The organism is Streptomyces sp. NPDC055099, from assembly GCF_053607685.1.
Map to the genome: position 1 here is coordinate 57,672 of NZ_JBSGUA010000008.1, position 91,963 is coordinate 149,634.

Here is a 91,963-nt window from a genome sequence, read left to right on the forward strand (position 1 = left end):
GCGCCTCGGGCTCCTCCCTGGGCTACATCGCGTGGCTGATGATCCTGGAGGGCCTCGCTATCCCCGTGTACGCGGCGTACCGGTGGCGGGGCGAACTGGCGGGACGGCTGCGGCCGTTCGCGGGGGTGGGCCTACTGGGGGCGGCGTTGTCGGTGGCTGCGTACGGCCTGGTCCTGTGGGCCCAGACGAAGGCAGAGCTGGCCCCCATCTCGGCGCTCCGCGAGTCCTCGATCATCGTGGGGGCGGCGATCGGAGCGGTCTTCTTCAAGGAGAAGTTCGGGGCGCCGAGGCTGGTGGCGGCGGGGTTGATGGTGGCGGGGATTGGGTTGATGTTGCATGCGGGGTGAGGTGGGCGGGTCAGGCCTTCGATGCGTGCGTCGCGTACGAGACGAAGCTCTGCCAAGCCCCGGCGTGGACCGCGAGTTGGGGGCCGTGCTGCACCTTGGAGTCCCGGACGTGCACGGTCTCGGGGCAGGTGGCGACCTCTACGCAGTCGCCGTCGCTGCCGCTGCTGTAGGTGGACTTGCGCCAGGAAAGGGCTACTTCGACGCAGTCGTCGCCGTCGGAGCCGCTGTAACTGCTCTTGAACCAGGCCAGTTCGGACGTGCTCATAGCGCTCCTCGCATCCGCTTCAACAGGCCCGTGGTGTGTTCGGGGCTGAGGGCCTGTGAGCGCAGTTTCGCATAGCGCTGAAGCATGATGCTGACTTCTTTTCGGTCTGCGACCAGTAGACCGCCCCGCTGCCCCTCGGAGTATCCGAACCACCTGTTGTCCGGCGTCTCCGCCAGCCTCATCGGCCCGTCGAATCCGGCATGGTCCGGCTGTCTCGTAGGCATGAGTTGCAGCTCGACGTTGAACTGCGCTGCTCGTTCCAGCAGGTGGCCGACCAGTTCCCTCGTCGTCTCCGCCCCGCCTGTACACCGCTCAATCAGCGCCTGCTCGATGATGAAGCTGAACGCGATCGGCGGTCTGCGCTGGAAGAGCTTGTGGCGTTCCAGTCGAGCTTCTACCTGCTGGTTTACCTGTTCTTCGTCCTTTACCGGCGGGACGCTGACGGTCACCGCCCGTGCGTACGCTTCTGTTTGCAACAGCCCCGGAATGACCCGGCACTCGTACGTCCACAGAGTGACCGCCTCCGCCTCGAACTTCGCCCACTGCCGGAACCAACTGGCCAACCCCGGCTGTCGCGAAAGATGCCGCGCCGCACCCCGCAACGCGCCAAACGCATCCAGGGCCGCCTCCGCCCGCTCCACGAAGTCCGGCTGCGGAAAACGGCGGCCCTGCTCGATCTTGGCGACCGTCTGAACCGAGTACCCGACCGACTCGGCGAATTCCTCCTGCGTCAGGCCCGCCCGTTTCCGGAAGGCCTTGAGGACCTCGCCGAAGGTCCGCAGGCTGTCCGACACCTCCGGCTCACCACAGCCCGGCGACCCACCCGCACCGTCCGTCATACGAGGACACCTCCTGTAGACCTGCCCCGCGCCCCACTCCGAACCCGCCCATGGTTACGGACAGTTGCCAACCCTGTCTACTCTCCGTACTAGTACGCTGACGCAGAGTGCTAGTCGCTGACCTGGCGTGCAGAGCTCGCAGGCGGCCACTTTGGGGCCATGAAGCCCACCTCAGCTCCCCAAGTGCCGGTCACCGTGCGTGTGTTCGGCCAGCGATTCAGCTCCACGCCGCGAGGCGCCCGCCTAGCCCGTCACCTCGCCCTGCACCGGCTCAACACCTGGGGCATCCCGTACGACTCCGAGGCCTCGGACACCGCCGCGCTACTGGTGGCCGAGCTGGCCGCCAACGCCGTCACCCACGGCCGCGTTCCCGGGCGCGACTTCGAGGTACGGCTCAGCCTCGATGCGCGTACTCTCCGCATCGACGTATCGGATCCGCGCGGCGAACGTCGCATCGACGAGCCAGGAGCCGTCGAGGCCCCGCCGACCGGGGCGGAGGGCGGGCGCGGACTGCTGCTCGTAGAGGCACTGGCCGACCGGTGGTTCGTCCTCGACCGCCTGCCCATCGGTAAGACGGTCCGCGCAGAACTGGACCTGCGTTCTCATTGACTCGCCCATGCGAGGCTCCACGAACCGCCCGCCCACTCCGCTTCTGGTCGGCCCAGGTGACCCCGGGGCCCATTGTGCTAGTTGCAGAAAAGTCCCACCTTCACACCGCGGTTCACGGCGTATCGGCGGGACTTTTCTGCAACTAGCTCAGCCTGGCAGGCCTCCGCAGCACCCCTGAGCTGGGACCGGCCGGAGGCAAGGGCCACTCGCCCGGACGTTTCTCGCCTCCGGCACCACGGCGTACGACGCGATCTACTCGGTATGGGGTGCCGTGTGCTTCATAAAGCCCACAGGCGCCCGATTAAGGACCGGCCGATCGTTGCGCAGCGGCACGGGAGCCACGGACGTGGCGGCGCTCGCGGTGGTGCCAGCTCAGCGGACCTTCGGTTGCCCCCCCCCCCGACTCTCACGGCTCAACGGAACCGATTCCCAGAACGCGCTCCGCTCTCCACACTTCCGCCGCCGGAATGCGATACAACCGTCCCACTCGAATCGCGGCCAATTCGCCAGCGTGCACCATTCGGTAAACTGCCTGCTTTGGAACACCTAACAGAATGGCCGCCTCATCGACGGTGACGTAGATGGAGTTCACCAGGCTGGATTCCTGCGCACGCTGCGTAGAGGACGGCCTGACACTTTCCTGCCGCGTCCGTAATTCGCCTCGGTCAGCCTCATCGCTCAGCCACTGCGCAGCCCGTACCCACATGTCGTACACCAGACGTCGATTCACCCTCGCTCGCTTCGGGTTTGCCATCGGCGCCTTATCAGTCAAGTGATCCACGAGGGCCATGACTACGTCAAGCGCTGGAAGCCTCAGGCTGCTAAAAGCATCATGGATCGTGCTTCGCGATATCCCAGCCTGACCGATCTCTTTCTCCAACTGGCGACAGCTGGGATGCCCAGCCTTCAGATGGAGGGAGTGCAGCAGCGTGTTGAGCGATTTGTGAGCCCCCTCAGTGAGCGGTGGCTTGTTGAGCGCCGGCATACGTTCCCCCCTGCGTCCCACGGTGTCCGACACCGTCCGCACAGGGTTTCACCTAGTCCGACGACAGCGGAAGATACTGCGCCTTGACCAGAGTTATCCATGGGGCTATTGAGCACCTCGATATCGGACGAGCATGAAGCTGCGTCAGGAAAACCTGATGCATGAGCGACAGAAAGGCATGCTCGTGTTTCGTCGAGCCTCAGACCCACCGCCCGCCGCACGTCGGTCGGAGACCGATAACGCAACGCTTCCGCAGGGCCGATGCCTATGCGGGCATCAGCGCGATCAATCAACCTCAACACGACACCTGCAGCAAGCCGCCGCAGCAGGAGCGTTCGGCGGACTGGTGCGCGCTGCAGCCGGATGGATCAGCGATCATCTCGCATGGTAATACCGGTAGTTCTTCAAACAGGGCTGTAGAAATCAGGGGGCCGACGTTCGCAGCGTCGACTGGCTGAGCTATCGCACGCCGGAAGCCTGTACAGGGGCAGACAGACTCCTGTGCAGGCTTCTTGCTGTCCCCCTCCTTACAACACGCCCCGCAGGGCCCGCACAAGCCCCTGAGCCCGCGGATCCGCCGTAACCCCCTTGTTCATCCCATTGGTCACGTACCCGAAGGCCACCCCCGACTCCGGATCGGCGAAGCCCAGCGCGCCACCCCGCCCGGGGTGCCCGAAGGAACCGAGCCCCAGCAGCGGCGACGCACCGCCGTGCAGCATGTAGCCGAGGCCGAAGCGGGTGTTCACGATCAGGACACGGTCGGGACCCGATGACGCCTCGGCACGGGCCAGTTCGACCGTGCCCGGCGTGAACAGGCGTGCGGCGCCGTCCACTTCACCGATAAGCGAGGCGTAGAAGCGGGCCAGGCCGTCGGCGGTGGCGACCCCGTTGGACGCGGGGAGGACAGCCGCGCGGTACGCCGGATCGTCCTCGTCAGGCTCCGGAGTGATCGCGGCGAACGCCCGCCGGGTGAGCGAGGCGGGGTCCGCGTAAGCCTCCGCCACGTCCCGCTTGGGCCGCACCCTGAGCCCGCCCGGAGCCGAGGGTGCCTCGATCCGGCCCAGCCGTCCCACACGGCCCGCCTCCGCCGCCGGAAGCCCCACCCACAGCTCAAGGCCCAGGGGCCCGGCGATCTCCGCGGACACGAACTCCCCGAGGGACCGCCCCGTCACCCGCCGCACCAGCTCACCGGTCAGCCAGCCGTAGGTGTGCGCGTGATAGCCGTGCCCCTCCCCCGGCTCCCAGAACGGAGCCTGCGCCGCGACCGTCTCAGCGGCTAGATCGGGATCGAACGCCTCCGCGGGCGTCAACGTCCGGTCGAGCGCGGGGACGCCCGCCCGGTGCGCGAGGACGTCCCGGACCAGGACCCGCTCCTTGCCGTGCGCCTTGAACTCCGGCCAGTAGGAGCTGACGGGCGCGTCCAGGTCCAACTCGCCGCGCTGATGCAGAAGGAGCAGAGCAGCGGCGGTCACTCCCTTGGTCGCCGAGCGGACGATCTGCGCGGTGCCGCGCTGCCAGGCCCCGCCGCCCCCGTCGACGTCCTTCGTGCCGGCCCGCAGATCCACGACCAGCCGCCCGTCTCGGTACACCACGACCGCCGCGCCCCGCTCGCCGAGGTCGGTGAAGTTCCGTACGAAGGCGTCCTTCACCGGCTCGAAGCCCTCGGCGACTGTCCCGTGCACATCAACGTCCATGCCACACCCAACAGCCGCCCGCAGCCGTGGATTCCCTACCGGTTCACCTTCACCGTCTTCGGATCGAAGCCGAAGGGTAGTTCGAGCCGGTGCGCGCCCATCAAGCTCTCGTCGGCGAGCAGCTCCCCCGTGGGGCCGTCCGCGGCGATCACGCCCTCGCTCAGGATCAGGGCCCGGGGGCAGAGTTCGAGGGCGTACGGCAGGTCGTGCGTGACCATCAGGACCGTCACGTCCAACGAGCGCAGGATGTCGGCCAGTTCGCGGCGCGATGCGGGGTCCAGGTTCGAGGACGGTTCGTCCAGGACCAGGATCTCCGGTTCCATCGCGAGGACCGTCGCCACCGCGACCCGCCTGCGCTGGCCGAAGGAGAGGTGGTGCGGCGGGCGGTCCGCGAACTCCGCCATGCCGACCTGACCAAGGGCCTTTTGCACCCTGGCCTCCAGCTCCGGGCCGCGCATCCCCGCCGCCGCCGGGCCGAACGCCACGTCTTCCCGCACCGTCGGCATGAAGAGCTGGTCGTCCGGGTCCTGGAAGACGATGCCGACCCGGCGCCTGATCTCCGCCATGTGCTTCTTGCCGACGGGCAGGCCGGCGACGGTGACCGTGCCCGCGCCGCCCGTCAGGATGCCGTTCAGGTGCAGGACGAGCGTCGTCTTGCCCGCGCCGTTCGGGCCGAGCAGCGCGACCCGCTCGCCCCGGCCGATCCTCATGTCGACGCCGAAGAGCGCCTGGTGCCCGTCGGGGTAGGCGAAGGCCAGTCCGGCCACTTCGAGCGAGGGTGCGGCAGTCACAGGGTCCATCCCAGCAGGCAGACGACAAGAGCGGCGCCCGGCAGGGCGAAGGCGTAGGTCCACTGTGCACGGGAGGCGGTGACCTCGTCGATCACCGGCATCGAACCGGCGTACCCCCGGCTGACCATGGCCAGGTGCACCCGCTCGCCCCTCTCGTACGAGCGGATGAAGAGCGCGCCCGCGGATTTGGCCAGGCCGCCCCACTGCTTCACGCCCCGCGCCTCGAAGCCGCGTGACTCGCGCGCGATCTTCATGCGGCGCATCTCGTCCGTGATCACGTCGCCGTACCGGATCATGAACGAGGCGATCTGGACGAGCAGCGGCGGCAGCTTCAGACGCTGCAGGCCCAGGAGCAGCGAGCGCAGTTCGGTGGTGGAGGCGAGGAGGACCGATGCCGCGACGCCGAGCGTGCCTTTGGCCAGGACGTTCCAGGCGCCCCAGAGGCCGTTGACGCTCAGGGACATGCCGAGCACGTCGACCCGCTCGCCCTCCGCCACGAACGGCATGAGCACCGCGAACGCCACGAACGGGACCTCGATGAGCAGCCGCTTCAGGAGGAAGGGGAGAGGGACGCGGGACGCGTACGCCACCGCGCCGAGCAGCACCGCGTAGCCGCCGAACGCCCACATCGCCTCGCGCGGCGTGGAGACCACGACGACCACGAAGCAGAAGACCGCCGCCAGCTTGGTGTGCGGGGGCAGGGCGTGGACGGGTGAGTGGCCGTGCCGGTAGAGCCGGTGGGCGTGGCCCGCGCCCATGTCAGGTGGTCTCCGAGGAGACGGCCGCCGTGGACGCCGGGTCCGTGTCCGCCGTACGGCGGCGCCGCAGCGCCCAGAAGACCGCCGAGCCCGCGCCGACGGTGACGCCGACGCCGATCACGCCCGCGAGGCCGCCGGAGAGGCGGGTGTCGGTGATGTCCTTGACGCCGTAGTCGGCGAGCGGGGAGTCCGAGGTGGCGTGCTCCTCGGTCTTCTTGTCGATGCCCTTGTCGGCCGCGACCTTCTCCAGGCCGTCGGGGTTCGCGGAGGCGTAGAAGCTGACGAAGCCGGCGAGGACGAGGGAGGTGACCAGGCCGGCGATCCACACCTTGCGGTGGGACCGGGCGGCGACGGGGGCGGGCTCCCCGGCACCGGAGGCACCGGGGGCGTCCACGAGTTCGCCGCCCACGCGCAGCTTGAGCTTCTGGGTCAGGCCGCGGGCGCCGTACACGAGGTCGGGGCGTACGGCGATGACGGCGCCGACGGTGAGCGCGGTGATGGCGGCCTCGCCGATGCCGATCAGGACGTGCACGCCGACCATGGCCGTGGCGACCTTGCCGATGGAGACGTCGGTGGTGCCGCCGAGCGCGTAGAGGAAGGTGAAGGCGATCGCGGCGGCGGGCACCGAGATCAGCGCGGCCACGAAGGAGGAGGCGGTGATGGAGCGGCGGGTGCGCGGGAGCACCTTCACCAGGCCGCGGAAGGTGAGATAGGCCACGACGGTCGTGACGATCGCCATGTCCGTGATGTTCACACCGAGCGCGGTGAGGCCGCCGTCGGCGAAGAGGACGCCTTGCATGAGGAGGACGACGGACACGCACAGGACGCCCGTATAGGGGCCGACGAGTATCGCCGCGAGCGCCCCGCCGAGCAGATGTCCGCTGGTCCCGGCCGCGACCGGGAAGTTCAGCATCTGCACCGCGAAGATGAACGCGGCCACGAGCCCGGCCAGCGGCGCGGTCCGCTCGTCCAGTTCCCGCCGCGCGCCGCGGAGGCTGACGGCGATCGCTCCGGCGGCGATGAGCCCGGTGGCGGCGGAGACGGGGGCGTTGATGAATCCGTCGGGGACATGCATGCGCGCGCTCCTGGGCAGGACAGGAAGAGGAAGGCAGAGCGGATCGCTCGTGAACCGTTCAATGATAGCGCTCTGTTGCGAACGGTTTGCAAGAGCGGCGACTACCCAGTTATCCCGGTCACACCTGGAGCAGGAATCGGAATATATGGGACATTAGAGGACAGAAAGCGCGTGACGGCGTGCGTGATGGTGAGGAGTTCGGCGATGTCCGCAGTAGAGCAGTTCGCACGTGCCCACGTCGTCACGGACTCCCCTGACGACCAGCTCGCCGTCCCCGCCGTCCTCCGGTACGACCCGGAGGCCGACCCGCTCTCGGTGCGGATCGGCCTCCCTGGTTCACCCGAGGGGTCCCACGAATGGACCTTCGCCAGGCAGCTTCTCGAACAGGGCCTGCGGGCCCCTGCCACCAGCGGCGACGTACACATCTGGCCCTGTGGCCGGGTGCAGACGGTGATGGAGTTCCACTCGGCGCACGGGGTGGCGGTCGTGCAGTTCGACGCATCGGCGCTGATCCGCTTCCTGCGCCGCACGTACGCGGCCGCCCCCGTACCCCACTGACGCGTCAGACGCGCTCCAGCTCCCGGCCGTCACCACCGCGCCCGGCGGCCACGTCATCGAGGTCCCGCAGGCCCTCGCCCTCGACGTCCACGTTCGGCAGCGCCCGGTCGAGCCGGCGCGGCAGCCACCACGCCTTCTTGCCGAGCAGCGCGAGCACCGCCGGGACCAGCGCCATACGGACGATGAACGCGTCGAAGAAGACGGCGATCGCGAGGCCGAAGCCGATCATCTTGACCATCTGCTCGGACGAGCCGATGAAGCCCGCGAAGACGGCGATCATGATGACGGCGGCTGCCGAGACCACGCGTGCGCCGTGCCGGAAGCCGGTCACGATCGCCTGGCCGGGCCGCTCCCCGTGGACGTACGCCTCTCGCATGCGCGTCACGAGGAACACCTCGTAGTCCATCGCGAGGCCGAAGACGACGCCCACCATGAAGATCGGCATCATCGACATGATCGGGCCGGTCTGCTCCACGCCGAAGAGCGAGCCGAGCCAGCCCCACTGGAAGACCGCGACGACCGCGCCCAGGGCCGCGAGGACCGAGAGCAGGAAGCCGAGGGCCGCCTTGAGCGGGACCAGGATGGAACGGAAGACGACGATCAGGAGGAGGAAGGCCAGGCCGACGACCAGTGCCAGGTAGGGCAGCAGCGCGTCGTTCAGCTTCTGGGAGACGTCGATGTTCATGGCCGTCGTACCGGTGACCATGACGCTCGCACCGGTGTCGGACTTGATGTCGGCGCCCGCGTCACGGATCGCGTGCACGAGGTTCTCGGTCTCGATGCCGCTGGGCTTGGAGGACGGGACGACGCTGATGATCGCCGTGTCGCCCGCCTTGTTGATCATCGGCGGGGCGACGGAGAGGACATCGTCGAGACCGGAGATCGTCTTCTGGATCTCACCGGCCGCCGCCTTCGGGTCGTCCGCACCCTTGAGGTCGGCGACCGTCATCAGCGGGCCGTTGAAGCCGGGGCCGAACCCGTCGGAGACCAGGTCGTACGCCTTGCGCTGGGTCGTGGACGTCGGCTGCGAGCCGTCGTCCGGGAGGCCCAGTTCGAGGGAGGACACGGGCAGCGCGGCGGCGCCGAGGCCGATGACGCCGACGAGCAGGACGGTCAGCGGGCGGCGCACGACGAAGCGCGCCCAGCGCGTGCCGAGGTTGTCCTTCTTCTCCGTGGCCCCCTCGGTGGCCGCCGTCTTCTTGCCGCCGCCGAGCACCTTGCTCTTCTCGCCCGTGGGCTTGACCTTCTTGCCCGCGTAACCGAGCAGCGCCGGGATCAGGGTGAGCGCGATGAGCACGGCGATGACCACCGTGCCGGCCGCCGCGAAGCCCATCTTGGTGAGCATCGGGATGTTCACCACGGCGAGGCCGACCAGCGCGATGACCACGGTGAGCCCGGCGAAGACCACGGCCGAGCCGGCGGTCCCGACAGCGCGGCCCGCCGCCTCCTCACGGTCCCGCCCGTCGGCGAGTTCACCGCGGTAGCGGGAGACGACGAAGAGCGCGTAGTCGATGCCGACCGCGAGGCCGATCATCATGGCGAGCGTCGAGGTGGTCGTCCCCAGGTCGAGCGCGCTGGCGAGCGCGGTGATCGAGGAGACACCGATGCCGACGCCGATCAGCGCGGTGAGCAGCGGGAGCCCCGCCGCGATCAGCGAGCCGAAGGTGATGACGAGGACGACGGCCGCGACCGCGATGCCGATGATCTCGGTGGCCCCGGTCTCGGGCATCGCCTGCAGCGCGTCACCGCCGACCTCGACCGTGAGCCCGGACTCCCGCGCCTGTTCGGTCGTCTTCTCCAGGGCTTCACGGCTGCCCTCGGTCAGCTCCATCGAGGTGACCTTGTACGAGACCGACGCGTACGCCGTGGAGCCGTCCTTGCTGACCGTCTTGGTCCGGAAGGGGCTGTCGGCCCTCGCCACCTCGGCCGAACCGGACTTGAGCGCGGCGACGGTCTTCTCGATCTCGGCCTTGTTGCCCGCGTCGGTGACCTTCTCGCCGTCGGGCGCCTTGAAGACGACCCGGGCGCTCGCGCCGTCGGCACTGGCTTCGGGCACCCGCTCTTCGAGCAGGTCGAAGGCCTTCTGGGCCTCCGTGCCGGGAATGGAGAAGGAGCTTGAGGCGGCGGTGGGCGCGGACGCGGCGCCGACTCCGGCGAGCGTCAGGAGCGCCACCCATATCAGGGCGACGAAGTGCCGTCGCCTGAAGGCGAGTCGGCCCAGTTTGTAGAGGAAAGTGGCCACGGGGGCGTACTCCCGGTCAGGTCGTGGTGTCTACAGGGCAGGGGGGATCAGCCCGACGACGTGAGCGGTCGCGTCAGGTGGAAAAGAGGGCTGGCGAAGGGGAGTCGGGTCAGACGCCGAGAGCGGGGAGGATCACGGCGTCGATGTAGGAACGGAGGAACTCACGGTCGACCGTGCGGTCCTCGACCAGGTCACGGGCGACGAAGCCGCCGACCATCATGTGGATGACGAAGTCCAGAGCGGGGTTGTCCGGGGCCACTTCGCCCCGCTCCACACCCCTGCGCAGCATCGCGTTCAGGCCGGTGATCTCCGGCTCGATGAGCAACTGCCGCAGCGCCTGGTGGAGTTCGGGATTTCCGTGAATGGCGTGGAACAGGCTCCGCATCAGCGCGGCGTCCCGCTCCATCTGACAGTCGTCCGAACGCTCCGCCATCTCCAGCAGATCGCCGCGCAGGGACCCCGTGTCGATGTCCTCGATGGACACCGGCTTGTTGTGCCGCAGCGCCCTGGCGATCAGCTCGGGCTTGCTCCCCCACTGGCGGTAGAGGGTGGCCTTACTGGACCTCGTGCGGGACGCGATGGCGTCCATCGTGAGCGCTTCGTACCCGACCTCGCGGAGCAGGTCGAGCACGGCCGCGTAGAGCTCGGCCTCGCGCTCGGGCGTGATCCGACTGCGCCGCACCGTTGCCGCCTCAGCCATGATCCCTCCGCTCCTCGTCGAGCACTCGACGAGTAGTCGCCGAGCCTTGTCGAAACCGTTCCGTACGCCATGACTGTACCCGCGGGCTTAACGAAACGAAACCGTTTCGTACGTGTGCTGCGTCACGCACCGCGTACCCGTTTCCCCCATGTACGAGTTGCCGCGCCCTGCGCCCCGGAAAAGCATGGTGAAGTGACCGACGCGCGCGATGAAGCCCATGCTGACCACGCCTACCTGCGATTTCCGCACCTCAGCGGCGACCGTCTCTGTTTCGCGGCCGAGGACGATCTCTGGGTGGCGCCGCTGAGCCCGGACGGCGCACCCGCGGGCCGGGCCTGGCGGGTGACCGTCGACCGGACCAAGGTGAGCCATCCGCGCTTCTCGCCGGACGGCCGCCACATCGCGTTCACGACATGGCGCAGTCTCGACCCGGAGATCCATCTGGCCCCGGTCGACGGCGGCCCGGCCCGGCGCCTCACCTACTGGGGGAGCACGGACACCCGGGTCTGCGGCTGGTCCCCCGACGGCGACATCCTCGCCGTCTCCTCGCACAATCAGCCCTTCTCGTACTTCTGCTGGGCCTACAGCGTGCCGACCGACGGGTCACCCGGCGGCAAGCTGCCCTGGGGTCCGGTGTACGACATCGCGGTCAACGACATCGAGGGCGAGCGCAAGACACTCCTCCTGACCGGGAAGCCGCCGCACGAGCCCGCCGCCTGGAAGCGCTACCGGGGCGGGGCGACCGGCCGCCTGTGGCTGCACGGCGACCAGCTCCTGCCCGACCTCGACGGGCACCTGGACTCCCCGATGTTCGTGGACGGCAGGATCGCCTTCCTCTCCGACCACGAGGGCGTCGGCAACCTCTACTCCTGCCTGCCGGACGGCTCCGACCTGCGGCGGCACACCGACCACGACGCGTTCTACGCCCGGCACGCCGCCAGCGACGGCGCCCGCGTCGTCTACCAGTGCGCTGGCGACGTCTGGCTCGTGGACGACCTGTCCCCCGGCTCCGTGCCGCGCCGCCTCGACGTACGCCTGGGCGGGCCGCGGGCCGGACGGCGGATCTATCAGGTGCCTGCCGCGCAGCACATCGACTCGCTCTCCGTGGACACGACGGGCCGGGCCAGCGCCGTCGTCGTACGCGGCAGCCTGTACTGGCTCACGCACCGGGACGGGCCCGCCCGCACCATCACGGACACCCCGGGCGTGCGTGTCCGGCTCCCGGAGATGCTCGGCAAGGGCGGGCAGGTCGCCTACGTCACCGACGCGGAGGGCGAGGACGCCGTCGAGATCGCCTATCTGCCGCGCGCCAGCGGCGACCGCGCGCCGCGCAGGCTCGCGCAAGGGCAGCTCGGCCGGGTACTCGAACTGCTCTCCGACCCCGAGGGCGAACGCATCGCGATCGCGTCGAACGACGGACGGCTTCTCCTGATCGACGCGTCCGAGGAGTCCGAGTCCGAGGGCGAGGTGACGGAGCTGATCCGCTCCGTCAACGGCCCGGTGCGGGACCTGGCCTTCTCCCCGGACGGGGCCTGGCTCACCTGGTCGCATCCGGGCGTCGGCCGCTCTCTGCGGCAGATCAAGATGGCCCGCATCGAGGGCCCCGGCTGCCGCATCATCGTCGACGTCACCAACGGCCGCTTCGAGGACGAGAACCCCGTCTTCACCAGCGACGGCCGCTATCTGGCCTTCCTGTCCTGGCGCGGCTTCGACCCGGTCTACGACGTGCACACCGGCGACCTGTCCTTCCCCCTCGGCTGCCGCCCCTACCTGGTCCCCCTGTCGTCGGCGACCCCCTCGCCCTTCGCCCTCTCCCCCGACGGCCGCCCGGCGGCGGGCGGACTCGACCCGGCCGACGGTCTCTCGCCGGCCGGGTCCGCCATCGTGGAGGTGGAGGGCCTGGAGAGCAGGGTCACGCCCTTCCCCGTCTCGGCGTCGAAGTACTCGGCCCTCTCCCCCGTCAGCGGCGGCGGCCTCGTCTGGATGCGCTGGCCGATCTCGGGCGCGCTCGGCGAGACCTTCGCCAACCCGTCGGACACCTCCGGGCGCCCCACCCTGGAGTACTTCAACATCACCAAGGGCAAGAAGTCCGAACTGGTCGACCACCTCGACTGGTTCGCGCTCAGCGGCGACGGTTCGCGGCTCGTGGTGGTCGACGAGGGCGACCTGCGCGCGGTCCCCTCGACGGAGAGCGGCGACAGCGACACGACCGTCTGGATCGACCTGCGCCGCATCCTGCACGAGGTCGACCCGGCGGCCGAGTGGCGCCAGTCCTACGACGAGGCGGGCCGCCTCATCCGGGCCTACTTCTGGGAGCCGCACATGTGCGGCATCGACTGGCCGGCGATCCTGGACCAGTACCGGCCGCTTGTGGAACGGGTCGCGTCCCCCGACGAGTTCGCGGACCTGCTCCGCGAGGTCCTGGGCGAGCTGGGCACCTCCCACGCGTACGTCTCCGCCGCACGGCGCAACGAAGGACCGCCGCACTACCAGCGGGCGATGGGCCTGCTCGGCGCCAACCTGGTCTGCCGGGACGGCAGTTGGATGATCAAACGCATCCTGCCCGGCGACTCGTCCGACTCCAAGGCGCGCTCACCGCTCGCGGGCGCGGGCATCCGCGAGGGCGCGATCCTCACGCACATCGACGGCCGGCCGGTGGACCCGGTGACGGGCCCCTTCCCGCTGCTCGCGGCGGCGGGCGGCACGACGGTGGAGCTGACGTTCCAGCCGGCCGAGAAAAAGGGCAGGTCCAGGAGGGTCGCGATCGTCCCCCTCATCAACGAACGCCCCCTGCGCTACCAGGACTGGGTGGCCAAACGGCGTGACGTCGTACGGGAGCTGAGCGGGGGCAAGTGCGGCTACCTGCACATCCCCGACATGGGCGGCTCCGGATGGGCGCAGTTCAACCGGGACCTGCGTCTTGAGGTCTCCCGCCCGGCCCTGCTCGTGGACGTACGCGGCAACGCGGGCGGGCACATCAGCGAGCTGGTGGTGGAGAAGCTGACGCGCAAGATCCTGGGCTGGGACCTGACCCGCAACGCCCAGCCGGTTTCGTACGCGTCGAACGCGCCCCGCGGCCCCGTGGTGGCCCTGGCCGACGAGGCGACGTCGTCCGACGGCGACATGATCACGGCGGCCTTCAAGCTGCTCGGCCTCGGGCCCGTGGTGGGCCAGCGCACGTGGGGCGGCGTGGTGGGGATGACCGGGCGGCACGTGCTCGGCGACGGGACCGTCATCACGGTGCCGATGAACGCGGGGTGGTTCGACGAGTACGGCTGGTCCGTCGAGAACCACGGCGTGGCCCCCGACCTGGAGGTGCTCCGTACGCCCCTCGACTGGGCGGAGGGGCGGCACGCGCAGCTCGACGACGCGGTGCAGGTCGCTCTCGACCTCCTGGAACGGCAGCCCGCGGTGGAGCCGCCGGGCCTCGACGACGTACCGGACCGGCGCCGTCCGCAGCTTCCGCCACGGGGCTGACGGGGGGCCGGTACGACACGGCCTTCCCGGCGCCCGTCACCACCCGTAACTGATCGAAATGCGAGGAAAGTCCCCCCATGTCAGTCTGGTCGAGGCCCCTCCAACCTCACCCTCTAGGAGTGAACAAGCATGGGCATCAAGGACCAGTTCCAGGACAAGGCCGACGACCTCGCCAACAAGGCGAAGGGCGCGATGGGCGACCGTAAGGACGAGGCGAGCGAGCGGGCTTCGCAGGGCAGGGACGAGGCGAGCGAGCGCGCCTCGCAGGGTCAGGAGAAGGCCCAGGACGCCGCACAGGAGCAGCGGGACAAGTTCGACCGCTGACACGCCTGGTGCTGCACCGAGCGTGACGCGATGAGGCCCTCCGGGACGCCGGAGGGCCTCATCGCTGCGTACGGGTACTGCCCGCCGGGATCAACTACCCGCCGGTACGCGCCTGTTCGTCGGCGGAGCCGCCCGCTCCCACAAGCCCCGTGGAGACCGTCCCGAGCCGGGGTTCGAAGCGCCGCATCTCGCGCTGCCCGACCGTGCCGATGAGCGCCGGCAGGTAACCCCGGATGCCCTGCATCCCCCGCAGCCACCACTGCGCGTACACATGGCTCGACCGCCGCTCGATCCCGGCGACGATCCGGTCGACGGCCGGACCCAGCGGGTACGTCTTGTTGGACGGCCACGGCAGGCGCTGCCGCAGCTCCCGCATCACGTCGTTCTCGTCCGCGCCCCGCACCATGTCCGTGTCCGTCCAGGACAGGTAACCGACGCCCACCTTCACGCCCTTGTAGCCGACCTCGGCCCGCAGGCAGTGCGCGTACGCCTCGACGCCCGACTTCGACGCGCAGTACGCCGTCATCATCGGCGCCGGAGTGATCGCCGCCAGCGAGGCGATCTGCAGGAGATAGCCGCGGCTCTCCATCAGGACCGGCAGGAACGCCCGCCCCGTCACCGCGCTGCCGATGAGGTTGACCTCGATCACCCGGCGCCACGCCTCGGGGTCGGACTCGACGAAGGGACCGCCGTTGGCGACGCCCGCGTTGGCGACGACGATGTCGACCTTGCCGAACCGCTCCTTGACCTCCTGGGCGACCCGGGCCATCGCGTCATGGTCCGTGACGTCCGCGTGCCAGGCCTCCGCCTCGGTGTGCAGCCGCCCCGCAACCTGCTTCAACTCGTCCGGTTCCAGGCCGACGAGCGCGATCTTCGCACCCCGCGCCGACAGCTTGCGCGCGAGCAGCTCGCCCACGCCACGCGCCGCCCCGGTGACGACCGCGACCTGACCCTCAAGGCTGACCTTGCTCATGCGCTGCTCCCTTCGAGCCCCTGAACCTGCCCCTGAACCTGAACCTGCTGACCGGCGGCCCCCACGTACCTCTCCACGAGGCCCCTGATCCCCGCCGTGACCGCTTCCGGCGCCTCGACCGGCGTCATGTGACCGATCCCCGGCAGCTCGGTGAGCCCGAGGGAGTCCGGCAGCATCCCGGCCAGGCGCCGCGCGTGCGTGACGGGCGTCATCCGGTCGGCCGCGCCGGCGATGACCGCGGTCGGCACGTCCAACTCCAGTACCCCCGTGTCGAGGGCGATCTCGTCGAGCACGTGCGACCAGCGATAGCGCACCACGCGCGGGCACCCGTGCACGATCCGCGCGCATACGTCGACCCGGTCCGGCGCCGAACCGGGGCCCATCGTCGCGTACTTGAGGATGCGCCTGGCCATCGGCGTCACGGGCCCCAGCGGCGCCTTCGCCCCGAGGACCGACCGCGTGAGCCGGGTGCGTATCCACCCTGCCCGCATCGGCACCACGAGCGACTCGGCGACGAGCCGCGCACTCCCCGTGCTGCACAGCAGAACCGCCGCCGCGTGCTCCCGGAACCCAGGACGCGTGCTCGCGGCCATGATCGTCATGCCGCCCATCGAGTGCCCGGCGAGCACCGCCCGCTCCCCCGGCTCCAGCGTCGCCGCGAGCACGGCCTCGAGGTCGTCGGCGAGCGCGTCGGTGCTGTATCCCTCCACACCGTCCGGCGCGACACTGCGGCCGTGCCCCCGCTGGTCGTACGCGATCACCCGGTGGTCGACCGCGAGGTCACGTATCTGTGCCGCCCAGAAGGCGGTCGAGCAGGTCCACCCGTGCGCGAGCACCACCGCGGGCGCGCCGTCGGGACCGTGCACCTCGGCGTGCAGCCGCGCGCCGTCCGCCGACACGACGGTCAGTTCCCGCGCGGCTGCGGGCGGCGCGAACGGCCCGCTCGTCACATGCGTCAGCCTGCTCATGCCCCTGCCTCGACCTTCTTCGCCTTACGGGACTTCGGCGTCACCGCTTCCGGACTCACCTTGGGCGGCCGCACCACCTCGTACTCGGCGAGATCGACGCGCCGGGTGGCGGCGCGGAACTCGCTCGTCGTGCCCGGCCAGATCGTCGTGTTCACGCCGTTCTCGTCGAGGTACCAGCTGTTGCAGCCGCCGGTGTTCCACACGGTGCGCTTCATGCGCTCCTGCACCTTGTCGTTCCAGGCGTCCACGGCACCGGTGCGCACGGCGAGCGCGGCCCGGCCGCCCAGCACGTCCAACTGCCGCATGTAGTCGGCGAGATAGTTGAGCTGGGACTCGATCATCAGGATCATCGAGGAGTTGCCGAGGCCGGTGTTCGGGCCGATGACCGTCATGAAGTTCGGGAATCCCGCGGCGGTCGCGCCGCGCAGGGACTTCATGCCGTCCTTCCAGGACTCCATCATCGTCCCGCCGTCGGCGCCCACCACACGGTCGGCGATCGGCATGTCCGTGACGTGGAATCCCGTGCCGAAGATGATCGCGTCGACCTCGGTCTCGGTGCCGTCCGCGGCGACGACGGTGTTCCCGCGCACCTCGCTGAGCCCGCTGGCGACGACGTCGACATTGGGCTGCGCGAGCGCCGGGTAGTAGGTGTTGGACAGCAGGATGCGCTTGCAGCCGATGCGGTACGACGGGGTCAGCTTGGCCCGCAGGTCCCGGTCCTTGATGGCGCGGGCGATGTTCCGCTTGGCCAGCTGCTCGACCGCGCCCAGCTCGTTCGGCCGCTTGGTGAACGCCTGGACCTGCAACTCCCGTATGCCCCACAGGATTCCGCGCCGGGCCTGCGTGGTGAACGGCAACTGGCGGTGCACCCAGCGCTCGGCCTTGCTGATGGCGCGGTCCATGCGCGGCATCACCCAGGGCGGGGTGCGCTGGAAGAGGGTCAGCCTGCCGACCTCGGGCTGGATCGCCGGGACGATCTGGATGGCGGACGCGCCGGTGCCGATCATCGCGACGCGCTTGCCGCGCAGGTCGTAGTCGTGGTCCCAGCGCGCGGAGTGGAAGACCTTGCCCTCGAAGCTGTCGAGACCGGGGATGTCCGGGAGCTTGGGGTCGGAGAGCGGCCCGGTGGCGGAGACGACGACATCGGCGGTGAGCGTGCCGTTGCTCGTCTCGACCTCCCACCACAGCCGCTCAGCGTCCCAGCGCAGCTGCTTCACCTCGGTGTCGAGGCGGATGTGCGGGCGCAGCCGGAAGGTGTCGGCGACCTGCTCCAGGTACTCATGGATCTTCTCCTGGCCGGAGAAGGTGCGCGGCCAGTCGGGGTTGGGCGCGAAGGAGAACGAGTACAGATGCGAGGGCACGTCGCACGCGCAGCCCGGATAGCTGTTGTCCCGCCAGGTGCCGCCGACGGCGCTCGCCCGCTCCAGGACGACGAAGTCGGTGATGCCCTCGCGGCGCAACCGGACCGCGGCCCCGAGCCCGCCGAATCCGGTGCCGATCACCGCCACCCGCACATGTTCGCGTTCGCGCTCCTGCTGGCGCTCGTCCTCGGCCATGCCGCCGCCTCCCGAACTGCTTCACGACTCTGCCAGTGACCACTGGCGCAATTGGGAGCGTAGAACACCTGCCTACTGATGGGTAGGGGTCTGGCGTACCGAGTTACCGCCGGTAGATCTCGACCGAACGCCCGCGCGATCCGGCACCACATAGGCTGCTGCCGTGGCAGAGACACGCGAGTACCGCATGGAGGAGCTGGCCAAGGCGGCCGGCATCACGGTGCGCACCGTGCGCTTCTACCGGGAGCGCGGCCTCATCCCACCGCCCCGCCGCGAGGGCCGCATCGCCTGGTACGACGACCACCACCTGGCCAGGCTCCGGACGATCGCCGCACTCCTGGACCGCGGCCACACCCTGAGCGGCATCGCGGAACTCGCGGAGGCCTTCGAGAACGGCCGGGACGTCGGCGAGCTCCTCGGCATCGGCGAGTCCACCGAGGAGACCCCGGTCCGCCTGACCCCCGAGGAACTGGCCGACCACTTCGCGGGCGAGGTCACCCCGGAGAACCTCGCCGCGGCCCTCGACCTCGGCTACCTCGGCACGGACGGCGAGGAGATCGTCCACGTGAGCCGCCGCCTCCTGGACGTCTCGTCGACCCTGGTCCGCGAGGGCATCCCGCTGGCCGCGGTCCTGGAGGCGGGCCAGCGCGTACGCGAACACGCGGACGCGCTGGCCGAGTTGTTCATCACGATCATCCGCACGCACACGCCGCCCGAGGCGGGCGACGTCAGCATCGACCGCCTGCGCCCGCTCGCGAAGAGCGTGGTGGAGGCGGAACTGTCGATGGCGCTGGACCGCCGCCTGGCTTCGGAGAAGCCGGAGGAGAACTGAGGCCGTTCAGCCCGTCCGGCGACACACCCAGCCCGTCCGGCGTTTGAGGACCGGGGTCTGGGGCGGAGCCCCAGTTCCGGGAAGGGGCGGGATCGGGGAAGAAACCGCCGGAGGCACGACCTCAGCCCCATGCCCCGTCCGCCCTACCTCGGCAGGAACCAACGGGCCTTGTAGATCCCGCCCCCGACCAACTCGTACTCCCCCCGCGGCCGATGGACACTCACCTTGGTCGTCCACCAGGTCTCCTCAAGCCCGCCCTCCGGCACGGTGGAGATGACCTGCCCCGTACGCGGATCGTTCCCGACGCCCTTCACCGACTTCCGGGAGATCTCCTCGGCCCCCGCGAAGTCCTGCACGAAGGCCCGGTCACCGATGTCGTACTGGAAGACGGACGCGTTCGTCGTCACCCACAGCCGCCCCCGGCGCCCGGCCACGGGAAAGAGATCATGCCCGCCGGGAGTCTTGCCCGGCGTCCCGACCGGCAGCCCGACCGAGAACCGCTGCCGCAGCGTGGGCCTGGCCCGCGTACCACCCACCTCGTACGTGACCAGCTCATCGTCACCGATGGCCCACAGCACCTCGCGCGCACCGTCCCAGTGCAGCCCGTGCGCGCCCTTCAGCTCCGCCTCGGCGAACCGCGAGGCCCGCGGCCCCTGCGACGCCGCGTACAGCCTGACCAGCGCGCCCGTGCTGCACGCCACCGCGACATTGCCGTCCGGCAGGATCTCCGCACTGTGCGGATTGAAGAGGTCGTCGCCCGGTCCGATCGCCGCGCCCCAGTAGCGCTCGCCGGAGGGATAGTCGACGACGGCGACGAAGCCGAAGGACGCGGTGGTCAGGACGTACGTACGCTTCTTGTGCCTGCGCACCTTCGACTCGCTCGGATACACGAAGCTGTCGTCGGGCCGCAGATCCTCGTACCCCTCGCGCTCCCGGGGCGAGAACGCCCACCGCACGACGGACGGATCCTCCTGGGGGTCCCAGACCCTGCGCCGCGGGTCGAGCACGAGGATCTGCTGCGTCGCCTGCTCGGTGAGGAGCACCGGCGGCGTCCGCCGGGGAACCCCTCCGGCACCACCATCACCGCCCTCACCGCCCTCACCACCGGCGGCCGCTGCGGGAGACGCCGCCACCATCGGCAGCCCCGCCCCGATCCCCGCACCCAGCGCCCCGAGCAGCACACCCCGACGAGACGGTCTCGACATACCGGACATGAAGTTACCCCCACACGGCTGACAGTTGAGACATTGTCAGGTACGCGCTCGCAACATGCCATGGCGCCGCGCGGCATCACATGTCGTAGACCACCGTGACGGGCGCATGGTCCGACCACCGCTGCTCGTGAGTGGCCGCCCGCTCCACGAAACCCTTGACCGCGCGCTCCGCGAGACCGGGCGTCGCCACGTGGTAGTCGATCCGCCAGCCCGTGTCGTTGTCGAAGGCGCGCCCTCGGTAGGACCACCAGGAGTACGGGCCCTCGACGTCGGGGTGCAGCGCCCGCACGACGTCGACGTACCCGGCGTCGCCCTCGAAGACCTCGCTCAGCCAGGCGCGTTCCTCGGGCAGGAAGCCCGAGTTCTTCTTGTTGCCCTTCCAGTTCTTGAGGTCGGCCTCCTGGTGCGCGATGTTCCAGTCACCGCAGACCACGACCTGCCGCCCCTCGGCGGCGGCCCGCACCTTCAGATCCTTCAGGTAGGTGAGGAACTCCCCCATGAAGCGAACCTTCTCGTCCTGCCGCTCCGTGCCGACCTCGCCCGAGGGCAGATACAGGCTCGCGACGGTGACGCCGGGCAGATCGGCCTCGACATAGCGCCCGCTGCCGTCGAACTCCTGCGACCCGAATCCGATCTGCACGCGGTCCGGCTCACGGCGCGTGTAGAGGGAGACACCCGCGCGCCCCTTGGCCGCGGCCGGCGCGTGTGTGACGTGCCACCCCTCGGGGGCCCGCACCTCCTCCGGCAGCTGCTCGGGCTCGGCCCGCACCTCCTGGAGGCAGAGCACGTCGGCGGAGGTCTCGGCGAGCCACTCGACGAAGCCCTTCTTGGCGGCGGCGCGCAGCCCGTTCACATTCACACTGGTCACTTGGAGCATCCCGGAACGATACCGGCACACTTAATGGACACCCACACACCACCGCATAGAAGTACGATGATTCGCATGAGTATTCAGTCACCGTTGCCCCGGGCCTCCGTCGAGCTGCGCCCCACCCCCTTCGACCACCCCGACGCGGTCAGGCTCAACGACCGCGTCCAGCTCGAATACGCGGAGCGGTACGGAGATGAGGGCGACGTCACACCCCTCGACCCGGCCATGTTCACCGCCCCGCGCGGTCTGTATCTCCTCGCGTATGACGAGAGCGGCACCCCGGTGGCCACCGGCGGCTGGCGCGGCCACGAGGAGAACGACGAGGGATACGCGCACGGCGACGCCGAGATCAAGCGCATGTACGTCACCCCGGAGGCCCGCGGCCTGGGACTGGCCCGGCTCATCCTGGCGGCCCTGGAGGACGACGCGAGGGCGGCGGGCCGTACGCGCATGGTCCTGGAGACGGGCACCAAGCAGCCGGAGGCCATAGCCCTCTACACGTCGACCGGCTACACCCCGGCCCCCACGAAGTTCGGCCACTACCGCTTCGAGAACCTGAGCCGCTGCTTCGCCAAGTTCCTGTAGCTCTTGAGCGCGGCTCTTAGGCGCACGCAAAGATCCCGCCCGGTTCGAAGAACCGGACGGGATCTCATGTGCAGTGGACCTGTGGGGATTTGAACCCCAGACCCCCTCGATGCGAACGAGGTGCGCTACCAGACTGCGCCACAGGCCCTTGCAACGAGTGAAACTCTAGCATCCCGATCCGGGTGCTTGGAAATCCGTTCCTGACCGGACCCTCGCTGGTCAGGCATCACTCGTTGGCGGCCCGCGGCCGGTCCCCGTCGTCGTACTGGTCGAAGAGGGGCGTGCGTCCGCGTTCGCGAGCCCTGCGCGCGGACGCGGCCCGGCGTGCGTCGCTGCGGCCACCGCCGCCGTCCGCGCTCTCGGTGCCTTCCGCGGCCTCCGCGTAATCGGCGTACTCGGTCTCGACTGCCTCGCCCCGCGCCTCGTCCGCGCTGGGCTCCACGGAGCTGGACCGTGCCGAGCTCCAGGCGTCGGGGGCGCCCAAGTCGACGTCACCGGTGGCGCGCGGGGCGACCGGCGCGGTCACGTACGTCGGCAGGGGCACCGGCACCGGGTCCCAGCTGTCGCCGTGGCCGGGGCGGCGCTGGCGCTCACGCTGCTGGTCCACCCACTCCGCGTGGTCGGTCTGCTCGACCAGGGCGCGGCGGTCGGCGGCGAGCGCGGAGAGCCCGGTCTCCGTCTCGGGGCCCGGTCCTTCCTCCGGTTCGTCGACGACCGCGTCCGCGCTGCCGCCCGGCGCGCGCCGGCGCGGCTGGCGCTCGCGCAGCCGCTGCGCGGCGACCTCGGCCCGGCGCCGGTCCATGGTGTAGGTGAAGCGGCGCCGCTCCTGGCCCCGCAGATACACGATGTACGCGCTCAGGAGCGCGGCCGGTGCCGCGGGCGCCCAGAGGAACGCGAGCCCTCCGACGGCGGCGACGACCGTGCCGGCCGTGAAGGCGATGAACAGCATCACCGTCGTACGCCGTCGGCGCGCGAGCACCTTCGTGCGCCGGGCGCGCGCGGCGGCTTCCGCCGACGCGGCCCGCCGGGCGGCCGACTGCGGGGACCGGGGCCCGGTCGGAGCCGGGGTCGGAACCGGAGCCGGGGCCGGGGTCGGGACCGGAGCCTTCACGGAGGGCCTGGCCGGGGGCTTCGCCGCGGGCCGCTCCTCCTGGACGCCCTGCCGATGCGGGGGCGCGACGAAGGCCCGGACGTCCACCGCGCCGGTGGCGTCGTCCGGGTCGCGCGACTCCTCCTCTTCAGGCGAGCGCGCTTGCAGGTCCTTGGCGTACCGGCGCTCCATCCCCGCACGTCCGGACAGGAGCCGGATGGCGGTGCTGAAGCGTTCCGTCGGACGGGCTTCATTGAGCTCGTCCTGCCTACGGAGCCACATCGGCACCAAGTAGGCGGCCCAGGCCCCGACGATGACTGCGTAGATGAGGCCGCTGCTGCTCACGCCTCACACGGTAGAGGGGTTTGCGGGAGGCCATCTGCCAATTGAGCCGGTGTGTCGCACGATCTGGCTGATATCTCGAACTTTTTTTGTGACTGATGCGATCAACAGGCCACCGGGACCGTGAAATTAATGCCTCAGAGGGACCAAGTCGGGCCCCAGACGGTCGATCACCGATTTATTTCAAACACTTATTCTATTTACGCGGTGTTCCGAGGTCGTGCCTGGTGCCAGCGCCGCAGCAACCCTTCCGGTACCTCTTCCGCGGTGAGCGCGAAGACAAGATGGTCACGCCAGGCACCGTCGATGTGGAGATAACGTGGACGAAGCCCCTCCTCGCGGAATCCGAGTTTCTCCACGACCCTGCGGCTTGGCCCGTTCTCGGGGCGAATACAGACCTCGATACGGTGCAGCCCCACCGATCGGAAGCAATGATCGACCGCGAGAGCGACGGCGGTCGGCATCACGCCGCGGCCCGCGACCGACTGGTCGACCCAGTAGCCGACATGGCCCGAGCACATCGATCCCCAGGTGATCCCGGCGACCGTCAACTGCCCCACGAGCCGCCCCTGGTACTCGATCACGAAGGGCAGCATGCGCCCGGCGTGCGCCTCGGCGCGCAGATGCCGGACCATCTGACGGTACGTCGGGCGGTGCACGACCGGGCCGCTCGGCGTGGGCGGCGGGATCGTCGCCTCCCAGGGGCGCAGCCAGTCCCGGTTGCGCCGGTTGACCTCACGCCAGGGCCGCTGGTCGCGCATCTTTATCGGACGGAGGGCGACATCGCCGTCCGTCAGCTCGACGGGCCAGGAAGGGCTGTTCAGCTCGCACCGCCCGGGGGTCTGGGGTGGTCGCCGCCCCGCAACTGCTCGACGGCGTGCGCCAGCAGGGGTTCGAGGACGGCGATGCCGTCCCGCACACCGCCGGTGGAGCCCGGCAGGTTCACGATGAGGGTGTGGCCCGCGACCCCGGCCAGACCGCGGGACAGCACGGCCGTGGGGATCTTCTCCCTGCCGTACGCGCGGATCGCCTCCGGGATGCCGGGCACCTCGTGGTCGATGACGGCGCGGGTGGCCTCGGGGGTGCGGTCGGTGGGCGAGATGCCGGTGCCGCCTGTGGTGAGGATCACGTCGAAGCCGGCCTCGGCTCCGGCGCGCAGGGCCTGCTCGACCGGGTCACCGTCGGGGACGACCTGCGGGCCCTCGACCTCGAAGCCGAGTGCGGCAAGCGCCTCGGCGATGATCGGCCCGCCCCGGTCGGCGTAGACCCCGGCGGCAGCGCGGTTGGATGCCGTGACGACCAGTGCGCGGTAGGCGGTCATGCTCCGGCTCCTCCGCGGCTCCAGTCCCCGGACTTGCCGCCGGTCTTCTCCTCGACGCGCACGTCCGTGATGACCGCGCCCTTGTCGACGGCCTTGACCATGTCGATCACCGTGAGGGCGGCGACGGTCACCGCGGTGAGCGCCTCCATCTCGACGCCCGTACGGTCCGTCGTCTTGACCGTGGCGAGGATCTCGACGGCGTCGTCCGCCACGGAGAGGTCCAGCTTCACCCCGGAGACGGCCAGCGGATGGCAGAGCGGGATCAGGTCGGGCGTGCGCTTGGCGCCCATGATGCCCGCGATCCGCGCGGTGGCCAGGGCGTCGCCCTTGGGCACGCCCTCGCCGCGCAGCAGCTCGATCACGCGGGGCGAGACCAGGACGCGGCCACTGGCCCGGGCGGTGCGCGCCGTCACGTCCTTCGCGGATACGTCGACCATGCGGGCGGCGCCCGCCTCGTCGATGTGCGTCAGTCGCTGCTCGGTACTCATGTGCTGGTGCGCTCCCGGTCCGGGCCCTCCGGCGGTGCGGCGCAAGGGGGCCTATGTGCGCGATACCGTACCGCGCGGGCGCGCCTTTCAGCCGAGCAGGACCACTTCGACGTCCGTACCCGGCTCCACCGAAGTGATGTCCTCCGGGACGACGATCAGCGCGTTCGCGTGCGCGAGGGCCGCGACGAGGTGGGAGCCCGCGCCGCCCACGGGCCGCACGTCGCCCGCCGCGGCGTCGTACCGCCCGCGCAGGAACTGCCGCTTGCCCGCGGGTGAGGTCAGCGCCTTGTCGGCGGTGAGCTCCGCGCGCGCCGTGGGCCGGTGGACGTCCGGGAGACCCATCAGGGCGCGCACCGCGGGACGCACGAAGATCTCGAAGGAGACGTACGACGACACCGGGTTGCCCGGCAGGGCGAGCAGCGGGGTGTGGTCGGGGCCGATGGAGCCGAAGCCCTGCGGCTTGCCCGGCTGCATGGCGAGCTTGCGGAACTCGATGCCACTGCCGTCCTCGTCCTCGTCCCCCACGGAGGAGAGGGCTTCCTTCACGACGTCGTACGCCCCGACGCTGACGCCGCCCGTGGTGACGATGAGGTCGGCGCGGATCAGCTGGTCCTCGATGGTGGAGCGCAGCGTCTCGGCGTCGTCGGCGACCGCGCCCACGCGGTAGGCGATCGCTCCGGCGTCCCGGGCGGCGGCGGTCAGGGCGAAGCTGTTGGAGTCGTAGATCTGGCCCTTGGCCAACTCCTCGCCAGGTTGGATCAGTTCGCTGCCGGTGGACATGACGACCACGCGGGGGCGGGGGCGCACCTTCACCGTGCCCCGGCCGATCGCGGCGAGCAGGGCGATCTGCGGGGCGCCGAGGACCGTGCCCGCGCTCAGCGCGCGGTCGCCGGCGCGGACATCGCTGCCCTGCGCCCGCACGTGCGCGCGTGCCTCCGCGGGACGGTGCACGCGGACCTCGCCGGAGGCACCTTCGGGGGCGCCGCTGTGCGCGCGCATCCCGGAGACGGGGCCTTCGCCGAGGCCTCCGTCGGTCCACTCCACGGGGACGACGGCCTCGGCTCCGGGCGGCAGCGGGGCGCCGGTCATGATGCGGGCGGCCTGGCCCGCGCCGACCTCCGGCTGCTCGACCTGGCCGGCGGCCACGTCACCGATGACCGTGAGGACGGCGGGGAACTCCTCGCTCGCGCCCGTGATGTCGGCGACCCGGACCGCGTAACCGTCCATGGAGCTGTTGTCGAAGGGCGGCAGCGAGACGGGCACCGTGACGTCCTCGACGAGGACGCAGCCCTGGGCGTCGAGGAGTTGGAGCTCGATGGGCTCCAGGGGGCGGACGGATCCGAGGATGTCGTCCAGGTGCTCGCTCACCGACCAGACGTGTTCCTGGCCGGTGACTTCGGTCGTCGCGCTGCTGCTCAAAGTGCTACATCTCCTCGGACACGTAACTGCGAAGCCAGGCCTGGAAGTCCGGGCCCAGGTCTTCACGTTCGCACGCGAGTCTGACAATGGCACGCAGATAGTCGCCCCGGTCGCCGGTGTCATAGCGGCGGCCCTTGAAGACGACGCCGTGCACGGGACCGCCGACCTTCTCGTCGGCGGCGAGCTGCTGGAGTGCGTCGGTGAGCTGGATCTCGCCGCCGCGGCCCGGCTCGGTCTTGCGCAGTATGTCGAAGACATGGGGGTCCAGGACATAACGGCCGATGATGGCGTAGTTGCTGGGGGCGTCCGCCGGGTCGGGCTTCTCGACCAAGCCCGTCACCTTCACGACGTCGCCCTCGTCCGTGGCGTCCACGGCCGCGCAGCCGTAGAGGTGGATCTGCTCCGGGGCCACCTCCATGAGGGCGACGACGCTGCCGCCGTGGCGCTCCTGGACCTCGACCATGCGGGCGAGGAGCGGGTCGCGCGGGTCGATCAGGTCGTCGCCGAGGAGCACCGCGAAAGGTTCGTTGCCCACGTGCGGGGCGGCGCACAGGACGGCGTGACCGAGTCCCTTGGGGTCGCCCTGGCGTACGTAGTGCATCGTGGCGAGGTCGCTGGACTCCTGGACCTTCGCCAGCCTCGCCTCGTCGCCCTTCTTCAGGAGGGCCGACTCCAGCTCGTAGTTGCGGTCGAAGTGGTCCTCGAGCGGGCGCTTGTTGCGGCCCGTGATCATGAGGACGTCGTCGAGGCCGGCGGAGGCGGCCTCCTCGACCACGTACTGGATCGCCGGCTTGTCGACGACCGGCAGCATCTCCTTGGGAGTGGCCTTCGTGGCCGGCAGGAACCGGGTTCCGAGACCTGCTGCGGGAATGACAGCCTTGCTGATCCGCGGGGGGTGAGACTCAGTCATGTCCGTAACCATAACCGGTGAGTATGTGCGGAATCTGTGACTCAGGACATTTTGTTCTCATATGAGCGCACCTGGAAGGATTTGTGAGCGCACCATGCAAGAAACCGGCCCCGCCGACCCAACCAAGCGCACCTTGCGCGGAGAAATCCTCGCGGTGAGAAGCCGGTTGACTGGGGATGACGCACAGAAGGCCGCCGCGGTTCTCGCCGACCGCGCATTGGAGCTGCCGGAACTCTCCGGGGCGCGCACGGTCGCCGCGTACGTCTCCGTGGGGAGCGAACCGGGGACGCGCGCCCTCCTCGACGCCCTGCACGCGCGCGGGACGCGGGTCCTGCTGCCGGTGCTCCTCGACGACAACGACCTGGACTGGGCGGCCTACGAGGGCCCGGACTCGCTGGCCCCCGTGCAACACCCGGGAAAGATCCGGCTCTTGGAACCCTCGGGGCCGCGCCTCGGGCCCGACGCGGTCGTGGCGGCCGACGTCGTGCTGCTGCCGGGCCTGGCCGTGGACGCGCGCGGGATGCGCCTGGGACGCGGCGGCGGGTCGTACGACAGGGTGCTCGCCCGGCTCGGACGGGCCGGTGCCGATCCGGCCCTCGTGGTGCTCCTGTACGACACCGAAGTCGTCGCGCACGTCCCCCAGGAGCCGCACGACAAGCCGGTGCACGCCGTCGTCACCCCGTCGGGAGTACGCCACTTCCACTGAGGCCCCCGACGACGGAAAGGGCCCTCCACGCGCGCGTGGAGGGCCCTTTCACTGCTGCGTGCGGCGGTTCAGGGCCGCAGCACCAGGGTGTCGTTCGTGCTCTTCTTGACGGCGTCGCCCGTGTAGGACCACGGCAGCAGCTCGCCCTTGACCCACTTGCTGGTCTGGTCGGTGTAGTGCGCGCTGTAGGCGTGTCCGGAAGCACCGGTGAGGTTGATCCACTTCGACTTGTCGAAGTCGTCGAGGTTCACCACCATGCGCATCGAGGGCACCCACTGCACTCCGTAGCCGCCCGCCGCGTTCCAGCCGGTCGCGTTGACCGCCGCCTCGCCGCCGCCCAGCTTGAACGGGCCGCGGTTGAGCATGAACTGGAGCCAGCCGGGGCCTTCGACGCCCAGGGTCTGGTTCTTCAGGGTCAGCCGGTGCAGGCGGCCCCAGCTCCAGGTGTCGACGTCCTTGCCGAGCTTGGCCGTCAGGTCCCAGCGCGCGTCCTCCATGGCCCGGCCGAACAGCTGGTCGCGGGTCTTGGTCGCGCTGTCCGTGCGGGTCTTCGGCGACTTCCACCAGTCGTTGTCCTCGTCGTCGAGGATCGACCGGATCACTTCGTAGTAGCGGTCGCCGCCGTCGGGCTGCGCGGATTCGGCGTCACGCTGGCCGCACTCGCGCACCGGCTCGGCCTCGTCGGCGGGGCCCGTGTTCCCGGCCGGCTCGACGTTCAGGCACTGGCCCTTGACCCGCAGCTCCTTGGGCAGCTTGTTGCCGATGGAGAGCTTGAGGATGTTGCGCCAGACCGAGTTGAAGTACGCGGCCGCCGCCGAATCGGGGTCCTGGGTGTAGTCCCAGCCCTCGAGCAGCTTCTGCGCCTCACGGACGTAGCTGTCCTTGACGTCGATCTTGAGCAGCTTGGGCACCAGCAGCTTGGCGATCTCGCTGCTGTTGTCCATCTGCATCGTGCGCATGTCCTCGGTGGAGACCTTCCCACCGTCCTTGATCTTCGACTGGATCAGGTCGGTGATGCGCTGGCTGCGCGCCCCGTAGCCCCAGTCCGACGTGAGCTTGTACGGGTAGTCGGACTTCTCGTCGTCGATCACGGCCTGGTTGGCGGTCACGATGTAGCCGCGCTTCGGGTCGTACTCGTAGGGCAGCGCGGCCTGCGGGATGTAGCCGGTCCAGCGGTAGTCCGAGTCCCAGCCGGGGGCCGGGAGCGCGCCGTCGCCCTTGCCGCGGACCGGAATCTTGCCCGGTGCCTGGTAGCCGATGTGGCCCTTGGTGTCCGCGTAGATCAGGTTCTGCGAGGGCACTTCAAAGGAAGAGGCGGCCTTGCGGAAGCCCGCGAAGTCCTTCGCCTTGTTGAGCTCGAAGACGGCGTCCATCGACTTGCCCGGCTTGAGCGCGGTCCAGCGCAGCGAGACTCCGTAGCCGTCGCCCCGGTCGGGGGCGGCGCTGTCGACGGTTGCCTTCTTGCCGACCTTCACCAGTTCGTCGTCGCGGTCGGACAGCAGGGGTCCGTTGCCGGTCTCCCGGACGGTGATCTTCTTCGGACTGCCGCCGGCGACCTTGATGGTCTCCGTGCGCGTCTTGAAGGGCAGCACCTTGTTGTCGTACGCGTAACCGTCGCCCTCGAACTTCTCGAGGTAGAGGTCGGTGACGTCGGCGCCCAGGTTCGTCATGCCCCAGGCGATGTCCTGGTTGTGGCCGATGACCACACCGGGCATGCCGGCGAAGGTGTAGCCCGAGACGTCGTACTGGCAGTCCTTGGAGACCGTCCGGCAGTGCAGACCCATCTGGTACCAGACGGACGGGAGCTGCGGCGACAGGTGCGGGTCGTTGGCGAGCAGGGGCTTCCCGCTGATCGTGTGGTCGCCGGAGACCACCCAGGAGTTGGAGCCGATGCCGTTGCCGTTCGGGCCGAGGCCCGCGTCCGGGACGCTGTCCAGGATGTCGGAGAGGCCCGAGAGCTGGGACTGCAGGCCGTCGGGGGCCTGGGTGTTGCCCGCGAGGCCCGTGCCCGCCGCGCCGCCGGTCTGCGACTGGCTGCCCGTGGCGCTGGCCTTGCTGTCGTACTCCTTGGTGACGCCGTTGAAGGCGCCCTCCTGGACGATGGGCTTGTTCCGCGCGTACGGGTACTCCGGGTACAGGTCCTTGATCTGCGACGGGCCGAGGCGGCTGGTCATCAGGGAGCGGTCGATCTCGTCCTGCATGTTGCCGCGCAGGTCCCAGGCCATGGCCTTGAGCCACGCCACGGAGTCGACGGGGGTCCACTCCTGGGGCTCGTAGTCGTTGGTGAAGCCGAGGGCGGCGTACTCCAGGGAGATGTCCTTGCCGCTCTTGTCCTTCAGGTAGGCGTTGACTCCCTTGGAGTACGCCTGGAGGTACTTCTTCGTCGCGGGCGAGAGCTTGGTGTCGTACTCCTTCTGCGCCACGCGGTGCCAACCGAGCGTCCGCAGGAACTCATCGGTCTTTACTTGGCCCTTGCCGAACATCTCGGAGAGGCGACCGGAGGTCATGTGGCGGCGGACGTCCATCTCCCAGAACCGGTCCTGCGCCTGGACGAAGCCCTGGGCCATGAACAGGTCGGCGTCGGACTCGGCGTAGATCTGCGGGATGCCGTTGCCGTCACGCTTCACGTCGACGGGACCGGCGAGGCCGTCGAGCTTGATCGTCCCCTTGGTCTGCGGGAAGGAGGCACGCACCGTACTGACGCTCCAGTACGCCCCGTAGCCGATGCCCGCCACGATGGCCAGGACCAGGACGATGACGAGGAGGCGGGCTCGGCGCCCCTTCTTCTTGCCGGACTTATGACCGGAAGAGGCGGTGGTATTCGAGGGCATCGCTGTCCTTGCTGTCCTTACGCGAGCGGCAGGGCTGGCTGGGCGGTGGTGGGAGCGCTGGAGCAACTGTAGGCGCAGGGCACTGCGGCCTCGGACGCGGAGTCAGGAACCTACATCGCGACGCGTCGTACAGGAGTTCGATGGCGTCAAGAAAGCGTTAACAATTAGGTAAGGTAACGAAGTACTTGGCTCGCGCGGAGAGGAACGGCCCCTGACTGTCCACGACCTCAACCAGCTCCTGCTCATCTGCTCGCTCGTCCTGCTCGTCGCCGTCGCGGCGGTCCGCATCTCGTCGCGCAGTGGGCTCCCCAGCCTGCTCCTCTACCTCGGCATCGGCATTGCCATGGGCCAGGACGGCATCGGCAACGTCACCTTCAACAATGCCGAGTTGACGCAGGTCATCGGCTACGCGGCGCTTGTCGTGATCCTGGCCGAGGGCGGCCTCGGCACGAAGTGGAAAGAGATCAAACCCGCGTTGCCCGCGGCCGCCGTCCTGTCGCTCGTCGGCATCGCGGTGAGCGTCGGCGTGACGGCCGCCGGTGCCCACTATCTGGTCGGCCTCGAGTGGCGGCAGGCGCTCATCATCGGCGCGGTGGTCTCCTCGACGGACGCGGCGGCGGTCTTCTCCGTGCTGCGGAAGGTGCCGCTGCCCTCGCGCGTGACGGGCATCCTGGAAGCGGAGTCGGGGTTCAACGACGCCCCTGTGGTGATCCTGGTCGTGGCGTTCTCCGCCGCGGGTCCCGTGGAGCACTGGTACGTCCTGATCGGCGAGATCGCCCTGGAGCTCGCGATCGGCGCCGCGATCGGCATCGCGGTGGGCTGGCTCGGCTCCTTCGGTCTGCGGCACGTGGCGCTGCCCGCGTCCGGCCTCTACCCCATCGCCGTGATGGCCATCGCCGTCGCCGCCTACGCGGCCGGAGCCATGGCGCACGGCAGTGGATTCCTCGCCGTCTACCTCGCCTCGATGGTCCTCGGCAACGCCAAACTGCCGCACTGGCCCGCCACCCGGGGCTTCGCCGAGGGGCTCGGCTGGATCGCGCAGATCGGCATGTTCGTCCTGCTGGGCCTCCTGGTCACCCCGCACGACCTGCTCGACGACACCTGGCCGGCGATCGTCATCGGCTTGATCCTGACCATGGTGGCCCGGCCCCTGGGGGTCGTCGCCAGCCTGCTGCCGTTCCGCATGCCCTGGCAGGAGAAGGCCCTGATGTGCTGGGCGGGCCTGCGCGGAGCCGTGCCCATCATCCTGGCCACGATCCCGATGGTGAACGGCGTCGACGACAGCCAGCGGATCTTCAACATCGTCTTCGTCCTGGTCGTCGTCTACACCCTCATCCAGGGTCCTACGCTGCCGTGGCTGGCCAGGAAGCTGCGCCTGGGCGACTCCTCGGGCGCAGCCGACCTGGGCATCGAGTCGGCGCCCCTGGAGCGCCTTCGCGGGCACCTGCTCTCGGTGGCGATCCCGAAGGGGTCGCGGATGCACGGCGTCGAGGTGGGGGAACTGCGGATGCCCGCGGGTGCCGCGGTCACGCTCGTCGTTCGCAACGGCGAATCATTCGTGCCGCAACCCACGACCGTGCTGCAGCGCGGGGACGAGCTCCTGGTGGTCGCGACCGACCCGGTGCGCGACGCGGCGGAGCGGCGGCTGCGGGCCGTCGGACAGGGCGGAAAGCTGGCCGGATGGCTGGGAACCGCTGGTCACGACGCGAATGATCGGGGTAATCGCAGGTGACGGGCGCCTCATTCTCGGTATTCACAGGTCCCATCGGCCCATTCCCTGTACGATGAAGGCACACTTCTTCTGTACCAACTGATCGAACCAACTCTGTCTGAAGCAGAGCTGGCGCCGACCGTATGGCGGCCGCATGCCCTCGCAGTGGGCAACCGGCATCTACCGCAGTTCCGCGCAAGAGGACAGCTCTCGGCGCCGTCCCCCTGAACGGGGGGCCGCGCTACCAGGCGGCAGAAAGGCACGGGCCGTGGCATCCACGGTCACCTCCCGCCCGGGATACGGACAGCTGCTGCGCACCCGCGGCGCCTGGACGTTTCTCCTGCCCGGCTTCGCGGCGCGCCAGCCCTTCGCGATGCTGACCATCTCCATCGTGCTGCTCGTGCAGCACACCACCGGCTCGTACGGCGTCGCAGGCGCCGTCTCGGCCGTCACCGGCGTCTCCATGGCGGTGTTCGCCCCCTTCGGCGGCAAGCTCGCCGACCGGTTCGGCCAGCGGGCCGTCCTGGTGCCCGGTGTCCTCATCCACACCGTCTCGGTGCTCTCCCTGACGGTGCTCGCGCTCTCGGACGCCCCCTTGTGGGCCCTCTTCGTCGCCGCGGTGCCCACCGGCGCCTCGCAGCCGCAGATCAGCCCCATGGTGCGGGCCCGCTGGGGCGTCAAGCTCCAGGACTCCCCGCTCGCGGGCACGGCGGCCGCCTTCGAGTCGGTCACGGACGAGCTGACGTTCGTGCTCGGCCCGCTCTTCGCGACCGCCCTGTGCACGACCATCGACCCGGCGGCCGGACTCTTCACGGAGGCCGGACTCACCCTGGTGGGCGGCCTCCTTTTCGCCGCCCAGAAGGGCACCCAGCCCGAGCCCGCCTCCCGCGAGGAGCACGCGCGCGTGGAGCACACCTCGGCGCTGCGCATCCCCGGCGTGCGGGTCCTCATCGTGACCTTCCTGGGCATCGGCGCCGTCTTCGGCGGCATGCAGGTCTCGCTCGCCGCCTTCACCGAGTCCATCGGCGAACCCGGCCTGAACGGCGTCCTGTACGGCACGTTCGCGGCCGGCAACATGCTCTCCGGCCTCGTCTGCGGTGCCATCGCCTGGAAGATCGCCCCGCAGCGGCGCCTCCTCGTCGGGTACGCGGCGCTGACCCTGATGGCCTCCGGCCTGTGGGCCGCGCACTCCGTGGTGCTCCTCGCCGGGCTCGGCCTCCTGGTCGGCGTCTGCATCGCGCCCGCCCTGATCACCGGCTACACGCTGGTCGATCGCCTCGTGGACCCCTCCGGCCGCACCGAGGCCTTCACCTGGCTCACCGGTGCCGTCGCGCTCGGCCAGGCCGCGGCCGTCACGGTCGCCGGACAGCTGGAGGACCGCTTCTGGGACGGCGCCGGATTCCTGGTGCCGCTGGGCGGTACGGCACTGGCCCTCGCGGTGCTCGTGACCCTGCGCTCGCGGCTCGTCCCGCGCTCGGTCGGACGCACCGTGGCACGTGGCGTGGGTCACCGCGAGCCGGTCGCGGTGGACTGATCTCGCGGAATACGTCACTATGGACCGTCGTTAGCACTCATCGAGTGAGAGTGCCAGGAGGAAGCAAGTGCCGACGTACCAGTACCAGTGCACCGAATGCGGCGAGGGCCTCGAGGCGGTGCAGAAGTTCACGGATGACGCTTTGACCGTGTGCCCCAGCTGCGACGGACGCCTCAAGAAGGTGTTCTCGGCCGTCGGCATCGTCTTCAAGGGCTCCGGCTTCTACCGCAACGACAGCCGTGGCTCGTCGTCGAGCAGCACGCCGTCGACGGCGTCCGCCTCGAAGTCCTCCGACTCCAAGTCGTCGGACGCCAAGTCCTCCGCGAGCGCTTCGTCGTCCTCGACGTCCTCTTCGTCGTCGGACTCGAAGTCGTCCGGCTCCTCCTCGGGGTCGTCGGCCAGCTCCTCGGCCGCCTAGTTTCTCTTTCCGGGTCCCCGCTGTCGTACGACAGCGGGGACCTCGGCATTTCCCGGCCCGGCTACTGTGCTCGGCATGGTGAATACGGCGAACGCGAGTACACCGAACGCGACGCGGGCCGAGATCGGTGTCATCGGCGGCTCCGGCTTCTACTCGTTCCTCGACCACGTGACCGAACTCCAGGTCGACACCCCCTACGGAGCGCCCAGCGACTCCCTGTTCCTCGGCGACGTCGCCGGGCGGCGGGTCGCGTTCCTGCCCCGGCACGGCCGCGGGCACCATCTGCCGCCGCATCGCATCAACTACCGCGCCAACCTGTGGGCGCTGCGCTCCGTGGGGGTGCGCCAGGTGCTCGGTCCGTGCGCGGTGGGCGGGCTGCGGCCCGAGTTCGGGCCCGGGACGCTGCTGGTGCCCGATCAGCTCGTGGACCGCACCAAGTCGCGTACGCAGACGTACTTCGACGGAGTGCCGCTGCCGGACGGGAGCATTCCGAACGTCGTGCACGTGTCGCTCGCGGACCCGTACTGCCCCGCCGGACGCGGCGCCGCCCTGAAGGCGGCCCGTGGCCGGGAGTGGGAGCCGGTGGACGGCGGGACCCTCGTGGTGATCGAGGGGCCGCGGTTCTCGACCCGGGCCGAATCGGTCTGGCACGCGGCGCAGGGCTGGTCGGTGGTGGGCATGACCGGGCACCCCGAGGCGGTGCTCGCCCGTGAACTGGAGCTCTGCTACACGTCGTTGACGCTGGTCACGGACCTGGACGCGGGTGCGGAGAGCGGCGAGGGCGTCTCGCACGAAGAGGTGCTCCAAGTGTTCGCGGCGAATGTGGACCGGCTGCGGACGGTGCTGTTCGACGCGGTGGCCGGGCTGCCCGCCAAGGATGCGCGGGACTGCCTGTGTGCGGGGGCGCTGGGCGGGATGGAGCCGGGGATTCGGCTGCCGTGAGCGGGCCGCGTCACCTGCCGCCGCATCACCTGCTGCCGCGTCACCTGCCGCCGCATCACCTGCTGCCGCGTCACCTGCCGCTGCATCACCTGCTGCCGCGTCACCTGCCGCTGCATCACCTGCCTTAGGCCGGAACTTCCCCTTCGGGTGACGGAGTTGTCCACAACCGGCGAGTAGTGCACGGGGCTCAGCGGGATTCGGCGCGGGCCTGCATCGTGAGAGCGCAAGGCAAGATCCGCAGCTCTCCCGAGCTCCCGAACTCTCCGCAGGTGGTGGCCGACATGCCGCAGGTTTCCGCAGACATCTCCTCCCCTTCGCCTCCCCCGCCGTGCCCCGTGCCGCACTTCTCTCCCGTACGGGTGCGGGGCGGGCACCGGCGCCTGCGAAGGCTGCTGCGGCACAGGCGGCGGGCCATGGCCGTGGGTCTCGCGGTGACCGCCGCGGCGCTCGTGGCCGCGGGGCCTCGCGATGCCGGACAGGTGCGGGCGCAGGGGCCTCCGACCGCTGCCGCGGCCGCGCCCTCGCGGGCCGAGAAGCCGCGGGGTGACAAGCCGCGGGCCGCCGCCACGGTCGCGGCGCCGGTGCGGATCGCGGACGCGGAGACGGTGCGTCTGCTGCACCGCGGTGACCGGGTCGACGTGGTGGCCTCGGACGGATCGACGTCACGGGTGGTGGCGGCCGGGGCAAGGGTGACCGCGGTGCCCGAGCCTCAGGCGGGCGCTGCCGAAAGCGCCGCCGAGGCAGGGGCGTTGCTGGTGCTCGCCGTGCCACGGGCGACGGCGGCGCGGCTCGCCGGAGCGGGTGCGGGCATGAGGCTTGCGGTGACGCTGTGCTGACTCACGATGTGTGCGACTGCACTGATTTCCTGTCAAGTCGCTCGTTCGAGGCATCCAATTGGACAGTCCTACCAGGGCCTGACGTAGTTTGCGAAGCTGTCCGTTTCACGAACTGCATTTGCAACGAAAGGCCTCGTGGTGAGCGAGAAGAACGAGCCGAGTCTCTGGGAGGGCTTCAAGGCCTTCCTGATGCGCGGCAATGTCGTCGACCTGGCGGTCGCGGTGGTCATCGGAGCCGCGTTCACGAACATCGTGAACTCCGTGGTGAAGGGTGTCATCAACCCGCTGGTCGGCGCCTTCGGGACGAAGGATCTCGATCACTACAGTTCGTGCCTCAAGGACCCGTGCAAGATGAACGACGCTGGAGAAGTCGTCAGCGGCATCCCCATCATGTGGGGCACGGTCCTCAGCGCCACTCTCAGCTTTGTGATCACCGCGGCCGTCGTCTACTTCCTGATGGTGCTGCCCATGGCCAAGTATCTGGCGCGGCAGGCCGCGCGGAAGGCCGAGAAGGAGGGCACGCAGGAGGTCATCGAGATCACGGAGCTGGAGGTCCTCAAGGAGATCCGCGACGCCTTGGTGGCGCAGCGCGGCACTGGGCACGACGAGCGCTAGCGCGGGCTCAGAGGTGGTGGGGCGGCTTCTCGTCGAGGAAGCGCGCCAGGTCGGCGGCGCTGTCGCCGCCGGCCGAAGGCCGCTCGCCCCACCCGCGGTCCGTGTCGTCCGAGGACTGCTGCGACAGCGGGTCGTCGAAGACCAGGGCGCTCTTGGGCTTCTTCGGCGCCTCGGAGTCCTTCGGGGTCTCCGAGGTCGCTGAGGCCTCCGAGCTCTCCGAGTCCCTCGGATCGCGCGGTTCGGGGGCGGGGGCGGTGCTCATGTCTCCAGGGTACGTCGGTGGGGCGCCGCGGCGTCCGTCAGACGGCCGTGAGCCCCTGAGCTGCGAAGATCTCCCTGGCTTCGGCCACCTGCCCAGGGGTCGGCGAAGGGGTGTCGCGCAGGGTGAAGTCCTTGCCGAGGGCGTCCCACTTCGCCTCGCCCAGCTTGTGGAAGGGCAGCACGTCGACGCGCGAGACGTTGCCGAGCGAGGCGGCGAAGCGGGCGACGCCCTCGACGTTCTTCGGGTCGTCGGTCAGGCCGGGGACGAGCACGAAGCGCACCCAGACGTCCTTGCCGAGGTCCGCGAGACGGCGGGCGAAGTCGAGGGTGGGCCGCAGCGGCCGGCCGGTGACCTTCCTGTACGTGTCGCGGTCCCAGGACTTGATGTCCAGGAGCACGAGGTCGACGTCCCGCAGCAGGGCGTCGGTGGCGCGCACGCCGAGGAAGCCGGAGGTGTCCAGGGCGGTGTGCAGGCCCAGTTCGTGCTTGAGGCGGTGCAGCAGTTCGCCGGTGAAGACGGGCTGCAGGAGGGGTTCCCCACCGCTGACGGTGGCTCCGCCGCCCGCCGCCGCGATGAACTTGGTGTACTTGGCGGCCTCCTTGATCACGGCGTCGGCGGTGGTCCGCTTGCCGTCGCGCATCCGCCAGGTGTCGGGGTTGTGGCAGTACAGGCAGGTCAGCGGGCACCCCGAGAGGAACGTGACGAAGCGGCTGCCGGGGCCGTCGACGCCGGTGGACAGGTCCCAGGAGTGCAGGGACCCGGTGACGGGCCGCCGGGTGACCGCGGCCGCGGGGGTCGCCGAGTCCGGCGGGGCCGTGCTGAGCGGGACGGTGCTGGGCGGAACGGTGCTGGGCGGAACGGTGTTGAGCAGGACAGCCATGGCAGAACTCCCGGACTGCTGCTGGGCTCAGAGGGAGCCGTGGAAGGTGCGGTTGATGACGTCGAGCTGCTGGTCGCGGGTCAGGCGGACGAAGTTGACCGCGTAGCCGGAGACCCGGATGGTCAGCTGCGGGTAGTTCTCCGGGTGCTCCATGGCGTCCTGGAGCGTCGCCCTGTCGAGCACGTTGACGTTCATGTGGAAGCCGTCGCTGGCCATGTAGCCGTCGAGGACGCCGGAGAGGTTCTGGACCCGCTCTTCGGGGGTGCGTCCCAGGGCGTCCGGCGTGATGGTGTTGGTGAGCGAGATGCCGTCCTCGGCGTCGTCGTAGTCGAGCTTGGCGACCGACAGCGCGGAGGCGATGTAGCCGTGCTGGTCACGGCCGTTCATCGGGTTGGCACCGGGGGCGAACGGCTCGCCCGCGCGGCGGCCGTCGGGGGTGTTGCCGGTCTTCTTGCCGTAGACGACGTTCGAGGTGATCGTAAGGACGGACTGGGTGTGCACCGCGTTCCGGTAGGTCGGGTGCTGCCGGATCTTGCCCATGAAGTCCGAGACGATGCGCCGGGCGATGTGGTCGGCCCGCTCGTCGTTGTTGCCGTAGGCGGGGTAGTCGCCCTCGATCTCGTAGTCGACCGCGAGGCCCGTCTCGTCGCGGATGACCTTGACCTTGGCGTGCTTGATGGCGGAGAGCGAGTCGGCGGCGACGGACAGGCCCGCGATGCCGCACGCCATCGTGCGCAGGATCTCCCGGTCGTGCAGCGCCATCTCGATGCGCTCGTAGGCGTACTTGTCGTGCATGTAGTGGATGACGTTCAGCGCGTGGACATACGTCTTGCCGAGCCAGCCGAGCATGGCGTCGTAGCGCTCGACGACGGTGTCGTAGTCCAAGTAGTCGCCCTCGATGGGTTCGAATCCCTCGACGACGCGCTTGCCGGTCATCTCGTCGCGGCCGCCGTTGATCGCGTAGAGCAGGGCCTTGGCGACGTTGACGCGGGCTCCGAAGAACTGCATCTGCTTGCCGACGGCCATCGCCGAGACACAGCAGGCGATGGCGGTGTCGTCGCCGTACTTGGGGCGCATCAGGTCGTCGGACTCGAACTGGATGGCCGAGGTGTCGATGGCGACCTTGGCGGCGAAGTCCTTGAAGCCCTTGGGAAGTTCGCGGGTCCAGAAGACCGTCAGGTTCGGCTCGGGTGCGGGGCCCAGGTTGTAGAGGGTCTGCAGAGCACGGAACGTGGTGCGGGAGACGAGCGGGCGGCCGTCCTCACCGATGCCGGCCATCGACCAGGTGACCCAGGTCGGGTCGCCGGAGAAGCCCTCGTTGTACTCGGGGGTGCGCAGGAAGCGGACGATGCGGAGCTTGATGACGAAGTCGTCGATGAACTCCTGGGCCTCGGTCTCGGTGATGCGGCCGGCCTCGATGTCGCGCTGGAGGTAGATGTCGAGGAAGTTGTCGATGCGGCCGATCGACATGGCCGCGCCGTTCTGCTCCTTCACGGCGGCCAGGTAGGCGAAGTACAGCCACTGGACGGCTTCGCGGCCAGAGGTGGCGGGGCCCGAGATATCGTATCCGTAGGACATCGCCATGGACTTCAGCTCGCCCAGCGCCTTGATCTGCTCGGAGGTCTCCTCGCGGGCCCGGATGACGTCCTCGGTGGCCCACTCCTCGGCGAGGAGGTCCCGGTCGGCCTCCTTCGCGGCGATGAGACGGTCGACTCCGTAGAGCGCGACGCGGCGGTAGTCGCCGATGATGCGGCCACGGCCGTAGGCGTCGGGCAGGCCGGTGACGATGCCGGAGGAGCGGCAGGCGCGGATCTCGGGCGTGTAGGCGTCGAAGACACCTTCGTTGTGGGTCTTGCGGAGGTGGGTGTAGATGTTCTTGACCTCGGGGTCGGCCTCGTGGCCGTAGGCGTTGAGCGCGCCCTCGACCATCCGCCAGCCGCCGTTGGGCATGATGGCGCGCTTGAGCGGGGCGTCGGTCTGCAGGCCCACGATCAGGTCGCGGTCGGCGTCGACGTAGCCGGGCCTGAAGGCGTCGATGCGGGAGGGGGTCCTCACGTCCACGTCGTAGATGCCGCGCTCGATCTCCGTGGGGAACATCGCCAGGAGCTTCTGCCAGACCTGGGTGGTGCGTTCGGTCGCGCCGGTCAGGAAGGAGCCGTCGCCCTCGTACGGGGTGTAGTTCTGCTGCACGAAGTCGCGGACGTCGATGGCATCCCGCCACAGGCCGCCCTTGAAACCGTCCCAAGCCTCGCCGTGAACCGTCGTTTCCGCGGGAGTAGCAGTCATCGCCGACACCTTCCGAATCGCTCTTTCGCTCTGCGTCCATTGCACTGCGATCCGGCCGGTCAGGGGCTCCGCAATGGTCCCCACTTCGGGGCCGGAGGTCCCTTCTTCCCGCTCCCCACCACCAGGGGGATCGCCCTGACCTGGGGTTTCGTCCGGGACTTTGGACCCAAGTTCGCTTGTGAAAGCATTCACAAGAATTTCCCGGGCTTTCCGTGGCGCCAGGCCTTCTGGGCATGCCAGTGGGCCGGGGGCTCCCACACCCGGCCCACTGTTCCGACGCCGCTCAGGGCGTCAGCTCGGGGACTCCGCGCCCTTGCGGGCGTAGTACCACCAGCAGACCGCGATACAGCTGACGTAGAAGGCCACAAAGCCCCACATCGCGCTGGTCACCGCGAAGTTGGCGAACATCGCCGGGATGAAGAAGAAGCCGTAGGCCGCGATGGCGGAGGTGAATCCGGTGACCGCGCCGGCCTCCATCTCGGACTGCTTCAGCGCCTTCGTGTAGGCGGGGGTGCCCTCCGTCAGACCCTTCAGGTGCTGGGACCGGAAGATCACCGGGATCTGGCGGAACGTCGAGCCGTTGCCTATGCCCGAGAAGAGGAACGCGCACAGGAAGCAGACGAAGAAGCCCCAGAAGTTGCCGTCGTCGCCGCCGGAGGGCAGGAAGTTGATGACGCCGATGATCGAGAGCGCCATGCCGACGAACGAGATGATGGTGACCCGCGCGCCGCCGATCTTGTCGGCGATCCAGCCGCCGGCCCAGCGGGCGAGCGCGCCCACGGCCGGGCCCATCCAGGCGTACGTGGCCGCGGAGTAGGCCGCGTCGATCGGCGTGAACGTGGTGTTGATGAGCATCGGCAGCGCCGCCGCGAAGCCGATGAAGGAACCGAACGTGCCGACGTAGAGCCAGGTCATCAGCCAGTTGTGCTTGCGCTTGAAGATGATCTTCTGCTGGCTGAAGGGGGTGGAGGCGACCTTCAGGTCGTTCTGGCCGAACCACGCGACGGCGGCCAGGATCACCAGGACGGGCACCCACAGGAACGCGGCGTTCTGCAGCCACACGGGCGTGCCGTCCGCCTTGTGCTGGGCCGAGCCGACCGCGAGTACCGAGCTGGTGATGACGATGGGGGTGACCAGCTGGACGACGGAGACACCGAGGTTGCCGAGGCCGCCGTTGATGCCGGTGGCGTTGCCCTTGTCGCGCTTGGGGAAGAAGAAGCCGATATTGGCGAGGGACGAGGCGAAGTTCGCGCCGCCGACACCGCAGAGGGCCGCGATGGCGATCATCACGCCGTACGACGTGTTCGGGTCCTGCACCGCGATGCCGAGCCAGATCAGCGGGACGACCAGGACGATAGTGGAGAGCGCGGTAAAGCGGCGCTGGCCGATCATCGGGCCGAGGAAGGTATAGAAGACGCGCGCCGTGCCGCCGGTGATGCCGGGGACGGCCGTCAGCCAGAAGAGCTGCGAGGTGGAGAAACCGAAGCCGACGTCCTTCAGGTTGGTCGCCGTGACCGACCACACCTGCCAGACGACGAACGCGACCAGGAGCGCGGGGACGGCGATCCACAGGTTGCGGGCGGCGACCTTCTTGCCGATGGACTTCCAGAAGAGCTCGTTCTCCGGCTCCCAGTCGGTGATGGTCTTGCCGGGGCGGTACTGCGCGGGGTCGTACGTACGGCCCGATGGCGCGGTCCGCGTTTCTTGGGCGGCAGGCGATGTCATGTTGGATCCCAGTTCGCTACGGGTCCCGACCTTGCTCCGGGGCCTGACACCTCCACCGTCGCGTGCGCGGTTCTTCGGGAGCAGAGGCGTAGGACACGCGTCGACCGGCCCAAAGACACGAAGTACAGAGGGCCTTCGGACGTTCGGACCCCCGGGGGTTCGGGCTCCCCCGCAGGGCCCTCGGACGTTCGGGCCTCGGGGGTTCGGGCTCCCCCGTGTGGACTCCCCCGCGTGATACGCAAGTCGGCATGGCTTCCTCGAACCCCTCCACCAGGCCCCGCACCAACTCCCTCTCCGATGTCGCCGGTCTACGCGTGGGCCATGCCACCCGCGTCGCGCCCACCCACGCGGGCCACCTCACCGGCACGACCGTCGTGCTCGCCCCGGAGGGCGGCGCCGTCGCGGCCGTGGATGTGCGCGGCGGCGGCCCCGGCACCCGCGAGACGGACGCCCTCGACCCCCGCAATCTGGTCCAGCGCGTCGAGGCCGTGGTGCTGACCGGCGGCAGCGCGTACGGCCTGGACTCCGCGACCGGCGTGATGGCGTGGCTGGCGGAGCGGGGCCGGGGCGTGCGGGTCGGCCCCGATCCCTCCCACGTCGTCCCCGTGGTCCCGGCGGCCTGTGTCTTCGACCTCGGCCGGGGCGGCGACTTCACGGCGCGCCCCGACGCCGCGACGGGCCGCGCCGCGGTGGAGGCCGCCGCGGGCAGCGAACCGTTCACGCCCGTCGAGGAGGGGAACGTGGGCGCGGGCGCCGGAGCCGTGGTGGGGAAGGTCAAGGGCGGGGTCGGCAGTGCGAGCGTCCGGCTGGACTCGGGCATCACCGTGGCCGCCCTGGTCGTGGCGAACGCGGCGGGCTCGGGGGTCGACGCGGGGACGGGTGCGTTGTACGGACGGTTCTTCGAGGGGCGGCGGGTGGCCTACCCTGCCCCCGAGGTGCACGAGGAGGCCACGCGTCGCCTCGCCGAAGCCGCGGCCAAGGGCGGGCCTCCCCCGCTGAACACCACCCTCGCCGTGGTCGCCACGGACGCCGAACTCACCAAGGCCCAGGCGCAGAAGCTCGCGGGCACGTCGCACGACGGCATGGCGCGCGCCGTGCGCCCCGTCCATCTTCTCAACGACGGGGACACCGTCTTCGCCCTCGCGACCGGTGAGCACCCCCTGGCCTCCGACCATCCCCTCGCCCTGAACGAAATCCTCGCGGCGGGCGCGGACATGGTGACGGCGGCGATCGTCAGAGCTCTCCTGGCCGCGGAGTCCGTCGAGACACCGGGCGGCAACTTCCCCTCGTACCGCGACCTTTACGGCGGCCTCGGCGGCGAGCAGGCCGAGTAGCTGGCGACTAGCCGCCGAGTAGTTGCCGAGCAGCTGCCGAATGGCCGCGGGGCGCGGCCCGTTGGGTCGCCGGCGGGCCATGACCGTGTGCCCGCCCTCACATCAAGCGGAAGGAACCTCTCCGCCCGTAGGCCTCTCTTAACTCTTACTGGATCAGAACGCGCAGTTCGCACAAAGATGGAGCAGCCCGTGACAACGTCGCACATAGCCAAGCCCCGGCGACGCACCCTTCTGGCGGCCACCGCGCTCGCCGCGGCCAGTGCGCTCACCCTGACGGCCTGTGGCGGCGGCTCGGACGATGGTGACAGCGACGGCAAGGACGGCAAGACCAAGAACCAGGGTGCCGACATCACCATCTCGGCGAAGGACGGCTCGACCGGAGCCTCCATCAACGCCACCGGCGTCAAGGTCAAGGGCGGCAAGCTGACCGAGGTGAAGATGACCCTGGTCTCCACCGGGGCGGCGGTCGACGGCACGCTCTCCGCCGACGGCACCAGTTGGAAGCCCAAGGCCCAACTGGAGCGCGGCATGAAGTACAAGATCACCGCCGACGCGAAGGACGCCAAGGGCAAGGAAGCCACCGAGAACTCGATCTTCACCACCGTCTCGAAGGCCAACAGCTTCATCGGCAGTTACACCCCCGACGGCGGCACGAAGGTCGGCGTCGGCATGCCGGTCTCCTTCAACTTCGACAAGGCGATCACCGAGAAGCAGTCCGTCCAGTCGCACATCAAGGTCACCACCGACAGCGGTCAGAAGGTCGTGGGCCACTGGTTCGGCGACCAGCGCCTGGACTTCAGGCCCGAGGAGTACTGGAAGGCCGGCTCCAAGGTCACGATGAAGATCGACCTGGAGGGCGTGAAGGGCGCGGACGGCGCCACCGGCGTACAGAACAAGACGGTCAGCTTCACCGTGGGCCGCGCGCAGGTCTCCACGGTCGACGTGAAGGCCAAGAAGATGACGGTCGAGCGCGACGGCAAGGTCATCAAGACCATCCCGATCTCCGCGGGCAGCCCGGCGAACCCCACGTACAACGGCAAGATGGTGATCTCCGAGAAGTTCACCCAGACCCGGATGAACGGCGACACGGTCGGCTTCGGCGGTGAGTACGACATCAAGGACGTCCCGCACGCGATGCGCCTGTCGTCGTCCGGCACCTTCATCCACGGCAACTACTGGGGCTCGCCCTCGATCTTCGGCAGCGCCAACACCAGCCACGGCTGCGTCGGACTGCGGGACGCGCAGGGCGCGGGCGACCCCAGCACGCCGGGCGCGTGGTTCTACGAGAACTCCCTCATCGGGGACATCGTGACGGTCAAGGGTTCCCCGGACGAGACCATCGCCCCGGACAACGGCCTGAACGGCTGGAACATGTCCTGGAGCGAGTGGACGGCGGGCAGCGCCGGCTGATCCCGGCAGCCATTCCGACAGCCGTTCCGACAGTCGCTGCGGCCGCCACTCCTGCCCCTCTCACCAGCCCCAACACCACGAGCCGCACGGGAACTTGCCGTGCGGCTCGCACGTTTTCCAGTTCCCGGACATGATGTCCGACCCAGGGGCTACGGTATGCACTCACAAGGTGACATGCAGCAACGCCGGGAGAGACCTTGAGCGTTCCGTACGAGTACGAGACGGCGTACGAGCCCCAGTCTGCCGAGCAGAATTCTCCGCACTCCCCGCAGGAGCATCTCGAGCGGCTTCTTCGCCGCGCCATGAACTCCTTCGACCTGCCGGACGACACGATAGGGCGTCTGGACTCGGCCCTGGCGTACGACAGTTCGCTGCATTCCGCGCATCACAGCGCGGGCCTGCACCGCGAGACCTACCGCCACACGTGGCTGCTCGCCGACGCGGGCGCGCTCACCCTCTGGGAGCTCGTGCACAACACCGGCCCCGGCAGCCACCCCCAGTACGAGCTGTACGCGGACGAGGAGGAGGCCGGGGTCGCCACCTCGCGTCTGCCGCTCCCGCCCGACACCCCCTCCGCCGCCTGCGAGCAGCCCGTCGTGCTCCAGCTCCCGGTCGCCGAGGAACCCCGTCACACGTACGTGCCGGACGACTCCGCGGATCACGGCCGCCGGCTGCTGCGCCGCGCGGAGAACTCGGTGAGCGAGGGGCGCCCCGGCGAGGATGTGGAGCGCTTATTGCGCTCGGCGTTCGCGCACCAGATCACGCAGGCCTTCGGCCGCCCCTGCCTGGTCGGCGAGGCACGCCTCTGCTTCTCGCTCTACGAGCACGCTTTCCTGCTCTTCGACGGCAGCGAGCTCAGCCTCTGGGAGGTCGAGCACACGGTCACTCCCGACAAGCGGCACCGCTGCGAGGTGTACGTCTCCGAGGAAGCGGCCCGCGCGGCGATGGAGCAGCGCGCCAAGAACATCCCGCAGCAGCGCGGGAAGTAACGCCAGAAAACACTCCGCGGCAGCGTACGAAGTTGGGGCTGACCGCGTACGAGGCGGGGCTCAGGGGCGGCCGTCGCCGAACTGTCGCACCAGGCCCGCGAAGGCGTCGCGCTCGTCCGCCGTCAGCTCGACCGTCTCGGCGCGCGGCGGGCCCGCCTGCGCGGGCAGCGAACCCAGCGTCCGTGACGTGCGCCAGACGTCCGCGTCGGTCCGGTCGCGCCGCATCACCCGCACCAGGCCCACGGCCCAGACGACGGTCGCCGCGGCCAGGACGGCTACGCCTGTCTGCTGGAGGATCGAGACATTCTGGAGCATGCCGCACAGTAGACAACACGATCCGGGGCTTACGACAGGGGGGTTGTGGGACTTACGTCCCGAAGTGACGCATGTCGCACAACCCCCCTCATAGGTGCCGAACCCTCCGAGCCAGGGGCCGAAGCCTCCGGGGCTCGGTCGGCCGGGCTCGGTCGGCCGGTCTCAGACGGCCGGGCTCAGACGGCCGGGCTCAGACGGCCGCCGGCACCCGCTTCTCCGTCGCCGCTTCCTCGCCCGTGACCCCGCTCTCCGAAGGCGCCGTCTTCCGGGCGCCCTTGAGCAGGATGACCGCCACGGTCGAGACGCCGACTCCGGCAGCGATCGCCACCAGGTACAGCAGCGGCTGCCCGATGAGCGGCACCACGAAGATGCCGCCGTGCGGGGCCCGCAGCGTGCAGTCGAAGGCCATCGACAGGGCGCCGGTGACCGCGCCGCCCGCCATCGACGCCGGGATCACCCGCAGCGGGTCGGCCGCGGCGAACGGGATCGCGCCCTCCGTGATGAAGGAGGCGCCCAGGAACCAGGCCGCCTTGCCGTTCTCGCGCTCGGTCCTGGTGAAGAGCCGCCCGCGGACCGTCGTCGCCAGGGCCATGGCGAGCGGCGGGACCATGCCGGCCGCCATCACCGCGGCCATGACCTTGAGGCTGCCCTCGGTCGGGTTGGCGAGGCCGCCGACCGCGAAGGCGTACGCGACCTTGTTCAGCGGGCCGCCGAGGTCGAAGCACATCATCAGGCCGAGGATGACGCCGAGGATGATGGCGTTGGCGCCGGACAGGCCCTCCAGCCAGTCCGTGAGCGCGCTCTGCAGCTCGGCGATGGGCTTTCCGATGACGAGGAACATCAGGAAGCCGACGACCGCGGACGAGATCAGCGGGATCACGACCACGGGCATGATCCCGCGCAGGACGGCCGGAATCCGCACGCGCTGGATGCCCATGACGACCGCGCCCGCGGTCAGGCCCGCCGCGAGGCCGCCCAGGAAGCCCGCGTTGATCGTGACGGCGACGGAACCGCCGACGAAGCCGGGGACGAGTCCTGGCCGGTCGGCCATCCCGTACGCGATGTAACCCGCGAGGACCGGCACCAGGAAGGCGAAGGCGAGCCCGCCGATCTGGAAGAGGAGCGCGGCCCAGCTGGTGGTGTCCGTCCACACGAAGTGCTCGGCGACGGACGGCGCCTTGTCGATCTTCCAGCCGCCGATGGCGAAGCCGAGTGCGATGAGGAGGCCGCCGGCCGCGACGAACGGGACCATGTAACTGACGCCGGACATCAGCCACTTGCGCAGCTTGGTGCCGTAACCGTCGCCGCTGTCACCGGCGTTGTCGACGGGGCTCGGGCCGACGTCCGCGGTGGTCTCGCCGCGGGCCGCCTTCGCCCGCACCTCGGCGATGAGCTCGGCGGGCCTGCTGATGCCTGCCTTCACCCCCACGTCGACGGTGGGCTTCCCGCCGAAACGGTCCTTTTCCCGTACCGGGACGTCGTGCGCGAAGATCACCGCGTCCGCGGCTGCGATGACGGCCGCATCGAGGCGGGTGAAGCCCGCTGAGCCCTGGGTCTCGACCGTGAGCTCTACGCCTGCCTCGCGGGCGGCGTTCTCCAGGGACTCCGCTGCCATGTACGTGTGCGCGATGCCCGTCGGGCAGGACGTGACAGCGACGATGCGGAACGGCTGCTCCTGGGCGGGGCCGTGCTCCGGGGTGGGGTCGTCGTTCCCCGGGTGCGGGTCCGTGGGTTCTTCCGCCGCGCCGGGGGCGGCGGGCTCCCCGCTGATCAGAGCCGCTGCCGTCGCCGCGTCCGGCGCCGCCCGCAGCGCGCTCGTGAACTCCTCGTCCATCAACTGCCGTGCCAGCGAGGAGAGAATCGTCAGGTGGGCGTCGTCCGCGCCCGCCGGGGCCGCGATCAGGAAGATCAGGTCGGCGGGGCCGTCCGGCGCCCCGAAGTCGATGCCTTCGGCCGAGCGGCCGAAGGCCAGGGTCGGCTCGGTGACGTGGGCGCTGCGGCAGTGCGGGATGCCGATGCCGCCGTCGAGGCCGGTCGGCATCTGCGCCTCGCGGGCCGCCACGTCGGCGAGGAACCCGTCCAGATCGGTCACCCGGCCCAGGGCGACCATGCGCTCGGCGAGGGCACGGGCCGCCGCTTCCTTGGTTGTGGCGGACCGGTCGATTTCGAGGTCGACCAGTTCCGCGGTGATCATCTCGCTCATCGCGGGCTCCTTCGCACGCGTATCGCCCGGAGGGCGGGGGTGGGGACGGGGGTACTGCGGGTGGGGGCGGGGGTGCTGCGGGGGGTTCGGGGTGTCATGACGCCGGCTCCGTCAGTACGCGGTCCAAGGGGACCTCCGACGTGACGGTGACGGCGTCGGGCGCGAGGTCCGCGGGGGTCGGCATCGCGCTGCCGGGGAGCTGGACCGCCGCCGCGCCGTGCGCCACGGCCGAGGCGAGGGCGGTGACGCCGGTGCCGCCCGCGACGAGGAAACCGGCCAGGGAGGAGTCACCGGCGCCGACGTTGCTGCGTACGGCGTCGACCGGTGCGGAGGCGAAGTACGCGCCCGAGTCGTCCACCAGGAGCTGGCCGTCCGCGCCGAGACTGGCGAGCACGGCCCGCGCGCCCAGCTGCCGCAGCTCTTCTGCCGCCTTGACCGCGTCACCGACGGTCGCCAGGGGGCGGCCCACCGCTTCGGCGAGTTCCTCCGCGTTCGGCTTGACGACGTCGGGCCGTTCGGCGAGGGCGGCGAGCAGGGCGGGGCCCGAGGTGTCGAGGGCGATGCGGGCGCCGGCGGCGTGTGCGCGGGCCACCAGGTCGGCGTACCAGGAAGGGGCGAGGCCGCGGGGCAGACTGCCGCAGCAGGCGATCCAGTCGGCGCCGACGGAGCGCTCACGCACGGTGGAGAGCAGCAACTCGGCCTCGGCAGCGCTCAGTTCGGGTCCGGCCGCGTTGATCTTGGTGAGGGTTCCGTCCGGTTCGGCCACCGCGATGTTGGAGCGGGTCTGGCCGGCGACCGGGACCGGCGCGACCTGGATGCCCTGCTCGTCGAGGAGTTGGGCCACGAGCGCGCCGGGCGCGCCGCCGAGGGGCAGGACCGCGAGCGTCACCGCGCCGGCCGCCGCGACCGCCCTCGACACGTTGACGCCCTTGCCGCCCGGGTCCATGCGGTCACCGGTGGCCCGGATGACCTCGCCGCGGTCCAGCGAGGGGACCTCGTAGGTGCGGTCGAGGGAGGGGTTGGGGGTGACGGTGAGGATCATGCGCGTACGTACCGTTTCGTTGCTGACCTGCGTGGTGTTGCTCTTGGGGGTGTCCGCGCCGCTCATGCCCGGATCACCTCCGTGCCGCCGCTCTCGATCGCCGCGGCGTCCTCGGCGCTGAGGCCGCTGTCGGTGATCAGCAGATCCACGTCCGCCAGATCACCGAAGCGCGCGAAGTGCTCCTGCCCGTGCTTGGTGGAGTCCGCGAGGAGCACCACGCGGCGGGCCGCGCCGATCGCCGCGCGCTTGACGGCGGCTTCGGCGAGATCGGGGGTGGTGAGGCCGGACTGCGCCGAGAAGCCGTTCGCGGCGACGAAGAGGACGTCGGCGCGGATCTCCCCGTACGCCCGCAGCGCCCACGCGTCGACGGCGGCGCGCGTACGGCTGCGGACGCGGCCTCCGATGAGGTGGAGCTGGATGCCGGGGTGGTCGGCGAGGCGGGCGGCGGTGGGGAGGCCGTGCGTGACGACGGTGAACGTCGCTTCGAGCGGGAGGGAGGCCGCGAGGCGGGCGACGGTCGAACCGGCGTCGAGGATGACGCTGCCTTCGGCGGGCAGCTCGGCGAGGGCGGCGTGGGCGATGCGGTCCTTCTCGTCGGCGGCCGTTCCCTCGCGCTCGGCGAGGTCGGGCTCGAAGTCCAGGCGCCCGGCCGGTATGGCACCGCCGTGCACGCGGCGCACCAGGCCCGCGCGGTCGAGGGCCTTCAGGTCGCGCCGGATGGTCTCGGCGGTGACCTTGAACTCCTCGGCGAGCGACAGGACGTCGACCCGGCCGCCGTCGCGCGCGAGCCGCAGGATCTCCTGCTGCCGCTCCGGTGCGTACATGTCCGTTTGCCTCCGCCGGGTGCCCGAGTGTGTGGTTTCACCTGCAGAGTACGACTGCTTTTCCGTGAAGTCCACAGGTTCGGACTCTGCGCGGGCATGAACGGACTTCTCTGATCGCTATAAAGCGGCCCGGGCGGAGCTCGTGGCTCCGCCCGGGCCGCGCCCTGTCGTTCCCCCGGTCAGGAGGTCAACGCGGGCTCCCGCTCGTCGAGTTCGTCACGGGGGACACGGGGGACACGGGGGCCATCGACGACCACGTCCTCACCGCCGCCGTCACGGCCGGCGTCATGGCCGCCGTCATGGCCGGCGTCGGCGCCCTCCACGTGCTGCCGCGGCTTCGACGGCAGGGCGAACATCAGCAGGAAGATGGCGACGAGTACGCCCACGACCCACCACAGCGAGTTCTGGAAGGCGCCCACGATCTCCATGGGCATCTCGCTCCGTGCCGCCTTCTCGTTGATCACGCCGAAGAACACCACCGAGACCAGGCCGAGCCCGAGCGCCGTACCCATCTGCTGCACGGTGTTGAGCAGCCCGGACGCGGACCCGGAGTGCTCACGCGGCACGTCCGACAGGATGGCGTCGGTCAGCGGCGCGACGATGAACCCCATGCCCGCGCCCATCACGACCAGCGGCAGCGCCATCTGCCAGGACGCGATGCCCGCGCCGTACCGGTCCGCCTCCCAGATGTAGAGCAGCACCCCGGCGGCCATGACGAGCGCGCCGCCCTGCAGCACCTTGCGCCCGAACCGCGGCACGAGCTTCTGTACGGACATGCCGGCCGCCACCGAGACGGCGATCGAGAACGGCACCCCGGTCGTGCCCGCCCGCAGCGCGCTCCAGCCGAGTCCCGTCTGCATGTAGACCGTCCAGACCAGGAAGAAGATGCCCATCGCGACACCGAACACGGTCTGCACCGCGATGCCCGCGGCGAAGCTCTTCACCTTGAACAGGGACAGCTCCACGAGCGGCGAACCGTCCTTGGCCGCCTTCGCCTTCTCGTACGCGATGAGCGCGACGAAGACGAGGAGTCCGCCCGCCATCATGGCGTGGCCCCACAGCGGCCAGTCCAGCTCCTGCCCGCGGGTGAGCGGGTAGAGCACCATCAGCAGGCCGAGCGTGACGAGGACGACGCCGACGAGGTCGAGCTTGAGGGCCTTCGGCGCCTTGGACTCGGTGATGAACTTGCTGCCGAGGATCAGTCCCGCGATGCCGACCGGCAGGTTGATGAGGAAGATCGGCCGCCATTCGAGCCCGAACAGATTCCACTGGGTCAGCAGCGCGCCGAGCAGCGGCCCCGATACGGCGCCGAGCCCCACGATCATCCCGAAGAGCCCGAAGACCTTGCCCCGCTCGTGTGCGGGGAAGGTGGCGTGCACGATCGACAGGACCTGCGGCACCATCATCGCGGCCATGCCGCCCTGCAGAATCCGGGACGCGACCAGCATCTCCGGGTTCGCGGCGAATCCGCAGAGCGCGGAGGCGACGGTGAAGCCGCCGATCCCTATCAGGAACATCCGCTTGCGCCCGTGGATGTCGCCGAGCCGCCCGCCGGTGATGAGCCCGGCGGCGAACGCGAGCGCGTAGCCCGCGGTGATCCACTGGATCTGGCTGTACGAGGCGCCTGCTTCCTCCTGGATGGACGGGATCGCGATATTGACGATGGTGACGTCGACGAGGTCCATGAAGGCCGCCGTCATCACGATGGCGAGGGCGAACCAGCGGCGCCGGTCGGCTGCGGCGGCGGCGTCCGATCCGGGGGGTGTGGTGGCAGGGCTGCTGTAAGTCATGAGAGGAGACTAGAAGCCATATAGGCCAGACTGTGTCCTAGATGGGCGGCATCCTGAAGAACATGACATCAACTTCGGGCACGGCTTCGGGCACGGCATCGGGCACGGCTTCGGAAAGGTCCGGTTCGGGATCCGGTTCGGGATCCGGTTCGGGATCCGGTTCGGGATCCGGTTCTGGCTCCGGTTCTGGGAGTACGGACACCCCAGCTCGGCTGCTGCAGCTCCTCTCCCTCCTCCAGACCCCGCGCGAGTGGCCCGGCGGGGAGCTGTCGGAGCGGCTCGGCGTCAGCCGTCGTACGGTGCGGCGCGACATCGACCGGCTGCGGGACCTCGGCTACCCGGTGCAGGCGAGTCAAGGGGCGACCGGCGGCTACCGCCTGGTCGCCGGGAAGGCGATGCCTCCGCTCGTCCTGGACGACGAGGAGGCGGTGGCGATCGCGGTGGGGCTGCGGGCCGGGGCGGGGCACGCGGTGGAGGGCGTGGAGGAGGCGTCGGTCCGGGCCCTGGCGAAGCTCGAACAGGTGCTGCCCTCGCGCCTGCGTCACCGAGTCCAGACCCTCCAGGTCGCGACGACCCCGCTGACCAGTGGCGACGGCGCGAGCATCGCGCCCGAGACGCTGACGGTGATGGCGTCCGCGGCGGCGGGCCAGGAGCGCCTGCGCTTCGCGTACCGCTCCGGTGACGGCACGGAGTCCCGGCGTCTGACGGAGCCGCATCGGCTCGTGTCGACGGGGCGGCGCTGGTATCTCGTGGCGTACGACATCGACCGCGACGACTGGCGTACGTTCCGGGTGGACCGGGTGTCGTCGCCCTTCGCGACCGGGGCCCGCTTCGTGCCGCGGGAGTTGCCGACGGGGGACGCGGCGGAGTTCATCCGCCGGTCGATGTGGCGGGGGCAGCCTTCGTACGCGGTCGACGTGACGTTCGAGGCGTCCGCGGAGGCCGTCGCCCGGGCGTTCCCCTCGGCGCTGGGTACGCCGGAGCCCCTTTCGGCCACGAGGTGCCGCCTCCGCGCGGAGGTGACGGACTCCATCGAATGGCTTGCGGTGCGGCTTGCTACTGCCGGCTGCGATTTCGTGGCCCACGGCCCACCAGAACTGATCACTTCCCTCCGGGAACTGGGCTCCCGCCTGACCCGGGCGTCGTCCTCCTGACCGGGCCCTGTGCCGCCCGCGGCCTTGGCCCATCACCGCGCCGCGCGCTCCGGCGCCGGCGCCTGCAGGCCGTGGGGGACGCCCCTGTACCGCGCTCCGCGCGGATTTCTCCCACCCACCCACCCGATTACCCGGGAGCAAAGGGTGGGCGGGTGAGAGGCCCCGCGCGGAGCGCGGCTCAGGTCCGCGCGGAGCGCGGGGAAGCCCCGTAAGCCGCCCGCCCCGCGCAGGGATGAGCCCCGGTGCCGGGGGGTGTCTCTATGTCCTTCGTCAAGGACATGGTGCCTGGTATGCGGGTTTTTGGGGTGGTCATGCGGCGAGAGTGACGTCGGGGGTCCGGGATTCGTAGAAGGTGCCGTCTCGGAGCATGGCGAACAGGACGCTGATGCGTTGGCGGGCGAGGCGGAGGAGGGCTTGGGTGTGGGTTTTGCCGCGGGCTCTCTGCCGGTCGTAATAGGCGCGGGAGGCCGGGTCGGCGTTCATGCAGGCGAAGGCGGAGAGAAACATGGCGCGTTTGAGCTGCCGGTTTCCGCCGCGTGGTGCGTGCTCACCATGAATCGAGGTTCCTGACGACTTGGTCGTGGGGGCGAGGCCGGCGTAGGAGGCGAGGTGTGCGGCACTGGCGAAGCCGGTGCCGTCGCCGACGGTGACCAGCAGGACGGCGGCGGTCCTGACTCCGACTCCCGGCATCGAAGTCAGGACCTGGTGAAGAGGGTGAGCCTCCAGCAGGCTGTTGATCTGGGCTTCCAGGGCCCGGCGCTGGTCGTGGACTGCGGCCAGCGAGCGGGCCAGCGACGGTATGACCACGTCGAGGGTGCCGGTGCCCGGGACCACGACGGTCTGCTCGTCGAGTGCGGTGAAGACGTCGTCGATCAGCCGGGTGGCCATGCGCGGGGCCTTGGGCCGGATCACCTCGACGAGTCTGCGACGGCCGGCCTTCCGTAGTGCTGCCGGGGATCCGTAGCGCTCGAGGAGCCAGGTGACGGCTGCGTGGTCCAGTCTCGGGCCGAGCACGCGCTCGAGGCTGGGGTGGAACTGGGTGAGCAGGCCGCGGATCCGGTTGGAGGTGCGGGTGGCTTCGGCGGCGAGGTCCTGGTCGAAGCCGGTCAGCACCGTGAGCTCGGCGGTGATCTCGTCGGCCAGCTCCAGCGACCGCAGCGTGCGGGGCATCGTCCGGGCGGCGTCCGCGATGACCGCCGCGTCCTTCGCATCGGTTTTCGCCTCTCCTGGATAGAGGTCGGCGATCCGGCGCATGGCGAGTCCGGGCAGGTAGGCGACCTCGCAGCCCGCATCGCGGGCGACGGTCAGGGGCAGGGCACCGATCGAGGCCGGCTGGTCCACGATCACCAGGACAGTGCCGAATTTGGCCTTGAGTTTGTCGAATACGGCCCGCAGCTTCGGTTCGCTGTTGGGCATCGGCTTGTCGAAGACCTTCTTCCCGGCCGGTGTCAGTCCGTGACCGTGGTGGGCCGTCTTGCCGACGTCCATCCCGAGGAAGACGCCTATGCCTTCGGTGTCTAACATCGCACGACTCCAGAGGTGTTGACCGTGCTGGCCTCGGCGGTGGCACCGTGCTCGCGCATCCACGTTATGCAGACCTGCCGCCCGCGAACTGCCCGGCATTGCGCAGGGCCGGACGGTGGCCGGGTCTCTCATCAGCGTCTCCGACGGCACCTCCCGGGCCCGGCGACACCACCCCCCAGGTCATCCGTTCGACAGAGGGGACACAGTCATACCGAGCCCAGAGGCCAGCGGCCCCATTGCAGGACCGCGAAAAAGATAACGGGGGATGGCACCAGGGCTCAGTCGAGGGACGGCTTCGCGGGCCGCCAAAGGCCTACGCGGCCGCGTCGAAGCCCGTGTCCCGAGCCAGCTTCTTCAGTTCGAGCAGCGCATGCTTCTCGATCTGGCGGATCCGCTCCCGCGTCAGCCCATGCTGCTTACCGACCTCCGTCAGCGTCCGCTCGCGGCCGTCCTCGATGCCGTACCGCATCTTGATGATGGAGGCCGTGCGCTGGTCGAGGCGGCCGATCAGGTCGTCGAGCTCCTCGCTGCGCAGCAGGGTCAGGACGGACTGCTCGGGCGAGACCGCGGAGGTGTCCTCGAGAAGGTCACCGAACTGCGTGTCGCCGTTGTCGTCCACGCCCATGTTGAGCGAGACCGGGTCACGCGCCCAGTCCAGGACGTCCGTGACACGCGCGGGCGTGGAGTCCAGCTCCGCCGCGACCTCTTCCGGCTCCGGATCGCGTCCGTTCTTGCGGTTGAACTCACGCATGACCCGGCGGATGCGGCCCAGTTCCTCCACCAGGTGGACGGGCAGCCGGATCGTGCGGGACTGGTCGGCTATGGAGCGCGTGATGGCCTGACGGATCCACCACGTGGCGTACGTGGAGAACTTGAAGCCCTTGGCGTAGTCGAACTTCTCGACCGCGCGGACCAGGCCCGCGTTCCCCTCCTGGATCAGGTCGAGCAGCGGCAGACCACTGCGCGGATAACGGCGGGCCACGGCGACGACCAGACGCAGGTTCGACCGGATGAAGACGTCCTTGGCCCGCTCGCCGTCGGCGACGAGCGCCTCGAGCTCCTCGCGGGACGCGGAGGCACCGGGGACGGAGTCCTCGACGTCACCGTCCAGTATCTTCCGGGCGTACACACCGGCCTCGATGATCTGGGACAGCTCGACTTCCTTGGCGGCGTCGAGCAGCGGCGTACGCGCGATCTCGTCGAGGTACATGCCGACCAGGTCGCGGTCGGCGATCTCCCCGCCTACGGCGCGAACACTGCGTGCCGCGTCGGTCTCGCCGGTGGAGGCGGACTTACGACGGGCGACGGCACGGGTTGCCATGCGTGCTCCCTTGCGTGTGGAGGTCCTGGTCGGCCCTTTTCACGGGCCTCTGTGGTGGAAACCACACCCTTGCGGGTGCCCTGCTTCCGATGGAAACAACGACTGGAATCCGGACAGAATTCCCAAGCCGCGCAACTATTTTCCTGACGTTGCAGTACCCTGTGCCGCCACAAAGGGAGGCCGGATGACGCCGGAACGTAATGAGGTGCAGGTCAGGCCCGGCTCGGAGGCCGATCTGGGGGCCCTGACCGCCATCTACAACCACTACGTACGCGAGACGGCGATCACATTCGACACGGCCGTCTTCCTGCCGGAAGAGCGCCGCCCTTGGCTGCTCTCCCACCCTGAAGACGGTCCCCACCGCCTCTTGGTTGCCCAGGAGCGGGATTCCGGCCTGATCCTCGGGTACACCACGAGTTCTCCTTTCCGGGTCAAGCCCGCGTACGCCACTTCTGTGGAAGTCAGCGTCTACTGCGCGCCGGATGCCGCGGGCCGCGGCATCGGCACCCTGCTCTACAAGGCGCTCTTCGAGGCCCTCGAAGGCGAGGACCTGCACCGCGCCTACGCCGGGATCGCCCAGCCGAACGTCGCCTCCGGCCGCCTCCACGAACGTTTCGGCTTCCGGCACGTCGGCACGTACCACGAGGTGGGCCGCAAGTTCGGCCGCTACTGGGACGTCGCCTGGTACGAGCGTCCCCTCGGCCCCCGGCACCGAAGCGGGTCCTAGGTCCCGACCGGGCCCGCCCTAAGCCCTGACCTAGGCCGCACGGCCGTTACGCCCGCGCCCCGGCCCGCCTACCGTGCCGCCATGGACGCCACCGCAGACGCCACAGCCGCCGGAGCAGCCGCCGCAGCCGACACCACCGGCACCCTCGACGAAGCCCTGCAGCGCCTGCACGCCTCGGGCCCCGAGCGGCTCGGACGGCTCACCAACCACGCCCCGATGGCCGTCGAGGCGCTCGCCGCGCACGGCCACTCCGGTGCCGTCCACCGCTGGCTCGGGCTGTACGCGCCGAAGTTGGAGGAGTACCCGGGCGCGGTCGGAACAATCACCGGCGACAACTGGCGCGAGGCACTCGGCGATCCACGCCGGGCGGCGGACTGGATCGCGTACTTCGTCCGGCAGGTCGGTGAACGCCCCTGGCGCGAGGTGCTCGCCGCCTGGTGGCCGCTCCTGCTGCCCGGCATGTACGGCGGCTCCACGCACCCGGTGATCCGCGTCGGCCACGCGGTCCGCACGCTCCTGACCGGCGAGGCGACCGGACCCCGCGTCACCGAACTCGCCCACGGCCTCGGCTACTGGGCCGCCCGCCACCACCCCGTCACCGGCGTTCAGCTCCTGCCGATGGGCGACGGCGAGGGCAGCGCGGCCGCCGCCCTGGACGCCGTCCGGCCCATCCCGGACCGGGACAGCGGTGGCTTCCCCGCCAGGCTCGGCAGGGTCGTGGGCCTGCCCGCGTGGGCGGCCACGGTGACGGACCCGGACGAGGCGCGCCGCGGGCTCACCGAGCTGGTGCGGGCGGCCGCCCACCGGTACGCCACGCACGGCCACGGCGAGCCGACCATGCTGGTGCACGCGTCGACGGCCCCCAACGCCGTGCTGCGGACCCTGCCCGCGCTGCCCCGCACCCTGTGGGCGCCGAGCCTGCACGCCGCCTGGACGGCATCGGCCGCCGTGACCTCGATCTACGCCCCCGACGCCCCGGTCACGTACACGGCGCCCGGCACCTTCGCCCCCGAAGAGGTCTTCGAGCGGGCCCTGGCGCACGGCGACGAGCACGTCATCAAGTTCGCCGACACGGCACTGGACGTGGGCGACGACCTAGCCCTGACGGCGGCCCTGCGCGCGATCGAGATCAGCGAACCGCTCGCCTGAAGCGGTCAACGGTCAGCCGTCAGCCGTCAGCCGAACTGCACCGACCTCTTCGCGAGCCCCATCCAGAACCCGTCGATCACACTGCGCTGCCCGCCGAGGTCCCCCGCGGCCTCCGCGGCCCCCAGCGTCACGAACAAGGGCGCGAAGTGCTCCGTGCGCGGATGCGCGAGCTCGCCCGCCGGAGACTTGTGCCGGAAGTCGAGGAGACCGTCGATGTCGCCCGCGTCGAGCGCCTCGTGCCCCCACGCGTCGAACTCCGCCGACCACGACGGCACACCGCGGTCCAGTTGCCGCAGCGCGGCCAGATTGTGCGTGAAGAAGCCGCTGCCGACGATCAGCACGCCCTCGTCGCGCAGCGGCGCGAGCTTGCGGCCGATGTCGAGGAGGCGGCGCGGGTCGAGGGTCGGCAGGGAGATCTGGAGCACGGGGACGTCCGCGTCGGGATACATCTCGACGAGCGGGACATACGCTCCGTGGTCGAGCCCGCGATCCGGGATGTCCTGCACCGGTGTACCCGCCCCGCGCAGCAGTTTGCGTACGGAGTCGGCCAGTTGGGGGGCGCCCGGGGCGGCGTACGTGACCTGGTAGTAGTGCTCGGGGAAGCCCCAGAAGTCGTAGACGAGCGGGGCCGTCTCTGTCGCGCCGAGGGCGAGCGGGGCCTCCTCCCAGTGGGCGGAGACCATGAGGATGGCCTTGGGGCGCGGCAGCCCCGCCGACCAGGCGCGGAGCTGGTCCGGCCAGAGCGCGTCGTCGGCCAGCGGCGGTGCGCCATGGCTCAGGTACAGGGCGGGCATGCGCTCCTGGGTCGCGGTCATGGCGGCACCTCCGAGAACGTACGAGGAACGGTTTGCTCTGACACCGAAGCTTTTGCTTTAACTCTCAAGCTTTCTCGGCGATGACGCTACTCCTATATTGTTTAACTTTCAAGGAAGGGCTGCGTACAGTGGAGTACATGGACACGGCACCCACTTCTTCCCCCGGCCTTCCCGACGGGGAACCGCGTTGGCTCGACGACGACGAACAGCGCACCTGGCTCGCGTATCTGCAGGCCACCACGCTCCTGGAGGATCACCTCGACCGCCAGTTGCAGCGTGACGCCGGCATGCCGCACATCTACTACGGCCTCCTGGTCCAGCTCTCCGTCGCCCCGCGGCGGCGCCAGCGCATGACGGAGCTGGCCAAGAACACCAAGATCACCCGATCCCGCCTCTCGCACGCCGTCGCGCGCCTGGAGAAGAACGGCTGGGTGCGCCGCGAGGACTGCCCCTCCGACAAGCGCGGCCAGTTCGCGATCCTCACCGACGACGGGTACGAGGTGCTGCGCAAGACCGCACCCGGCCATGTCACCGCCGTGCGCCAGGCACTCTTCGACCGGCTCACCCCGGAACAGCAGAAGTCCCTCGGCGAGATCATGTCGATCGTCGCCGAGGGACTTCAGCCGAAGGAGGCGGGGGCGGACCTGCCCTGGCTCCGCTAGACCGCCTCCCCTTGCGGGGCCGGGGTCAGTGCGCGACCACCGGAATCCTGATCTCGTCCTCGACACCCTCGCCGTCGCCGGAGCCCGAGGCGGCCGGAGCGCCGCTCTGGGCACCGGTGTTGATGAGGGCGAAGGCGATCGCGGCGGCGGCGGCCAGGATGCCGACGGCCCACCAGATCGCGCTGGTGTAGCCCTCGACCATGGCCTGCGCCTGGACCAGCTTCTGGGCCGCGGGAGTCGTCGCACCCGCCGCGTGGTCCGCGATGTACGCGGTCGTGGCGGAGGCGGCGATGGTGTTCAGGAGGGCGGTGCCGATGGCGCCGCCGACCTGCTGCGAGGTGTTGACCATCGCGGAGGCGACACCCGAGTCACGCGGCTCCACACCGTGCGTGGCCAGCGACATGGCGGGCATGAACGCCGTACCCATGCCGAGGCCGAGCAGCAGCTGCGCGGGCAGGATCAGACCGGCGTACGAGGTGCCGATCTCCAGCTGCGTCAGGAGCAGCATGCCGAGGGCCGCGACCACGAAGCCCGGGCCCATCAGGAGCCGCGGCGCGACGCGGGTCATCAGGCGGGCGCCGATCTGCGTGGAGCCCGTGATCATGCCGACGATCATCGGCAGGAACGCGAAGCCGGTCTTCACCGGCGAGAAGCCCTTGACGATCTGCAGGTAGTACGTGAGGAAGAGGAACAGGCCGAACATCGCGATGATCGCGAGGCCGAGCGAGAGGTAGACGCCACCGCGGTTGCGCTCGGTCAGGACGCGCAGCGGGAGCAGCGGCGACTTGACCTTGGCCTCGACGAGGACGAACGCGGCGAGCAGGACGGCAGAGCCGACGAACATGCCGATCGTCAGGGAGTCCGACCAGCCGGCCGACTCGGCGCGCGTGAAGCCGTAGACGAGGGAGACCAGACCGAGGGTGGACAGGACCACACCCGGGATGTCGAGCGGCGAGCGGTTGCGGGCGCCGGCCGGCTCACGGATGACGAAGTAGGCACCGATCGCGGCGACGGCGGCGAACGGGATGTTCACGAAGAACGTCCAGCGCCAGTTCAGGTACTCGGTGAGGAAGCCGCCGAGGATCAGGCCCACGGCGCCACCACCACCGGCGATCGCACCGTAGATGCCGAACGCCTTGGCGCGCTCCTTGGCATCGGTGAACATCACGGCGAGCAGCGACAGGGCGGCGGGCGCGAGCAGCGCGCCGAACACACCCTGCAGGGCGCGGGCGCCCAGCATCATGGCCTCGCCGGTGGCGGCGCCGCCGAGCGCGGAGGCCGCGGCGAAGCCGACCAGGCCGGTCACAAAGGTGCGCTTGCGGCCCCAGAGGTCGGCTATGCGGCCACCGAAGAGCAGCAGGCCACCGAAGGCCAGGGCGTAGGCCGTGATGACCCACTGGCGGTTGCCGTCCGAGATGCCCAGGTCCTGTTGGGCGGAGGGCAGCGCGATGTTCACGATGGTCGCGTCGAGGACGACCATCAGCTGCGCGAGCGCGATGAAGATCAGCGCTTTCCAGCGCCTGGGATCTGTTTCTGACATGGGAGTAGCCACCTAGCGGTACGTGTGGTGAAAAAGTGACGGAAAAGCGATGCGTTCGAGCGGCCCGGGCCAGGCGGGCTCAGGACTGGCGGGCTCAGGACTGGCGGAGGTCCTCCAAGGTCGCCGCCTCACCGGGCAGCTCGGAGCGGGCCGGCGCCATCAGGCCGTCGAGGAACAGCTGCAGATGACGGTGGACGAAGCGGTCCATGTTCGGGCACGCCGTGCCGGGCAGCGGCCTCGTGAGCTGGGAGAGGGCGACCATCAGGTCCCCGACGGCGATGTCGGTGCGCAGCTGCCCGGCCGCGCGCGCCCGTTGCATGAGCCCGTCGATCACGGCTTCGAGCCGCTCACGGGCATCGACCAGATCCGGGTGATCGGGGTCGAAGGCCGCCTGGAGGACCGGGCACAGGGCACCGATGCGCTCGTCGGCGGAGGCATGGACGAACCGGCGCAGGACGTCGAACGCGACACTCGGGTCGGCGTCCGCGGCCTCGATCGCCGCCTCGGCGTGTGCCGAGACGCGGTCGGTGACCATCAGGACGACCTGGTGGACCAGTTCGGAACGGTCGGAGAAGTGCCGGTAGACCGTGGCGTTGCCGACGCCTGCCCGGCGCGCGACCTCGTCGAGCGGCACATCGGGGCCGAACTCGACGAACATCTCGCGTGCGGCGGCGACGATCCGCTCCCGGTTGCGCAGGGCGTCGGCCCGCGGGCGGGGCGTGCGGCGCTGCGCGGCGGTGGCGGTTTCCACGGCGGCTCTCCTCAAGTCTGCGGTCGAGTCTCCGGACGGTGCCGGAGCCTCGGATGCGCGATGCGGGGAATCACTCCCCGTTTCGCTCGGACACAGGTCTAAACGGGGAGACAGTCCCCGGATATTTCCCGCTCTCCGATTTTCTTCGAGTGACCCGCGTCACACCTGCCCGAGGGCCCGCATGGAGACCTAGATGAACAAGAAACCCACGATCGGTCGCACCCAGCGAGCGCCCGCGCACCCACCGGCACAGGGTGATCGAAAGGGTGCAGCCAGGACCGGCGGCTGCCGCTACGGGAAGGCCCACGCATGCAGCAGCCGACCTGGAGGCAGATATGCGGAGCGCGACGTGGCGCTGCACTCGCCACCTGCGCCGTCCTTGCTTTCACGGTCACCACGTCGGCGAGCACCGGCCGCCTGATGGAGGAGTCCCCCACGGCGGCGGGCCCCTCGTCCCTGGCCCGCGCGACCACCCTCAACCCGTGCATGATCAGCGGCACGATGGGCGTCCAGATGTCCGAGGGCATGCCCACCCCCACCGGCTACTCCCGCTCCACCGGCACCGTCCGGGCCCTGAACCTCATGGTCGACTTCTCCGACGCCCCCGGTGAGGGCACCGCGCTCGACCGCCTCGCGGAGTTCTTCCCGCAGACGTCGGACTGGTTTCGCACCAGCTCCTACGGACGGCTCGACTACCGCCCGGAGTCCCCCGTCTCCGACTGGCTGCGGATGCCCAAGAGCTTCAAGGAGTACGGGATAGAGCGCGGCGCACCCTTCGACCCCGGCTACCGCGAGCTGGTCACGGACATCGTGGCGGAGGCCGACCCGGACGTGGACTTCCGCGAGTACGACCTGGTGAACATCCTGATCACACCGAACGCGGGCCCTTCCGCGCTCGACACGGTCCTGTCGGTGACCTTCGCGGGCAACACCGAGGCCCCCGTCGCGGACGGCGTCCCGGTCTCGAACGCGTCCTTCGTCTACAGCAGGCAGGACGACGGCTCGGGCAGCTACCGCGAGACCGGCTACCGCGTGCTCCCCCACGAGAACGGCCACGTCTTCGGCCTGCCCGACCTCTACACGCAGGAGGGCGGCGGCGCGGTCGGCCACTGGGACATCATGAGCGAGGACTGGGGCGCCAACAACGACCTGGTGGCCTGGCACAAATGGAAGCTCGGCTGGCTCGGCGACGACCAGGTCAGCTGCGCGTCGAACTCCGGCACCACCGAGCACACGCTCAGCCCGCTGCCGACGGAAGGCGGCACCAAGCTCGCCTTCGTGCCGCTGACCGAGCGGACGGGGTACGCCGTCGAGGTGCGCACCCGCGGCGGCAACGACGAGGCGATCTGCAAGCCGGGCGTCCTCATCTACCGGGTGGACGCGGAGGTCGACACCGGCCACGGCCCGATCACGGTCTCGGACTCCACGAAGGACAGCGGCGGCTGCACGCGCCGGCCGAACGTCCACGCGGAGCTCTCCGACGCGACCTACGAGCCCGGACAGACCTTCACGGACAAGAAGACGGGCGTACGCATCACGGTGACGGACATCGACGACCAAGGGCGCTACCGGGTGCACGTCACGCGCCCGTGAGGCCACGCCTCAGCCGCCGTTGACCTTGGCGGACCCGGCGCCGGGCACCGTCTGCTGCACCTGGCGCAGGAAGGCGACGTTGTCCGGAGTCTTGCGCAGGCGCTCGATCAGCGCCTCCAGGTTGCTCTGCGCGTCCCGGCCGTGCAGGGCGCGCCGCAGGCCGCGTACGGCCGTCAACTCGTCGGCAGGCACCAGGAGTTCGTCACGCCGCGTGCCGGAAGGGGTGACGTCGACGGCGGGGAAGACCCGGCGTTCGGCCATGCCCCGGTCGAGGCGCAGCTCCATGTTGCCGGTGCCCTTGAGCTCCTCGAAGTAGTAGTCGTCGGCGCGCGAACCGGTCTCCACGAGCACGGTGGCGAGCATGGTCAGGGACCCGCCCTCCTCCGCGCACCGCGCGGCACCGAAGAGGCGCTTGGGCCCCTGGATGGCGGCGGCGTCGACACCTCCGGAGAGGGTGCGGCCACCACTGGAGGCCGCGTTGTTGTACGCGCGGCACAGCCGGGTGAGGGAGTCGAAGAGCATCACGACGTCCTTGCCCTCCTCGGTGAGCCGCTTGGCGCGCTCGACGGCGAGTTCGGCCAGGGCGATGTGCTGCTTGGCGGGCCGGTCGAAGGTCGAGGCGAGCACTTCACCCCGTACGGAACGCTTCATGTCCGTGACCTCCTCGGGCCGTTCGTCGAGCAGCACCACCATGAGGTGGGCCTCGGGGTGGTTCGCGCTGACGGCGGCGGCGATCTGCTGGAGCAGGACGGTCTTGCCGGTGCGGGGCGGCGCGACGATGAGGCCGCGCTGGCCCTTGCCGACGGGGGCGACGAGGTCGATGAGCCGGGTCGCGACACTGCCGCCGCCGCTGCCGGAGGTGCCGCCGCCGGGCGTCTCCAGGCGGAGCCGCTCGCGGGGGTGCAGCGGGGTCAGGTCGCCGAACCGCGCGCGCCTGCGCAGGGCTTCGGCGGAGTGTCCGTTGACCCGCTCGACGCCGGTCAGGGTGCGGGCCTTGCCGCAGACACCCTCGACCAGGTCACCCGCGCGCAGGCCGAGCCGGCGGATGAGCGCGGAGGGAACCTGTACGTCGTTCGGGGTGGGGAGGCAATCGCCCGTACGGAGATGGCCGTTGGCGTTGTGACTCACGTCGAGGATGCCGGAGGCGGCGACGACGGGGGCCGCGGTGGCGGCCGAGGTGGTGGATGTGGTGGTGGATGTGGTGGTGCTCTTGTCGCGGGTGATGGTTGCGGTACTCATGAGGGGGTCCTTTCGCGAGCATGCGAATGAAGGGGCCCGGCGGAACGGTGTGTTCACGTCCCGTACGACGGGCGGAGTGAGGAACTGCGGCAGAAGGCTTCGCGAAAAGACACGAACCGGGGAGCCGCTGGACTGCGAGAGCCTCGACGAGGCGGAAGAAAAAGAAGACTGGCACCGGCGCCGCAGAAGGCGGCGTACACACGTGCTGTTCGCAAGGTAGCACAGCTCGCGGCGGTCCGGACGTGACGTGGGTCACCGGAGACGTACCCGGACGGCCGCACCCGCCCACATGAAGCGCTCCCCGGTTATGTGGGCCCCACACATGGGAACCCCGCCCGGCACACCCTTACGTTTCCGGCCATGACGAGCCCCACTCCCCGCGGAGACACCCCCGCAGGACCGGCCAGAACCGCCGGACCCGATCTCACCGGACGCACCGCCCTGGTCACCGGCGGCGCCAGCGGCATCGGGCGGGCCTGTGCCGTGGCCCTGGCCGACGCGGGCGCCTTCGTGCACGTCGTGGACCGGCACGCCGACGCGGCCAAGGACGTCGCCGACCGGATCGACGGCGAGGCACACGCCGTGGACCTCGCCGACCCCGCCGCGGTGCACACCCTGCCCACGCACGTCGACATCCTCGTCAACAGCGCCGGGCTCCAGCACGTCGCCGCCATCGAGGAGTTCCCCCCGGAGCGGTTCGACCTGATCCAGCGGGTCATGGTCACCGCGCCGTTCCTCCTGCTGCGCAGGACGCTGCCCCACATGTACGCCCGCGGCTGGGGCCGCGTCGTGAACATCTCCAGCGTGCACGGGCTGCGCGCCAGCGCCTTCAAGTCCGCCTACGTCACCGCCAAGCACGCCCTGGAGGGCCTGAGCAAGGTCACCGCCCTGGAAGGCGCGACGCACGGCGTCACCAGCAACTGCCTCTGCCCCGGCTACACCCGTACGCCCCTCGTCGAGGACCAGATCAGCGCCCAGGCCACCGCCCACGGCATCGCGCCCGAGCAGGTCCTCACCGACGTACTGCTGCGGCGTTCCGCGGCCAAGCGGCTCATCGAACCCGAGGAGATCGCCGCCGCCGCGCTCTGGCTCTGCGGCCCCCACAGCGGCTTCGTGACCGGCGCCTCGCTGCCCCTGGACGGCGGCTGGACCGCCGGCTGAACCCCCGCTCCCTCAGGGCCCTTTCACCACACGTCCCCCTCACGTCCCCATCGAGAAACGGAACACGCCATGGCAGCCGCAACGTCGCGCGCCCCGGGCAAGAACCCCGGCGAAACCCCGGGCACGCCAGGTATCGCCCGCATCATCAGCGCAAGCCTCATCGGCACCACCATCGAGTGGTACGACTTCTTCCTCTACGGCTCGGCCGCCGCGCTCGTCTTCAACACCCTTTTCTTCCCCGACAGCGACCCGCTGGTCGGCACCCTCCTCTCCTTCCTCACGTACGCCGTCGGCTTCGCCGCCCGGCCCCTCGGCGGCGTCGTCTTCGGCCACTTCGGCGACAAGATCGGCCGCAAGAAGCTGCTCGTGCTCAGCCTGATGATGATGGGCGGCGCCACCTTCGCGATGGGCCTGCTGCCCACCCACGCCACCCTCGGCGTCGGCGCCCCGATCCTGCTCACGGTGCTGCGCCTGATCCAGGGCTTCGCGCTCGGCGGGGAGTGGGGCGGCGCCGTCCTGATCGTCTCCGAGCACGGCGACGACAAGAACCGCGGCTTCTGGGCATCCTGGCCGCAGGCGGGCGCCCCCGGCGGCAACCTCCTGGCCACGGGCGTCCTCGCGCTCCTCGCCGCCGTCCAGTCCGACGAGGCGTTCCTCGCCTGGGGCTGGCGCATCCCGTTCCTGCTCTCCGGGGTGCTCGTGATCATCGGCCTGTGGATACGGGTCTCGGTGTCGGAGTCGCCGCTGTTCCTGGAGGCGCAGGCGAAGGCGGAGGCCTCCGGGGAAGCCGCCAAGCAGGACGCCCCGGTCGTCGAGGTCTTCCGGCACAACTGGCGCGGCGTCCTCACCGCGATCGGCACCCGGCTCGGCGAGAACGTCTCGTACTACATCCTCACGGCCTTCGTCCTCGTCTACGTCACCGTGCACCTGGAACTGCCCAAGAGCACCGCCCTGAACGCCGTCCTCATCGGCTCCGCCGTGCACTTCGTGACGATCCCGCTGTGGGGCGCGCTCTCGGACCGCATCGGCCGCAGGCCCGTCACCCTGATCGGCTCCATCGGCATGGCCCTGTGGGCGTTCGCGTTCTTCGCGCTCGTCGACAGCGAGTCCTTCGCCGTGATCACCCTCGCCGTCACGGTCGGGCTGCTCCTGCACGGCGCGATGTACGGGCCGCAGGCCGCCTTCATCTCGGAGATGTTCGACACGAAGGTGCGCTACTCCGGGGCGTCGATGGGCTCGCAGCTCGCGTCCATCATCGGCGGCGCGCTCGCACCGATCATCGCGGTGGAACTCCTCAAGGACTTCGATTCGGCCACGCCCGTGGCGCTCTACGTCTGCGTGACGGTGGTGATCACGACGCTCACGGTGCTCGTGGCGAAGGAGACCCGGGGCCGTTCGCTCTCCTCTCCGGCCGAACAGGGTTCCGCTTCCGAGGGTGCGACCGGCGCGGCCTCGGCGACAATCGGAAGCCGCCCTTGACTCGCACCACCCGCACGCGCACCCCGCTCCCGGAGGCGACCCGTCGTATGACCAGCTCCCCAGACGCCGCCCACCGGGAGCAGGTGTGCACCGCCGCCCTGCGTGAACTGCTCGACCTGCTCGCCCAGGACGCGCCGGCCGAGCAGTTCGCCCGCCCTGCCGCCGCGGCCCGCGCCGCCGGGGCGAGCGGCGCCCAGCTCGCGGCGGTCGACGAGGCCACGCAGACCGCCCTGCGCGTACGGCGCACCCTGAACCAGCACCAGCGCAGAGAAGCCGAACTGACCGCGCTGTTCGACACGGCGGGCGACCTCGCCGCGCTGCGCGACCTGGACGCGGTGCTCCGCGCCATCGTGCACCGGGCCAAGCTGCTGCTCCGTACGGACGTCGCGTATCTGTCCCTCAACGACCCGGCGGCGGGCGACACCTACATGCGCGTGACGGACGGCTCGGTCTCCGCCGCCTTCCAGAACCTGCGCCTGGGCATGGGCGAGGGGCTCGGCGGCCTCGTCGCCCAGACCGCCCGCCCGTACGCCACCGGGGACTACGAGGTCGACCCCCGTTTCCAGCACACCGCGACCATCGACAGCGCCGTACTGGAAGAGGGCCTGCATGCCATCCTCGGCGTACCGCTGCGGCAGGGCACCCACATCATCGGGGTCCTGTACGCCGCCGACCGCACCGCCCGTGCCTTCACGCCGGACGAGGGCGCGCTGCTCTCCTCGCTCGCCGACCACGCGGCCATCGCCATCGACAGCGCCCGCCGCATGGAGGAGACCCGGGCCGCGCTCGTCGACCTGAACGAGGCGTCGCAGACCATCCGCGCGCACAGCGAGGCGCTGCGCAGGGCCGAGGACGCGCACGACCGCCTGACCGATCTCGTGCTGCGCGGCGGCGACTTCACCGAGGTCGCCACGGCCATCGGCGCCCTCCTGGACGGCGGCACCCTCATCCATGACGCGGACGGGACGGAACTCGCCCGGGTCGACGCCGATCCCCGTACGCCGCCCGCCGAGGCCGTCGCCGCCTCGCGTGCCAGCGGCCGGGCGGTGCCCCTCGACGGGACCTGGGTGTGCGCGGTCCTCGCGGGCCCGGAGCTCCTCGGCAGCATCGCCCTCACCGGCCGGCCCGACCTCGGCGAGGCCGACCGCCGCCTCTTCGAACGCGCCGGGGTCGTCACCGCGCTGCTCCTGCTCCTTCGCCGTTCGGCCGCCGAGGCCGAGGACCGCGTACGCGGTGAACTCCTCGGTGACCTGCTCTCCCTCTCCGGCACCCCGGGCCGGCTCGCCGCGCGCGCCCGCCGCCTGGACGTCGATCTGGCCCTGCCCCACGCGGTGTTCGTCGCCCACAGCGAAGCGGCTTCCCGTCGGCTGCTGCTCTCGTCGGCCGCGCGCGCGGCCCGCGCCCACCGCGGTCTGTCCGGCCTGCACCACGACCACGTGGCTCTGGTGATCCCGGCCGACGACACGGGCTCTCGGGCCCGCGCGCTCGCCGCCGAGCTGACCCAGGCCGCCGGGGCGCCGGTCACGGTCGGCGCCGCGGGCCCCGCGATCGGCCCCGAGGCCCTCTCCCAGGCCCACGCGGAGGCGTTGCGGTGCCTCTCCGCCCTGCGCGCGCTCGGCCACACCGGGCGCGGCGCGGACCTCCCCGACCTCGGCTTCCTCGGCGTGCTCCTCGGTGAGGACACGAATCTCGACTCGTACGTACGCCGCACGCTGGGCCCCGTCCTGGACTACGACACCCGGCGCGGCACCGAACTGATCCACACCCTGCGGGCGTACTTCGCCTGCGGCATGAGCCAGTCCAAGGCGAAGGACGCCCTGCACGTGCACGTGAACACCGTGGTCCAACGCCTGGACCGGATAGGCCACTTGCTGGGCGCCGACTGGCAGTCGCCGGAGCGTGCGCTGGAGATCCAGCTGGCGTTGCGGCTGCATGCGTACACGTCGGCGTCGGGATCGGTCTAAAAAACCCACGGCAACCAATCCGCCCGGTGGTGGCGACTGCCCTGCGCAACTCACACCAACGATCTTCAGGGCGGCTACCCCACATGAAGCACACTAGAGCGACGCAACAGCGGCACCGCAGGCGGCGGCTGACCGGCGTGCGACTCGGCATCCCGGTGGCCGTGGCGGCCGCGGCGGGGCTCACGTACGGCACGGCGTTCGGACTGTTCGGCGAGGACGCCCAGCCGAAGGCATCGGCGGCGCCGACCTCCGCCACCGCCTGGGCGACGGACGTGGCCGACGGCTTCGCCTCGGTCAACGCGCTCGGCCAGAACGGCACATACGGCGGACGCGGCGGGAAGACGGTCACCGTCAAGACGCTCGCGGACCTGGAGAAGTACGCGACGGCCTCCGATCCGTACGTCATCGTGGTCGCCGCGACGATCACGATGAACCCCAAGGGCAAGGAGATCAAGGTCGCGTCCGACAAGACGATCGTGGGTTCCGGAACCTCGGGCCAGATCGTCGGGGGCGGCTTCTTCCTGGGCCAGGGCGTACACAACGTGATCATCCGGAACCTCACGATCCGGGACTCGTACGCGGGCACGTGGAACGACAAGGAGCACGACTTCGACGCCGTGCAGATGGACGGCGCGCACCATGTCTGGATCGACCACAACGACCTGCGGCACATGGCCGACGGCCTGATAGACAGCCGCAAGGACACCACGTACCTGACGGTGTCCTGGAACAAGCTGAGCGACAACAACAAGACCTTCGGCATCGGCTGGACCGAGAACACGACGGCCGACATCACGATCCACCACAACTGGTTCCGCGAGACCGAGCAGCGCAACCCGTCCACCGACAACGTGGCCCACGCGCACCTCTACAACAACTATCTGCAGGACGTGCCGGGCACGGACATCACCTCGTCCTACGGGAACTACTCGCGCGGCAAGACGAAGATGGTCCTGGAGAACAGCTACTTCGAGGGCCTCAACAACCCGGTGACGAAGGACAGTACGGCGTCGGTCGTGCAGCGCGGCAACGTCTTCAAGGGCACCAGCGGCCGCAACGAGAGCGGAGGAGCGGCCTTCGACCCGAAGAGCTTCTACGCCTACACGCTCGACAAGGCGTCGGACGTCCCGGCGAAGCTGAAGGCGGGGACGGGCCCGCGCGCGACGGTCGGTGTCACTTCGACGAAGGCCGCCGCGGCGAGCACCCTCACCGTGGCGAAGGACGGCAGCGGCCAGTACAGAACAGTCCAGGCGGCGGTGAACGCGGTCCCCGCGAACAACCCGTCGCGGGTCACGGTCGCCATCAAGCCGGGCACGTACCGCGAGACGGTCAAGATCCCGGCCGACAAGCCGCACGTCACACTGCAGGGCACGGGCGGCAGCCGCAAGGACACGGTCATCGTGTACGACAACGCCGCGGGGACCCCCAAGCCGGACGGTTCAGGCACGTACGGCACCTCGGGCAGCGCGACCGTCGCCGCGGAGGCGGACGACTTCCAGGCCCGCAACCTGACGATCTCCAACGACTTCGACGAGAAGACCCACCAGAACATCTCCGGCCACCAGGCGGTGGCCCTGCGCACGGCCGCCGACAAGGCGTTCCTGGACACCGTGATCGTCGAGGGCGACCAGGACACGCTGCTCCTCGACACGGCATCCAAGGCGAAACTGGGCCGCGCATACATCAAGAATTCCTACATCATCGGCAACACGGACTTCATCTTCGGCCGGGCGACGGCCGTGGTGGACCGCTCGGTGATCACCCTCAAGAAGCGCTGGGACGGCTCCTCGCAGGGCTACGTCACCGCGCCCTCGACCGCCCCCGACCGCAAGGGCTTCCTGATCACCCGCACCACGGTCAACGGCGACGTGTCCGCGCGCAGCTTCTACCTGGGCCGCAACTGGCACGCGGGCGGCGACGCGACCCTGGACCCGCAGACGACGGTCCGCGACTCGTCCCTCAGCGCGGCCATCAAGCCCACCCCGTGGACGGACATGGGCGGCTTCTCCTGGAAGGACGACCGTTTCGCGGAGTACAAGAACACGGGCGCGGGCGCGGGCCCGGCAAGCAACGACCGCCCCCACCTGACGGACACGCAGGCCACGACCCAGGAAATCAACGACTGGCTGGGCAACTGGACCCCGACAGCCTGACAACCCCACCCCCGGCCCCGCACCGCCGCCCCACCCCCATCCGCTACCCTGTCTGGAACCGCCATCCGTGGCGGCGCCACCTTGCCTTCGTAGCTCAGGGGATAGAGCACCGCTCTCCTAAAGCGGGTGTCGCAGGTTCGAATCCTGCCGGGGGCACAAGGGGAAAGGCCCCGGACCGATCTTGGTCCGGGGCCTTTGACATCTACATCTGACATCAACGCGAGTGGTCACTGACGACCGCGACGCCTCCTGAGCAGCCGGTCCATGTGGCTCATGGCCTCACGCTGCGTGTCCTGCACGACGTGCGTGTACACGTCCATCGTGATGCTGATCTGGGAGTGCCCGAGGATCTCCATCACGACGCGGGGCGCGACTCCGGCCGCAGTGAGCAGCGTGGCCGTGCCATGGCGAGCGTCGTGCAGCCGGATGACGCGGAGGCCGGCCGACTCGGCGACGCGCGTGAACGAGCGGTAGATGTTGCGCGGCTCGACCTGGCGACCGGTGCGGGTGGTGAAGACGTACGCCGACTCGTGCCACTGCTCCCCTGCCTTGGCACGAGCGGCGGACTGCCGCATACGGTGCCAGCGCAGTGGTGCGATGCAGAGCGCGGGCAGCGGGACGGCGCGACGGCGACGGCTCTTGGGGTCGTCGTCGTACAGGACGCCACGACGCCTCTGGGTCTGCTGCCGGACGTAGAGGACCCGGTTGTCCAGGTCGATGTCCGTCCAGCGAAGACCGACGATCTCTCCCCGACGCAGGCCCATGGCGATGGCGAGCACGAAGGCCGCGTAAAGCGGATCTCTGCGAGAGGCCGCGAGGAAGTCGAGTGTCTCGTCCAGGCTCCAGGGATTCAGCTCCCGGTTGTCCGTGCGGGGCGGCTCGACGAGCTTGGCGACGTTCCGTGTGATGAGTTCTTCGCGGCAGGCAGCGGTCAGGGCGGAGCGCAGCACGCGGTGCGACTCCTTGGCCGTTGCTGCGGTGGCGGCCTTCTCCAGGAGGACGAGGAAACGACGCACGTCCGCGACACCGAGAGATTCGAGCCGCTTCCCACCGAGGACCGGCACCAGGTAGAGCCTGACGTGCGCCTCGTACTTGTCGTAGGTGCTGAGCTTCCGCCGAGGCTTGATCACGTTGTCCAGCCAGTACGGCAGCCATTCGGAGAGCTTGGCCGAGCGAGTCGGTACGGGGACGCCCTGATCAACCTTGGCGAGCAGCTCCCGGCGCTTTGTGTCGCACTCCTGCCAGGTCTTGCCGTAGGCGAACTTCCGGGCACGGGTGCCGTCCGGCTGGAGGACGTACACGGCGCACTGATAGCGCCCGTCCTTGCGCTTGGTGATGGTGCCCGCGCCGTTCGGATTCCGCTTGCGATTAGCAGCCATCAGGCAGCCACCTCCAGTTCGTTGGCGATGTAGTCCCGCAAGGCCCGAGCCGGGATACGGCGGCACCGGCCGATCGTGATCGAAGGCAGCCGACGCGAGCGGATCAGGTCATAAACCGTGGAGCGTCCGAGCTTGAGTCGTGCCATGACGTCAGCCACCGTCAACAGCTCGTCGTCACGCATGCGTTGGTTCTCCTTCTGTTCCGAGGGCGGGTTCGATGGATTCGGCGAGCCAGGCTTCGGTGTCGGTGAGGCCGGTTCCGGCGTAGACCCAGTGGGCGAGGACGAGCGTCGTGTCGCCCCCCACCTCCGGATATCCGTAGGTGGTCGGAGCGGCGGTGGCCTCTGCGGCTTGGGCTGCGCGCCATTCGGCGCGGGCCGTGCGGAGCGCGCCGAGGGTCGTCGAGTAGCGGCGGGACTTCGTGGAGAAGTGGCCGCGGAAGCCGAGCATGTGGGCCCAGGCCCGGAGCCGGAGTTCCGCCAGTTCCTTGCGGGCGCCGAGAGTCCAGGCGGTGCGGATCATGCGGCGGGCGTGGTCGCTGATGTCGAGCTGGGCGAGCTCGGCGAGGAACTTCAGCGGGCGGTCCAGAGCTCCCGTGGCCGTCTCGGCGCCCTTGGTGGCGTACTTGGCGATGTACGCGGCGACAGCCCGTTCGGTCAGGTCCTGGCCACCGTCGAAGTCGGCCGAGCGGATCGTGCGTACGTCGAGTTGTCGGCCGAAGGTGAAGGCGTGGGCGCGTCCGTCGATGACCGGGCCGTCCACGCGGGCGGCGGTCGCGGCGGCTCGGATGGCGTCGGTCAGCAGTTCGGCGGTCGCCCAGGCGGGAGGCGGGGTGTCGCCGCCACCTGGGCCGTCGATGCGGATCACCGCGTGGAAGTGGACCGCGCCGCGCTTCTGGTACTCGGCGACCTTGGCGAAGGACACCCGCGCGTACGCAGGCAAGGCCCGCTGCGTGAGACCGGCGCGCTTGGCGACTTCCCGGCGTACGTAGGTGGAGAAGCGCCGCCATAGCGCCCCTGCATGCGCGTTCCAGAGCACGGCCGCTTCGTAGTCGTAGGTGTCGGGGTTCAGCGGGGTGCCGAGGGCGGCGTCCTCCTGGTCGTGGACGACACCGCAGCGGCAGGGGCGGACCGTACGGGCCGGGCCCTTGGGGCGGTTGTGGACCGGGCCGAAGCCGGGGGCGGTGAAGGTGGCGAAGACGCGGGGGTGGGCGGCGACCCGTTCGGGGATGCCTTTTCCGCCGCGTAGGCCGGAGGTGATCAGGTGGAAGGTGTCGCGGCGGTAGACCTCCGCGCAGGCCGCGCAGCGCGTCGTACGGCGGTTGTTGCAGCGGACGAGCAGGTGACCGGCCGGGAGGGCGGTCGAGTCGAGATGGTGGAGGACGTTGCCGATCTCGCCGGTACGGGTGTCCACGGCGTGCTCGGTGCGGTGACCGTCGAGGCGGATCGGGTGCGTGCAGCCACCGAGTCCGGAGAGTTGGCGCAGGAGCGCGGGCATGGTGCCGAGTGCGGCCAGTTGACCCAGTTCGCGGAGCGGGGGCGGGGTGGCGCGGGTGATGATGGCTGTTCTCCTTCTGGCTTCGGCTAGGAGGGGGCAGGGCCCCCGGGGCGGCGGATGCTTGGCGGTATCAGGGCCGCCCCGGGGGTCTGGCAGTGCTGGCGACTAGCGCCGCCGCTGGTCGCGGAGCATCGAGCGAATGACCACGGCGCACACGGCGACGGAGATGGCCGTGACGGCGACGGCGGCCAGGAGCGCGGTCAGCACGACGCCGCCGACGAGGACGGCCACGACCGCCCCGGAGGTGACGGATATCTGGGGCGTCGGGCGATGCGCGGGAGCCGGGTCGGCCACGGTGTGGACGTGTGCGGGCGGCGGCGTCGGGCTGTCGGGGTACTTGGGCAGGAACACGGCGAAGTTCTCCTTACCTACTCGTCTAGTCATGTGAGCCGTTTACGACGTCCACGCCGGAGCGCGTACCGGATTCGATGGCCGGGGCCATGAAGGTGTGCGAGAGCCAGAAGCCGAACAGGGCGATCACCACGACGATCCACGTGCGGACGCCGAGGAACTTGACGGCTCCCCAGGCGAAGAGGCCGAGGACGAACACGAGCGGCAGGCTGACGGTCACGGAGACGGGTCCTTTCAGCGGACGGGGCAGCGGTGGGTACGGGCGGCCAGCTCGGCGGCGGCGCGGCTGTCGTAGTCGGCGGAGAAGCCGCAACGCGGGGCCGTGCAGGCGGCGGTGTGCTTCTCGCGGCCCCGTCCGTCGAACGACGTGCCGACCTGGACGGGACCGATGCGGGCGACAGAGCGGAAGCGGCGGTTGGCGCTCATGTGGATCTCCCTTCAGGGCGTTCAGAGCTTTCAGGGCGCTCAGAGCTGAGCGGCGATGGCGTCGGCCATGGGCATCGGGACGCCGAGGCGGGCGCGCAGGGTCGTGGTGTCGATGGCCGTTCCGGTACGGGAGTGGTGCTCGGTGGCGACTTTGCGGGCGTGCTCGACCAAGGCGGCCGGGACCGCGACGGGGGATGGAGAGCTAGGCGCGGGATCGGTGGCCGGTGGCGGCGGGAGCTCCGGTACGGGATCGGGCGCGTCCTCCTGGCCGTAATCCTTCTGGCCGTCGATGCCCTCCAGCTTTCGACCGTCCTCCTCGGTCACCTCGTGCCGGATCGGCGCCGAGTGCGCGAGAAGCGTCCCGCCGAGGAAAGCGACCGCAGGCCAGCCCGCGACGAGGATGCGGAGCCAGGCCGGCACATGGTTCAGGTCGAGCAGACCGGCGGTGGCGACATTCGCGCCCAGGGAGGCCGCGAGCGCGATGACGAACCAGCACCAGCCTGCGGCTTTGGCGTCACCGGTCCGCAGTCGACGCCAGGCGGCGACGAGCAGCAGGTCGACCGAGACCGGGTAGGCCCACGCCTTCCACCCGTCCTGTCCGGCCGCTGAGGCGACGTCGTGCAGGTGGGCGAAGGACAGGGCGGCGGCGATGACGGCCTGGACGAGTACCGCGTCGACACGGGCCAGTTGGGCGCGCATGCTGCGGCTCCTTCCGGATTCAGGCATGGCAGGGGTAGGGGCGTGGCGCGAGACGGTCACGCCGACCGGGGGTGCGGGAAGGTGCGGTTCAGCCGGTGATCGGTCGCGGCTGCATGACCGGGGCGGCCGGGGACTCGACCGGCTGTACGGGCACGGAGGGCCGGAAGGGCTTCAGCGCGGGCAGGTCGGGGACCATGTGGGCCGACGCGCGGCAGGTCTCGGCGGCGTCGGACAGAGAGAGATACGGCGTACGGATGCGGGACCAGCCGCCCGAGGTGTCACCGGCGACGGCGAGACCGGGCCGTTCGGCAGGGATGGCGCAGGCGGCGGAGACCGCTTCGGGGGCGATGTCGCCGAGCGCCATTTTGGCGGAGGCTTCGTCGTTCACGCGGTGGCAGACGCGGCCGGTCAACTGGGCTCGGAGCATCGTGGCGCCCTTGCCGAGTTCCGCGCCGAATCGCTGTCCGCACACCTCCAGGTAGATACCTGCCGCGCGGCCGAGCTGGGCGAGCCGGATGAGCTGGGTGACCATCTCGTCCCGCCGCTCTTCCTCCTTCTTCGTGGCGACGAGGAAGAGTTCCGCCACCTCGTCGACGAACAGCACCACGGGGACGGGCCGTTCCTGCTCGGGAAGCCCCCAGATGTCGGAGGTGATCTCCTCGTTCGGCGTGCCCGGTGCGATCCTCTGGCGTGCCTTGATCAGGTCGTAGCGGTCCTCCATCTCCTTGATGAGCACGGGCAGCAACTCGGCGGCCTGCTCGGGGTCGGTGGCGAGCGCCGACAGTCGTGGCGCGAAGGGCGCCAGCTCCACACCGCGCTTGCAGTCGATGCCCACCAGGGCGACGGGCTGCGGCGCGAGTCCGGCGACGAGATGCCGCAGGTACATGGACTTGCCCGACAGGGTGGCGCCCAGGGAGAGGCCGTGCGGCACGACGCGGTAGTCGCGCACGAAGGGAGTCGCGTCTTCCCGCAGCGCTACGGGCACTTGCAGGGACCCGCCCACCGCCTTGCGCGGCATACGGACCTCCCGCAGCACGTCGTAGCCCACAAGTCGCAGGTCGACCACGCCAGGCTTGACCGTGGTCACGTAGACGGCGTGAACGCCCCAGGCGTGCCGTAGGCGTTCGGCCGAGGCGGCCACGTCGGCGGGTTCTTGGCCCGGTGCGAGCCGCAGACGAAGCCGTAACCCGGTCGTGGTCGGGCGGATGATCCCGCGACGAGGCGGCACGGGCCGGATCTCTCCACGGGTGGTGGCCTTGACCGCCAGGACCCGCAGTCGGGACGGCGTCACGGTCAGGCCGCAGGCCTCCATGACCGAGCCGTACGAGCTGAGCAGCCGGGCCGTGGACATCGGGAGGCCGACCGCAGACCAGTAGATCCCGGGGTGCTTGGCCCGGGTGTAGGCAGCCCCGCCACCGAGTGCGGCGACAGGACCACCCACCTCCAGAAGCGTCGTCAGGTCGGTCATCAGGCCGTGGCCCCCATGGCGGCCGGGAAGGCGGCCGGAGTGACGGCGGCGCAGCGGTAGGCGATGCCGTGCCGCTGCTGACCGTTGAAGACGCTCTCCCACGGCCGGGCAACGAGCCCCGGAAGCGAGACCGGCGCACCGAGCGTCAGCCCCTCGGAAACCCCGCTCTCCGGGATGGTCACCTTGATCAGGGACGACTCCCCCTCCTCGATGTAGACGACGCCGATGGTCATCAGGGCTTCGCCGCTGTTGATGTCCTTGGCGATCTCGCCCGTCTGCCGGTCGCGGACCTTGGGCTCGGGTGCCTCGGTCAGCAGGATCGTGGCGGCGGAGGTCTCCACACGGATGGTTCGCAAGATTCTTCCCATCTACTCGTCTATACAAGATGCAGCCTTCGAACCCGAGTTCCGGGAACGCCGACTACGTTGCCACACAACTTGCCCACTCGTCTATACGAGTATGCCTGTTGGGCTGTACGAGTTCGGGAAGCGGACCACCGCGCGCCACGGCCGCCAGGCCCTTATGTGGCCGGGAGCTGGTACGACAGGACGTAGGCGTCCGCCGCCATCACGGTGTCGCAGACCTCTACGGCACGCCCTTCGGTGTCGTACGCGGTGCGGATCAGGTGGATGACGGGCACGCCAGAAGCCAGCCGGAGCGTCCGTACTTCTGACGGCGCGGGCATCCGGGCCCGGATCTCCTCCTCGAAGTGGTCGAGGTGGTGGCCCAGCTCTTCGAGGCGGGCGTAGATGCCGCCGGGGCCGGGGTTGGGCTCGGCGATCTGGGTTCCGCGCGCGATGTCGAGCGGGAGGTAAGAGGTGGCGAACTCCACCGGCCGGCCGTCGAGCAGGTACCGGCGCCGACGAGCGAGCACGCGCCGTACGGAACCGAGGCGGGTGGAGATGTCCTGACTGGCCTTCTCTTCCTTGACCTCCAGGCTGTCGACCTGGGGATGGCTGCCCGCGGCGTCGGCCTCGACGATGAAGGCGGACTTGCCTTGCTCACGGTGGCGCCGGGCGAAGCGGTCGGAGGCCAGGCGGCGGACCGGTGGGCGCGGCCGGACGAAGACGCCCTTGCCGTGCTCGGCGTGGACCAGGCCCTCGCCCGTAAGAACCGAGAAGGAGTTCCGAACAGTCATCCGGGAGACGCCGTAGTGCTCGACGAGTTCGGCTTCGGAGGGCAGCTTCTCGCCTTCCTTGAATCGCCCACGGTCGATGGCCTCGCGCAGCTGGTCGGCGATCTGCCGAAAGACCGCACGATCACTCGTGGGGTCGATGTCGCCGAGCAGGCTCGGGAGTGACGTCACGTGTACTCCTTTAGGTATCTAGACGAGTGGGCGAGTGTTGTTGCTACGGTGGAGAGCCTAGCCATTCGAGAGGGTCGAGCACCGTGAGCACTGATCGTCCGCACTCCGTGAGCGTTGCCGGAGTCATCGTCGACGACCAGGGCCGGGCCCTTTTGATCAAGCGCCGCGACAACGGCCACTGGGAACCCCCGGGCGGCATCCTCGAACGCGAGGAGACCATCCCCGAGGCCCTGCAACGCGAGGTCCTCGAAGAGACCGGCATCAAGATCGCGCTTCCCGCGACCCTCACCGGCATCTACAAGAACATGACGGGCTTGATCGTCTCCATGGTCTTCCGCTGCGAGGCCGCCGACGGTACGCCCACCACCGGCGACGAGACCCGTGCTCTGCGCTGGGCCACCCGCGATGAAGTCACCGAACTCGCCGACGAGGCTTACGCGATCCGCGTCCTGGACGCACTCGACGCGGCTTCCCCACCGGCGATCCGCGCCCACGACGGCGTGAAACTCGTCTAGCTCGAACCCGCTGCACATGGCGGCCTACCAGCACGAAGGAACTTGTATGCACGAGTATACGAGCACTATCCGAGTCTGGGGCCTCACTTGCCCAGGTTTCCCAGAAGAGGTCAGCCGGGCCCGACGCTGGACGCGGGACATCCTTCGTGACTCGCCCCTGGTGGAGGACGCCGAGCTGATCGTGAGCGAGCTGAGCGCGAACGCGATCCTGCACACGGCGAGCGGTCACCAGTCGGGCAGCTTCTCCCTGGCCGTCGAGGTATCACCGCAGATGGTCGCCCTGTCGGTCACGGACGACGGAGGCACGAGAACCGCCCCGAAGGTTGAGCACCAGGACCAGGGCCAGGAGGCGGAACACGGCAGAGGCCTGGGCATGGTCAGCGCGATCGCACACCGGGTCGTGGTCCACGACAGCGACAAGGGCCACACGGTCACCGCGGAGCTCTTCACCGATGCCGGCCGAGGAGTCCAACCATGCGGATGAGCAAGCCACGACGCGGCTACTGGTGCGAGTGCTGGACGGAGACCGCCACGGGTTACGGGGGCGGGCCGCAGCTACGAGCATCGTTCGACGCCTACTCGGCAGCGCAGGCCGACAGGTGGGTGGCGATCGCGCTCCGCACCATCTCACCGGCACTCGACACCGACGCGTCAGACGAAGCCTGGGGATGGCTGTACGCGGGACGGACCCAGACCCGCAGAGCGCTCCTGGCCATGAAGCCCTGCACGGTCTCCGTGACGCACGCGGACACCCGAATCACCTGGACGATACGACCGGTTGTCTTCCTGCCCCTCGCCCATCGCCAGGCGGCAGAACTCCCAGCATGCGCCCACGACTTCAAGCCCCAGCAGACGGACTGAGTTACAACTTTCTCTACTGGTTCAAGGCGGCTCGCTCCGCTCCCCGCGCGCGGCCCGGCTCCCCGGGCCGCCGCTCCTGTCTCCGCCCCGCTCCGGCCCGGTCCACCAGGCCGCGCGACAAGAGCTGGCGGCCAACTGACCTCAGAGAAGGGGTACATCGTGGCTGGGGCGGTCGGCTCCACGGCTTTAGGCAGCCACTTTGGGGCGAGCCTCTAAGATCATGGCCCCAACGTCGTGCTTTAACGGGCAGGTCCACAGACTGCCCGACTCGCGATGAGCTTACGGGGCCATGATCACTCGCCCCAAAGCAGCTCCAGCCCAAAGCCGCTCCACCGACCTCCTGGATCATCTGCGCCCCAGACGGGTAACAACTAGCCTTGAAGCAGGGCAAAAATGGAGCGAGAGGGGCACGCGTGTCACGAGCTACGGAGAAGTTCGCCTCCTTGGATCCGGGTCAGGCAATGGCACTTGGATCGCCCTACGGTGAGCTTAAGGGCGCCTCTGGAACCGACGACCTCCTGGCCGTAACAAGAACCTTTTACGACCTACTGAGGAGAATGCTCGACGGAGATTACGGATTCGACTCCGACCCGGTTGAGTACAGGTGCGCAAGCTGCACAGAATTGCACACATACGAGCAACGAGCAGCACAAAATAGACTTTTGATGATCGTCGGTGACTTCTATTCATATACCGCGCACCGAATCATTCAGACCGATCCAAACAGAGCTTTGGAAATAGCTGGCTGCTCTCCCGAGGAGTACGCATCTCTTAAAAATGGGGAAGGGGAGACAGATGTCGAATGGTCGAGGGAGCTACTGACTAGCTTTATAGGTGTTCTTCAAGCGTCGGGGGGGCTCTATCCTCTACGCAGGGGAGACGTTGCAGGAGAAGATCACATCGACGCATATGAAAGGATCCTGGCAACATCCTCCCTGGGCGTGTTCCATGTATTCCAAGGGGTGGTTGACCCCCAGGGTGACTGCAGTCTAGGAATGGAAGCGGCTTTCCTGACCAGGAGGATGCTTTCCTATACTCTGCACCTGCAAGAGGCCATTTACCGCTGGCCGATGCGTCCCTGGAGTGAGGCACATAAGAGCGGAGCATTTTCTTCTCTACGACTTCCAGAGCTCCAACTTCTGGCAACCCGAGCGGACGCCGTGAAAGCGCGTTATGGAGACAGGAAAGTGGAGAAGGTATTCGAGCAGCAACTCGCCCTATTAATTCAGTCTCTCGGATTCTATGTAGTTTCGACTCGGACGGGAGAATCTACAGTGGATCTCGTCTGCATCAGCGCAGACCCCGCTTCACCTTTCACTTTCCTCCTGGAGGCTAAGTCCTCCGTTCGCCCATACACGCTCCCATCCGACGACCGCCGAGCTCTTCTGCAATACATTGAGGATGTTAGAAGTAACCTCACAACTTCCCCTCCGCTTGCCTTTGTCCTAATTGTCAGCGGTGCACCTCAATCAACACTCAAAGAAAAGATTGCTGCTCTTGAACTTGCGGCTAAGGTTCCCGTGAGGTTCTGCACAGCCCAGAGTTTGGCAAATCTACGAGAGAATCTAATTGGCCCGAATCCGGCTGGAATCCTCAAGAAGGCGATACTCCGTGCAGACAAAGTGACGGCGGATGAAGACTTGCAAAAGGTGGCAGATGAAGTACTGATCCGCATAAAGGCGCAAGAAGAGCTCGTTCGGTCCTTTCTTGCTGGATCCTCCTAGACCGGGAGGATCCACAGCACGGTTCCGCACCCATACAGTGTCAGGATGTTCGAGACGATCCGTTGGCGCTGCTATGCGCATGTGGGTGACCGCCGTGCTGCCGAGCGTGTGGTTGGCCGCATCGGAGAGCTGTTGCCGCAGACCATCGAGATCGAAAGTTACGAGCGGTACTGGAAGTTCCCGGAACTGGCCGAGCTGCGGTTCGTCTCTCCCCTTAGTTGCAGCACCCCGGAGGACGCGCTCCTGACCACCCTTCAGCGGGCATGGAAGGTCGCGACGCCCTGGAGCCTCAGCGGACCGGAGCTAGGGGTACGTCATGAGTACTGGGGCATCGCGTCCTCCAACGTCGGTGTCAGTTTCAGCGTCGCCGGCATCGAGTGGATGGAGTTCACCATCACTGATCGCCAAGAGAACCCCTCTGTGACAGAGCGGGCTGACATCCGCGAGTGACATCAACAGCGCCGGACGCAGGCACCCACGCACAACTCGGCACAGCCACCCCGGCCGCGCGATGACATGGCCGGGCTAAGTTGAGATCGAACTCCTAAAGCGGGTGTCGCAGGTTCGAATCCTGCCGGGGGCACAAGGCAAAAGGCCCCGGACCGATCTTGGTCCGGGGCCTTTTGTGGTTCACGGGGCTGCGGGTGTGCTGGGGCCCGCTTCGGGTTCGTCCGCCGCGTACGGGTGTACGTAGCGGTCCTTGTTGAAGGGGGTGAACCAGTTGGTGATGGCCAAGGGGGTGATTCGCAGGGCCTCGCCTGCTTCGCTTTCGTCTATGCCGTCCATCGCGTCGTCGTAGAGCCACTCGTGGTCCATGTCCTCGTAGACCAGCTCGGCGAAGCATTCCAGGGCTGATGCGACGCCCTCGTCCAGGAGGCCGAAGGTGTCCAGCGTGACCTCGGCCTCGCGCAGCAGCAGCCTCAGCGCCAGTTCCTCGGCCACGCAGCTCAGCTGGCGGAAGCCTCCCTCAGTCAGGCGCGTCGTCAGGGCGATCGCCGTCACCAGGAAGCGGCGGGCGAAGCGGGCGTCGTACTGCAGGGCGTAGCGCGGGGGCAGCTCGTCCAGGAGCCACATGGGGCCGTCGCATTCGGCGACGTTCGTCGCCTCCCGGTCCAGGGCGTGCGCGTCCTGGAACAGCTCGTCCAGGAGGACGTCCGTACCCCAGATCAGCGCTCCCGCGGCCAGTTCGGCGTCCTCCGTCGTGATGTCAGGGGCGGGGTCGGGGGTGTGGTCCGATCGAACGGTGCCCTCGGGCTCCTTCTCCTCCGGTACGCCGAACATTCCCACCCCGAACGCCGCGAGCCTCGGGGCCATGGCCCGGATCTTGGCGCGGATCGCGTCGGTTTCGGCCGTCGTCCCTGCCGCGTGCGGGGACGCCGCTTCACCGGCCAGTCCCATCAGGCGCGCGCGGCGGGACTCGACGTCGTTCGGCGGGGCGTCCGGGCCGTCGGCCGCGTCCAGGCTCTCCTTCGCCTGGTCCGGGTGCAGCTCCACCTGGCACCGCTCGACGGTCCAGTCCGCGAGCAGCTCCGTACGCTCCAGGAGTTCCTCCACGAGTTCGCGGACGGCCTCCTCGGCGAGTTCCAGCGCCGGGGCGTCCACGAAGACCTTCAGGAGCGCTCCGCCGGGGTACACGCCCACAAATGTGTCGCGGAGGCTGATCTCCGTTCCGTCGGGTCCCGCGATCTCCTCCACGGACTCGAAGCCGTCCTCGAGGAGAGCACCGGCGCCGATCCGCTGCAGCTCATCCATCTCCGGGGTACCGGCCGCTATCCGGGCGTCCACACTCACTGCATACGTCACGCACCACAGCCTCGCAGGCGAGAGCACCGCTTGCGCCCGCAACGCCTGCATCGCCCTCCTCCCGGGGCCGGCCCCCACACCCTTCGCGCATTCAACCTGTGTCGGCCGTCCCGGCCAGGGAACACGTGAGGAGAAGCGGTGGCTTCGGATTGTGGTGGTGGTGTTCGCGCCGTGTCGCAGTCGCAGTCGCAGTCGCAGCAGCCGTCGCTTTCGGGCTCCCACGGAGGTCGGCGCACTCCCGCGTCGCCGACCCCGTGGTAGAGGCGGGCCGGCCGTGGCCAAGGGGAGCCGCCGCGGCCGGGCCCTGCCAGAGGCCCGCCCACAGCTCTGTTACGTCCCCCTAATACGGTCCCGGCCAACCCCCACCCACGCCGCTTCCCTCTCCCCCACCATGGGGACACACAGTCAGGGAAAGCCGACGCGCAAGCCATGCCGTCGCCGCAGTCTCAGCCGCAGCCGTCGCCGCCTCGTCGACTACCCCCGCCGCGGCAGACGCGGACCGTGGCGGTGGGTTCCCTCCTGGCGGCAATGGCTGGGAGGGTTCGCGTTTCTGGTTGTCGGACTCGGGTGTCTGTTCGGGCTTGTGTACGCCTCCGTCGACATTCCCGACGAGAACGCCGCCGCCCGGCGCGAGGCCAACGTCTACTACTGGGCCGACGGCACCCAGATGGTGAGCACCGGTGAGGTGAACCGGCAGAACGTGCGGCTCTCGGAGATTCCCGACGCCGTCGAGAACGCCGTCATCGCCGCCGAGAACGACACCTTCTACAGCGACTCCGGAGTCTCCCCCAAGGGCCTGGCCCGCGCCGCCGTCAACATGGTCCGGGGTCAGGAGACCCAGGGCGGTTCCACCATCACCCAGCAGTACGTGAAGAACACCTACCTCTCCCAGGACCAGACGGTCACGCGGAAGGTCAAGGAGTTCGTCATCGCGCTGAAAGTGGACCAGAGGAAGAGCAAGCGGGAGATTCTGCAGGGGTATCTCAACACCAGTTGGTTCGGGCGCGGCGCTTATGGCATCGAAGCCGCCGCCCACGCCTACTACGGCATCCCCGCCCGGCAGTTGGACCCCAGCCAAGGCGCCGCCCTCGCCGCCCTGTTGAAGGGTGCCGAGCAGTACGACCCCTCCGTCAGCGCGGTCAATCACCACCGCTCCGAAGCCCGTTGGAAGTGGATCCTCGACCGGCAGGTCAAGGCGGGGCTGATGACAGCCCAGGAGCGCGGGAAGTTCACCGTCTACCCCGAGCCCCACAAGGAATCCCGCACCACCAGCCTCGGCGGCCAGACCGGCTATCTCGTGGACGTCGCGAACAAATACATCAAGCAGCACACCCCCCTCACCGACAAGGACCTCGCGCGCGGCGGCTACAAGATCCACACCACCTTCGACCGGGACAAGGTGCGCCGGCTGAAGGGCGCCGTCGAGCGCGTACTCGATCGCGAGATCGACCCGAAGAAACGCGCCGCCGACAAGGACGTGCAGGTCGGCGCCGCCTCCGTGCGCCCCTCCGACGGCGCCATCGTCGCCCTCTACGGAGGGCCCGACGCCACCAAGCACTTCACCAACAACGCCGACACCTCCGGCGTCCCCGTCGGCTCCGCCTTCAAGCCCTTCGTCCTCGCCTCCGCTCTCGAACACGGCATCAGCACACGCTCGGGCGGTCGCGGCACGCCGTGGCAGGCCGTCTCCGCCGGCAGCTCCTACGACGACAGCGGCCGCCTGCGGGAATCCGCCCCGCCCACCCTCGCGAGCGGCATCGGCAGCATGAACGGCACGGAAAGCGACCGTCCCACCCTCCGCCAAGCCCTCGCGAAAGGCGGCAACGCCACCTACGTACGCCTCGGCAAGGACGTCGGATGGGAGCGGGTGCGGCGCACCGCCGTCGCGGCCGGGCTGCTCGAAGGCAGCATGGCGCGCCTGGAGCGGACCTTCCCCATCGGTACGTCGACCCCCAGCGCGATCCGCATGGCCAACGCCTACGGCACCTTCGTCAGCCGCGGACTGCGGCACGAACCGTACTCGGTGACCGAGGTCGTCACGAACGACGGCACCGACGCGAGCGTCGCCGGGCTCGCGAGGCCCGGCGTGCGGCGCGCGCTGGATCCCGATGTGGCCGACGAGACCGCCGACGCGATGCGGGGCGTCGGCGAGGCAGCCGTCGGCAGGCCGGTCGTCGCCGGCCGCACCGGCGACCAGGACCGCCTCCGGTCGGCCTGGTTCACCGCCACCACCGATGAGCTCTCGACCGCCGTGACGATGTTCAGGACCAGTCCGGACGAGCCGCAACTGCTGCCCATGTCCGGTGTCGGCGGGGCGGGTTCACGGCACGGGAACGTCTTTCCCGTCCAGATCTGGCGCGACTACGTGAAGTCGGACACCGAAACCACCGACACCAGCAGCGGAACCCACAGCGGCGATCAGCCATAGTCCCGGCCCGGGGGCCGGCACCCTTCCCCAACCCCCGCCCGGCTGTCATCGTTCCGATATGTATCCCTATGGGCCACCTCCCGGGCCGCCGCCCCGCATCGACGCGGGACAACTGCGGCCTCGTCGGGGGTGGTTCGTCGTCGCGGCGGTGATCGCGGCGGTCTGCGTGGGTGTCGGCGTCGCGAGCTTCCTGCTGACGCTGACCTCCACGGTGGACTCCGTCGAGGACGACAAGGCCTTCACGAGCGGGCAGTCCGTCACGCTGCGGATCGGGCCGGACGACGACGCCGCCATCTACGTACGCAGCCCCTTCGTCACCCGCGCGCGCTGCGAGGTCGTCTCCGGCCCCTCCGGCTCCGCGCCGCGCGTGACCACGCCCGAGAGCACCTTCACCGTCACCAAGGGCAGCGTCGAGTGGGAGCGGGTGTTCGTGCTCAAGACCGACACCGCGGCGGACTACCGCGTGACGTGCGACGACCGACGCGGCGCCCTCACCTTCGCCCCCGGCGACGACGCCGACTTCGCGTCGTTCGTCGGCGGCATCGTCGTGACCGTCGTCGTGCCGGTCCTCGGCCTCCTCGCGGGCTCCGGCATCGCGATCATCGTCGGCGTACGCCGCGGCAGGCACCGCCGCTGGCTCGAAGCCCAGGCGTATTACGGCCACCGCTGATCGACGCGGGCCACCGTTGACCTTCCCCCAAGGGCAGACCCCATCGTCGCCGTGCCGGGCCACCGGGCCCGGTGACGGAGGATGCCCCCATGGACGCGCACGCACAAGCAGACGTACCAGTAGGCGCAGAACCGGCAGACGGCGAACCGGCAGACGGCGAAACCCTGCTCACCATCGGTGAGTTCGCCGCCCGCGCACGGCTCTCGCCCAAGGCCCTGCGCCTGTACGACCGCCTCGGGCTGCTGGCCCCCGCGTACGTCGACGCCTCCACCGGCTACCGCTATTACCGCGCGGCGCAGGTGGAACACGCCCGCACCGTCGTCCTGCTGCGCCGGCTCGGCATGCCGCTCGCGGACATCACGGCGACGGTACGGCTCGACGGCGAGCAGGCGGGACGGGCGGTCGCCGCGTACTGGGCGGGCGTCGAGGAGCGGCACGCGGAGCGGCGCACGCTCGTGGGGTACCTCCGTGGACGACTGTCCGGAAGAGGTTTTGAGATGTACGGGAATGATTTCGCGGTAGAGACCGTCGACGTGCCCGAGCAGTACGTCATCTGCGAGAGCAGGCACCTGCTCGCCGAGGAGCTGCCCGTCTGGATCGACGCGTCGACGCGTCGCATGGAGGAGGCGGCCGAGAGCGAGTGCGGCGGCATGGCGGGCTCGCCGTTCGTCGTCTACCACGCCGAGGTCACCCAGGACAGCGACGGCCCGGCGGAGGCCTGCGTACCGGTCAGGGACGCGGCGGCCGCGCGGGCGTGGGCTGCGAAGGCGGGGCGGCAGCGGGGCACGACCTCCCGGGTGGAACCGGCCCACCGGCTCGCCTACACCCGCATCACCAAGGCCCAGGTCTCCTATCCGCAGATCCTCGGCGCGTTCGAGGCGGTGGAGGCGTGGGTGTCCCGCGAGGGCCTGAAGGTCGCCGGAGCGTGCCGCGAGATCTACTTCACGGAGTGGGACTCCGCCGGTCCCGAGGACCAGGTGTGCGACGTGGCGTTCCCGGTCACGACCCCGTAGGCGCCCCACCGCGGAGTGTGACCCCGCCGCGGGGTGCGGCCCCGCGGCGGAACCCTCAGCGCACGCTCTCCTGCAGCTCCTCGGGGCAGGCGGTGCCGCGCGGGAGCTGGTAGGGCGCGCCCAGGCGGTAGACACCGGGGCCGGGGGCGAGGAGTTCGGTCCACTTGTCGCCCTCGGCGTCCTCCTCGGCCTCCATCAGGCAGCCGTTGACGTTGTCGAACTGCTTGGGGCGGTCCTCGTCGGTCTCCCGCAGCCGCTTGGACTCCTCGGTCTCCTTCGGCCGCTCGACGCCCTTGCCCTCGGCGTCGACGAGGCTGAGCCACGGCGAGTACGGGACCCGGATCAGGACGCGGCCCGCCTCCTTCACCTCGATCGTCATCCCGCCCGCCTCGGCACGGTCGACGACCGCGGGCGGGTCGGCGAGCGGGGTCGGGTCGGTGACCTCGTAGAGCTGCCAGTTGGAGTCCACCCAGACCTGCTTCAGATACGGCAGGCCCCGCTCCACCAGCGCGGCCTCGCGCTTGCCGCCGTCACCGTCGGGCTCGCCCTTGGGCAGCACGACGTAGTGCACGGACCAGCGCTTGAGCCACTCGTGGTAGTTCGCGGAGTTCAGGGTGTCGTCGTAGAAGAGGGGGTTGCGCTCCATGTCCGCCTGGCGGTTCCAGCCGCGGGCGAGGTTCACGTATGGCGAGAGCGCGGAGGCCTCGCGGTGGCTGCGCGCGGGCACGACCTCCACGCGGCCCTTCTCGGCGCCGACCTCCTGAAGTTCGTTGACGAGCGGCGCCAGCTCACGCGTCCAGGAGGCCTGGGGCGTCGTGTGCACTATGTCGTCGATCGCCTTGAAGCCGACCCAGCCGGTGAAGGCGACCAGGGCCAGGACGATCGTGTACCACTTGCGGGACTTCTTCACCGCGAACGGCAGCGCGGCGAGCAGCGCGACGCCACCGAAGGACATCGCGAGGCGGGAGATGTTGGAGCCGATCTGCGAGCTGATCAGCCAGACACCGAGCACGAAGGCCGCGTACACGGCGGTGGTGATCCGCACGGTCTTCCACTGCTTCGGCACGAGGAAGAAGACGAGGCCGGAGCAGATCAGGGGCAGCGACGCGGACCCGAAGGACATCGGCTGCGTCCCGGAGAACGGGAAGAGCCACGCGGAAAGGCCCACGACGATGGCGGGCGCCACCCCGAGTGCGTACGCGCCGGGGTAGCGCTTGCTGAGGAACAGCGCGACGGCGATCAGGCCCACGAAGAGCCCGGCCACCGGGCTGCCCATCGTGGCGAGCGCGGCGAACGGCGCGGCGACCAGCGCCTTCGCCCACCGCTTGTAGCGCCAGCGGTAGGGCCAGCAGAAGACCGCCGCGACGGCCATCAGCGCGAACATCTGGCCGAGGCCGTACGTCACGCGGCCCGACACCGCGTTGCAGAACAGCGCGAAGACACCCGCGAACGCGGGCCACAGCGGCTGCTTCACCGCACGGCTGCGGACCAGGATCATCGTGAGGAGCGCGGCGGAGACCGTACCGGCGATCATCATCGTGGTCCGGACGCCGAGCACCGACATCAGATACGGCGAGACGACGCTGTACGACACCGGGTGCATCCCGCCGTACCAGGCGAGGTTGTACGCGGAGTCGGGGTGCCGTCCGACGAACTCGGCCCAGGCGTCCTGCGCGGCGAGGTCACCGCCGCTGTTGGCGAAGGTGAAGAACCACACGACGTGCAGGACGGCCGCGGTGACGGTCGTGACGGTCACCGGGTGCCGCAGGATCGGCTCCCACCGGGGGGCCCGTTCGCGTGTCACGGGGCGCGCTCCGCGCTGTGCGGGCAGCTGTATTCGCGCCCCGGTGCGGGTGCCGCCACCGGTGCCGGGCTCAGGATCGGCGTCGTCGGCTCGCGTCGGCTCCGCTGTGGCCACTTGCGGCACTCCCCGTGTCGTTCTGTCCGTCCGGGGGCCGCGCCAGGGGGTCCGTCCCGGAACACCCCGTCGCTCAGCCCCGGCGTACTGCTCCCCGAACTTGTGACGCTAGCACGCACGGCGCGCACGGAGCCTGGGGCGGGGGCTCCGTGCGCGAGGGGACGGCCGGCTTCGGCCAAGGCGCGGGCACGGGCGGCGGCTTGCGCCTGTGCCCGTGCCCCCTCTCCCCTGTACGTCGCGCTGTCCTTGCCTCGGTACGTTCCGCTGTCCCCGCGTCAGCCGACGCGCTGGAGCTTGGCTCCGAGGCCCGGCTCGGCGAGATCCTTCTGGAGCGCGACGGGCACCTCGACGGCACCTTCCTTGCCGTCGCCGACGCTCAGCACACCCACCGTCGTACCGGCCTTCGCCGAGTGCGGGATCGTCACGCCTGCCTTCTCGCCGAGCTTCAGCTTGACCGTCAGGCCCGACCAGCCCGCCGCCTCGACGTCCTTGGTGGCGACGACCGGGGTCGTGCCGCCGAGCCCGTCGTCGACCTGGCCGACGACATCACCCTTCTTCACGATCTTCTTGGCCTTGAGCGCGCCCTGACCGGCCTCGATGAGCTTGCGGGTGACGCCGGTGACCTGGTCGATGTTGGCCACGCCGTTCTCGCCGTACTGACCGAGGGCGGCACCGATGATCGTGCGGGTCTCGCCGCCGACCTTCTGCTCCGCGGCGAAGAGGATGTTGCCGCCCGCCGCGGTGGTGGTGCCGGTCTTGATGCCGATGGCGACCGTCGGGACGAGCCCGAAGAAGTTGTTCTGCTTGTCGCCGTTCAGGTCCTTGTAGCTGGGCTGGCGGGAGATCTCGTTGAAGACCGGGTCCTCCATCGCGGCGCGGCCCAGCTTCACGAGGTCCTCGGCGGTGGAGACGGTCGTCTTGTCGAGGCCGCTCGGGTCCGTGTAGTGGGTGTTCTTCATGCCGAGTTCCTTGGCCGTCTTGTTCATCTTCGCGACGAACTCGTCCTCGGAATCGCTCTTGGTGTCCCAGCGGGCGAGCAGCTTGGCGACGTTGTTCGCGGACGGCAGCATGACCGCCTGGAGCGCCTCGTACTGGGTGATCTTCTGGCCCTCGGTGACCTTGACGACCGACTCGTTGCCCGCCTTGCCGGTGGTGTAGTGCTTCTCCGCCGCGGCGTCGACCGGGATCTTCGGGCCGGGGTCGCCCTTCTTGAGCGGGTGGTCACGCAGCACGAGATAGACCGTCATGACCTTGGCGATGCTCGCGATCGGCACGGGCTTCTGGTCGCCGGACGTGCCGAACGTGCCGATGCCGTTCACGTCCATCGCCGCCTGGCCCTTGGCGGGCCACGGCATGGACGGCTTGCCGCCCTCGAAGGTGACGGTCTCCTTCGCGGTCAGCGCGAGGGTGGGGGTCGGCAGCGGACGCACGGCCTGTACGACTGCGAAGACGACCACCAGGAGCAGCACCAGCGGCGTCCAGATCTTGACCCTCCGCACGGCGGTGCGGACCGGGGTCTCCGGGGGCGGCGGAGTGTTGGTCAGCTCGGCGAGAAGGTCGAGCGGCGGCCGCGGGGGCAGCGGTTGCTGGGTGGTGCGCTCGGGCCCTACGTTGACTTTCTCGGACGTGGACGCCTTCTCTGGCGCCGGCGCCTTGGCTCCGGGGGGCGTGGCTGCCGGGGCCTTCGGGGCGTCGTCCAGGGGCTTGAGCGCGACGAACTTGCTGGTGCGCTCGGCGTCCGCCTCGGGCTTCGCGGCAGGCTTTGCTTCGGACTTTGCTTCCGGCTTTGCCTCCGGCTTCTTGGCCCCGGGCTTGTGATCGCTCAGCTTGAGCATGGTGGTCGGCTGATCGACGGCCTTCGGCGACAACGTCTTGAAGACGGCGGTGGCCTGATCGACACCGCCGGTGGGGGTGTCGCCGGCCTCCTCGTCGGCGTCGGCCGAGCCCTTGGGGGCGGTGTCGGACTTGCCTGTTCCGCCGCCCTTGCCGCCGGATGACTTGCTGTCGGCGGGGGTGGACTTGGGGGCGGCGGGCTTGGCGTCCGCCGGGGAGTCCGTGGGCTTGGCGTCCGCCGGGGAGTCCGTGGGCTTGGCGTCCGGCTTGGGGGCGGCGGCGGCAGCGTCGCGGGAGTCACCCGCGTCGCCGGAGGAACCGTCCTCGCCCGCAGCCGCGTCGGCGGAGTCACCGGCCTCGTCGGCCGTATCGGCGTCACCGGAGCCACCCGCAGCGCTGCTCACGGAACCAGCCGCGCCCGTGGGCTCGGAGGCGCTGGTGGCCGCGTTGGTGTCCCGGGAGTCGCCCGCGTCGCCCGCGGAATCGTCCGCCCCCGCAGCCACGTCGGCCACATTCGCGTCGTCAGCGCCAGCCGCAGCGCCACCGGAGCCCGCCGCATCCGAAGCCTTAGCCCCGGCAGCAGCCGGAGCCCCGCTCTCCTCGGCAGTCTCATCGGACTTAGCAAGCTCGTCGGTCGCCTCGGGCTCGGCAGAGCCAGCGGCCTCGTCAGCCGCGCCAGCCGCACCCGCGTCGTCAGCACCAGCCGCCGCACCCTCAGCACCACCGGAGCCCGCCGCGTCCGAAGCCTTCGCCCCGGCAGCAGCCGGAGCCCCGCTCTCCTCGGCAGGCTCATCGGCCTTAGCAAGCTCGTCGGTCGCCTCGGGCTCGGCAGAGCCAGCGGCCTCGTCAGCCGCGCCAGCCGCACCCGCGTCGTCAGCACCAGCCGCCGCACCC

The 91,963-nt window shown here is 69.8% G+C and carries 83 protein-coding genes and 2 tRNA genes (1 of these 85 running past the window's edge); 35 read left to right on the plus strand and 50 right to left on the minus strand.

The window, feature by feature from the left end; genetic code table 11:
* On the plus strand, nt 1–347 hold the 3' end of the coding sequence (locus tag ACWFRU_RS20745; RefSeq protein WP_453688989.1) for an EamA family transporter. Its footprint begins 505 nt before the window's first position; 347 of the gene's 852 nt are visible here — the last part of the coding sequence; its start codon lies beyond the left edge, outside the window; the stop codon is at nt 345–347.
* A 10-nt stretch (nt 348–357) separates the two neighbouring features.
* Here the strand turns inward: ACWFRU_RS20745 and ACWFRU_RS20750 are convergent, their stop codons facing one another.
* Nucleotides 358–612: a DUF397 domain-containing protein gene (locus tag ACWFRU_RS20750; RefSeq protein WP_453688991.1), complete on the minus strand. Its 255-nt coding sequence runs from the start codon at nt 610–612 to the stop codon at nt 358–360.
* On the minus strand, nt 609–1,451 hold the full coding sequence (locus ACWFRU_RS20755) for a helix-turn-helix domain-containing protein (protein ID WP_453688993.1): 843 nt from the start codon (nt 1,449–1,451) through the stop codon (nt 609–611). The genes ACWFRU_RS20750 and ACWFRU_RS20755 overlap by 4 nt, the downstream gene beginning before the upstream one ends.
* 159 nt (nt 1,452–1,610) lie before the next feature.
* On the opposite strand from ACWFRU_RS20755, the gene ACWFRU_RS20760 reads away from it, so the two are divergent.
* A complete protein-coding gene (locus tag ACWFRU_RS20760) occupies nt 1,611–2,060 on the plus strand; it encodes an ATP-binding protein (RefSeq protein WP_453688995.1) in 450 nt (149 codons plus the stop codon).
* 406 nt (nt 2,061–2,466) lie between these two features.
* Here ACWFRU_RS20760 and ACWFRU_RS20765 read toward each other — a convergent pair whose 3' ends face one another.
* The 5 genes from ACWFRU_RS20765 to ACWFRU_RS20785 form a co-directional block, all read right to left on the minus strand.
* Nucleotides 2,467–3,045 carry a helix-turn-helix domain-containing protein gene (locus tag ACWFRU_RS20765; protein WP_453688997.1) on the minus strand — a complete coding sequence of 193 codons (579 nt, stop codon included), beginning with the start codon at nt 3,043–3,045 and terminating at the stop codon, nt 2,467–2,469.
* Nucleotides 3,046–3,572: 527 nt separating this feature from the next.
* Entirely contained in the window at nt 3,573–4,739 is a 1,167-nt protein-coding gene (locus ACWFRU_RS20770; RefSeq protein WP_453688999.1) for a serine hydrolase domain-containing protein, read from the minus strand.
* Between the two features lie 35 nt (nt 4,740–4,774).
* The gene (locus ACWFRU_RS20775) at nt 4,775–5,539 is read right to left on the minus strand and encodes an energy-coupling factor ABC transporter ATP-binding protein (protein WP_453689001.1); all 765 of its coding nucleotides are present in this window, start codon (nt 5,537–5,539) and stop codon (nt 4,775–4,777) included.
* Entirely contained in the window at nt 5,527–6,288 is a 762-nt protein-coding gene (cbiQ, locus tag ACWFRU_RS20780) for a cobalt ECF transporter T component CbiQ (protein ID WP_453689003.1), read from the minus strand. The genes ACWFRU_RS20775 and cbiQ overlap by 13 nt, the downstream gene beginning before the upstream one ends.
* A 1-nt stretch (nt 6,289) precedes the next feature.
* Entirely contained in the window at nt 6,290–7,363 is a 1,074-nt protein-coding gene (locus ACWFRU_RS20785) for an energy-coupling factor ABC transporter permease (protein WP_453689005.1), read from the minus strand.
* Nucleotides 7,364–7,567: 204 nt separating this feature from the next.
* Between ACWFRU_RS20785 and ACWFRU_RS20790 the strand changes: the two genes are divergently transcribed.
* Nucleotides 7,568–7,921 (plus strand): SsgA family sporulation/cell division regulator, encoded by a 354-nt coding sequence (locus ACWFRU_RS20790; RefSeq protein WP_453689007.1) that lies wholly within the window; start codon nt 7,568–7,570, stop codon nt 7,919–7,921.
* A gap of 4 nt (nt 7,922–7,925) precedes the next feature.
* On the opposite strand, the gene ACWFRU_RS20795 is transcribed toward ACWFRU_RS20790, so the two are convergent.
* Nucleotides 7,926–10,163: an MMPL family transporter gene (locus ACWFRU_RS20795; protein WP_453689008.1), complete on the minus strand. Its 2,238-nt coding sequence runs from the start codon at nt 10,161–10,163 to the stop codon at nt 7,926–7,928.
* A 109-nt stretch (nt 10,164–10,272) separates the two neighbouring features.
* Nucleotides 10,273–10,863 carry a TetR/AcrR family transcriptional regulator gene (locus ACWFRU_RS20800; RefSeq protein WP_453689010.1) on the minus strand — a complete coding sequence of 197 codons (591 nt, stop codon included), beginning with the start codon at nt 10,861–10,863 and terminating at the stop codon, nt 10,273–10,275.
* Nucleotides 10,864–11,055: 192 nt separating this feature from the next.
* Here ACWFRU_RS20800 and ACWFRU_RS20805 point away from each other — a divergent pair, with 192 nt between their 5' ends.
* Complete coding sequence (locus ACWFRU_RS20805) at nt 11,056–14,340, plus strand: S41 family peptidase (RefSeq protein ID WP_453689012.1); 3,285 nt, start codon at nt 11,056–11,058, stop codon at nt 14,338–14,340.
* Between the two features lie 129 nt (nt 14,341–14,469).
* Entirely contained in the window at nt 14,470–14,664 is a 195-nt protein-coding gene (locus ACWFRU_RS20810; RefSeq protein WP_453689013.1) for a hypothetical protein, read from the plus strand.
* A gap of 94 nt (nt 14,665–14,758) precedes the next feature.
* Here the strand turns inward: ACWFRU_RS20810 and ACWFRU_RS20815 are convergent, their stop codons facing one another.
* From ACWFRU_RS20815 to ACWFRU_RS20825, 3 genes are read right to left on the minus strand one after another with little or no spacing between them, the layout of a single operon-like run.
* Nucleotides 14,759–15,637: an SDR family oxidoreductase gene (locus tag ACWFRU_RS20815; protein WP_453689015.1), complete on the minus strand. Its 879-nt coding sequence runs from the start codon at nt 15,635–15,637 to the stop codon at nt 14,759–14,761.
* Nucleotides 15,634–16,605, minus strand: coding sequence for an alpha/beta fold hydrolase (locus ACWFRU_RS20820; RefSeq protein ID WP_453689017.1), 972 nt, complete (start codon nt 16,603–16,605; stop codon nt 15,634–15,636). The genes ACWFRU_RS20815 and ACWFRU_RS20820 overlap by 4 nt, the downstream gene beginning before the upstream one ends.
* Nucleotides 16,602–18,161, minus strand: a complete 1,560-nt coding sequence (locus tag ACWFRU_RS20825) for a flavin-containing monooxygenase (RefSeq protein WP_453689019.1) — start codon at nt 18,159–18,161, stop codon at nt 16,602–16,604. The genes ACWFRU_RS20820 and ACWFRU_RS20825 overlap by 4 nt, the downstream gene beginning before the upstream one ends.
* Nucleotides 18,162–18,348: 187 nt before the next feature.
* Here ACWFRU_RS20825 and ACWFRU_RS20830 point away from each other — a divergent pair, with 187 nt between their 5' ends.
* A complete protein-coding gene (locus tag ACWFRU_RS20830; protein ID WP_453689461.1) occupies nt 18,349–18,993 on the plus strand; it encodes a MerR family transcriptional regulator in 645 nt (214 codons plus the stop codon).
* A 143-nt stretch (nt 18,994–19,136) separates the two neighbouring features.
* On the opposite strand, the gene ACWFRU_RS20835 is transcribed toward ACWFRU_RS20830, so the two are convergent.
* Nucleotides 19,137–20,198 carry a DUF6528 family protein gene (locus ACWFRU_RS20835; RefSeq protein ID WP_453689021.1) on the minus strand — a complete coding sequence of 354 codons (1,062 nt, stop codon included), beginning with the start codon at nt 20,196–20,198 and terminating at the stop codon, nt 19,137–19,139.
* Nucleotides 20,199–20,283: 85 nt separating this feature from the next.
* Nucleotides 20,284–21,084: an exodeoxyribonuclease III gene (locus tag ACWFRU_RS20840; RefSeq protein ID WP_453689023.1), complete on the minus strand. Its 801-nt coding sequence runs from the start codon at nt 21,082–21,084 to the stop codon at nt 20,284–20,286.
* A gap of 66 nt (nt 21,085–21,150) precedes the next feature.
* On the opposite strand from ACWFRU_RS20840, the gene ACWFRU_RS20845 reads away from it, so the two are divergent.
* Complete coding sequence (locus ACWFRU_RS20845; protein WP_453689025.1) at nt 21,151–21,663, plus strand: GNAT family N-acetyltransferase; 513 nt, start codon at nt 21,151–21,153, stop codon at nt 21,661–21,663.
* A 74-nt stretch (nt 21,664–21,737) separates the two neighbouring features.
* On the opposite strand, the gene ACWFRU_RS20850 is transcribed toward ACWFRU_RS20845, so the two are convergent.
* The 7 genes from ACWFRU_RS20850 to galU all read right to left on the minus strand — a co-directional run bounded on the left by ACWFRU_RS20850 (nt 21,738) and on the right by galU (nt 27,233).
* Nucleotides 21,738–21,811 (minus strand) — tRNA-Ala (locus ACWFRU_RS20850).
* A gap of 78 nt (nt 21,812–21,889) precedes the next feature.
* Entirely contained in the window at nt 21,890–23,098 is a 1,209-nt protein-coding gene (gene sepX, locus ACWFRU_RS20855; RefSeq protein WP_453689027.1) for a divisome protein SepX/GlpR, read from the minus strand.
* Between the two features lie 197 nt (nt 23,099–23,295).
* Nucleotides 23,296–23,919: a GNAT family N-acetyltransferase gene (locus ACWFRU_RS20860; protein WP_363309324.1), complete on the minus strand. Its 624-nt coding sequence runs from the start codon at nt 23,917–23,919 to the stop codon at nt 23,296–23,298.
* Nucleotides 23,916–24,416 (minus strand): MogA/MoaB family molybdenum cofactor biosynthesis protein, encoded by a 501-nt coding sequence (locus ACWFRU_RS20865; protein ID WP_453689029.1) that lies wholly within the window; start codon nt 24,414–24,416, stop codon nt 23,916–23,918. The genes ACWFRU_RS20860 and ACWFRU_RS20865 overlap by 4 nt, the downstream gene beginning before the upstream one ends.
* Nucleotides 24,413–24,904: a cyclic pyranopterin monophosphate synthase MoaC gene (moaC, locus tag ACWFRU_RS20870; RefSeq protein ID WP_453689031.1), complete on the minus strand. Its 492-nt coding sequence runs from the start codon at nt 24,902–24,904 to the stop codon at nt 24,413–24,415. The genes ACWFRU_RS20865 and moaC overlap by 4 nt, the downstream gene beginning before the upstream one ends.
* Nucleotides 24,905–24,991: 87 nt before the next feature.
* The gene (glp, locus tag ACWFRU_RS20875; protein ID WP_453689033.1) at nt 24,992–26,323 is read right to left on the minus strand and encodes a molybdotransferase-like divisome protein Glp; all 1,332 of its coding nucleotides are present in this window, start codon (nt 26,321–26,323) and stop codon (nt 24,992–24,994) included.
* A 4-nt stretch (nt 26,324–26,327) separates the two neighbouring features.
* Entirely contained in the window at nt 26,328–27,233 is a 906-nt protein-coding gene (gene galU / locus ACWFRU_RS20880) for a UTP--glucose-1-phosphate uridylyltransferase GalU (protein ID WP_363211763.1), read from the minus strand.
* Nucleotides 27,234–27,327: 94 nt separating this feature from the next.
* Between galU and ACWFRU_RS20885 the strand changes: the two genes are divergently transcribed.
* On the plus strand, nt 27,328–27,939 hold the full coding sequence (locus ACWFRU_RS20885; protein WP_453689036.1) for a 5-formyltetrahydrofolate cyclo-ligase: 612 nt from the start codon (nt 27,328–27,330) through the stop codon (nt 27,937–27,939).
* Between the two features lie 68 nt (nt 27,940–28,007).
* On the opposite strand, the gene ACWFRU_RS20890 is transcribed toward ACWFRU_RS20885, so the two are convergent.
* Nucleotides 28,008–30,770, minus strand: coding sequence for a penicillin acylase family protein (locus tag ACWFRU_RS20890; RefSeq protein WP_453689038.1), 2,763 nt, complete (start codon nt 30,768–30,770; stop codon nt 28,008–28,010).
* A gap of 211 nt (nt 30,771–30,981) precedes the next feature.
* On the opposite strand from ACWFRU_RS20890, the gene ACWFRU_RS20895 reads away from it, so the two are divergent.
* The 6 genes from ACWFRU_RS20895 to mscL all read left to right on the plus strand — a co-directional run bounded on the left by ACWFRU_RS20895 (nt 30,982) and on the right by mscL (nt 36,826).
* Nucleotides 30,982–32,502: a potassium/proton antiporter gene (locus tag ACWFRU_RS20895; protein WP_453689463.1), complete on the plus strand. Its 1,521-nt coding sequence runs from the start codon at nt 30,982–30,984 to the stop codon at nt 32,500–32,502.
* 247 nt (nt 32,503–32,749) lie between these two features.
* Complete coding sequence (locus tag ACWFRU_RS20900) at nt 32,750–34,015, plus strand: MFS transporter (RefSeq protein WP_453689040.1); 1,266 nt, start codon at nt 32,750–32,752, stop codon at nt 34,013–34,015.
* A gap of 67 nt (nt 34,016–34,082) precedes the next feature.
* On the plus strand, nt 34,083–34,433 hold the full coding sequence (locus tag ACWFRU_RS20905) for an FmdB family zinc ribbon protein (protein ID WP_453689042.1): 351 nt from the start codon (nt 34,083–34,085) through the stop codon (nt 34,431–34,433).
* A 75-nt stretch (nt 34,434–34,508) separates the two neighbouring features.
* A complete protein-coding gene (locus ACWFRU_RS20910; RefSeq protein WP_453689044.1) occupies nt 34,509–35,375 on the plus strand; it encodes an S-methyl-5'-thioadenosine phosphorylase in 867 nt (288 codons plus the stop codon).
* 281 nt (nt 35,376–35,656) lie between these two features.
* Nucleotides 35,657–36,211, plus strand: coding sequence for a hypothetical protein (locus tag ACWFRU_RS20915; RefSeq protein WP_453689046.1), 555 nt, complete (start codon nt 35,657–35,659; stop codon nt 36,209–36,211).
* Between the two features lie 135 nt (nt 36,212–36,346).
* Nucleotides 36,347–36,826, plus strand: a complete 480-nt coding sequence (mscL, locus tag ACWFRU_RS20920; RefSeq protein WP_453689048.1) for a large conductance mechanosensitive channel protein MscL — start codon at nt 36,347–36,349, stop codon at nt 36,824–36,826.
* Between the two features lie 7 nt (nt 36,827–36,833).
* Here the strand turns inward: mscL and ACWFRU_RS20925 are convergent, their stop codons facing one another.
* The 4 genes from ACWFRU_RS20925 to ACWFRU_RS20940 all read right to left on the minus strand — a co-directional run bounded on the left by ACWFRU_RS20925 (nt 36,834) and on the right by ACWFRU_RS20940 (nt 41,979).
* The gene (locus ACWFRU_RS20925; RefSeq protein WP_453689050.1) at nt 36,834–37,088 is read right to left on the minus strand and encodes a hypothetical protein; all 255 of its coding nucleotides are present in this window, start codon (nt 37,086–37,088) and stop codon (nt 36,834–36,836) included.
* A gap of 37 nt (nt 37,089–37,125) precedes the next feature.
* The gene (pflA, locus tag ACWFRU_RS20930; protein WP_453689052.1) at nt 37,126–37,968 is read right to left on the minus strand and encodes a pyruvate formate-lyase-activating protein; all 843 of its coding nucleotides are present in this window, start codon (nt 37,966–37,968) and stop codon (nt 37,126–37,128) included.
* 27 nt (nt 37,969–37,995) lie between these two features.
* On the minus strand, nt 37,996–40,254 hold the full coding sequence (gene pflB / locus ACWFRU_RS20935) for a formate C-acetyltransferase (RefSeq protein ID WP_453689054.1): 2,259 nt from the start codon (nt 40,252–40,254) through the stop codon (nt 37,996–37,998).
* Between the two features lie 291 nt (nt 40,255–40,545).
* On the minus strand, nt 40,546–41,979 hold the full coding sequence (locus ACWFRU_RS20940) for a NarK family nitrate/nitrite MFS transporter (RefSeq protein ID WP_453689056.1): 1,434 nt from the start codon (nt 41,977–41,979) through the stop codon (nt 40,546–40,548).
* Nucleotides 41,980–42,227: 248 nt separating this feature from the next.
* On the opposite strand from ACWFRU_RS20940, the gene ACWFRU_RS20945 reads away from it, so the two are divergent.
* From ACWFRU_RS20945 to ACWFRU_RS20955, 3 genes are all read left to right on the plus strand, one after another.
* Complete coding sequence (locus ACWFRU_RS20945; protein ID WP_453689058.1) at nt 42,228–43,313, plus strand: P1 family peptidase; 1,086 nt, start codon at nt 42,228–42,230, stop codon at nt 43,311–43,313.
* Nucleotides 43,314–43,490: 177 nt separating this feature from the next.
* Entirely contained in the window at nt 43,491–44,723 is a 1,233-nt protein-coding gene (locus tag ACWFRU_RS20950; RefSeq protein WP_453689060.1) for a L,D-transpeptidase, read from the plus strand.
* Nucleotides 44,724–44,920: 197 nt separating this feature from the next.
* Nucleotides 44,921–45,712 (plus strand): DUF6227 family protein, encoded by a 792-nt coding sequence (locus ACWFRU_RS20955; protein WP_453689062.1) that lies wholly within the window; start codon nt 44,921–44,923, stop codon nt 45,710–45,712.
* 60 nt (nt 45,713–45,772) lie between these two features.
* On the opposite strand, the gene ACWFRU_RS20960 is transcribed toward ACWFRU_RS20955, so the two are convergent.
* From ACWFRU_RS20960 to ACWFRU_RS20980, 5 genes are all read right to left on the minus strand, one after another.
* Nucleotides 45,773–46,027 (minus strand): hypothetical protein, encoded by a 255-nt coding sequence (locus ACWFRU_RS20960; RefSeq protein ID WP_453689064.1) that lies wholly within the window; start codon nt 46,025–46,027, stop codon nt 45,773–45,775.
* A 190-nt stretch (nt 46,028–46,217) separates the two neighbouring features.
* Complete coding sequence (locus ACWFRU_RS20965) at nt 46,218–48,230, minus strand: PTS fructose transporter subunit IIABC (RefSeq protein ID WP_453689066.1); 2,013 nt, start codon at nt 48,228–48,230, stop codon at nt 46,218–46,220.
* A 94-nt stretch (nt 48,231–48,324) separates the two neighbouring features.
* Entirely contained in the window at nt 48,325–49,272 is a 948-nt protein-coding gene (pfkB, locus tag ACWFRU_RS20970) for a 1-phosphofructokinase (RefSeq protein ID WP_453689465.1), read from the minus strand.
* Between the two features lie 62 nt (nt 49,273–49,334).
* The gene (locus ACWFRU_RS20975) at nt 49,335–50,096 is read right to left on the minus strand and encodes a DeoR/GlpR family DNA-binding transcription regulator (RefSeq protein ID WP_453689068.1); all 762 of its coding nucleotides are present in this window, start codon (nt 50,094–50,096) and stop codon (nt 49,335–49,337) included.
* Between the two features lie 179 nt (nt 50,097–50,275).
* Nucleotides 50,276–51,886 carry an MFS transporter gene (locus ACWFRU_RS20980; RefSeq protein ID WP_453689070.1) on the minus strand — a complete coding sequence of 537 codons (1,611 nt, stop codon included), beginning with the start codon at nt 51,884–51,886 and terminating at the stop codon, nt 50,276–50,278.
* Nucleotides 51,887–51,948: 62 nt separating this feature from the next.
* Here ACWFRU_RS20980 and ACWFRU_RS20985 point away from each other — a divergent pair, with 62 nt between their 5' ends.
* Nucleotides 51,949–53,040, plus strand: coding sequence for a helix-turn-helix transcriptional regulator (locus ACWFRU_RS20985; protein WP_453689072.1), 1,092 nt, complete (start codon nt 51,949–51,951; stop codon nt 53,038–53,040).
* A 309-nt stretch (nt 53,041–53,349) separates the two neighbouring features.
* Here ACWFRU_RS20985 and ACWFRU_RS20990 read toward each other — a convergent pair whose 3' ends face one another.
* Both ACWFRU_RS20990 and ACWFRU_RS20995 read right to left on the minus strand, forming a co-directional pair.
* On the minus strand, nt 53,350–54,564 hold the full coding sequence (locus tag ACWFRU_RS20990; protein ID WP_453689074.1) for an IS110 family transposase: 1,215 nt from the start codon (nt 54,562–54,564) through the stop codon (nt 53,350–53,352).
* A 313-nt stretch (nt 54,565–54,877) separates the two neighbouring features.
* The gene (locus ACWFRU_RS20995; protein WP_453689076.1) at nt 54,878–55,885 is read right to left on the minus strand and encodes a sigma-70 family RNA polymerase sigma factor; all 1,008 of its coding nucleotides are present in this window, start codon (nt 55,883–55,885) and stop codon (nt 54,878–54,880) included.
* A gap of 184 nt (nt 55,886–56,069) precedes the next feature.
* Here ACWFRU_RS20995 and ACWFRU_RS21000 point away from each other — a divergent pair, with 184 nt between their 5' ends.
* Complete coding sequence (locus ACWFRU_RS21000; RefSeq protein WP_453689078.1) at nt 56,070–56,612, plus strand: N-acetyltransferase family protein; 543 nt, start codon at nt 56,070–56,072, stop codon at nt 56,610–56,612.
* A gap of 81 nt (nt 56,613–56,693) precedes the next feature.
* Nucleotides 56,694–57,761 (plus strand): questin oxidase family protein, encoded by a 1,068-nt coding sequence (locus ACWFRU_RS21005; RefSeq protein ID WP_453689080.1) that lies wholly within the window; start codon nt 56,694–56,696, stop codon nt 57,759–57,761.
* Nucleotides 57,762–57,787: 26 nt separating this feature from the next.
* Here the strand turns inward: ACWFRU_RS21005 and ACWFRU_RS21010 are convergent, their stop codons facing one another.
* The gene (locus tag ACWFRU_RS21010; protein WP_453689082.1) at nt 57,788–58,576 is read right to left on the minus strand and encodes a dioxygenase family protein; all 789 of its coding nucleotides are present in this window, start codon (nt 58,574–58,576) and stop codon (nt 57,788–57,790) included.
* A gap of 137 nt (nt 58,577–58,713) precedes the next feature.
* Between ACWFRU_RS21010 and ACWFRU_RS21015 the strand changes: the two genes are divergently transcribed.
* A complete protein-coding gene (locus ACWFRU_RS21015; protein ID WP_453689084.1) occupies nt 58,714–59,238 on the plus strand; it encodes a MarR family winged helix-turn-helix transcriptional regulator in 525 nt (174 codons plus the stop codon).
* 25 nt (nt 59,239–59,263) lie between these two features.
* On the opposite strand, the gene ACWFRU_RS21020 is transcribed toward ACWFRU_RS21015, so the two are convergent.
* Together ACWFRU_RS21020 and ACWFRU_RS21025 are read right to left on the minus strand one after the other, a co-directional pair.
* The gene (locus ACWFRU_RS21020; RefSeq protein ID WP_453689086.1) at nt 59,264–60,778 is read right to left on the minus strand and encodes an MFS transporter; all 1,515 of its coding nucleotides are present in this window, start codon (nt 60,776–60,778) and stop codon (nt 59,264–59,266) included.
* A gap of 94 nt (nt 60,779–60,872) precedes the next feature.
* Nucleotides 60,873–61,529 (minus strand): TetR/AcrR family transcriptional regulator, encoded by a 657-nt coding sequence (locus tag ACWFRU_RS21025; protein WP_453689088.1) that lies wholly within the window; start codon nt 61,527–61,529, stop codon nt 60,873–60,875.
* A gap of 309 nt (nt 61,530–61,838) precedes the next feature.
* Between ACWFRU_RS21025 and ACWFRU_RS21030 the strand changes: the two genes are divergently transcribed.
* Complete coding sequence (locus tag ACWFRU_RS21030; RefSeq protein WP_453689090.1) at nt 61,839–63,122, plus strand: M6 family metalloprotease domain-containing protein; 1,284 nt, start codon at nt 61,839–61,841, stop codon at nt 63,120–63,122.
* Between the two features lie 9 nt (nt 63,123–63,131).
* Here ACWFRU_RS21030 and rho read toward each other — a convergent pair whose 3' ends face one another.
* Nucleotides 63,132–64,454, minus strand: a complete 1,323-nt coding sequence (gene rho, locus ACWFRU_RS21035) for a transcription termination factor Rho (RefSeq protein ID WP_453689467.1) — start codon at nt 64,452–64,454, stop codon at nt 63,132–63,134.
* A gap of 267 nt (nt 64,455–64,721) precedes the next feature.
* Here rho and ACWFRU_RS21040 point away from each other — a divergent pair, with 267 nt between their 5' ends.
* The 5 genes from ACWFRU_RS21040 (at nt 64,722) to ACWFRU_RS21060 (ending at nt 71,274) form a co-directional block, all read left to right on the plus strand.
* A complete protein-coding gene (locus ACWFRU_RS21040) occupies nt 64,722–65,522 on the plus strand; it encodes a 3-hydroxybutyrate dehydrogenase (protein WP_453689092.1) in 801 nt (266 codons plus the stop codon).
* A 69-nt stretch (nt 65,523–65,591) separates the two neighbouring features.
* Nucleotides 65,592–67,001 carry an MFS transporter gene (locus tag ACWFRU_RS21045; protein ID WP_453689094.1) on the plus strand — a complete coding sequence of 470 codons (1,410 nt, stop codon included), beginning with the start codon at nt 65,592–65,594 and terminating at the stop codon, nt 66,999–67,001.
* A 47-nt stretch (nt 67,002–67,048) separates the two neighbouring features.
* A complete protein-coding gene (locus tag ACWFRU_RS21050; RefSeq protein ID WP_453689096.1) occupies nt 67,049–68,965 on the plus strand; it encodes a helix-turn-helix domain-containing protein in 1,917 nt (638 codons plus the stop codon).
* Nucleotides 68,966–69,048: 83 nt separating this feature from the next.
* Nucleotides 69,049–71,118, plus strand: coding sequence for a pectinesterase family protein (locus ACWFRU_RS21055; protein ID WP_453689098.1), 2,070 nt, complete (start codon nt 69,049–69,051; stop codon nt 71,116–71,118).
* Nucleotides 71,119–71,201: 83 nt separating this feature from the next.
* Nucleotides 71,202–71,274: transfer RNA gene (locus ACWFRU_RS21060), tRNA-Arg, on the plus strand.
* A gap of 71 nt (nt 71,275–71,345) precedes the next feature.
* Here ACWFRU_RS21060 and ACWFRU_RS21065 read toward each other — a convergent pair.
* The 10 genes from ACWFRU_RS21065 to ACWFRU_RS21110 all read right to left on the minus strand — a co-directional run bounded on the left by ACWFRU_RS21065 (nt 71,346) and on the right by ACWFRU_RS21110 (nt 78,304).
* Nucleotides 71,346–72,497, minus strand: a complete 1,152-nt coding sequence (locus ACWFRU_RS21065; protein ID WP_453689100.1) for a tyrosine-type recombinase/integrase — start codon at nt 72,495–72,497, stop codon at nt 71,346–71,348.
* Entirely contained in the window at nt 72,497–72,679 is a 183-nt protein-coding gene (locus tag ACWFRU_RS21070) for a helix-turn-helix domain-containing protein (protein WP_358742397.1), read from the minus strand. The genes ACWFRU_RS21065 and ACWFRU_RS21070 overlap by 1 nt, the downstream gene beginning before the upstream one ends.
* Entirely contained in the window at nt 72,672–73,994 is a 1,323-nt protein-coding gene (locus ACWFRU_RS21075; RefSeq protein ID WP_453689102.1) for a replication initiator, read from the minus strand. The genes ACWFRU_RS21070 and ACWFRU_RS21075 overlap by 8 nt, the downstream gene beginning before the upstream one ends.
* Before the next feature lie 165 nt (nt 73,995–74,159).
* Nucleotides 74,160–74,405 carry a SpdD protein gene (locus tag ACWFRU_RS21080; RefSeq protein ID WP_380890453.1) on the minus strand — a complete coding sequence of 82 codons (246 nt, stop codon included), beginning with the start codon at nt 74,403–74,405 and terminating at the stop codon, nt 74,160–74,162.
* A 25-nt stretch (nt 74,406–74,430) separates the two neighbouring features.
* The gene (locus tag ACWFRU_RS21085; RefSeq protein WP_205034603.1) at nt 74,431–74,625 is read right to left on the minus strand and encodes a hypothetical protein; all 195 of its coding nucleotides are present in this window, start codon (nt 74,623–74,625) and stop codon (nt 74,431–74,433) included.
* A 14-nt stretch (nt 74,626–74,639) separates the two neighbouring features.
* Complete coding sequence (locus tag ACWFRU_RS21090) at nt 74,640–74,831, minus strand: mobile element transfer protein (protein ID WP_453689104.1); 192 nt, start codon at nt 74,829–74,831, stop codon at nt 74,640–74,642.
* 39 nt (nt 74,832–74,870) lie between these two features.
* Nucleotides 74,871–75,530: a DUF2637 domain-containing protein gene (locus ACWFRU_RS21095; RefSeq protein WP_453689106.1), complete on the minus strand. Its 660-nt coding sequence runs from the start codon at nt 75,528–75,530 to the stop codon at nt 74,871–74,873.
* A gap of 88 nt (nt 75,531–75,618) precedes the next feature.
* Nucleotides 75,619–76,998: an FtsK/SpoIIIE domain-containing protein gene (locus ACWFRU_RS21100; RefSeq protein ID WP_453689108.1), complete on the minus strand. Its 1,380-nt coding sequence runs from the start codon at nt 76,996–76,998 to the stop codon at nt 75,619–75,621.
* Nucleotides 76,998–77,354 (minus strand): SCO3933 family regulatory protein, encoded by a 357-nt coding sequence (locus ACWFRU_RS21105; RefSeq protein WP_453689110.1) that lies wholly within the window; start codon nt 77,352–77,354, stop codon nt 76,998–77,000. Before ACWFRU_RS21105 ends, ACWFRU_RS21100 begins: the two co-directional genes overlap by 1 nt.
* A 164-nt stretch (nt 77,355–77,518) precedes the next feature.
* The gene (locus tag ACWFRU_RS21110; protein WP_453689112.1) at nt 77,519–78,304 is read right to left on the minus strand and encodes a GntR family transcriptional regulator; all 786 of its coding nucleotides are present in this window, start codon (nt 78,302–78,304) and stop codon (nt 77,519–77,521) included.
* 107 nt (nt 78,305–78,411) lie between these two features.
* Between ACWFRU_RS21110 and ACWFRU_RS21115 the strand changes: the two genes are divergently transcribed.
* The 5 genes from ACWFRU_RS21115 to ACWFRU_RS21135 all read left to right on the plus strand — a co-directional run bounded on the left by ACWFRU_RS21115 (nt 78,412) and on the right by ACWFRU_RS21135 (nt 81,854).
* Complete coding sequence (locus ACWFRU_RS21115; RefSeq protein ID WP_380890450.1) at nt 78,412–78,819, plus strand: NUDIX hydrolase; 408 nt, start codon at nt 78,412–78,414, stop codon at nt 78,817–78,819.
* Nucleotides 78,820–78,865: 46 nt separating this feature from the next.
* A complete protein-coding gene (locus tag ACWFRU_RS21120; protein ID WP_453689114.1) occupies nt 78,866–79,303 on the plus strand; it encodes an ATP-binding protein in 438 nt (145 codons plus the stop codon).
* Nucleotides 79,294–79,680: a hypothetical protein gene (locus ACWFRU_RS21125; RefSeq protein ID WP_453689116.1), complete on the plus strand. Its 387-nt coding sequence runs from the start codon at nt 79,294–79,296 to the stop codon at nt 79,678–79,680. The genes ACWFRU_RS21120 and ACWFRU_RS21125 overlap by 10 nt, the downstream gene beginning before the upstream one ends.
* A gap of 377 nt (nt 79,681–80,057) precedes the next feature.
* Nucleotides 80,058–81,404 carry a hypothetical protein gene (locus ACWFRU_RS21130; RefSeq protein ID WP_453689117.1) on the plus strand — a complete coding sequence of 449 codons (1,347 nt, stop codon included), beginning with the start codon at nt 80,058–80,060 and terminating at the stop codon, nt 81,402–81,404.
* A 45-nt stretch (nt 81,405–81,449) separates the two neighbouring features.
* Entirely contained in the window at nt 81,450–81,854 is a 405-nt protein-coding gene (locus tag ACWFRU_RS21135) for a hypothetical protein (RefSeq protein ID WP_453689119.1), read from the plus strand.
* A 180-nt stretch (nt 81,855–82,034) separates the two neighbouring features.
* Here the strand turns inward: ACWFRU_RS21135 and ACWFRU_RS21140 are convergent, their stop codons facing one another.
* A complete protein-coding gene (locus ACWFRU_RS21140) occupies nt 82,035–83,207 on the minus strand; it encodes a hypothetical protein (protein ID WP_453689121.1) in 1,173 nt (390 codons plus the stop codon).
* A 583-nt stretch (nt 83,208–83,790) separates the two neighbouring features.
* On the opposite strand from ACWFRU_RS21140, the gene ACWFRU_RS21145 reads away from it, so the two are divergent.
* From ACWFRU_RS21145 to ACWFRU_RS21155, 3 genes are all read left to right on the plus strand, one after another.
* A complete protein-coding gene (locus tag ACWFRU_RS21145; protein ID WP_453689123.1) occupies nt 83,791–85,635 on the plus strand; it encodes a transglycosylase domain-containing protein in 1,845 nt (614 codons plus the stop codon).
* A 58-nt stretch (nt 85,636–85,693) separates the two neighbouring features.
* Entirely contained in the window at nt 85,694–86,305 is a 612-nt protein-coding gene (locus ACWFRU_RS21150; RefSeq protein WP_453689125.1) for a serine/arginine repetitive matrix protein 2, read from the plus strand.
* 89 nt (nt 86,306–86,394) lie between these two features.
* Nucleotides 86,395–87,318 (plus strand): MerR family transcriptional regulator, encoded by a 924-nt coding sequence (locus tag ACWFRU_RS21155; RefSeq protein WP_453689126.1) that lies wholly within the window; start codon nt 86,395–86,397, stop codon nt 87,316–87,318.
* 55 nt (nt 87,319–87,373) lie between these two features.
* Here the strand turns inward: ACWFRU_RS21155 and ACWFRU_RS21160 are convergent, their stop codons facing one another.
* Nucleotides 87,374–89,236 carry an MFS transporter gene (locus ACWFRU_RS21160; protein WP_453689128.1) on the minus strand — a complete coding sequence of 621 codons (1,863 nt, stop codon included), beginning with the start codon at nt 89,234–89,236 and terminating at the stop codon, nt 87,374–87,376.
* 275 nt (nt 89,237–89,511) lie between these two features.
* Complete coding sequence (locus tag ACWFRU_RS21165) at nt 89,512–91,581, minus strand: serine hydrolase (RefSeq protein ID WP_453689130.1); 2,070 nt, start codon at nt 91,579–91,581, stop codon at nt 89,512–89,514.
* Between the last annotated feature and the right edge of the window lie 382 nt (nt 91,582–91,963).

Bases quoted from the DNA above. Each gene is read 5' to 3' on its own strand.
- ACWFRU_RS20750 (WP_453688991.1), bottom strand. From the start codon at position 612: ATGAGCACGTCCGAACTGGCCTGGTTCAAGAGCAGTTACAGCGGCTCC.
- ACWFRU_RS20755 (WP_453688993.1), bottom strand. From the start codon at position 1,451: ATGACGGACGGTGCGGGTGGGTCGCCGGGCTGTGGTGAGCCGGAGGTG.
- ACWFRU_RS20760 (WP_453688995.1), top strand. From the start codon at position 1,611: ATGAAGCCCACCTCAGCTCCCCAAGTGCCGGTCACCGTGCGTGTGTTC.
- ACWFRU_RS20765 (WP_453688997.1), bottom strand. From the start codon at position 3,045: ATGCCGGCGCTCAACAAGCCACCGCTCACTGAGGGGGCTCACAAATCG.
- ACWFRU_RS20770 (WP_453688999.1), bottom strand. From the start codon at position 4,739: ATGGACGTTGATGTGCACGGGACAGTCGCCGAGGGCTTCGAGCCGGTG.
- ACWFRU_RS20775 (WP_453689001.1), bottom strand. From the start codon at position 5,539: ATGGACCCTGTGACTGCCGCACCCTCGCTCGAAGTGGCCGGACTGGCC.
- cbiQ (WP_453689003.1), bottom strand. From the start codon at position 6,288: ATGGGCGCGGGCCACGCCCACCGGCTCTACCGGCACGGCCACTCACCC.
- ACWFRU_RS20785 (WP_453689005.1), bottom strand. From the start codon at position 7,363: ATGCATGTCCCCGACGGATTCATCAACGCCCCCGTCTCCGCCGCCACC.
- ACWFRU_RS20790 (WP_453689007.1), top strand. From the start codon at position 7,568: ATGTCCGCAGTAGAGCAGTTCGCACGTGCCCACGTCGTCACGGACTCC.
- ACWFRU_RS20800 (WP_453689010.1), bottom strand. From the start codon at position 10,863: ATGGCTGAGGCGGCAACGGTGCGGCGCAGTCGGATCACGCCCGAGCGC.
- ACWFRU_RS20810 (WP_453689013.1), top strand. From the start codon at position 14,470: ATGGGCATCAAGGACCAGTTCCAGGACAAGGCCGACGACCTCGCCAAC.
- ACWFRU_RS20815 (WP_453689015.1), bottom strand. From the start codon at position 15,637: ATGAGCAAGGTCAGCCTTGAGGGTCAGGTCGCGGTCGTCACCGGGGCG.
- ACWFRU_RS20820 (WP_453689017.1), bottom strand. From the start codon at position 16,605: ATGAGCAGGCTGACGCATGTGACGAGCGGGCCGTTCGCGCCGCCCGCA.
- ACWFRU_RS20825 (WP_453689019.1), bottom strand. From the start codon at position 18,161: ATGGCCGAGGACGAGCGCCAGCAGGAGCGCGAACGCGAACATGTGCGG.
- ACWFRU_RS20830 (WP_453689461.1), top strand. From the start codon at position 18,349: ATGGAGGAGCTGGCCAAGGCGGCCGGCATCACGGTGCGCACCGTGCGC.
- ACWFRU_RS20835 (WP_453689021.1), bottom strand. From the start codon at position 20,198: ATGTCGAGACCGTCTCGTCGGGGTGTGCTGCTCGGGGCGCTGGGTGCG.
- ACWFRU_RS20840 (WP_453689023.1), bottom strand. From the start codon at position 21,084: ATGCTCCAAGTGACCAGTGTGAATGTGAACGGGCTGCGCGCCGCCGCC.
- ACWFRU_RS20845 (WP_453689025.1), top strand. From the start codon at position 21,151: ATGAGTATTCAGTCACCGTTGCCCCGGGCCTCCGTCGAGCTGCGCCCC.
- ACWFRU_RS20865 (WP_453689029.1), bottom strand. From the start codon at position 24,416: ATGACCGCCTACCGCGCACTGGTCGTCACGGCATCCAACCGCGCTGCC.
- moaC (WP_453689031.1), bottom strand. From the start codon at position 24,904: ATGAGTACCGAGCAGCGACTGACGCACATCGACGAGGCGGGCGCCGCC.
- galU (WP_363211763.1), bottom strand. From the start codon at position 27,233: ATGACTGAGTCTCACCCCCCGCGGATCAGCAAGGCTGTCATTCCCGCA.
- ACWFRU_RS20885 (WP_453689036.1), top strand. From the start codon at position 27,328: ATGCAAGAAACCGGCCCCGCCGACCCAACCAAGCGCACCTTGCGCGGA.
- ACWFRU_RS20890 (WP_453689038.1), bottom strand. From the start codon at position 30,770: ATGCCCTCGAATACCACCGCCTCTTCCGGTCATAAGTCCGGCAAGAAG.
- ACWFRU_RS20910 (WP_453689044.1), top strand. From the start codon at position 34,509: ATGGTGAATACGGCGAACGCGAGTACACCGAACGCGACGCGGGCCGAG.
- ACWFRU_RS20915 (WP_453689046.1), top strand. From the start codon at position 35,657: ATGCCGCAGGTTTCCGCAGACATCTCCTCCCCTTCGCCTCCCCCGCCG.
- ACWFRU_RS20925 (WP_453689050.1), bottom strand. From the start codon at position 37,088: ATGAGCACCGCCCCCGCCCCCGAACCGCGCGATCCGAGGGACTCGGAG.
- pflA (WP_453689052.1), bottom strand. From the start codon at position 37,968: ATGGCTGTCCTGCTCAACACCGTTCCGCCCAGCACCGTTCCGCCCAGC.
- pflB (WP_453689054.1), bottom strand. From the start codon at position 40,254: ATGACTGCTACTCCCGCGGAAACGACGGTTCACGGCGAGGCTTGGGAC.
- ACWFRU_RS20940 (WP_453689056.1), bottom strand. From the start codon at position 41,979: ATGACATCGCCTGCCGCCCAAGAAACGCGGACCGCGCCATCGGGCCGT.
- ACWFRU_RS20945 (WP_453689058.1), top strand. From the start codon at position 42,228: ATGGCTTCCTCGAACCCCTCCACCAGGCCCCGCACCAACTCCCTCTCC.
- ACWFRU_RS20950 (WP_453689060.1), top strand. From the start codon at position 43,491: ATGGAGCAGCCCGTGACAACGTCGCACATAGCCAAGCCCCGGCGACGC.
- ACWFRU_RS20960 (WP_453689064.1), bottom strand. From the start codon at position 46,027: ATGCTCCAGAATGTCTCGATCCTCCAGCAGACAGGCGTAGCCGTCCTG.
- ACWFRU_RS20965 (WP_453689066.1), bottom strand. From the start codon at position 48,230: ATGAGCGAGATGATCACCGCGGAACTGGTCGACCTCGAAATCGACCGG.
- pfkB (WP_453689465.1), bottom strand. From the start codon at position 49,272: ATGATCCTCACCGTCACCCCCAACCCCTCCCTCGACCGCACCTACGAG.
- ACWFRU_RS20975 (WP_453689068.1), bottom strand. From the start codon at position 50,096: ATGTACGCACCGGAGCGGCAGCAGGAGATCCTGCGGCTCGCGCGCGAC.
- ACWFRU_RS20980 (WP_453689070.1), bottom strand. From the start codon at position 51,886: ATGACTTACAGCAGCCCTGCCACCACACCCCCCGGATCGGACGCCGCC.
- ACWFRU_RS20985 (WP_453689072.1), top strand. From the start codon at position 51,949: ATGACATCAACTTCGGGCACGGCTTCGGGCACGGCATCGGGCACGGCT.
- ACWFRU_RS20990 (WP_453689074.1), bottom strand. From the start codon at position 54,564: ATGTTAGACACCGAAGGCATAGGCGTCTTCCTCGGGATGGACGTCGGC.
- ACWFRU_RS20995 (WP_453689076.1), bottom strand. From the start codon at position 55,885: ATGGCAACCCGTGCCGTCGCCCGTCGTAAGTCCGCCTCCACCGGCGAG.
- ACWFRU_RS21000 (WP_453689078.1), top strand. From the start codon at position 56,070: ATGACGCCGGAACGTAATGAGGTGCAGGTCAGGCCCGGCTCGGAGGCC.
- ACWFRU_RS21005 (WP_453689080.1), top strand. From the start codon at position 56,694: ATGGACGCCACCGCAGACGCCACAGCCGCCGGAGCAGCCGCCGCAGCC.
- ACWFRU_RS21010 (WP_453689082.1), bottom strand. From the start codon at position 58,576: ATGACCGCGACCCAGGAGCGCATGCCCGCCCTGTACCTGAGCCATGGC.
- ACWFRU_RS21015 (WP_453689084.1), top strand. From the start codon at position 58,714: ATGGACACGGCACCCACTTCTTCCCCCGGCCTTCCCGACGGGGAACCG.
- ACWFRU_RS21020 (WP_453689086.1), bottom strand. From the start codon at position 60,778: ATGTCAGAAACAGATCCCAGGCGCTGGAAAGCGCTGATCTTCATCGCG.
- ACWFRU_RS21030 (WP_453689090.1), top strand. From the start codon at position 61,839: ATGCAGCAGCCGACCTGGAGGCAGATATGCGGAGCGCGACGTGGCGCT.
- ACWFRU_RS21040 (WP_453689092.1), top strand. From the start codon at position 64,722: ATGACGAGCCCCACTCCCCGCGGAGACACCCCCGCAGGACCGGCCAGA.
- ACWFRU_RS21045 (WP_453689094.1), top strand. From the start codon at position 65,592: ATGGCAGCCGCAACGTCGCGCGCCCCGGGCAAGAACCCCGGCGAAACC.
- ACWFRU_RS21050 (WP_453689096.1), top strand. From the start codon at position 67,049: ATGACCAGCTCCCCAGACGCCGCCCACCGGGAGCAGGTGTGCACCGCC.
- ACWFRU_RS21055 (WP_453689098.1), top strand. From the start codon at position 69,049: ATGAAGCACACTAGAGCGACGCAACAGCGGCACCGCAGGCGGCGGCTG.
- ACWFRU_RS21065 (WP_453689100.1), bottom strand. From the start codon at position 72,497: ATGGCTGCTAATCGCAAGCGGAATCCGAACGGCGCGGGCACCATCACC.
- ACWFRU_RS21070 (WP_358742397.1), bottom strand. From the start codon at position 72,679: ATGCGTGACGACGAGCTGTTGACGGTGGCTGACGTCATGGCACGACTC.
- ACWFRU_RS21075 (WP_453689102.1), bottom strand. From the start codon at position 73,994: ATGCCCGCGCTCCTGCGCCAACTCTCCGGACTCGGTGGCTGCACGCAC.
- ACWFRU_RS21090 (WP_453689104.1), bottom strand. From the start codon at position 74,831: ATGAGCGCCAACCGCCGCTTCCGCTCTGTCGCCCGCATCGGTCCCGTC.
- ACWFRU_RS21095 (WP_453689106.1), bottom strand. From the start codon at position 75,530: ATGCGCGCCCAACTGGCCCGTGTCGACGCGGTACTCGTCCAGGCCGTC.
- ACWFRU_RS21100 (WP_453689108.1), bottom strand. From the start codon at position 76,998: ATGACCGACCTGACGACGCTTCTGGAGGTGGGTGGTCCTGTCGCCGCA.
- ACWFRU_RS21120 (WP_453689114.1), top strand. From the start codon at position 78,866: ATGCACGAGTATACGAGCACTATCCGAGTCTGGGGCCTCACTTGCCCA.
- ACWFRU_RS21125 (WP_453689116.1), top strand. From the start codon at position 79,294: ATGCGGATGAGCAAGCCACGACGCGGCTACTGGTGCGAGTGCTGGACG.
- ACWFRU_RS21135 (WP_453689119.1), top strand. From the start codon at position 81,450: ATGTTCGAGACGATCCGTTGGCGCTGCTATGCGCATGTGGGTGACCGC.
- ACWFRU_RS21150 (WP_453689125.1), top strand. From the start codon at position 85,694: ATGTATCCCTATGGGCCACCTCCCGGGCCGCCGCCCCGCATCGACGCG.
- ACWFRU_RS21155 (WP_453689126.1), top strand. From the start codon at position 86,395: ATGGACGCGCACGCACAAGCAGACGTACCAGTAGGCGCAGAACCGGCA.